Raw genomic sequence first — 84,987 nt, forward strand, 5'->3', positions numbered from 1 at the left:
TAAAAGCCCGTCAGGTGAAAACCGGCGGGCTTTTGGCGTTCTCGAGCCACGCAAAAGAAAAACAACAAGACCGTGCAGTGCGGGGAGGTGGCCGGAGCATCTGTGGGAACCATCCCAGCCGGCTGAGGGAGGACCACCTCTCACGCCGACATTAGCGGATGCGGCGCCCATGTTGGCGACGCAGGCGCTGGCCTTGCCTCCTGGCCTGTAGGAGCGACGGTGTCGCGCCGGAGTTGGATCGATGCCATGACATTTCGATGATGCCGTCAGATGCGGCGACAGCACTGCCAGAAACTGAGCATCGAGGCAGGGTTTTCCAAACTCACTCGACCTTGTCCTAGGCGGACCGCAATCCCCCTGATCCGGCGGTGCTGAAGGGTTCAGCGTTGCGGACAGAGAAAGCGGGTCAGCAGCAGGTGCATCATCGGGCGCTCCTGCTCCGGCTTGAAGCCGGGGTCGACGGCGATCCGTCCGAAGATGCCGTCGATGATGGCGGCGATCCACCGCGCGCCCGCTTCCGGATCGATCGCGGTGTCGATCTGTCCGCGGTCGTGCGCAGCATTGATGACGGCGGAAAGGGCGGCGCGCAGCTCCGCGTCGTTCGCGGCAACCAGTTTGCCGATGTGTTCGTCACGCATGGCCTCGGCGGCGATTTCCAGCGCCAGGCTGGAATAGACGGGGTCGGCTGCCAAACCCAGCACGACGTCCATGAAGCCCAGAAGTGCGGCGAAAAGATCAGGCGCTTCATGGAGTTCGCGGAAAAACTCCGCCGTTTCTTGACGTTCCTCCTCCACGATTGCGGCAATGATGGCGTGCTTGGTCGGAAAATAATGAAAGAGATTGCCTGGGCTCATCCCTGCCTCGGCACAGATTTCCGCGGTCGATGTGCCGTGAAACCCCTTGCGGGCAAAACAGGCGATGGCGGCGTCGAGGATGACTTGCCGCCTTGCCGCATGTTTCTCCGGGTCGATCTTGCGCATCGTGCTTCTCCCCAATGGTCCAGTTTCTTTAATAGACTAATCGATCTGGTATGCGGTGCAGGCGCATACGATGTCAAGAGAAGTGCCCCGATGACGGATGACACCATGCTCCCGCAATGATTGTATGTGATCGCCTTACTCTTGACGCGTTTATCGAATGAAATTATTAGACTGACTGATCGAATAAATAATTTCCTCCGAACGCCATAATTAGGAGCCGTCGACGTTGTGCTTGCTGCCAGAGTGGTGGCGACGTCCGGTTCCGTCAGCGAAAGCCAACCAGAATGAGACGTTCTCCAGCTCTGAATGCAGCCATCGTCGCCGTCTTCGCGCTTGCTGCGACTGCGGGTCAGGTTCGCGCCAACGAGGCGGCGGCATCCGTCAGCGCCGATGTCCACGCCGCAAGCCGCACCGTTTCAACGCTTTTGGCCGACAGGCAGCCGCAGAAGTGGCTGCGCTCCTTCGCGGGCATTTTCGTCGCTCGGGAAGAAATCGCTGTCGGGACGACACTGACTGAGCAACGGATCGCCAAGGTCGAGGTCGAGGTCGGCGACCGGGTGGTTGCTGGCCAGGTGCTCGCCCGTCTCGAAACCGAGATGCTGGAAAACTTTCTGCGTGAGGCGGAAGGGCGGGTGGCGCGCGCCAGTGCGGCGGTTGCCCAGCAGGAAGAAACTGTCCGGCAGGAGGAAAAGAAGCTCGATCGCGCCCGGCAACTGCGCCATCTGAAGGCAGAAACGTTCCTCGAAGAACGGGTTTCGGCCGTCGCCATTGCGCTCGAGGCGGTGAAGGTGGCGCGCGCCGACGATGCGCAGGCCCAGGCGCTCTTGGCAGAGGCACGCCGCAAGCTCGAGCGGGCCGTGATCGTCGCCCCGGCCGCCGGTATCGTTTCCGAACGGCTTGCCCGCGCCGGCGCGCTCGCCGGAACGGAGCCGCTGATGCGGCTCATCCGCGACGGCGAGATCGAGCTTGCTGCCGAAATTCCGGAAAGCGAGCTGCCCTTGCTTGCCGTCGGTCAGAAAGTAAAGGTCAAGCTTTCCGGCCGCACGGACGCGATCGAAGGCCAGGTCCGGGTGATCAATCCGAAGATCGATAGCGAGACACGGCTCGGCACGGCCAAGATAACGTTGAAGACCGACAAGCCACCCTATGCCGGAACGTTCGGCCGTGCGGAAATCGTCGTGGCTGAACGCATGGCGATCATGGTCGACGATTCGGCGCTGCTTTACGGCACCCCGGACGGCATGCCCTCAGTGTTCATCGTCGAGGGCGGGAAGGTCAAGCGCAAGACTGTCCAGGCCGGAATGCGCCAGAACGGCAAGGTGGAGATCCTATCGGGTCTGGACGCCGGCGAGCGCGTTGTTGCCAAGGCCGGCGTTTCTCTCCGCGAGGGCGAGGCCGTCGCCATCAAGGACATTGTTCCCGCTCAGACAGGCGTGCAGAAATGACCAGCAACATCTCCGCCTGGGCAATCCGTAAGCCCGTTCCGACGATCGTCCTGTTCGTCGTCTTGACGCTGGTCGGCATCGCCTCTTTCCTTCGCCTGCCGGTCAACGCAAATCCGAGCGTCTCGTTTCCCGTTGTGACCGTGACGATCACCCAACCGAGCGCCCAGCCTGCGGAAATGGAAACGCAGGTCACGCGTCGCGTCGAGGGCGTGGCGGCCGGCCTGGTTGCCGTCAATCACATTCGCTCGACGGTCGCCAACGGCATCTCGACGACGACGGTCGAGTTCAAGATCGGCACCGACCCGGATCGCGCTGCCAACGACGTGCGCGAGGCGGTCGCCCAGATCCGCTCCGATCTGCCGCAGTCGATCCAGGAGCCGGTGGTGTCGCGCGTCGACGTCGATGGCAGCGCCATCATTTACTACACCGTGCGCGCGCCCAACATGTCCGCGGTCGAGCTGTCATGGTTTGTCGACGACACCCTGAACAGCGAACTGCTGACGCTTGCGGGTGTGCAGAAGGTTCAGCGTCTCGGTGGCGTCAACCGCGAGGTTCGCGTTTCGCTCGATCCGGAGCGGCTGCTGGCGCTGGGCGTCACTGCCGATCAGGTCAACACCGCGATGCGCGAACTCAACACCAATGTGCCGAGCGGGCGTGGCGAGATCGGCGGGCGGGAGCAATCGATCCGCACGATCGGCAGCGCCACATCGGTCGAGGATCTTTCGCGCCTGTCGGTACCGATTTCGGGCGGCCGCTGGGTCCAGCTCTCGGACGTTGCAAAGATCGAGGACACGTCTTCCGAACCGCGCAATTTCGCCCGGCTCGACGGCGAACCGGTCGTCAGTTTCTCGGTGTCGCGCAGCAAGGGTGCGAGCGATACGGTGGTTGCCGATCGCGTTGCCGCGCGGTTGGCTGAAATCCAGGCGCGCACACCCGGCATCGAGATCAAGGAACTGATCTCGCTGGTCGAATACACCAAGGAAAGCTACGATGCGGCGGTGACGGCGCTGCTGGAAGGGGCAGCCCTGACGATCGTGGTCGTCTTCGCGTTCCTGCGCAACTGGCGGGCAACTTTGATCTCGGCGCTTGCCATGCCGCTGTCGATCCTGCCGACCTTCATGGTCATGGATTTTCTCGGTTTCACCTTGAACAGTATCAGCCTGCTGGCGCTGACGCTTGTCATCGGCATTCTTGTCGATGACGCCATCGTCGAAATCGAAAACATCGAGCGGCACGTGGACATGGGCAAGCGGCCCTTCCTAGCTGCGATCGATGCAGCCGACGCAATCGGGCTTGCGATTGTTGCGACGACGCTGACAATCGTTGCGGTGTTCGCGCCCGTCAGCTTCATCGGCGGTGCGGTCGGGCAGTATTTCAAGCAGTTCGGCCTGACGGTCGCTATCGCCGTGCTGTTCTCCCTGGCAGTTGCCCGGCTCCTGACGCCGTTGATGGCAGCCTATCTGCTCCGACCGAAGGCAGCACCTCATCATGAGGCCAAGCGGTCGCGCATCGGCGATGCCTATGTCCGCGTGCTCGGCTGGACGCTCGATCATCGCAAGACGGCGCTTTCCATCGTCGCCCTCATCTTCATCGGTTCGATCGCGCTTTTGACGATGTTGCCCACCGGTTTCCTGCCGACGAGCGACAGCAACCTCTCGACCTTGAAGGTGACATTGCCGCCGGGCACGCGGCTCGAGGAAACGGCCCGCGTCTCGGATGAGCTGACCCGCAAGATCAAAGAGCGCCCGGAAGTGGACAGCGTGCTTGCGACGGCTGACAGCCTCAACCGGGTTGACCTGCTGATCAAGCTTCGCCCGCGCAAGGAGCGCGAGCTCGACCGAAAATCGTTCGAGCTGTCCCTGCGTCCATTGCTCGTCGAGACCCCGGACATCCAGGCGACCTTTGCCTCCGAGCAGGGGGCGAAGGACCTGTCGATCTATCTGACCAGCGACGACGCGGCGGCGCTGACCCAGGCGGTGCGCCAGCTCGAAAGAGAGATGCGGGCGATGCCGGGCCTCGTCAACGTGCAGTCGACCGAACCGCTGCTATCGCCAGAATTGCTGGTGAAGCCGCGTCTCGACGAGGCGGCCCGCCTCGGGGTCTCGGTGACGTCGATCGGCACGGTTGCGCGCATCGCCACCATGGGCGACAGCGAAAGCAATTCGGCGCGGTTCAATCTCGGCAACCGGCAGGTGCCGATCCGGGTGATGCTCGACGAGGGGGCCCGGGCGGATTTCGATACGCTGCGCAATCTCAGGGTTGGGACCAATTCCGGCAAGCTGGTGCCGCTGACGTCCGTGGCCGATATTTCCTTCGGCGCCGAGGAGGGCAGTGTCGAACGCCTCAACCGCAAGCGCCTGATGGCGGTAGAGGCCAATCTCAACGGCATCACGCTTGGCACGGCGTTCGACGCGGTCTCCGCCCTGCCGGCGATGAGCAAAATGCCATCAGGCGTTTCGCAGGCGAATTACGGCGAAGCGGAATACATGTCGGAAATGTTCCGCAACTTCGCACTTGCCTTGCTCGCCGGCATCCTGATGGTTGCGGCGGTGCTCGTCCTCCTGTTCAAGGACTTTCTGCAGCCTGTGACCATCCTGATTGCCTTGCCCCTGTCGATCGGCGGTGCAGCGCTCGCGCTCATTCTCTTTGGCGCTGCGCTCGATCTGTCCTCGACGATCGGTATCCTGATGTTGATGGGTATTGTTTGCAAGAACTCGATCCTGCTGGTCGACCACGCGATCGTCTGCCGCAACGAAGGAGCGGACCGGCGAGCGGCCTTGCTCACGGCAGGCACCACCCGCGCCCGCCCGATCATCATGACGACGATCGCCATGGTTGCCGGCATGGTGCCGGCGGCGATCGGCGTTGGTGCCGATGCGGCCTTCCGCGCGCCGATGGCGATTGCCGTGATCGGCGGGTTGATCACATCGACGATGTTGAGTCTCGTCTTCGTGCCGGTGATGTTCACGGTGATGGATGATGTCAGCGTTCGCCTCGGCCGCCGGTTGAAGCGCCTGTCATCGGTGACCGACGAGGACAAGATCGCCGACGCGGCCCGCAGCGGCAACCCCATCCTGTCCGGCTCGTCTCATTGAACCGCGCGGCCTATTCGAAATAGTTGACGAGCCGTGTGTCGCCGACGGCGTGTACGCGGCAGTCGACATCGAAGATCGCCTGCAGGCGTGACGGCTCGATCATGTCCTTTGGTGTACCTTCGAAGGCAAGCCTGCCGTCGCGCATGGCGACGATGCGATCGGAATAGGCAGAGGCGAAGTTGATGTCGTGCAGCACGACGACAACGGTCTTGGCGAAATCGTCGGCCAGGCGCCGCAGCAGCTTCATCGTCTCGACTGCGTGTTTCATGTCGAGGTTGTTCAACGGCTCATCGAACAGCATGTAGTCGGTATCCTGGCAGAGCACCATGGCGATGAAGGCGCGCTGGCGTTGGCCGCCGGACAACTCGTCGAGGAACCGGTGCTCGAAGGCCTTGAGCCCGACATAGGCGATCGAGCGTTCGATATGCTCGACGTCACCCGCCGTCAGCCGGCCCTTCGAATAGGGGTAGCGACCGAAGGCGACGAGGTCGCGTACGCTGAGGCGTGCGGTGATATGGTTGTCCTGGCGCATGATCGACAGGCGGCGGGCAAGCACGTCGCCCGCCGTGCGGCTGACGTCGAGCCCGTCGACCAGAACCTGTCCCTCATCCATCGGCATGAGGCGGCTGACGATCGACAGCAGCGTTGATTTGCCTGCACCGTTCGGACCGATGATCGAGGTCAGCCCACCGGTTGGAAGCGTCATCGAGACCCGGTCGACGACAGCGTTGCTGCCGTAGGATTTGGTGACATCGCGGATTTCGATCATCGGGCGGAGCCTCGAACAAGCAGAAAGATGAAGACAAGACCACCGACGAATTCGATGACGATGCTGAGCGCGGTGTTGAAGGCAAAGAGCCGCTCCAGGATCACCTGGCCGCCGACGAGCGTGACGATGGCAAGGCAGACAGCGATCGGCAGCACAAAGCGATGGCTCGCCGTCGGGGTGATCTGCCAGGCAAGGCTTGCGACCAGAAGGCCGAAGAACGTCACCGGCCCGACGAGCGCCGTGGAAACCGAGACGAGGACGGCGATGAGCACAAGCAGGATGGTAACGGTGCGGTGATGGTCGACGCCAAGCCCGATGGCGCTCTCGCGGCCGAGCGACAGCACGTCGAAGGTCGGGAACAGCCGCCAGAGAACGAAAGTGACGGCGGCGACGGCGACAGCGGAAATACCGAGAAGATCGGCATTGACGGTGTTGAAGCTGGCAAACAGCCGGTCCTGCAGCACCACGAACTCGTTGGGATCGAGGATCCGCTGCAGGAAGGACGAGAGGCTGCGGAACAGGCCGCCGAGAATGATGCCGACGAGCATCAGGAGATGCAGGCTGCGGGTGGCGCCTGAAAACAGCGCCCGGAACAGAAGCACGGAAAAGCCGACCATTGCCGCCGTCTCGATGACGAACTGAAGCCGCGGGTCGACGGCGTTGGCGCCTGCCGCCCCGAGCGCGAACACCATGACGGTCTGCAGCAGCGCGTACATCGCATCGAAGCCAATGATCGACGGTGTCAGGATGCGGTTTCCGGAGATAGTCTGGAAGAGAATGGTCGAGACGGCGATCGCATAGGCGACGAGGATCATGCCGGCAAGCTTGGTGCCGCGGAAGGAGAGGATGAACGCCCAGCTTCCCTTGGCGCCAAGCGTCATGAAGGCCAGCATCGACAGGAGCGCGAGCACTGCCGTCACAAGCAGCGTTCCGGCGGGCGATACCCTCTTGATGTCAGCCTGCATGGGCGCGCCTCGACAGCAGCAGATAGAGGAAGACAACGCTGCCGATGACACCCATGACCGTTCCGACCGGGATCTCGTAGGGTGCGATGATCATGCGGCCGACGATGTCGCAGGCGAGCACCAGCCCTGCACCGGTGGCGGCGATCAGCGGCAGGGTGCGCCTGAGATTGTCACCGACCACCAGGCTGATGACATTCGGCACGATCAACCCCAGGAACGGCACCATGCCGACGGTGGCGACGACCGTGGCCGTCACCATCGATACGATGCAAAGCCCGAGCGTCACGACCTTGTTGTAGTCGAGGCCGACATTGCGGGCGATGTCCTCGCCCATGCCGATGACGGTGAAACGGGCAGCGGTAACATAGGCGATCAGCGTCAGGGCAAAAGCGATCCACAACAGTTCGTAGCGACCGCGCAGCACGCCGGAGAAATCGCCCGACATCCAGGCGCCCATCGACTGCATCATGTCGTATCGGTAGGCGATGAAGGTGGTGACCGAGCTGATGACGCCGCCGAGCATGATGCCGACAAGAGGCACCATCAGCACTGAACGCAGCGGGATCTGGCGCAGAATCTTGAGGAACAGTGCCGTGCCGGCGAGCGCGGTGAGGGTGGCCACGGCCATCTTGCCGGCGACCGGCAAAGTGGGCGCGAAGATCATCGTCACGAGCATACCAAGCGCCGCCGATTCTGCCGTACCTGCGGTCGACGGTTCGACGAAGCGGTTGCGGGCGAGCATCTGCATGATGGTGCCGGCGACGGCGAGCCCGGTTCCGGCGAGCATCAGTGCAAGCGTACGCGGCACCCGGCTTTCGACGATCAGCAACCAGCCGCGCCCGTCGCCGTCAAGCCCGGAGGCGAGGCTGCCGACACCGGTCAGGACGCTGACGACGGCAAGCAGCAGGATGACGGGGACGGCAATCAGGAGTGACTTCATCGATCGGTCTTTACGTGCGCCGGTGCTTCAGTGAATGGCCCTTCGTGGCCCGCTTGTTGCCGTTCATCCTTCCGTTGCCTCCGAGCAACTTGAGATCGGTTTTACTTGCATCCGTCTCGGCACCGCCAAGCGGCGGACGGGAACTGAGCTTCCTTCATATATATGAGATGGTTAGTCAAGTTTCGTCGTGCCAAGCGCCATTGTCGGATGGTCGCATGCTGGCTCGTCGCTTTTGCACGACAGCAAACGGGCTTGTTGCCCTCTTTGGAAAATCGCGCTAGGACGGCTTAAAACATGAGGAAATAAGTCATGAATGTATCTCTATTTTCTAATGCTCTTCGTGGCGCCGTCCTGACGGCCGTCCTGGCTCTGGCGCCTGCCGCTGGCGCCGAAACGTTGAAAATCGAGCACAGCAGCGGCACGACGGATGTCGAAAAGTCCCCGAAGACGGTGCTGGTTTATGATTTTGGCATGCTCGAAACTCTGGATATGCTCGGCGTGCCTGTCGCCGGCGTTCCCGGCTCTGCCATCCCGCCGTCCCTCGAAAAATACAAGTCAGACACCTATCCGAAGATCGGTACGTTGTTTGAACCGGACTATGAGGCGGTCAATGCTGCCGAACCCGATCTGATCATCGTCGGCGGCCGTTCGCAGTCGAAATATGCTGAGCTTGCCAAGCTCGCGCCGACCATCGACCTGACCAACGACGACAAGGACCTGATCGGCAGCGTCAAGAAGAACGCCGCCATTCTCGGCCAGATCTTCGGCAAAGAGGCGGAAATCAAGGCTGCGTCGGACAAGCTCGACGCCTCGATCGTCAAGCTGCAGGGTGTCGCCAAGGATGCCGGCACCGGCCTCATCCTGCTGACGACCGGCGGCAAGATCAGCGCCTATGGCAAGGGTTCGCGCTTCGGCGAAATCCACGACATCTTCGGCGTCGAGCCGGCCGATCCGAAGCTCGAGGTCGCAACGCACGGGCAGGCAGTGTCCTACGAATATATCCTCGAGACCAATCCGGACTGGATCTTCGTCGTCGACCGCGACGCGGCGATCGGCCAGGAAGGCCAGCCGGCCGCGGCCCTCCTCGACAACGAACTGGTGCGCCAGACTAAGGCCTGGAAGAACGAGCGGGTCGTCTATCTCGATTCAGCCAAGCTTTACCTGACAAGCTCGGGTCTGAAATCCGAACAGGATATCGTCGATCAGCTGACGCAAGCGCTGAGCAAGAAATAGGCTTGAACTTTTCACGAGGGGCGGCTGGAGCAATCATGCCGCCCCTTGTCGTGCCTTTGCCTGCCCATCGATCCCATGCAGATTGGAGAAGACAATGTTGAAAGCCACGAGCGGTTTTGCCACCGAACGCGCCTCGCAATACCTGCAGCAGATGTCCAAGCATTTCGCGCACAAGACATCGGTCGAATATACCGAAGTGGATTCGGTGGCGGCGATTGGTGTAAGCACCGCGCGCATGACTGCCCGCGGACACCAGTTGTCGTTCGTCGCGGAATCGCCAGATGCCGAGGCGCTGGCGGAATGCAAGGATGTGATCGAACGCCACATCATCCGCTTCGCATTTCGCGAGGAGCTGAAGGCTCTTGACTGGACCGAAACCGCGGAGTGAGCGGTCGGTCGTCTCCTGCTTCCACGCCTTCAATGCTTTATTCGTGATCCTGTTTCTCCAGGCTTGCCCGGCCGGGCCTGCAGGTGCGCCGAAATGCCTGATGGCAGCGATGGTTCAAGCAAGGGAGGTGCCGTCGGGAGTCGCACGGATGCATCGAGCGTTCGTTTCGGCGCCACCAGGACCCTCGGCGGCGATGGGATTGACACCGGGGATTGCGCTGGTTCGGGAACCTCGTCCTGTTGGCCTTGCAATGCTTCCCTCAGGCGAATGACAGCGTCACGTGCTTTCAACTTGCAGCGCAGGTGATCCGGATCGTCCGAGAGGATGTCTTCGAAGCTCGTGAAAATTCCGAGGGCTTCCTCGCCTCGGCCAGTTGCGCACAAGGCGACGCCGAGCTTGTAGCGCACGAGGCTGAGGAGCGGGTGGCGGGCGAGCAGTGCTTCGAAGGTTTCGGCTGCTTCGCCGTAGTGTCCCTGCGCCATCTGGCTGTCCCCGAGCCGGTGTTGGATCTTGCCGGCACCCGGCATCGTCGCAAGCAGCCCCTTATAGAGATACTCGGCCTCGTCGTGCTCGCCCTTGTCGTCGAAAAGCTGGGCGAGGCCATAGCGGGCGCGGGTGTGTGTCGGCATGGTGTGGATGACCTGCCGGTAACCGGGTTCTGCCCGATCCAGCCGTCCCTGCTTGTGTAGCTCAACGGCGCGCTCGTAGACATGTTCGATGCTGCGCGGGTTGAGGCAGTTGCGCAGATTGCGGCCGGATAGCGTTCTGACAAGCATGCTGCGAATACGGCGTTCCTCGACACCGAAGGCGTATTTATAGGCCTCATTGCCGCGCAGGAAGTCGTAGATCCGGTATCCCTCGGCAATCGCATCGCGAATGGAAAAGCCGTGCAGCAAAAGCCCTGGGGAAGGGGTGGTCCATTCCTCGTCGCGACCGGTGATGTAGAACAGAACCGTCTTCTTCTGCCGATCGAGCAGATTGGCAAGCACACCGAGCGGCCGGTCCTGATACCAGAGAACGGGAACGTCGAGCGCACCCTGATTGAAAGCGTCGAGCAGCATCTCCCTTGTCAAGGTGATCAGGCGGTCGACCTTGCTGCCCTTGCGCTCCGCCCATTTGATGCGCCACAGCCGGAACAGCGTGTCGAGATCACGTTCGATCGTCTCACTCGTCGCGTGTGTAATGCGGTAGTCGGACGACGCCTCGACCATGCGCATGAAGCGTCTGAGTTTCTGGCGGGTCTGGGCGCTCATATGCGTTGCGAGATACGCCTCCCAGCTTTCCGGCAGGACCACATAGGGGCAGATGGTATTGTCGATGTTGTCAGAATTGCTGCGCTCGTTGCTTTTCTGCGAGAATTCGGTTTGCGGAAAGGCCGCCAGAAGACGATCGAGCCGCGAAGAGGCGGTGTAGAAATAATCGAACGTGAGGGTCGTCCAGTTCTCCCTGCCGATATAGGCGGAGAAGGCATCGGCCGCCGCGTCCTCCAGGCCGGGCCGACACAGGAAGCCGGTGTAATCGGCACCGTAGTTGCCCGCCATCCGGATTTCGTCGCAGAAGAGGTTGGTCTTTTCGTCCTGGTAGGTCGATACCTTCAATGGCAGGAAGGCGCAGTAATGGGCATCGCCTTCCTGCTTCAGCGCCAGAACAAACCAGCGATGACGGTGCGACAGATACTTGTGCAGCCATTGCCAGGAAAGAAACAGATGGGCTTCTGGATCTTCGAAATAGATCCTGTCCCAATCTTCGCGAATTTTCTCAAATTCTTCTAAAGTCTCAAAAATATCTATTTTCATAACGCCCTCGGTACGCAACTAAAAAATACAATTATTAAAGAATATATCCGGCTCGTTTGTTTGCAAAACGACCTTAGGTACTAGTCAAACCATAGCTCGGCTGTACTAATGATATCATCCGAATGCGCCGTGTCGTCTACGGACGATCGAGGCCACGCTTCCGCCTCAAGAGCATTTCCAGGAAAAGTGCGAAGCGGTTTTCCGTCAGGAAATGCGTGAAAACTGAGTGCCAGAGCATTTCCAGGAAAAGTGCGAAGCGGTTTTCCGTCAGGAAATGCGCAAAAACTGGGTGCCAGAGCGTTTCTGTGACGCTGTCTAGACCGGAAACGCTCTAGATCGAACGCTCGTCGAAATTCGGCCGGGAGCGAATGAACGCCCACAGGCTTTTGCTGATCTCGGTGATCTCCTGGATTGCGGCTTCGAGCCGCTCCAGCTCGCGGGCATCGAGCTGCTCGACCTTGCCGTAGCGTATGTCCTTGTCGCCTTCCACCAGGCGCATCAGCTGGGTGCTGGAAATCTCGCCCTGCTCGTCGAAGGAGTAGATGCAATGGTTGTACTTGTTGCGCATCTTCGACTGCTGCTTCAGCCGGTCCATGATCGAAAGAACGTTGTCGCGCGTGTCGACGGGGATCGCCGGCAGCTTGGCCAGGCGTTCGGTCAGATCGATGCGGGCGCGCGTGGTGTTCAAGGTCAGGAAGACGACGATCGCCTGCTCCTTGTCGACACTCAGCAGATGGGCAATGACGTAGATCAGCAGGCTTTCGGTATTGGTCCAGACATAGTTGAGGCGGCCGACAAGCAGAAGCACCTCGTGTATCGCTGCCATCAAACGTCTCCCCTATCCGCCACCGGTGGCACCCTGCCATCACCGACGATGCGCATCTTGACGGAAATACACGCGCCTTCAAGGCGTGTGCCGATCGCCGGTGAAAACCCGAAACCTGCAGGCCGGTCCTGTCTTGCGCGGACTTCATTCGCAGCCTCCCCGCTTCGCCTCAGGTTTCCTTGAAGGCGCGCGACATGCTGTCGGTGATCGGCTTCGTCAGATATTCGAAGAAGGTGCGCTCCGACGTGGTGATCAGCACTTCCGCCGGCATGCCCGGCACCGGATGGAAACCGTGGATGCGGTGGATCTCGCTGACAGGAACCTCGACGCGGACGATGTAGACATCCCGCTGCTGGCCGCCGCTTACCTCTTCGACCGAGTCGGCGGAGACGTAAAAGACCTTGCCGCTCAGCACCGGCGTCGTGCGGCGGTTGAGCGCCGACAGACGGATGGTCGCGTCCTCGCCCACGCGCAATTGATCGATGGAGGTTCGCAGCACCTGCGCCTCGATGATCAGCGGCACGTTGGCCGGCAGAATTTCCATGATCGGCTTGCCCGTCGCGATGACGCCCCCGGCGGTATGAAAATAGCTGCGCACCACGGTGCCGTCGACGGGCGACCGGATGGTGGCACGGCCGAGAACTTCGCTTGCCTCGCGCAATTGCTCGCGCACGCCATCGAGGTCGGATTCGGCAGCTTCAAGTCCATCGAGCGCCGCTTGCTTGTTGGCATTGACGGCGATCACCGCCTCCTGGCGATAGCGGTCGATCTGCGACAGGCTTTCCTTGACCTCGGCGTCAAGTCGGCCGATCTCGCCCATGGCATCGGCAGCAGCGCGGTCGAGCGCCATCAGTTCCGATTTCTTGATCAGGCCGCTTTCGGCCAGCTTGCTCTTGGCGGCGCGCTCCTCGTTGAGAATGTCCAGTTGCTTGTTGAACGATTCCTGCTGGCGCTCGTAGCCTTTGGCGCGGAACTCCAGTGACTTGATGTTCTGGTCGATGAGGTTCAACTGATCGTCGAGCTTGATCTTCTTGCTGTGGAAGTTGACGTTCTGGCTCTCGATGATCGCGTGGATATCGGGATCGCTCGCCTCTTTCTTGACGATGTCGGGGATCTTGAACGTGTCGCTGCCCATGGCTTCGGCGCGCAGCCGCGAGACCACCGCCTCCAGACGCAGCCGCTTCAGATTGAGCGCGCGCTCGTTGGCGCGCGACGGCGTCTGATCGAGCTTGACCAGAATGTCGCCGGTCTTGACCTTGTCGCCTTCGGCCACCAGCATCTGCTCGATGATGCCGCCTTCGAGGTGCTGGATGATCTTGTTGTTGCCGTTGGCGACGAAGCTTCCCTGGGCAATGATCGCGGCCGCCAGAGGGGCTGCGAAAGCCCAGTAGCCGAAGCCGCCGAATGAGGCGAGGATCAGCGCCAGGCCCGCCATGCTGTGCAGCTTGATCGATCGCGGCACCTCCGAATACCACTCGACGACATGTTCTTCGGCGGCGTTCTTTTTCTCGCGGCTCATGGTCATTCTCCGGCGATACGGGGTGCGGACTTCTCGTCCTTCGGCTTGGCGCCGATGGCCGCAAGCACGTCGTTGCGCGCACCGAACATGGCAACCGTGCCTTCGTTCAGCAACATGATCTTGTCGACGCATTGCAGCAGCGCCGGACGCTGGGTGATGGTGACGGTGGTGATGCCCTGCTTCTTGGCATGCAACAGCGCCCGGGCAAGCGCCGCCTCGCCATTGCTGTCGAGATTGGAATTGGGCTCGTCCAACACCACGAATTTCGGGTTGCCGAAGAAGGCGCGTGCGAGCGCAATGCGCTGTTTCTGGCCACCGGAGAGCGGCGCGCCGTCGGCAGCAACGATCGTCTCGTAGCCTTGCGGGAACGAGGCGATCAGTTCGTGCACGTCGGCAAGAACGGCCGCTTCAAAGATCGCGCTGTCTTCGACATCGTCGCGCATGCGCGAGATGTTGGCCTTGATGGTGCCCGGGAAGAGTTGCACGTCCTGCGGCAGATAGCCGATGCTTTCGCCGAACTGCCGTTGGTCCCAGTTTCTCAGGTCCATGAGGTCGAGGCGGACATTGCCGGAGGTCGGAACGATCGAGCCGACGAGCATCTTGCCGAGCGTCGTCTTGCCGGAGCCGGAATTGCCGATGACGGCGAGCGATTCCCCTTTGTTGAGCGAGAAGGAAATGCCGTTGAGGATCACCCGCTTCTGCGGCGGCGGCACGAACAGGATGCGTTCGACATCGAGCCGGCCTTCGGGCTTCGGCAGGCGCAATCGCGGGAAGTTCAACGGCGAATTGACCAGCAGCTGCTTGATCCGGCCATAGGCGGCACGCGAATGGTTGAGCTGGTTCCAGCCTTCGATCGCCCCTTCGACAGGCGCAAGCGCACGCCCGGAGATGATCGACGCGGCAATGACCATGCCGCCGGTGATGTGTCCGTCCATCGACAGGTGCGCGCCCCAACCGAGCAAGGCGACCTGGGTGAACATCCGCACTGCCTTCGAGGCGCCGGTAAAGACGATGCTTCGGTCCTGAGCGTAGACCTGCGACTTCAACGAGCCCGCGGTTTCGCGGCCCCACATCTTCACCGCTTCCGGGATCATCGCCAGGGCGTTGATGATCTGCGAATTGCGCGCCATCGAATCCAGGTGGAAATTGGCGCGGCTGAGGAAGGCATTGGCTTCGCTGAACGGCTGCGACGTCGCCTTCTGATTGAGGTAGGCGATCACGAACAGCACGACGCAGCACATGATGACAATCAGGCCGAGCTGCGGCTGGATGATGTAGACCACCACGACAAAGAATGGCATCAGCGGCGCATCGAGGAACGAGATCAGGGTGCCGGAGACGATGAAGGAGCGCAGCTGCTGAAGGTCGCTCAGCACCTGATAGTCGCGACCGTTGCCGTGCAATGATGCTCGTGCGGCGGCACTCAAGATGGGCGCACCGAGCTGGACCTCCATTTCGACCGCCGTGCGCATCAGGATGAAGCGGCGGATGGAATCGAGGATGACCTGAAGGACGATGGCGCCGAGCACGGCGATCGTCAGCATCACCAGCGTATCCTGCGAGCGGCTGGTCAGCACCCGGTCCGAGATCTGGAACAGATAGATCGGAATGGCGAGGACCAGCACGTTGATCGCGATGGTGAAGGCGATGACGATCATCATGTTGCGGCGAACGATGGCCATGCCGTTGCGCAGGCTCGCGGCAAAATTGACCGGTCCCATACGCTTGTGGAACGTGTGCTTGTCGCCGCCACCGCCACCGCCGCCACCGTTGCCATCAGTGGGCACACCGTTGTTGCCGCCGCCATCGCGCACGGTCGGACGGCGGTCATTCTCCTTCAGCGGCCCCGGGTCGTTGTCGATCGTCTGTGGCAGGGGGCGACCCGGTCGGCTCTTCACATCATCGGCCGGGTCGCTGTCGTTGCCACGACGCGCGGTGATTTCCGGTTGAGCAGGGTTTCCTTGTCCGTCGAGCGGTCTGGCTGGCGGCGCTTCTGCCGGAGGAACCTGTTCCGGTGCAACCTTGGCGACCGGCACCTCGACGATCGGTGCTTCCATCGGCACCACTTTGGCTTCGACGTCCTGCGGCGGCGCACTTTCCCGGCTCTGCCACAACGCGCCCTCGCGCCGCGGGCCGAAATGATAGCCGGCCTGTTTTTTCTCGGTATGACGGATGGGGTTTGCCAGGGAATGGGTAACGGCCAGCAATTCAGCATCGGAATCGTCGTGGGCCACGGGCGTTTCGGTGCGTTTCGCGGGCTCGGAAACGGCTTCCTGTTTCGGTGCGTCGTCGTCCCGCGTCATGCGGATATCGAGCCCGACTTTCCGCAGGCCCTCAACGGCCTCGTTGATCGCGGCGATGCATTTGTCGGTCAATGCAGCTTCAAGCTCGTCGACCGCTTCCAGAACCGGCTCACTCTGTACCGGCGTTCTGCCCGCACCGCCACGCCATTTCGAAAGATCGTTCATGCCTTCTCCCCGTCATTTTCTTGTCAGGTCAGCACCGTGTGCATGACGTCGTTCCATTGGCCGTTGGACCAGGACATGTCATGGCCGGCGTCGATGACCGTGTCGGTTTGATGCGATGGCGTGTCGTCGTCGCCGATGAAGGCGATGACTTCATTGGCAAGTCGGTCGCCCTTGGGCGTCACGTCCGATGAGCAGCTGTCGTTATCGACGATGCCGGCCTGGATCAGGATGGCATCGGAATAGACTTGTCCGCCGACATAGGTCGTGTGACCGAAGCTGTCGTAATCGATGATCTGAGCGGTGTTGACGATCGTGTTGCCGCCGGTGTGGATCGTGACGTCGGCGCCCGGGTTGTTGTCCAGGATCTTGTTGGCGATATAGCTGACCGAGTCGGCGTCGCCGAGAACGCTGATCTGCTTGATGACGTTGACGTCATAGAGATTGCCGGTGATGTAGAGAACGTTCAGGCCTTCATAGCCCTGGAAATTGAAGTCCTGCGAGAAGCCGGAAGGCAGCTCGTTGACGCGATCGTTGATGTTGTCGACCGCTTTCTGGATGTAGTCGGGCATCGCCTCGAAGCGATCGTTTGCACCGATGTTCTGGATCGACGCCTGGTTCCAGATCAGGTTTCCGCTCTGGTCGACGGTCATGCCGTTGCCGGCTGTGATGCCCTTGACGTGGTCGTTGTCGTAGAACACGGCGACCTGGGTGATCATGTTCATGTCCAGGATCCTGCCGCCGACGATCACCAGGTCATATTGATCGCCGACACCGAGGAAGGATGCGAGGTTCACCACCACGTTGCCGCCGGTCAGGGCCGTCGTCTGGACGCCGCTGGTGGTAACGGTCACCGTGTCGTTGTCGTTGAGGAAGTTGTATTGCTCAACCCAATGCACGAAGGACACGTCGCCATCGACCATGCTGACGCGCCAGGAATTCGGAAAGATCGAGGACTGCGCGGCATCATCGTCGTGGTCGGATGACCCGGAATGATAGGACTCACGGCCGAAATTGGCGATGTTCATCGCGACTGTGCGCGAGGCGGATTCGGCCGAGTTGTCGCGCAGAACCTTGTCCAGCTTGTCGTTGTCGGCATAGACAAAGGATTGGGAGATCACGTCGATCTGGTGGTAGCCCCCCATCACCGCGGTTACCGGGGCGATGATACCGGTCTCGACGATGCTGACGATGTTGGCGACGATGTTAGCACCGGCTTCGACGTAAACGGAGTTGCCGCTCTTGCCCTCTTCCTGGAGCGGGCCATCCGCCCCTTCGGGATCGGCAACCGGCTGCGCCAGCCCACGATCAGGCATGAAGTCGGCAAGAACGGGCGCTTCGTCGACGCGCAAGCCGTTGACGTAAACACCCTCGATGCTGTCGGCGGCCAAGGTGAAGTTGCCATTGTTGTCCAGCGGCAACGTGTCGGGAGACACCGTTACGGGAAGCGTGATCGTATCGTCGAGCGGATCGGCGTCGTTGGGTTGGTCCGCGAGCGCAACGGTCGCACCGGGATCGGCGCTGGCTTCCGGGTCGCTGCCTGATGCCGGCGGCTCCGGTGGCCGGTTTGCCGCGGCATAGCTCGACACATCGTCGGCGATTTTCGAAAGGCCCTCATAGGTGTCGACGCGGGTATAGTTCGCGAAGGGCGTGGCATCCGTGGCCTGCTCGCTGAATTCGGCGAGCTTGTAGGTGACGTAGGTCGTGTCGCGGCCAGCCTCCGTCGTGTCGGTCGTGTTCAGAACATCGTCGTCGCGCACCATGTTCGCCTGCACGACATGGGCGATGACCGAGCCGGGTCCGTCGTGGACGACCAGCTTGTCTTCGATGGGGGCGTCGTCCGGTTGGCCGAAGTTGCCGAACACCTTTCCGGGAACGACGTTGGCTGAAAGGGCGACCGCATCGGCAAAATGATCGCCGAAGCCCCGAATGCGCCCGAAGAGATCCACTTCGGCAATGTCGTCGGAGGGTGCCCGGTAGGGCACTTCAGGATCGTAATCGATCAACTGGAACGGCGAGGTGAAGTCGGTCGTCCTTGCTTCGCCCTCGTCGAGCTGCTGGATGCCCTCTTTGAGATCACCGCCGTCAAGCTGCTTTTGTCTCAGCCGTGCTTCATCGGTATCCGCCTCGAACATACCGATAAAGTGGGCGATGACTTCATTGACTTTTTCCGTATGCATCGTCCCGATCCTTCCCTTTTTTCCGCATCAAAGGGAGACTTCGGCGGGCTTAGACAGGCATGCCCCGGTAAAAGATACGAACCGATCCGAAATCAAGTTTCCGCGACTGCACCGGCCACGGAGGGCCGGTGCAGTCTTCTTTTGTGAAATGGATCGATCAGCCGTCGGTGTCGTGTCCGACATCGGTGGTATGCGAGTTGCCGCCAATGACGCTGGAGTCGACAGAGTTGCTGACGAGGTTCGCGCCCTGGACGATTTCCTGATGAAAGCCGGAATTTGCCAGGATCGCAGACGAGTCCGACGTCGTGCTCCCGTTGATACCGTCGCCGGCCTTGAGATCCCAATCCGACTTGGTGTCGAAGTTCAGACCATCGCCGCCATCCGAATGCCCGCCATCTGCGCGCAAGTCGTTGTTGGCGTCGGCGTTGTTCATCTTGAAGTCGTAGGCCTGATCCTGATCGGCAAGATTGTTGGCCTGAACCACGCTGAAGCCGGTATTGTTGCCGGCGCCTTCCAGCGAGTTGTTCAGGATGTTGTCGACGTTCAGGTTGAACGAGAAGTCGTCACCGAGATTGAAGGTGAGATCGCCACCGGCGATGCCGAGGTTGTCGAAGTCCTTGACGTCCTTGAGCGTCGCAAAGTCGTCGTCCGATTTGGTGATGATGTCGTTGTCGGAGGACGAGTAGTTGTTGCGGTTGTCGCCGTTTTCGTTGGCTTCGGTCTTGATGTCGGTATCGATGTCGGTCTTGGTGGTAACCTTGCTGTCGTAATCCCACTCGTAGGAATTGTCGCGGTTATCGCCATTGTTCTTCTGGTCGATGTCGGTCTCGACCTTGCTGTTGTCCTTGTAATCGTAGTCGTAATCGTAGTCGGTCGAGCTGTCGGTGTAATTGTTGCGGTTGTCGCCGTTTTCGTTGGCTTCGGTCTTGATGTCGGTATCGATGTCCGTCTTGATATGGGTGTCGTTGTCCTGCGAACTATCGCTGTAATTGTTGCGGTCATTGCCGTTGGCGATGCCAACGTTGCTCGTTGAGCCGTCGTCAACGTTCAGATCATTGGCGGCACTGGTTGCCAGTCCATCGGCGAGAGCGCCGACTTTCAGATCATCATCGGCCTTGATGCTATCGTCGAGCAGTGCGGACATGTGGTTCTCCTCCTGAGAAGGAGCCAGCACCGAAACCCCTACATCTTTTATGGGGTTTTTATCCGGGGCTGGCTCTTTTTTTTGAAGTTCAGATGATGCTCCCGCGGGATATTCATCTGTCGGGTTTCGATATATTTCAGTGTTATTTTAAATATATCTTTTTGGCGGTTTAATTACCGCACTCAATCATTACGTGTGATAATGTCGTTGTTTTTAATACTGGTTTACACGTTATTACGCTTACGCATTCACACGGTCCGCGAACCAGAACGCACACACATTTCCCTGGCTCGGATCGCACGAAACTCAAGTGCGACTTCAGGAGTTTCGCTCCGAATGCGGTGAGGCGATAGACATCAATTGGAGCTATTAGGCCCTTTTCTGGGCGAATATCGTGCGGTTTTTCTGGATTTTCCGCATCATAAGGGTTTGTTAAGATTTATGAATTTGTACGTTTAAGAGGTGCTGGCGCTGACCCGACGAGTGCGCCCCAGAGTGGAGTGAGGTCTTGCCAGGCACCACGTGAAGTGGGATCCTCCTCGCCGAGGATAGCTATTAGGAAGTATTACTAGGTATTCTCTGGAGGCCGCGTCTGGCGGAGCACTATTTCTGGCGCCTGTCGCGGCCCTGGAGAGGGTGTCCGGGCTTGGGCCGCCGAAGGAAATGCAACAGATGGAAAGGCTGATTAGCCTGGGGTTAGGGCCGCTTCAGCCGTTCGAATATGCCTATGCTATACATTTGATTAAGGAATGACCCAAAGATGGTTCGATTTAGAACGATTTAAGGTCGATTCCGGAGGGCTTCTAATCCTTTTGGGTTGTTCCACCCCTCTTCTCTTTACGATACATTAGCTAGTGCGAATTTTCCGTCTGTGGGGTGAGTTCGCATTATTTCACTGGTTATGAATAAATTTGCTGAGATGGGCGTAACTCCGAGTCAGGCTGGCGCACCCATAAAAATAAATGGGAAAACCCAAGGAGGGCGTAATGCATCCTGAAGGCTCCAACGTGGGCGATTTTGAAGATAACAACAAAGCTTTGTCGCAAAAGAAAAAGATTGTCATGCTTGCCAAGATCGACCTGTTCGCCGAGTGCCTCATGCAGGCGGTCGGCTCGCGGTTTCCTGGCCATGACGTCGTCAGTCTTTCCGACCCCGACAATTTGCTCGACGGCAATCTCGTCGATGTAAGTCTGATCATGCTTTACCGCATGTCCCCCAAAACGTTTCCGACCATTCTGCGGACCATCCACGAGTTCCATCCCAAGGCCTCGATCGGGTTGGTGGTAGATAATGCCGAAGAGCTCGATCCGTCGATCGCCGGCTTCGTCGAAGAGCGGCTGATCCATGGCGTTCTTCCTCTCAATCTGCACCTCGATGTCTGCCTCGCGGCGATCGATCTGTTGATGAAGGGGGGCGAACATTTCCCCGCGGCGCTGTTGCGACGGCTGTCGGTGGACCCCTTTGCCTCGACCAAGCATTATGGCCGGCAGGCGGAAGTGTCCGATGCGGCAGTCTATGCCAATGCCGCAAAGCGGCGCCGGGAAGCCAGTCTGGGTGGGTTGACGACGCGCGAAGTGCAGATCCTCGATCTGATCTGCATGGGGACCCAGAACAAGATCATCGCCGATCGTCTTGGATTGTCGGAAAACACCGTGAAGGTCCACGTCCGCAACATCTACAAGAAGATGAACGTGCGCAACCGCACCGAAGCGGCATCGCGCTATTTCACCACCGACGCGGATTCCGAACACGCGGCAGGACCGTTTTCTTCGCGCTGGAAAAACTGACGCCGTAAGGCATCGGAACTGAGGCTTTTGCCGCTCTTCGTCTCTCGGCGAATGTGGGCGCTGGTGGACTCGGTTCGTATGTTTGCCTCGAATGCTCTCGTGTCGTTTTCAATTTTGCTGTGCCGATCCGGGCGGGCGCGGCAGGTGTTGTCGTGTCCGCAAACAAGGCCGCGATGCTGCGGATGTCGAGTGCCGAAAGGCAGTGGATGTATGGACAGTTAAAAGCGCTGATGCAGGATTTCGTCGCAGGAGGAATTTGCCTTTCTGCAGCCGCATGTCCAACCAGGTTGCTCTGGTGAAGTTAACTATAAATTTTAAATTAGTGGCTATAGCCACGATTACTCATATGTATAGTTGTGTCCTGTTGATTCAGCTATAACTATTATAACTTGATATTATTAGGTACCTTTCATTTATTATTTTGTATCCGCATTGACGATTGATTAATGATTTGCTAATCATCTTATATAGTGATTTCGGTGGAAGAATTCGTGGTTCTTCTTATTTTAAGTTTATTGTGTCGGGTTGTGTTTTGAATTCTTGATAAAGATAATTTCCTTATTGTAGCTTTCATTCATGGCTCGTCTCCAATCACCAGATGCAATGGTGTGTATAATAATTGGAGGTGTGTAATGCGTAAGGTCGGTCGCGGTGAGCTGTCGGTCGTCGGCAGACAGGATTTTCTCAAGAAAGTTGCAGGCATACCCAAACGAATACTGGTGACCGGAGGCGGTGGATTTCTCGGGTCACATCTTTGCGAAAGACTTCTTTCCCTGGGGCACAGCGTTGTCTGCCTCGACAATTTCTCGACCGGGCGTCGGGAGAACCTTTCCCACCTTAGCGAGATCAGCCGCTTCCACATTGTGGAACACGACGTTCGCAAGCCCTTCCTTTTCGATGTCGACGTCATCTTCAACTTCGCTTCGCCGGCGTCGCCGCCGGATTACCAGGCCGACCCTGTGGGAACGTTGATGACCAACGTGCTCGGCGCCATGAACGTTCTGGAGAACGCTCGGGCCACCGGCGCCACGGTCGTGCAGTCCTCCACCTCGGAGGTCTACGGTGATCCGCTGCACAGCCCGCAGCGCGAAAGCTACTTCGGCAACGTCAACCCCATCGGGCCGCGGGCCTGCTACGATGAGGGCAAGCGATCGGCGGAAACCTTGTTCTTCGACTATCACCGCACCTATGGGGTGAAGACGAAGGTTGCGCGGATCTTCAACACCTATGGGCCGCGCATGCGCCCCGACGACGGACGTGTGATCTCGAATTTCGTGGTCCAGGCGCTGCTCGGCAAGGATCTGACGATCTATGGCGACGGCCAGCAGACGCGCTCCTTCTGTTATGTCGACGACCTCATCGAGGGCTTCATCCGGCTGTCGATCTCGGACGACAAGTGCATCGGTCCGATCAACCTCGGAAACCCGGGCGAGTTCACGGTTCTCGAACTTGCCGAGATGGTCCTCTCGATGACCGGCTCGCGCTCGTCGATCGTCCATCGTGCAGCGGCCGTCGACGATCCGCGTCAGCGCCGACCGGATATTTCCCAGGCCATGGCAGAGCTCGGCTGGGAGCCGAAGGTCGCGCTCCGCGAAGGCCTTCACCGCGCCATTGCCTATTTTGATCGCCGCCTGGGCACATCGGATCTCGCCATGGCGGGAGAGGCGGTATGATATGTCGCGCGTCGTTCTTGTCACCGGCGGAGCCGGCTTCATAGGCAGCCATACGTGCAAGCGCCTCGCCGAGGCCGGCATCCTGCCCGTTGTCTTCGACAACCTGTCGACGGGGCATCGCACCAATGTCCGCTGGGGACCGTTGGTCGAGGGAGGGCTTGAAGACACGGGACGGATCGTCGAGGCGATCCAGACCTTCAGGCCCGAATGCCTGATCCATTTTGCCGCCTCCGCCTATGTCGGGGAATCGGTCGAGGATCCCGGAAAATACTATCGCAACAATGTCGCCGGCAGCGTTTCGTTGCTCGAGGCCTGCCGTCAGGCGGGGCTGAACTGCATCGTCTTTTCCAGCACCTGCGCGACCTATGGCGTGCCGCCGAGTTTGCCGATCACCGAGGACACGGTCCAGCTGCCGGTCAATCCCTACGGCCGCACAAAACTGATGATCGAGCTGATGCTTGGCGATTATGCCCGGGCCTACGGGTTCCGATCCGTCGCCCTGCGTTATTTCAATGCTGCAGGCGCCGACCCTGATGGGCAGCTGACCGAGCGGCATGACCCGGAGACCCACCTGATCCCGCGGGCATTGATGGCCGCGGCCGGGCGTGTCGACAGGCTCGACGTCTTCGGCGATGACTATGCGACGCCGGACGGCACCTGCATCCGCGACTACATTCACGTCGTGGACCTGGCCGAGGCGCATGTTGCCGCTGTCGATTATCTGCGCAACGGCGGCGACCCGCTCAAGGCCAACCTCGGTTCGGGCCGCGGCACATCCGTCCGCCAGGTCATCGACGCCATTCACCAGGTCACCCGCAGGCGGGTTCCGGTCCAGCTTCTGGCGCGTCGGGCCGGCGATCCGCCGGTGCTTTATGCCGACACGACCTGGGCACGCCAGACACTCGGCTTCCGGCCGCAGCTGTCCGATATCGAAACCATCATCAAAACGGCCGCCCCCGGCTTCGGGCTGGAGGTGCGGTCATGACGAGCAGGTTCTCATCCGTCGAATCCGCCGGGACCGACGCGTCGGTAGCAGCGCCAGCAGGGGATGCGCCGGTGCCGCTCGTCGCGCTCTTTTCCAAACGCATGCGGATTGCGAACGCTTTCGGCATCGCAGCCTGGGGGGCGGCGTTCCTGTACTTCTGGGCCTGGTGGCTCGACCCCACCCATGTCACCCATTGGCCGTCCTACGTCATGATTACGATCGTGGTCGGCTGGATCACGTTGCTGCCCGCCTATTTCATCTTCATTTTCGCAGGCGCCAAGGTGGCGGGGAAGAGCGGCCGGGCCGTACCGCCTGGGCGTATCGCCATGGTGGTGACCAAGGCGCCGTCGGAGCCTTTCGCCGTTGTTCGAAAGACGCTGCTGGCGATGCTCGACCAGATCGGCTGCGACTACGACGTGTGGCTGGCGGACGAAGATCCGTCGCCCGAGACAATCGAATGGTGCGCGCGGCAGGGTGTGTTCATTTCGACGCGCAAGGGTGTGGCAGACTATCATCGCGCCACCTGGCCGCGGCGCACCCGCTGCAAGGAGGGAAACCTCGCCTACTTCTATGACCATTACGGCTACGACCGCTACGATTTCGTCGCCCAGTTCGATGCCGATCACGTGCCCGAGCCGACCTATCTCGTCGAGGTTTTGCGGCCGTTCAGCGATCCTGATGTCGGTTATGTCTCGGCACCGAGCATCTGCGATGCCAATGCCAAGCGCAGCTGGTCAGCACGCGGCCGCCTTCACGCCGAGGCGAGCCTGCACGGCTCGCTGCAAGCCGGCTACAACAACGGCTGGGCGCCGCTTTGCATCGGCTCGCATTACGCCGTGCGCACCAAGGCGCTGAGAGAGGTCGGCGGTCTGGGACCCGAGCTTGCCGAGGACCATTCGACCACGTTGTTGATGAATGCCGGCGGCTGGAAGGGCGTGCATGCGCTGCAGGCGATCGCCCATGGCGATGGGCCAGCAACCTTTGCGGATCTCGTCATCCAGGAATTCCAGTGGTCGCGCAGCCTGGTGACGATCCTGCTCAAATATTCGCCGGTCTATGTGCCGCGATTGCCGATGCGGCTGAAATTCCAGTTCATCTTTTCGCAGCTCTGGTATCCGCTGTTTTCCCTGTTCATGGCGCTGATGTTCCTCATGCCGATCATCGCGCTGGTCATGGGCCGCAGCTTCGTCGCCGCCACCTATCCGGACTTCGTGCTGCATTTTGCGCCGCTGTCGCTGGTTCTGGTCGGGCTTGCCTATTTCTGGCGCTCCACGGGCACGTTCCGTCCTTTTGATGCGCGGGTGCTCAGCTGGGAAGGCATGCTGTTTCTCTTTGCCCGCTGGCCATGGTCGCTGCTTGGCTGTGTGGCGGCCGTGCGCGACCACATCAGCGGCTCGTTCGTCGACTTCCGTATCACGCCCAAGGGCACGGGGCCGGCAGCACCTTTGCCATTGCGCGTGATGATGCCCTACCTCCTGCTTTCGCTCGGCTCTGCCCTTGCGCTCTGGCTCGTCACCGATGCCGGGACGGCGCGCGGCTTCTACATCTTTACCGGCATCAATGCCCTTGTTTATGCGGGACTGGCCGCCACCATCCATATCCGGCATGCGCGTGAAAACCGGCTTGCGCTCGTGCCGCGCACAGCGATGACGGCACTGACCGGCGGCTGCCTCGTGATCATCTCGGTGCTGTCGGGGCAGTCAGCCATGCGCCACGGGGCGGAGGCGACCGAAGCCCTGTCACAGGGGCTCGGATTCGTCGGGCTGACCGAAGCGAAGTTTTCGGTCGCCGGTGCCGGGCAGGGCGGGTCGGACCTCAGGGTCGTGCGGTTTCATTTGAAATGGAAAGGGTTTTCGCCAGCCGTAACTGACGCGCTGGGGAAAGGCTCCGGCGTGCCGGAGGTGACGGAGACGAGGGTTACCAGCAAGGTGGGGCGGCTTCAGGCATCGCTGTAAATTCAGCCTGCCTCAGCCCACCCCATCACACCGCAAACGGCCCTCAAGCGAGGAGAAAAAGTTATGAAACGGTCCATGAATGTATTGCTTCTGCCGCTTCTGCTGCCTCTCGCAGCCTTTGCGGCCTATACGGGCGCGCAGCCGGCCAGGGCGAAGATGGAGATCAAGCCGATCCCCTTGAGCGCCTACGAGGTCTATTCCCTCTACCGGAACAAGACCTGGCAATGGCCGACGGGTGGCGCTCGCTTTACCGCGCATGACAGGAAGCTCGTCGCCTTCGTCGATGACAAGGGCAAGCGCTCGTTTGCGGAAGGCAGCTGGTATGTCAGCGACCTCGGTATGATGTGCATGCAGGCAAGGTGGACGGCAGCCGATGGGTCCGGTCCTGCGCGCACCTGCTTCGGGCACAGCAAGATCGGCGACACGATCTACCAGCGGCGCGTGCCGAATGGCGATTGGTACGTCTTCAAGCATGCCAAGCCGAAGCCCGGCGACGAATACAGGAAGCTCGTCGCTTCCGACGCAATCACGGAAAAGGCGTTGCGCCTGAAGGACCAATTCCAGGTCAAGAAGAGCGGTCGCAACCCCACAGGAGGATGACATGAAACGCAAATTGGCATTCGCCCTCTGCACGGCGCTCGCCCTTCATCTGGGGTCCGGCGCAGGTCTCGTATCCGCGTTGGCACAGGAGAAGGCCGATCTTGCCGCCAATGGCAGTGCAGGTCAGACTCAGACAATGGCCGACAAGCGCCCCGTCATCCACCCCGGCGGAACGCGTTTCGGGGCCTATGATCCACACGGCGATTTCGGCGGCCAGACCGATGTTTCGACGGAGCATCTGTTCCTGCCGTGGGAAGACGTGGATCTGGAATCGCTGCGCATGGCCGACGCCTACGCGCTTCAGCGCAAGCGCAAACTCCTGGTCACCATCGAGCCCTGGTCCTGGTCGCTCGACTGGAAGCTGACACCCAATCAACTGCGCGACCGCACGCTCGCGGGCGAGTACGATGCCAACATGGAAGCGATCGCTGGCATGCTGGCAGAGTTGAAGAGCCCTGTTATCGTGCGCTGGGGGCAGGAAATGGAAGACACATCCGGACGGTTCTCCTGGGCCGGATGGGTGCCGCAGGACTACGTCAAGGCCTACCGCCACGCGATGGATATCGTGCGCAAGCGCGTCCCCAACGCGCAGCTGATGTGGTCGCCCAAGGGTCTGCCGAACCTTGGCGAATACTATCCAGGCGACGACTATGTCGATCTCGTCGGACTTTCGGTGTTCGGTCTCGAGCCGTACGACGCGATCGAGTACGGCGGGCCTCACACCTTCAAGCAGGCATTGAAGCCCGGCTACGATCTCGTCGCCAAATACAACAAGCCAATCTGGGTTGCCGAACTCGGATGGGAGGGTGGAAAACCCTATATGCAGCCGTGGATCGACGCGGCGACACAGCCCGATCCGGCCTTCCCCAATCTGGTCGAGGTTGTCTATTTCAACGATCGGGACGTGCATGAATGGCCGCACGATCTCGGCCGGCCGAACTGGCGCGTGGTCAACGACGCAACCAACTGATTGCGGCGCGACAGTGCCTGAACCAAAAAAGCCCCTCGCCAGCGGGCGAGAGGCTTTTACGAGAGTGAGAAAAGCGCCACTGCAAGAGTACCGAGGCGCTGCTCTTTGTTACTCGGCCGCCTGCGGCCCAAGTTCGCCACGACGGATCTGGTCCGCTTCGATCGATTCGAACAGGGCGCGGAAATTGCCCTCGCCAAACCCTTCGTCACCCTTGCGCTGGATGAACTCGAAGAAGATCGGTCCGATGACCGTCTTTGAGAAGATCTGCAGCAGGATCTTGGTCATGCCACCGTTCACCACGCCTTCGCCGTCGATCAGGATGCCGTGCTTCTTCATCCGCTCGATCGGTTCGTCGTGGCCGTGCACACGCTCGTGTGACATGTCGTAGTAGGTTTCCGGCGGACCCGGCATGAACTTCAGGTCATTGGCCGCCAGCCTGTCGGTGGCGTCGTAGATGCCGTCAGTGCCAACGGCGATGTGCTGGATGCCTTCGCCCTTGTACTTGCGCAGATATTCCTCGATCTGGCTCGTATCATCCTTGGATTCGTTCAGCGGGATGCGGATCTTGCCGCAGGGCGAGGTGATCGCACGGCTGACGAGGCCGGTAATGCGGCCGTCGATGTCGAAGAAATGGATCTGGGTGAAGTTGAACAGCTCGCGGTAGAAGGCCCACCACTTGTCCATGTTGCCGCGATAGACGTTGTGCGTCAGGTGGTCGAGATAATAGAAGCCGACGCCCTCCGGCTTCGGGTTGCGATCTCCGGTCCATTCGAATTCGGCCTCATAGGCCGAGCCCTTGGCGCCGTATGTCTCGACGAAATAGAGCAGAGATCCGCCGATGCCGACGATCGCCGGAACGTCGAGACACTTGTCGGTGCCGGAGTAGGGGACGGCACCCTTGGAAACCGCGTGGTCGAAGGCGTGCTTGGCATCGACGACGCGCCAGGCCATCGACGGGGCGCAGGGGCCGTGCTCGTCGACGAAGCGCATGGCATGGGAGCCCGGTTCGGCGTTCAGGATGTAGTTGATGTCGCCCTGTCGCCAGACGGTGATGTTCTTGGTTCTATGCCTCGCGACAGGGCTGTAGCCCATGCGGGCGAAGAGCTCGGCGAGCTTCTCCGGTTCCGGGTGGGCGAATTCGACGAATTCGAAGCCATCCGTGCCGGCCGGGTTTTCTGCCGTGATCGTTGCGGGCGGGGCGTCATGTGGGAACGGGCCCATCGGAAGTCTCCTCTTCAAGCTCTCCAGATCGCTCTGGCCTCCAAACTTCGCTGGAGTATGACGCAAATCCGATGCATGATGCTTGTATTCTTGCGTGTTTTGGGCAGGATGCCGCACGAAACGTGCAAAATGCTGTATAAGGATGCATGAATGGAGCAGCTTGACGGGTTCGATCTCAAGATCCTCAGCGAACTGCAGCGCGACGGGCATCTCACCAACAACGAGCTATCGGAGCGCATCGCCCTCTCGCCCTCGCAATGCTCGCGACGCCGCACGCGCCTGGAAGCCGAGGGGTTCATTACCGGCTACCAGGCGCAGATCGACCGGCAGAAGCTCGGGCTCGACCTCATGGTGGTGATTTCGGTAACGCTCGCCACCCACAACCGCGACAACGCCAAGCGCTTCGGCAAGCTGATCTCGAGCCTGCCGGAGGTCCTGGAGGCTTATGCGCTGACCGGGGAGATGGACTATCACCTGCGGGTGGTGACACCCGACCTTGCCGGGCTCTCGCGCTTCGTCAACGATGTGCTTCTGCCGCATGACAGCGTGCAGCACGTCAAGACATCGATCGTGCTTGAAACCCTCAAGAGCTTCCAGGGCGTGCCGATTCCGGAACGCATGAAGGGCTGAGGCCGGTCTGGCATAAGGTTCATCGGCGGGAAGGGTGTTTTTCGACCTGGTCGATCGCCCGCTCGATCGCCGCAAGGCCGGTGCTGAGCGCCTTCAGGCCGCCGGCACCGATCAGATCGTTGAGTTGCGCCTGATAGGCGCTCGCGAGATCTGTCAGTTCGCGATAGGCGGTCCGGCCGGCTTTGGTCAGTTCCAGATGTTCCAGTCGGCGGTCGTCCTGGTCCTCGCTGCGCTTCAGCCAGCGCCGCTCTTCCAGCGCCGAGACGGCGCGGCTGACCTTAGTCTTGTGCATGGCCGAATGGGCGCCAACATCCGTTGCCGTCATGGCGTTGCCGGCGCTTCCAAGCGCTGCCAGCGTGCGCCACTCCGGACGCGTCAGCTGGTAGCGTGCCTTGTATTCGGCCGCGAAGCGCACGGCGACGAACTCGGCGGCGCGGTTCAGTCTGTAGGGCAGGAACGCATTGAGCTCGAAGCCTTCGGCCGACATTCGTGGCATCCTTGATAGTTACAAAATCGATAGTTACGATTGCAACTAATAGGCCCGCAGCGCGCCACCGTCCACTCGGACTTCAGGTGACGCCCAAACGCATTGAACGTGCCTTCGCCTTCCGGGATCAGCTGTGATCGCCGACGGGGCAGGCACCTGAGGAGGAGGTTCAGGCCATGTTGGACAAGGCACAAAAGCAAGCGGGCGCCGGTTCGACCGCCGCTCACGCACTGGATTACATGCCGGGTTTCGGCAACGACTTCGAGACCGAGAGCTTGCCCGGCGCTTTGCCGCAGGGCCAGAACAGTCCGCAGAAATGCGCCTATGGTCTCTATGCCGAGCAGCTTTCCGGCTCGCCCTTTACCGCGCCGCGCGGCACCAACGAGCGCTCCTGGCTATACCGCATTCGCCCGAGCGTGCGCCACACCGGGCGCTTCCAGAAGATTGATTACCCGCACTGGAAGACCGCGCCGCATGTGGCCGACCATTCGTTGGCGCTCGGCCAGCTGCGCTGGGGGCCGTTGCCGGAGCCTTCGGAGAAACTCAACTTCCTCGAAGGCATCCGCACGATGACGACGGCCGGCGACGCGCTGACGCAGGGCGGCATGGCCGCCCACGCCTATGCCTTCAATGCCGACATGGTCGATGACTACTTCTTCAATGCCGATGGCGAGCTTCTGATCGTGCCGGAATGCGGCGCCATCCAGGTGTTCACCGAACTGGGCAAGATGGATGTCGAGCCCTCGGAAATCTGCCTGGTGCCGCGCGGCACGATGTTCAAGGTGACCCGCCTTGGCGAGGAAAAGGTCTGGCGCGGGTATCTCTGCGAAAACTACGGTGCCAAGTTCACGCTGCCGGACCGTGGTCCGATCGGCGCCAACTGCCTTGCCAATCCGCGCGACTTCAAGACGCCGGTTGCAGCTTACGAAGAAAAGGAAACGCCCTGCCGCGTGCATGTGAAGTGGTGCGGCCAATTCCACGTGACCGAGATCGGTCATTCGCCGCTCGACGTCATCGCCTGGCACGGCAACTACGCACCCTACAAATACGATCTCAGAACCTTTTCGCCTGTTGGGGCGATCCTGTTCGACCACCCCGATCCCTCGATCTTTACGGTGCTGACGGCGCCTTCGGGCGAAGAGGGGACGGCAAACATCGACTTCGTCATCTTCCCGCCGCGCTGGCTGGTGGCCGAACATTCCTTCCGTCCGCCTTGGTACCACCGCAACATCATGAGCGAGTTCATGGGCCTGATCTATGGCCGCTACGATGCCAAGGAAGAAGGGTTCGTGCCCGGCGGCATGAGCCTGCACAACATGATGCTGGCGCATGGGCCGGATGCCACCGGCTTCGAGAAAGCGACAAACAGCGAGTTGAAACCGGTGAAGCTCGACCATACGATGGCCTTCATGTTCGAGACCCGCTTCCCGCAGCAGTTGACCCGCTTCGCCGCCGAACTGGAGACGTTGCAGGACAACTATATCGACTGCTGGACAGACCTCAAAAAGCGCTTCAACGGCACGCCGGAAGGCGATTGGTCTTGAGGGCACGGTTGGTTCTGCTCGGCAGCAAGGGTGGCCCGGCAATCCGTCCGGGCGGCCCTTGGCCGACCTCTTCGCTGCTTGAGATCGGCGGCCGCACGGTTGTCGTCGACTGCGGCCTTGGCGTCACCCGGGGCCTCACGGACGCCGGCGTCAACCTCAAGGCGCTTGAGCTGGTGTTCATCACCCATCTGCATTCCGACCACGTGCTCGAGCTCGGGCCGCTGATCCACACCGCCTGGACCGCCGGTCTTGCCACAGCCGTCAGCGTCTTCGGCCCGCCGGGAACGCGCGATTACTGGCACGGCTTTCTGCAGGCGATGAAATTCGACATCGATATCCGTATCATCGACGAGGGTCGGCCCGATCTGCGCCAACTTGTCGACATCGTCGAGTTTGGCGAAGGCGACGTTTTGGTCGAGGGCGGCTTGCGGGTTTCGGCGCTGCGCGTCGATCATCCGCCGGTCACCGATTGCTTCGCGCTGCGGTTCGACCATGCGGGGGCGAGCGTCGTCTTTTCCGCCGACACGGCTTATTTCCCGCCGCTTGCCGATTTTGCTGCAGGTGCCGACATTCTGGTGCACGAGGCGATGCTGGCGGAGGGCGTCGACCGGCTGGTGGCGCGCACCGGCAACGGTGCGCGGCTGAAGGAACACCTGCTCGCGAGCCACAGTTTTGCCGGGGAAGCCGGCATGATCGCCACGGCCGCCGGCGTGGGGCGACTGGTGCTGCACCATCTCATTCCGGCCGACGACGCTTTGATCGGCGAGGCGGATTGGGTCGCGGCCACGCGCAAAAGCTGGGCTGGTGCCTTGACGATCGCGTCTGACGGCCTTGTTGTGGAAGTTGCGGACGATTCGTCTGCGTAGAGGGAGGATTGCATGAAACTGGCGACACTCAAGGATGGCTCGCGTGATGGAAAACTCGCGGTCGTCTCCCGCGATCTCACCCGCTGCTCGGAAGTCGGGCACATCGCCCGCACGCTGCAGGCTGCACTCGACGACTGGGCCCACACCGGCCCGCGGCTCGAGCGCGTGGCCGAAGGCATCGAGACCGGTGCACAGCCAACGATCCGCTTCCACGAACACGATGCGCTTTCGCCGCTGCCGCGCGCTTACCAATGGGCCGATGGTTCGGCCTACGTCAACCACGTGGAGCTGGTGCGAAAGGCCCGCAATGCCGAGATGCCGGCGAGCTTCTGGACCGACCCGCTGATCTACCAGGGCGGCTCCGACAGCTTCATCGCACCGCGCGATCCCATCCTGATGGCGGACGAAAGCTGGGGCGTCGACATGGAGGGCGAGATTGCCGTCGTCGTCGACGATGTTCCGATGGGCGCCTCGCTGGAGGAGGCACGCGCCGCGATCCGCCTGGTCATGCTCGTCAACGACGTGTCGCTGCGTGGCCTGATCCCCGCCGAACTCGCCAAGGGGTTCGGTTTCTACCAGTCGAAGCCGTCGTCGGCCTTCTCGCCGGTCGCAGTCACGCCGGACGAACTGGGCGATGCCTGGGACGGTGGCAAGCTGCACCTGCCGCTTCATGTCGACCTCAACGGCAAGCCGTTCGGTCGCGCCGATGCTGGCGTCGACATGACCTTCGATTTCGGTCAGCTGATTGCGCATGCCGCGAAGACGAGGCCGCTTGCTTCAGGCACGATCATCGGTTCGGGCACTGTTTCCAACAAGCTCAATGGCGGTCCCGGAAAGCCGGTTTCCGAAGGCGGAGCCGGCTATTCCTGCATTGCCGAACTGCGCATGATTGAGACGATCGTCGGCGGTGCGCCGAAGACGCATTTCCTGCGGTTCGGCGACACCGTGCGCATCGAGATGAAGGACAAGGCCGGCCACTCGATCTTCGGGGCGATCGAACAGTCGGTCGGGCCTTACGAAAAGGCCTGATCGTGGGCAGCGCACGCGACGAGGGTGGCAGCATGGCCGAAACCGTTCTCTATGACTATTGGCGGTCGTCGGCCAGCTACCGCGTCCGCATTGCGTTGAATAGCCTCGACGAGGCCTATCGTTCGGTGCCGGTGGACCTGCTTGCCAGGGCCCATCGCCAATCCGATCATCTCGACCGCAATCCGCAGGGGCTGCTGCCCGTGCTCGACATCGATGGCGAGCGGTTGGCGCAATCGCTCGCCATCATCGAATACTTGGCGGAAACGCGGGAAAAGACCGGCTTCCTGCCCGATGACGCCGCCGGGCGGCAGCGCGTGCGTGCGCTGTCCTATGCGATCGCCATGGACATTCACCCGGTCTGCAATCTCGGCGTCGTGTCCTACGTCATGGCCAATGCTGCGGATGGCGAGGCGGCGCGCCGCGACTGGATGCGCAAGTTCATCGGCGAGGGGCTCACTGCGTTCGAGCGCTTGCTCGACCACCCTGCTACGGGCAGCTTCTGCCATGGCGATACGCCCGGCATGGCGGATTTCTGTCTGGTGCCGCAGGTCTACAACGCCCGCCGCTGGGAGGTCGATCTCTCGGCCTGCCCGAAACTTGTCGCGATTGACCAGCGCTGCGCCGAGATCGACGCCTTTGCCCGCGCCCATCCCGACCGCACCCCGCGTTAGGCTTCTGAGCCCGCGTTGCCAAGCCGCTCCGTCGCCGTCTGGCCGGTTCCGTCCAGCCGATGTCGCGAATGGATCGACAGCCGGTCGAAGGCCGCGCTAGTTTTCGCGGTGACTGGCCGTATAAGGGGGGCCGGAAAAACCTCTGGAGCGAGAGACAGATACCGATGAAAAGCTATGTGCTGACCGTCACCTGCAAGTCCACCCGCGGCATCGTTGCTGCCATTACCGGTTATCTCGCGGAAAAAGGCTGTTACATCACCGACAGTTCGCAGTTCGACGACCTGCAGACCGGCCTGTTCTTCATGCGGCTGACCTTCATCAGCCAGGAAGGTGCAAAGATCGAGGAATTGCGGGAAGGCTTTGCGCCCGTCGTCAAGCGCTTCGACATGACCTGCGAAATCCGCGACAGCGAAGAGCGCATGAAGGTGGTGCTGATGGTGTCGCGTTTCGGCCATTGCCTCAACGACCTGCTTTATCGCTGGAAGATCGGCGCCCTGCCGATCGATATCGTCGCTGTCATCTCCAACCACTTCGATTACCAGAAGGTGGTCGTCAACCACGACATCCCCTTCCACCACATCAAGGTGACCAAGGAGAACAAGCCGCAGGCCGAAGCCCGCATGCTGGAGATCGTCGAACAGACCGATGCCGATCTCGTCGTGCTTGCCCGCTACATGCAGGTTCTCTCCGACCAGCTTTGCAAGAAGATGTCGGGCCGGATCATAAACATCCACCACTCCTTCCTGCCGTCGTTCAAGGGCGCCAACCCCTACAAGCAGGCCTATGAGCGCGGTGTGAAGCTGATCGGTGCGACGGCGCACTATGTCACCGAGGATCTCGACGAGGGTCCGATCATCGAGCAGGACATCGCCCGCATCACCCACGCCCAGAGCGCCGAGGATTACGTTTCGATCGGCCGCGACGTGGAAAGCCAGGTGTTGGCGCGCGCCGTTCACGCCCATATCCACCACCGTTGCTTCATCAACGGCAACCGCGTCGTCGTCTTCCCGGCAAGCCCGGGCTCCTACGCCTCTGAGCGCATGGGTTAAGCAGCGGTGTGATTGGGTCTCTCGCCGCCAAGCGGGGAGGGACCTAAGGGGCAATTGCCCCCTGAAAACGAGAGGCGCCACCGGTTCGACCGGTGGCGCTCTTTTGTCAGTGCAACAGCTCCAGCCCGACGGCCGTCGCCTCACCGCCGCCGATGCAGAGCGAGGCGATGCCGCGCTTGACGTTCTTGGCGCGCATGGCGTGCAGGAGCGTCACGATGATGCGGGCGCCGGAGGCGCCGATCGGATGGCCGAGCGCGCAGGCGCCGCCGTTGATGTTGACGATCTCGTCTGACAGACCGAGATCGCGGATTGCGGCCATCGCGACCACGGCGAAGGCCTCGTTGATTTCGTAGAGGCCGACACTGCCCTTCTCCCAGGCAAGTTTGGCCATCAGCTTGTCGATCGCGCCGATCGGCGCGGTGGTAAACCAGGCCGGCTCCTGCGCATGGGCGGCATGGCCGGCGACGACGGCAAGCGGTGTCAGCCCGCGCTTTTCCGCCTGGCTCGCACGCATCAAAATCAGTGCCGCTGCACCGTCCGATATCGACGACGAATTGGCAGCGGTCACGCTGCCACCATCACGAAAGGCGGCTTTCAGTTTCGGGATCTTTGCCGGATCCGATTTGGTCGGCTGCTCGTCGCGATCAAGGTTGGCGGTCTGCCGCTTGCCGGCGCCGCTGACGGCCGCCGTTTCCTCGGCAAAGGAACCATCTTCGGCTGCCCGATTGGCGCGCTCCAGCGAGCGCAGCGCAAACGCGTCCTGATCGTTGCGCGAGAACTGGTAGTGTTCGGCCGTGTCTTCGGCATAGGTACCCATCAGCCGGCCGGAATAGGCGTCCTCGAGGCCGTCGAGGAACATGTGATCCTTGACCTCGCCATGCCCCAGGCGGAAGCCGCCACGCGCTTTCGGCAACAGATAGGGGGCGTTGGTCATCGACTCCATGCCGCCGACGGCAAGCACCGACGCACTGCCCGAAAGGAGCGCGTCGTGGCCGAGCATCAGGGCCTTCATGCCGGAGCCGCAGACCTTGGAGATAGTCGTCGATGGCGTTTCCTTGCCAAGGCCGGCGCCAAGTGCGGCCTGGCGCGCCGGGTTCTGGCCGATACCGGCGGGCAGCACATTGCCCATCAGCACTTCGTCGACAGCGTCAAGGCCAGCGCGGTCGAGTGCTGCCTTCAGCGCTATGGCGCCGATTTCCGGTGCGGTCAGATCTTTCAGGCTGCCCTGAAAGGCACCCATCGGGGTGCGCGCGGCCGAAACGATGACGATCGGATCAGTTCTGCTCATGTCTTTCTCCCATACGGCAAGAGGCGACGGTTAGCGCTGGTCGGCGCCATTTCACCGGTACGCCGCTCAGATATGCAGTGCATGCCCCAGCGCCTTGAGCGCTGCTTCCTGGAACGCTTCCGACTGGGTCGGGTGCGCGTGGATCGTGCCGGCGATGTCTTCCAGCCGCGCCCCCATCTCGATCGCCAGGCCGAAACTTGCCGAAAGCTCAGAAACCCCATGGCCGACGGCCTGGATGCCAAGAACGAGATGGTTGTCGGCGCGCGCGACGACGCGCACGAAACCGTCTTCCGACAACGTCGTCATGGCGCGGCCGTTCGCCTGGAAGGGGAACTGGCCGATCTTGATCTCGATGCCTGTGGCGCGGGCTTCGTCGGGCGAAAGGCCCGCCGTCACGATTTCCGGGTCGGTGAAGCAGACGGCAGGAATACAGCGCTTGTCCCAAGCGCGTTTGTTGCCGGCGACGATCTCCGCGACCATTTCGCCTTGGGCCATGGCGCGGTGCGCCAGCATCGGCTCGCCGGTGACGTCGCCGATCGCATAGATGCCGCGCATCGAGGTGCGGCACTGGTCGTCGATGCGGATGAATTTTCCGGCGCGGTCGAGATCGATCTCCTCGAGCCCAAAACCGTCGGTCACCGGCCTGCGGCCGACCGTCACCAGCACCTTTTCGGCCGGCACCTCGATCGGGCGGCCATTGTGTTCGGCGAGCAGGGTCTTGCCGTCGGCGGAGAGTCCCTTGGCGACCGTCTGGGTGAACACCTCGACGCCGAGCTCGCCAAGGCGCTTGGCGATCGGCTTCGACAGGTCGGCGTCATACTGCGGCAGGATGCGCGTCTGCGCCTCGAGCACGGTGACATGGGCGCCGAGCTTGGCAAAGGCGGTGCCGAGCTCCAGCCCGATGTAGCCGCCGCCGATGACGGCAACGCTGGCCGGCACGCTTTTGAGCGACAGCGCCTCGGTCGACGAAATGATCGGGCCACCGAAGGGCATGTCGGCAAGCTCGATCGGTGCCGAGCCGGTGGCAATCACGATCGCTTCGGCGCGAATGCGCTGCAGGCCGGTCTCGGTCTCGACGTCGACCGTCTTGCCGTCGACGAAACGAGCTGTCCCGATGACGGCTTTGACGCCCGCTTTCTTCAGAAGGCCGGTGACGCCACCGTTGAGCCTGCCGACGATGCCGTCCTTCCAGGCGACGGTGCGGGCGAGGTCGATCGTCGGGTTGGCGAGCGACAGGCCAAGCGGACTGCGGCCCGATGCGGCCGAGCGCAATTTATGGAATTCGTCGGCGGCGTGGATCAGCGCCTTCGAAGGAATGCAGCCGACATTGAGGCAGGTGCCGCCGGCCTTCGCCTTCTCGACGATGACGGTGTCGATGCCGAGCTGGCCGGCGCGGATGGCGCAGATATAGCCACCCGGACCGGCACCGATGACGAGCAGCTTGCAGGAGATTTCCTTCATGATCGCCTCATGCCTCCACGAAAATCAGTGCTGGCGTTTCGAGCAGCGTCTTCAGCCGCTGCACGAAAGTGGCCGCATCCCAGCCGTCGATGACGCGGTGGTCGAAGCTCGACGACAGGTTCATGATCTTGCGCGGCACGAACTGCGTTCCGTCCCAGACCGGGCGAACCGCCAGCTTGTTGACGCCGACGATCGCCACCTCGGGGTGGTTGATGACGGGGGTCGAGACTATGCCGCCGAGTGCACCGAGCGAGGAGATGGTGATGGTCGAGCCGGTGAGTTCGTCGCGCGTCGCCGTCCCGGTGCGGGCCGCTTCCGCCAGCCGGTTGAGCTCGATGGCGCAGTCCCAGATGCCGCGCGCTTCGGCATGGCGCACGACCGGCACGGTCAGGCCTGCCGGCGTCTGCGTGGCGATGCCGATATGTACGGCATGGTGACGGCTGATGATGCCGGCGCCGTCGTCGAAGGTGGAGTTGACACCGGGCAGATCGGCGATCGCCCGGACCAGCGCGCGCATCAGATAGGGCAGGATCGTCAACTTCGGCTGATCCGGCTTGCGATCGCGGTTCATCATCGTGCGCAGGTCTTCGAGCGCCGTCATGTCGACCTCCTCCACGTAGGTGATGTGGGGGATGCGCGAGGTCGACAGCGTCATCTTCTCGGCGATGCGGCGGCGAAGGCCGGTGACCTTGATCTCGTCGACGGCAGTCTTGCGCACGAGCCCGGCAGGCACTGCAGCTGGTTGCGCGCCGCGGGCAAGAAACTGGTCGAGATCGTCGTGAGTGATGCGGCCGGCAGGGCCGCTGCCGCTGACCTGGCGCAGGTCGACGCCGCTGTCTCGGGCGCGTTGCCGCACGGCCGGTGAGGCCAAGGCCTTTTCCAGACGTTCAGGGGAGACGTGCATGCCATTGGCGGCGGGCGCCGGCGTCTTCACCTCCACTTTTGCAGGCTGCGCCGGTTTTGCGACCGGAGCTGCGGTCTCGGCTTTCGCTGCCGGTTTCTCTTCTTCCTTGGCGACGGGCTTTTCATCCAGCGCAGGCGTTGCTTCACCTTCGCCCGCGATTTCGATGCGCACCAGCGGCGCCTTGACCGCGACCGTGTCGCCGATCTCAGCGCCGAGCCAGAGCACTGTGCCGTTGACCGGCGAGGGAATTTCGACCGTCGCCTTGTCGGTCATCACGGCAGCGAGGATCATGTCCTCGCGCACGGGATCGCCTGGTTTCACATGCCATTCGACCAGCTCGGCCTCGGCCACGCCTTCGCCGACATCCGGCATCTTGATTACGAATTCGCCCATGCTCAGGCCTCCATCACTTCGACGAGCGCGCGTCCGACGCGCGCCGGGCCGGGGAAATAGTCCCACTCCTGGGCATGCGGGTAGGGTGTGTCCCAGCCGGCGACGCGCACGACCGGGGCTTCGAGATGATAGAAGCAGTGCTCCTGGACAAGCGAGGCGATTTCGCCGCCGAAGCCCGAGGTCAGCGTTGCCTCATGCACGACGACGCAGCGCCCGGTCTTTTCGACCGATTGCACAATGGCGTCGAGATCGAGCGGCAGCAGGCTGCGAAGGTCGATGACCTCGGCGTCGATGCCGGTCTCTTCGGCGGCGGCCAGCGCCACATGCACCATGGTGCCATAGGCAATCACAGTGACGGCCGAGCCCTTGCGGCGTACTTCCGCCTTGCCGATCGGGATGGTGTAGTGGCCTTCCGGCACTTCGCCGAGATCGTGCTTCGACCAGGGAATGACAGGGCGGTCGTGGTGCCCGTCGAACGGGCCGTTATAGAGCCGCTTCGGCTCCAGGAACATCACCGGATCCGGGTCTTCGATCGAGGCGATCAGCAGGCCCTTGGCATCATAGGGATTGGACGGCACGACGACCTTGAGGCCGCAGACATGGGTGAACAGCGCTTCCGGGCTCTGGCTGTGCGTCTGCCCGCCGAAGATGCCGCCGCCGGTCGGCATGCGTAGCACGATCGGGCAGGTGAAGTCGCCGTTGGAGCGATAGCGGATGCGGGCCGCTTCCTGGGTGATCTGGTCATAAGCCGGGTACATGTAGTCGGCGAACTGGATCTCGACGCAGGGCTTCAGCCCGTAGGCCGCCATGCCGATCGCCGTGCCTACGATGCCGCTCTCGCTGATTGGTGCGTCGAAGCAACGGGTCTTGCCGTATTTCGCCTGGAGCCCCTGCGTGCAGCGGAAGACGCCACCGAAATAGCCGACGTCCTCGCCGAAGACGACGACATTGTCGTCGCGCCCCATGGAGACGTCCATGGCGCTGCGCACGGCCTCGATCATTGTCATTCTGGCCATATCAGTATCCTGCCTTCTGGCGCTGTCGGCGAATATGCGGCGGCATCTCGGCATAGACGCCTTCGAAGATGTCGCGCACCGAGGGCCTGCCGCCGGCATGCAAGGTGCCGTGGCCCTCGGCCTGCTTCTGCGCCTGGATCACCGCGTCGACAATCTCGGCTTCCGCCTGGGTGTGGCGTTCTTCCGACCAGGCGCCGCGCAGGATCAGGTGCTTCTTCAGCCGGAGGACGGGGTCGCCGAGTGGCCAGGCTTCCGATTCCGTCTTCGGCCGATAGGCGCTCGGATCGTCGGAGGTGGAGTGCGCGCCGACGCGGTAGGTGACGTATTCGATCACCGTCGGGCCGAGATTGCGTCGGGCGCGTTCTGCTGCCCATTTGGCGACCGCATAGACGGCGAGATAGTCGTTGCCGTCGACGCGCAGCGCCGGAATGCCGAAACCAAGGCCGCGGGCGGCAAAGGTGCCGGAGCCGCCGCGGGCGATGCCCTGGAAGGTCGAGATCGCCCATTGGTTGTTGACGATGTTGAGAATGACTGGCGCCTTGTAGGTGGAGGCAAAGACGAGGGCGGAATGGAAGTCCGATTCCGCCGTCGAGCCATCGCCGATCCAGGCGGCCGCGATCTTCGTGTCATTCTTGATGGCTGAAGCCATCGCCCAACCGACCGCCTGCACATATTGGGTGGCGAGGTTGCCGGAGATGGTGAAGAAGCCATGCTCCTTGGAGGAATACATGATCGGCAGTTGCCGGCCGCGCAACGGGTCGCTCTCGTTCGAGAAGATCTGGTTCATCATCTCGACCATGGGGTATTCGTCGGCGATCAGCAGACCCGCCTGACGATAGGTCGGGAAATTCATGTCGCCCTTGTTCAGCGCCTTGCGGAAGGCGCAGCTGACCGCTTCTTCGCCCAGATGCTGCATGTAGAACGACGTCTTGCCCTGGCGTTGCGCCATGACCATGCGCGCATCGAAGGCGCGCAGCGTCATCATGTGCTTGAGGCCGGCAAGCAGCTCGTCGTCGGACAACAGCCCGGCCCACGGGCCGACGGCTTCACCATCGCGGTTCAGGACGCGGATGATCGAATAGGCGAGGTCGCGGATCTCCTCCGGCGCGACGTCGATCTCGGGCCTCGGCACAGAGCCGGCCTTCGGGATCTTGACGTTGGAGAAGTCCGGCTGGCCGCCCGGGCGGACCGCCGGTTCGGGTACATGCAGGCTAAGTCGATCGGGATCGCTCATGCGGTTTCCGGCCTCCCTCCGGCGTGCGCGACGCGCACCTTACAAGCATGGGGAAAACGGGACGTCGCCAGACGGCAAAAGCGGCCGCGACCACCTGCAGGCTCCTCCGCCCAGGTCGTCACGCCTTCCTCCTCAGCCCCGTTCTCCCAACGGGAATGCACACAGACTGCCACGAGTTCAGGGGCTTATGAAGGCCTTTCGGCCGCTCGCGATGCTTGCAGCTGAAGAAAGACAGAATCCTGCCATAGCCATGGCAGCGGCTGGTGCCGCTGCGATTTCCGGTTGGCCTTGCGCGTAATTTTCTTGCGTGACGACTTCTGGTTCGTCTGTTCAAACCGGCGGAGCGATGGTGATCGGCGTGCCGTCGGAGAAGCGGGAGAGGCGAAAAGGTGTGGGATCGACGATCGGTTTTCCGCCGGTGACGAGGTCGGCGACCAGATGCCCGGCACCCGGGCCGATGCCGAAGCCATGGCCGGAAAATCCCGTGGCAACGATCAGCCCGGGCAGGCTTTCGACCGTTGAGATCACCGGCACGGCGTCGGGCGTCACGTCGATCAGGCCCGCCCAGACCTGTTGCACCCGCGCCTCGCGAAGCGACGGCAACGCCTTCCTGGCTTCGTCGAATGCGCGCAGCGCCGAGTGCTGGTCGGGCTGCGGATCCAGCACCCGATGCCGCTCGAAAGCGCCTGGGCGGTCGAGCGGAACAGTGCCGATCTCGAACAGTTCGCGCCAGCTCTGGGCGCTGAGGCCGACCTGAACGGAATCGCCTTCGGCCTTTCGCGCCGGCTGGAAATCGCGGAAGAAGGCAAAACTGTCGGGCACGACAGGATGCAGGTTGGCGCCGCCATCGGCAATCGTGTAGCCACCGTCGAGCCGTTTGCGATAGGCGTAGGTGCCGGTTGCACCCGCGCCTTCGGGGCCGCCCGAGACTGCGCTGGTCCGAAGCACGGTGTTGCGCACTTTCAATTGCGGCAACCGGATGCCGAGCCCTTTGAGGAACAACCGCGACCAGGCGCCACCGGCCACGACGACACCAGAGGTTTCGATCCGGCCCTTTTCGGTGACGACGGCGCTGATGCGCCCGGCTTGTCTCTCGATGCCACGGACAGCGCAGCCCGAAAGGATGCGGGCACCGGCGCGCCTCGCCCCGGCAACGATCGCCGGTACCGCCTTTTGCGGCTCGGCCCGGCCGTCGCTCGGCGTGTGCAGCGCACCCTGGTAGCGGATGCCGGCGCCCGGCATCAACGCTTCCGTTTCTTCCGCCCCGATTTGACGGCTATCGACGCCATAGGGTCTCGCCATCGCCAGCCAGGCATCGCGGTTGGCGATGTCGGTCCCATTCTCGGAAATGTAGAGGATGCCGTTGCGGCGAAAGCCGGTCTCGCCACCGATGCGCGCATCGAGCGTATCCCAGATCTTCAGCGCCTCGATCGCCAGCGGTATTTCCCGCTCATCCCGGCCCATGACGCGCACCCATCCCCAGTTGCGGCTAGACTGCTCGGCGCCGGGCACGCCCTTTTCGCAGAGCACGACGTCGATGCCGCGCTCTGCCAGAAACAGTGCGGTGCTGACACCGATGATGCCGCCGCCGACGATGACGACATCGGCTTTCGCTGGCAGGTTCTGATCGGTTTCGACGATATCGAGAGTGGGACCGGGCATGGGAGGGAGCTTTCAGGCGGGGTTTGCGAACGCGCCATCGGTGCATGCCGGCACTGCCAGATCAAGGCCCGGATTCTAGCTTTCTGATCATTTCAATGTTTGCGTCGATCGGATGGTGCGAAATCGGTTTGATGCCATCGGCGCAGTCTTTCGATTTGGCGCGCAAGCTTCTATGTTTCGCGCATGAACGACCGCCCCGACGACCTTCGCCCGATCCTGCGCATCGACTTCCCGCCCGAGGACCGGCTCGGGCGCGGCAAGATCATGCTTCTGGAACACATCCGCGAGACCGGATCGATCTCGGCGGCCGGCCGGGCCATGGACATGTCCTACCGCCGGGCCTGGTTGCTGGTCGATGCCTTGAACCGGATGTTCAAGGAGCCGTCGGTCGAAAGCCAGCGTGGCGGCAAACAGGGCGGTGGCGCGGCGCTGACCCCTTTCGGCGAGACGCTGATCCGCCGCTATCGCGAGATGGAGGCAAAGGCGCGGGCGGCGATTGCCGACGATCTCGCCTGGCTGGAGGACGCGCGCGATCCCGACCAGACGCCGGTCAGTGATCGATCGCCACGGACTTGATGATGGCGTGGATCGGCTTTCCCTGATGCAGTTGAAGCGCATCGCGTGAAAAGCTGGTGATGCGCGATGCGATCGTCGTGCCGCCGCAATCGACCCTGATATCGACGCTGCCATTCTCGCCCGGTGTCATTTCGACGATTGTCCCCTCCAGCACGTTGAGCGCGCTGATGCCCTCAGGGCGGGCCGTCGCCAGCATGACGTCGCGCGCGGCGATATGCAGGCGCAAGGCGTGTCCCGGCGCGAGGTCGATTTTCGGCACCCGGATCAACCGCTCGCCGACGCGCACCGTCGTCAGGTCATGCGTGGTGTCGTGCGTCTCGACCACGCCTTCTAGCAGAACGCCCGCTTCGCGCAGGCCGGTGGCGACCGTCGCTGCCGGCGCGCTCAGCACGTCGGCAGCCGCACCCGAGGCCTTCACGCGGCCATCTTCGAGCACCACGACCCGCTGGGCGAGACGCGCGACTTCGCTGACGGAATGGCTGACATAGACGATCGGGATACCGGCATCGTCGCGCAAGCGTTCGAGATAGGGCAGGATTTCGGCCTTGCGGGCCTCGTCGAGGGCGGCGAGCGGTTCGTCCATCAGAAGCAGGCGCGGCGCGGCCAGCAAGGCGCGGCCGATGGCGACGCGTTGGCGTTCGCCGCCCGACAGGGCCGAGGGGTTGCGCTCGAGCAGATGGCTGATGCCGAGCATCTCGACGATGCGTGTCGTGTCGGCTGCCTTGCCTTGCTTGCCGGCAAACCAGCGGCCATAGGCAAGGTTGCTGGCGACGCTCAAATGCGGGAACAGCCGCGCTTCCTGGAACACGTAGCCGAAACGGCGGCGATGCACTGGTGTGAAGATCCGCCGCTCGCTGTCGGCGATGATGTCGCCGTCGAGCACCACGCGGCCGCTTTCAGGCTTCATCAGGCCCGCGATGATGTTGATGAGCGAGGTTTTGCCCGAGCCCGAACGGCCGAACAGCGCGGTGACGCCGCCATCGGAGGTGAAAGCGGCGTCGACGGAGAAATTTCCGAGCCGGTGGCGGGCTTCGACGAGAAGGGTCATGCGGCAATCGTCCGCTTGGCGGCAGCGTTTGCCAGCAGTTCCGAGAGCATCAGCGCCGCCATGGAGATGATGACCGAGATGATCGTCAGGCGCATGGCGCCGGCGTCGCCGCCCGGCACCTGGGTGAAGGTGTAGATCGCGGCCGACAGCGTCTGCGTCTCACCGGGGATGTTGGAGACGAAGGTGATCGTCGCGCCGAATTCGCCCATCGCCTTGGCAAAGGCGAGAACCATGCCGGCGATGATGCCCGGCAGGATCAGCGGCAGGGTGACGGTGAAGAATACCGAGACGGGTCCCGCGCCGAGCGTGGTTGCCGCATCCTCGAGCTTGCGGTCGACCGCCTCGATCGACAGCCGGATGCTGCGCACCATCAGGGGAAAGGCCATGACGGCGCAGGCAAGGGCAGCGCCGGTCCAGCGGAAGGAGAACACCAGACCGAAATGTTCGGCAAGAAAGGCGCCGATCGGTCCGCGACGACCAAACAGCAGCAGAAGCAGAAAACCGGTGACGACCGGCGGCAGGATCAGCGGCATGTGCACGAGGCCGTTCAGCACCGTCTTGCCCCAGAAGCGGCCGCGCGCGAGCAGCATTGCGACGCCGAGCGCAAAGGGCAGGCTGCAGATCATCGCGACGGTTGCCACGCGCAGGCTCAGCAGGATCGCCGTCCATTCCGCGTCGCTCAACTCCAACCAATCCACCGTCTTGCCACCCCCGGTCGAATTCTCCGGCGCCGCGAGGTTCGCGGCGCCGGAGCAAGATAGATGCTTCGCCCGTTCATGCACAGGCGAGGCAGCGGTTATTTCAGGATGGTGAAGCCCTGCTTTTCAAAGAGTGGTGCTGCCTTGTCGGACTTGATGAAGTCGACATAGGCGGCCGCATCGGCGCTCTTGCTGTCCGCAGTGATCGCGATCGGGTAGATGATCGGCGGGTGGCTTTCTTCCGGGAAGGTGCCGACGACCTTGACGCCCGGATCGGCTGCAGCGTCGGTCTGGTAGACGATACCGTAGGGCGCTTCGCCGCGCGAAACGAGCAGCAGTGCCGCACGCACGCTCTCCGCGCCGGCAACCTTCTGTTCGACGGTCGACCAGACGCCGAGCTTTTCAAGCGCTGCCTTGCCGTACTTGCCGGCCGGCACGGAATCGACCGCACCCATCGCCAGGCGGCCGTCGCCGACCAGCGCTGCGAGGTCAAAGCCTTGCTTTATCTCGACCGGCTGCGCATCTGCCTTGCCCGAAACCAGAACGATGCGGTTGCCGAGCAGGTTGGCGCGGGTGTCGTCCTTGATCAGCTTCTTCTCCGCCAGATAGTCCATCCAGGCGAGATCGGCGGAGATGAAGACGTCGGCGGGTGCGCCCTGTTCGACCTGCTTGGCAAGGGCCGAGCTTGCCGCATAGGAAACGGTCGTTTCCTTGCCGCTTTCCTTCTGCCATTCGGCGTTGATCGCATCGAGCGCGTTCTTCAGGCTCGCGGCGGCAAAGACGGTTACCTTGTCTTCGGCCATGGCGGCGTTTGGCGCGTAGGTAACGCCGGCCCAGGCGACGCCGAGGGCGAGCACCAGACCCTTCAGCAATTGTCTGCGTTGTTTCATCATTATTGCCTCCATCAAGTTCGTGATATTTTTCAGGATATAACGATATTTCCTCCTGATTAGCGTTGTATCTGTTGAAATACAATGCTGTTGGAGCGCGCTAGTAAAAGCCGTGAAACAAGCGGCTCGGTGCATGATTGCCGCTTGCGGTGTCGGGCGATCGGCCTAAATTCCGGGGCGCAAGCGGATGAAACGAAGCGGAGGTGGCATGGAAACGGCAGTGAAGCTCGAAGAGAGCTGGAAAGCGGCACTGGAGCCGGAATTTTCCAGCCCTTACATGGGCGATCTCAAGCAGTTCCTTCTCACCGCGCGCAACGAAGGACGGCAGATCTTTCCGCGAGGATCCGAGTATTTTCGCGCCCTCGATCTGACGCCGCTCGACAAGGTGCGTGTCGTCATCCTCGGACAGGATCCCTACCACGGCGACGGCCAGGCGCACGGGCTCTGCTTCAGCGTACGCCCGGGCGTGCGCACGCCGCCGTCGCTGGTCAACATCTACAAGGAACTGAAGACCGACCTCGGCATTGCGCCGGCCCGTCACGGCTTTCTCGAGAGCTGGGCAAAGCAGGGCGTGCTGCTTCTCAACAGCGTGCTGACCGTCGAGCGCGGGCAGGCTGCCTCGCATCAGGGACGCGGCTGGGAGCGCTTCACCGATGCGATCATCCGCGCCGTCAACGAAGCCGATCACCCTGTGGTGTTTCTGCTCTGGGGGTCCTATGCGCAGAAGAAGGCTGCCTTCGTCGATCGTTCGCGCCATCTGGTGCTGCGGGCGCCGCACCCATCGCCGCTGTCTGCGCATTCCGGTTTTCTCGGCTGCCGGCATTTCTCTCAGGCCAATGAATTCCTCGTCTCCAAAGGTTTCGAGCCGATCGACTGGACGCTGCCCGAAAATCCGGAGGCGCCTTCGTCGCCCTGATGTCATCGCGCTGGCGACCGAAGCCCTGTCGCGCGTGGAGCTTGCGTCTCAACCGCCGATCCGCCAAAGACACAGGTCAGGCCTACGCGCCAGTTCCGGCGCGCGACGGTCGCTGCAACACTTAGACGAACGGCAGGGACGCCCGTGCGAAAACTTCTGATCATCGGCATCGGCTCCGGCAATCCGGAGCACATGACCGTCCAGGCGATCAACGCGCTCAACCGCGCCGACGTGCTGTTCATCCCGACCAAGGGCGAGAAAAAAACCGAGCTTGCCGAAGTGCGCCGCGAGATCTGCGCGCGCTACGTGACACGCGCCGACAGCCGCACGGTCGAATTCGCCGTGCCGGTCCGCCGAACCGAAGGCGTCAGCTATGACGGCAGCGTCGACGACTGGCACGCCCGCATCGCCGAAATCTACGAGCGCCTGATCGGCAGAGAACTCAGCGAAGACGGGATCGGCGCCTTTCTCGTCTGGGGCGATCCGATGCTCTATGACAGCACTATTCGCATCGTCGAGCGGGTGAAGGCACGTGGCAAGGTCGCTTTTGACTATGACGTTCTGCCCGGGATCACCAGCTTGCAGGCGCTCTGCGCCAGCCACCGCATCCCGCTGAACCTCGTCGGCAAACCGGTCGAGATCACCACCGGTCGCCGGCTTGCGGAGAGTTTTCCCGCGCGGAGCCAGACCTCGGTCGTCATGCTTGACGGCGAGCAGGCATTCCAGCGGATCGAGGACCCTGAAGCCGAGATCTATTGGGGCGCCTATCTCGGAACGCCGGACGAAATCGTCATTTCCGGCCGCCTTTCCGACGTCAGGGACAAGATCCTGGCGGCGCGGGCGCAGGCGCGCGAGCGGATGGGGTGGATCATGGATATCTATCTGTTGCGCAAGGGTGCCGATTTCGACGAATAGGCGCGGCTGCCCCTGCATTCTCAGGACTTTTGCCGTCGCCTTTGATCTCTCTCAACGTCGGTCACTGTGTTATAGCGTCAGGTGAAGAACGAGCCCTCTGACGAGGGCGGATGCGAGGAGCGACCGAGACCTGCCGATGACCCTGTGCGCCGTGCCGACACCGCCGATGACTGACGTCGCCGCCTCCATGCGTCGCGGGGCATGCCCGTCGCTTGCAGCCCCGATGCAGACCGGCGATGGTCTGCTGGTGCGGTTGCGCCCGCTCGACGGCAGCCTGACGCTTTCGCAATTCTCCGCTGTCGCGGAGGCCGCGAGCCGGTTCGGCAACGGCCTCCTGGAAATCACCGCGCGCGGCAATCTGCAGGTTCGCGGGTTGATCGCATCAACGGTTCCCGCGCTTGCCGAGGCGATCGGCGAAGCGGCAATCGTGGTGCCCGATGGCGTGGCGATCGAGACGCCGCCGCTTGCCGGCATCGACCCTGAAGAAATCGTTGACCCTCGGGCGCTCGCCGCGACGTTGCGGGAGGTGATCGCTGCGCAAGGGGCTGCCTTAAAGCTGGCGCCGAAGCTCGCCATCATCGTCGATGGCGGCGGCCGGTTCCATCTCGGCGATACCATGGCCGACTTGCGACTGCAGGCCGTCGGGCGCAGCGATGACGTCTGGTGGGAGCTATCGCTTGCCGGGACAGCGGCGACGGCGAAGCCCGTCTGCGCGCTTCGAACCGAAGCTGTCGTGCCGGTCGTTATCCGGATTCTGGAGGCCTTGGCGGCCATCGGTCCGGCGGCGCGTGGCCGCGATCTGGACATCGATGCAGTGCGGGCGCTCTGTCCGCCGGGCGCCGGCCAGGTGCCGTTCGCTCCAGCTTTGGCGCCGGCCTCTTCCGTTGTCGGCATGCACGATCTCGGTTCGGCAGGCACAATTCTCGGCCTTGGGCTTGCCTATGCACAGATCGACGCCACCAGCCTGATCGCTTTTCTGCAGCAAGCAAGCGAGCTTGGCGGGCGCGGAATTCGGCTCGCCCCAAGCCACGGCTTTTTCCTGCTGGGCCTTGAGCGTGCGGCGGCAGCAATCGTTCAGCGTCTGGCGCTTTCGCAGGGCTTGCGGATCGCACCCGACGACCCGCGAAACCACATTGCCACCTGCGCCGGCAGCACCGGCTGCGCATCCGCATGGATGGACACCAAGGCGATGGCGCGGCTATGGGTGGAAACGGTGCCGGATCTCTTCGACGGTTCGCTGACGGTGCATCTGTCCGGTTGTCTCAAGGGCTGCGCCCGCCCGAAGGCGTCGGCGCTGACGCTGGTGGGTGCGCCATCAGGATATGGGCTTGTCGTAAATGGGGCGGCGAAGGATGGCGCGAATGCCTACACCGATGAAAATGGAATGAAATCCGCTCTGGAACGGCTGGCCGGCCTGGTGCGAGAAAACAAAGACGCTGGCGAATCGGCGCGGTCCTGTCTTACACGGCTGGGTGCCGCGCGCGTCTCGGCTGCGTTCGAACAGGGATAGAAATGCCTGAGTATGATTACATCCGGGATGGCAACGCCATCTATGAGCGTTCCTTCGCCATCATTCGGGCAGAAGCCGACCTTTCCGCCTTTTCCGAGGAGGAAGCCGATCTCGCGGTGCGCATGGTCCATGCCTGTGGCCTGGTCGAGGCGTCGAAGCAGTTCGTGTTCTCTCCCGACTTCGTCACCGCCGCACGCAGCGCGCTTCAGAACGGTGCGCCGATCCTCTGCGATGCCGAGATGGTGGCGCGCGGCGTAACACGCGCACGTCTGCCTGCCGGCAACGAGGTGATCTGCACGCTTCGCGATCCGCGTACGCCGGACCTCGCAGCCGAGATCGGCAATACGCGTTCGGCCGCGGCGCTGAAGCTCTGGAGCGAACATATGGCCGGCTCCGTCGTCGCCATCGGCAACGCGCCGACGGCGCTCTTTTACTTGCTGGAAATGCTGCGCGATGGCGCGCCGAAGCCGGCGGCTATCATCGGTATGCCGGTCGGCTTCGTCGGCGCGGCCGAATCGAAGGATGCGCTGGCGGAAAATTCCTATGGCGTGCCGTTCGCGATCGTGCGCGGCCGCCTCGGCGGCAGCGCCATGACGGCTGCGGCCCTCAATTCGCTCGCGAGGCCGGGCCTGTGAGCGGCGCGGTCATGGGCCGATTGATCGGCGTCGGCACGGGGCCTGGCGACCCGGAGTTGTTGACGGTCAAGGCCGTCAAGGCCTTGGGCGAGGCGGATGTGCTTGCGTATTTCGCCAAGGCGGGACGCAGCGGCAATGGCCGCGCCGTCGTCGAGGGGCTGTTGAAGCCGGGTCTTCTCGAGCTGCCGCTCTACTATCCGGTCACCACCGAGATCGACAAGGATGACGGCGCCTACAAGAGCCAGATCACAGATTTCTACAACCTGTCCGCCGAGGCGGTCGCGCAGCATCTCGAAGCCGGCCGAACCGTCGCGGTCTTAAGCGAAGGCGATCCGCTGTTCTATGGATCCTACATGCACCTGCATGTGCGGCTGGCCGGACGTTTCCCGGTTGAAGTCATTCCAGGCATCACTGCCATGTCCGGCTGCTGGTCGCTGGCCGGCCTGCCGCTGGTGCAGGGCGACGACGTGCTGTCCGTACTTCCTGGCACCATGGCCGAGGCCGAACTTGGGCGCCGGCTGAAGGACACGGAGGCCGCCGTGATCATGAAGGTCGGGCGCAACCTGCCGAAGATCCGCCGGGCACTTGCCGCCTCCGGCCGGCTCGACCGGGCCGTCTATGTCGAGCGCGGTACGATGAAGAACGCGGCAATGACGTCACTTGCGGAAAAGCCCGATGACGAGGCGCCCTATTTCTCGCTGGTGCTCGTTCCCGGATGGGAGGACAGGCCGGGATGGAAGGACAAGCCATGAGCGGCACGCTCTATGTCGTCGGCACCGGTCCCGGCAGTGCCGCGCAGATGACGCCCGAGACGGCCGAGGCCGTCTCGCAGGCGCAGGAATTCTTCGGCTATTTCCCCTATCTCGACCGCCTGAATCTCAGGCCCGACCAGATCCGCATCGCGTCGGACAATCGCGAGGAACTTGACCGTGCACAGGCAGCGCTGACGCGTGCAGCGGCCGGCGCCAAGGTCTGCATGGTCTCGGGCGGCGACCCAGGTGTGTTCGCGATGGCGGCTGCCGTCTGCGAGGCGATCGACAAGGGACCGGCAGAATGGAAGTCGGTCGATCTGGTCGTGACGCCGGGCGTGACCGCGATGCTCGCCGTTGCAGCGCGCATCGGTGCGCCGCTCGGCCATGATTTCTGCGCCATTTCGCTTTCCGACAATCTGAAGCCCTGGGAGGTCATCACCAAACGGCTGAAGCTTGTGGCGGAAGCCGGTCTGGTGATCGCGCTCTACAACCCGATCAGCAAGGCGCGACCGTGGCAGCTCGGTGAAGCCTTCGAGATCCTGCGTGGCGTGCTGCCGGCGTCGGTGCCGGTGATCTTCGGCCGCGCCGCCGGTCGGCCGGACGAGCGTATCGCGGTGATGCCCCTCGGTGAGGCCGATGCCAGCCGTGCCGACATGGCGACCTGCGTCATCATCGGCTCACCGGAGACGCGCATCGTTGAACGCGAAGGCAAGCCGGATCTGGTCTACACGCCGCGCTTTTTTGCCGGAGACAGCCAGTGATCGATGCGTTCGAGTGCGGCATCGCAGTCGCCGACCGACGGTACGTCGGCGGGCTTGCGGCGCTCGACCATGATCACCGCAACCCCCAGCTTGCGGGCCGCCGCGATCTTGCCATAGGTGGCAGCGCCGCCGCTGTTCTTGGCAACGATCACGTCGATACGATTGGCCTTCAGCAGTTCGATTTCGTCCGGTTCGGCGAACGGGCCGGTGGCAAGGATCGCCGCCGCATCGGGCAGCTTCAATGGCGGGCTCACCGGGTCGACGCTTCGGATGACGTAGCTGTGCTGCGGTGCTGCCTCGAAATGAAAGGCCTCCTGCCGACCGATGGCGAGAAAGACACGGCGCTTCGTTTCGCCAAGGGCGGTCACCGCCTCGGCGACGCTGCCGACGCCGGTCCAGTCGTCGCCGGCTTGCGCCTGCCATTCCGGACGGCGCAGCGAAAGCAGCCGCACGCCCGCGGCCTTTGCGGCCATCGCGGCATTGTGCGAAATCCGGGCTGCGAAAGGATGCGTCGCATCGACGACCAGCGCGATCTCTTCGGCAATGAGGAATGCCGCGAGCCCCTCGGCGCCGCCAAAGCCGCCGACCCGGGTCTTGACCGGTTGCGGACGCGGATCGGCCGTGCGGCCGGCAAGCGAGATCGCGGTTTGATAACGCGTATCGCCGGCAAGGCGGGATGCCAATTCGCGGGCTTCGGTCGTCCCGCCAAGAATCAAAACACGAGGTTTTTCCATGGCTGAGGTGTCGAACAGCGATCCGGCCATCGTCTCCCCCTGGTTGACCATCATCGGCATAGGCGAGGATGGTGTAGCCGGTCTCGGCGACGAGGCCAAGCGGCTGATTGCGGCTGCACCTGTTGTCTATGGCGGCGCTCGCCACATGGAGTTGACGCACGCGCTGATCCGGGGCGAGGGGCGCGTCTGGCAAAGCCCGTTTGGCCGTTCGGTCGATGAGATTGTTGCGCGTCGCGGCACCCCGGTCGTCGTGCTCGCCTCGGGAGACCCGTTCTTCTTCGGTGTCGGCGCCACGCTTGCGCGCCGCGTTGCTGCGGCGGAGATTCGCACGCTGCCCGCGCCTTCCTCCTTCAGCCTGGCCGCCTCGCGCCTTGGCTGGGCACTGCAGGAGGCGACACTCGTGTCGCTGCACGGACGGCCGATCGACCTGGTGCGGCCGCATCTGCAGCCGGGCAACCGGGTGCTGGCACTGACATCGGATGGAACCGGACCGAAGGCGCTCGCCGAGCTCTTGACCGAAAACGGCTTCGGTCAGTCACGCCTGACGGTTCTGGAGGCGCTGGGTGGCGCCGGCGAACGCGTGACGACGCAGATTGCCTCGCTCTTTATGCTCGGTGTCGTCCATCCGCTCAACGTCTGCGCCATCGAAGTGGCCGCCGATCAGGGCGGCCGGGTGCTGCCGCTTTCGGCCGGGCGCGACGACCTGCTGTTCGAACATGACGGCCAGATCACCAAGCGGGAAGTGCGGGCGCTGACGCTGTCGGCTCTCTCGCCGCGCAAGGGCGAACTGCTCTGGGATATCGGCGCGGGCTCAGGCTCGATCGGCATCGAATGGATGCTGGCCGATCCGGCGATGCGGGCGATTGCTATCGAGGCTTCGCCCGAGCGTGCGGTGCGTGTTGGCCGCAATGCAGAGGCGTTCGGCGTGCCCGGCCTGATGGTCGTCCAGGGCAAGGCACCCGCAGCTCTGTCAGGTCTTTCACGCCCCGATGCGATCTTCATCGGCGGCGGCGGCAGCGAGCCGGGTGTCATGGACGCGGCCGTTGCCGCGCTCGGTGACGGCGGCCGGCTGGTTGCCAACGCGGTTACGACAGAAATGGAAGCTGTGCTGCTGCAACGCCACGCCAAGCTTGGTGGCTCGCTGATCCGCATAGATATCGCCCGGGCGCTGCCGATTGGCGGAATGACCGGCTGGCGGCCGGCGATGCCGGTGACGCAATGGTCCTGGACGAAGAGCTAGAGAGTTCTGCGGGCGGACTTGCATCAGACAAAGAGAATGGGGCGGTTCCGCATTTGCGTGAACAGCGCCTAGAACGTTCGGAGAGACACATGACGGTACATTTCATCGGCGCAGGCCCAGGAGCTGCGGATCTGATTACGGTTCGCGGTCGCGACCTCATCGGACGCTGCCCGGTCTGCCTTTATGCCGGGTCGATCGTCTCGCCCGAGCTCTTGCAGTATTGCCCGCCCGGTGCCCGCATCGTCGACACGGCGCCGATGTCGCTCGATGAGATCGAGGCGGAATATGTGCGCGCGGCGGAAGCTGGCGAGGATGTCGCCCGGCTGCATTCCGGCGATCTTTCCGTCTGGAGCGCGGTCGCCGAACAGATCCGCCGGCTGGAGAAGCATGGCATCGGTTACACGATGACACCGGGTGTCCCGTCCTTCGCGGCCGCTGCTGCAGCACTTGGTCGTGAACTGACAATTCCCGCCGTCGCCCAGAGCCTGGTGCTGACGCGGGTGTCTGGCCGTGCCTCGCCGATGCCCAACACCGAGACGCTTACCGGCTTCGGCGCCACCGGCGCGACGCTTGCCATTCATCTGGCAATCCATGCGCTCGACCAGGTGGTCGAGGAGCTGACGCCGCTTTATGGCGCAGAATGCCCTGTCGCGATCGTCGTCAAGGCGTCGTGGCCGGATGAACGGGTGGTGCGGGGAACCCTCGGCACGATCACAGCCAAGGTCGCCGAAGAGCCGATCGAGCGCACCGCGCTGATCTTCGTCGGTCCCGGTCTGGAAGCGTCGGATTTCCGCGAAAGCTCGCTCTACGATCCCGCCTATCAGCGGCGTTTTCGCGGGCGCGACGCGCTATAAATCTACTCTTCGGTTTCTTTTGAAACCGGTTCGGGAAGCGGCTTCTGCTTCAGCGGCACGCCGCGTCGTTCCTCGACGCGGTCGCGGTAAAGGGCGGCCTGGCCAAGCAGCATCAGCGTGACCGGCGTGGTCATGATGACGAAGACGATGATCAGGACCTCGTGGAACACCCAGCGGTTCTGCAGCACGGCAAAGCAGATCATCGAGGCGGTGCAGATGAGGATGACGCCGCCGCTGGTGGCAAGCGTCGGCGCGTGCAGGCGGGTGTAGAAATCCGGCAGTCGCAGCAGGCCGATCGAGCCGATCAGTGCATTCGCCGCGCCGAGAAGAACCAGCACGCAGACGATGACGGCAGCCCAGGTCGGAAGGTCGGTCAGATGGCTCATTCGATCACCTCCCCGCGCATCAGGAACTTGCCAAAGGCGATCGATGAGACGAAGCCGATCAGCGCGACGATCAGCGCGGACTCGAAATAGATGCTGTTGGCGGTGCGGATGCCGAAGGTCAGCAGCATCAGCATGGCATTGATGTAGAGGGTGTCGAGGCCGAGGATGCGGTCCTGTGCCCGGGGTCCCTTGACCATGCGGTAGGCCGCGAAGGCCATGGCAAGCCCGATCATGATCTGGGCTGCCAGGATCGACCAGATGATTGCAAGCTCCGTCATCCGAACATCTCCTTCAAACCGGCCTCGTAGCGCTTGACCGTCTGTATCCAGACCTCCTCGTTCTCCATGTCGAGCACGTGGAAGAGCAGCGATTTCCGGCCGCGATCATATTCGAGCCAGGCAGTGCCCGGGGTTGCTGTCATGATGCAGGCGAGCAGCGCCAGCGCGTTTTCATCCTCGATATCGATGTCGACCGTCAGGAAGCCCGAGTTCGGGGCGCGGCGTCCGACGCGCAGGATGACGCGTACAACCGCGATGTTGGAGCGGATGACGTCGACGAACACGCTGGCGCCGAAGCGCAGCGTGCGCAGGATCCGACGTGGATGCGAGCGCGCCGGGTGAAGCTTGAGCGTCACCCAGGCGAGCGCGATGCCCAGGATCGTGCCCATGACGATGGTGCCGGGCGCGACGGACTGGTTGAGCAGCATCCAGATGATCAGCAGGCCGATGGACAAAAGCGGGTAGGGGAACCAGGTGCGCATCGGTTACTGCCCTCCCACGCGCGGCGCCGTCAGGACGCGCTCTGTGTAGCCCGAGGGGTTGAGCAGCGAATCCGCCGTCGCCTGCATGTAGCGCATCGTCGGCCCGGCCTGCAGGCTGAGGAAGATGCAGGCGCCGAGCAGCACCACGACCGGCGCGATCTCGATGACGAAGACCCGCGGCACGGTGTTCTCGATCGAGGCCCAGAAGGTGCGGATACCGACGCGGTTCATGGCGATCATGGCGGAAAGGCCAGACAGGATCAGCAAGGTGACATAGGTCCAGTCTGCGGCCGAAAGCGCCGGTGTGGGTTCGGCGCCGGAGAGGCCGAAGAGACCGCTCAGGATGGCGAACTTGGCAACGAAGCCGGAAAGCGGCGGCAATCCTGCCAGCAGAAGTGCGCACAGGCAGAAGCAGAGGCCGAGCACAGCCATGGTGCCGGGTATGGCGGCACCAGCTTCATCGACCTCTTCGTCTTCGTCGGCATCACCATAGGCTTCCATCGTCACCGCCAGAACGTCGGCGCCGGCGTCGCGGCCGCGCTCCACCAGTTCGATCAACAGGAAGAAGGCCGAAATCGTCAGCGTCGAGCTGACGAGGTAGAACAGCGCGCCGGCAATCATGCTCGAATGCCCGAGGCCGATCGCCGCCATCAAGGTGCCGGAGGAGACGAGCACCGAATAGGCGGCGAGCCTCGCCATCGCCTGGGAGGCGAGCACGCCGATCGCGCCGAAGGCGATCGTCAGCATGCCGCCGATTACGAGCAGCGTCTGGCCGAAGCCGGCGGAAACCCCGGCATTGGCGCCGAAGACGAGCAGCGACAGGCGCAGTATGACGTAGATGCCGACCTTGGTCAGCACGGCAAAGACGGCCGCGACCGGCGGCGTCGCCGCCGAATAGGCGGTCGGCAGCCAGAAGCTCAAGGGCCACATGCCGGCCTTGACCAGGAAGGCGACACCGAGGATGCCGGCGCCGACTTCGACCATCTGCCGGTTTTCCGGCGAGATCGTCGAAAGCTTGATGGCGAGATCGGCCATGTTGAGCGTGCCGGTCGCGCCATAGATCAGGCTGACGCCGATCAGGAAGAGCGAGGAGGCGGCAAGGTTGATCGCGACATAGTGCAGGCCGGCCTTGACGCGCAGCGGACCGGATCCGTGCAGCAGCAGGCCATAGGATGCCGCCAGCATGATCTCGAAGAAGACGAAGAGATTGAACAGGTCGCCCGTCAGGAACGCGCCGTTGAGGCCGGCGATCAAGAGCTGGAACAGCGAATGAAAGTGATGGCCGGCGGTGTGCCAGCGGGCGATCGAATAGACCTGGGCCGCAAGCGCCAGGCCGCTCGTCAGGCAGAGCATCAGCGCCGATAGCCGGTCGAGAACCAGAACGATCCCGAACGGCGCCGGCCAGTTGCCGAGCTGGTAGACGCTTGTGCCGGCAAGGAAGCCTTCGGTCGAGGCGGCTGCGCGCATCAGCACCATCGAGAGCACGAAAAGGACAAGCGTCGAGACGAAGCCCATGACGCCCTTGGCCATGCGGTTGCGCTCGTCGATCGGGATCATCGCCGCGCCGACCATCAACGGGATAAGGATGGGCAGGATGATGAGGTGGTGCAGCCAATTACTCACTGCGCTGCTCCCTTCCGTCGACATGGTCGGTGCCGGTGAAGCCGCGCGAGGCGAGCAGCACGACGAGGAAGAGCGCCGTCATGGCAAAGCCGATGACAATGGCGGTCAGCACCAGGGCCTGCGGCACCGGATCGGTATAGCGCGAGAGATCGCCGACGCCGCCGGGTTCCAGAATGGGAGGCGCGTTCACGCGCAACCGGCCCATGCTGAAGATGAACAGATTGACGGCATAGGAGAGCAGCGACAGACCGATGATCACCTGATAGGTGCGCGGTCGAAGCAGGAGGTAGACGCCTGAAGCGGTGAGGACGCCGATGGCGGCAGACAGGATGATCTCCATTACTTCGCCTCCTTTGCGGCGCGAAGGGCGCGGGCATGGGCACGCGGCGCGCGGATCGACTGGTGCGCGAGCGCGATCAGGATGAGGACCGTTGCCCCGACCACCAGCGAGAAGACACCGAGGTCGAAGAAGATCGCGCTTGCCAGCGGGATCTTCCCGATGATCGGCAAGGCGACGTATTGCGCATGCGAGGTCAGGAACGGATAGCCGAACAGCCACGACCCGATGCCGGTTGCCGCCGCGACGATGATGCCGATGCTCATCCAGCGAAGCGGGTGGATGCGCAGCCGCTCCTCGACCCAACGCGTGCCTCCGGACATGTATTGCAGGATGAAGCCGATCGACATGGCGATGCCGGCGGCAAAGCCGCCGCCCGGCAGGTCATGGCCGCGCAGGAAGAAATAGGCCGCCAGCATGCCGCTGACCGGGAACATCCAGCGCATGATCACCGAGGGAACAAACAGATATTCAGCGACGCTGTCGCCCTTGGCGCGGTCGGGATGATCGTCGTCGAAGGCATTCTGCACCTGCTGCTGTTCCGGCGCCTCCAGGCTGTCGGCCTGCGGACGGAAGCGCAGCAGAAGGGCAAAGACGGTCAGTGCGACGATGGCCAGCACCGCGATCTCGCCGAGCGTGTCGAAGCCTCGGAAGTCGACGAGGATGACGTTGACGACATTGGTGCCGCCGCCTTCCTTGTAGGCGCGCTCGAGGAAATAGCTGGCGATGGTTTCCGGCATCGGTCGGGTCATCACCGTATAGGCGATCAGCGCCACGCCGCCGCCTGCCACAAGGGCAAGCACAAAGTCGCGCAGGCGCCGCAGGCGCACCCGCAGCGAAAGCAGTTCGGATTCCTGGGTGTCCTCGATGCGCTTGGGCAGCCAGCGCAGGCCGAGCAGGATCAGCACCGTCGTGACGATCTCGACGAGGAGCTGGGTGACGGCAAGGTCGGGTGCCGACAGCCACACGAAGGTGATGCAGGTGACGAGACCGGCGCCGCCGAGTAGCACGAGGGCCGCCAGCCGGTGGAACTTCGCCTGGTAGGCGGCACCGACGGCGCAGGCGATGCCGATCGCCCAGAGAAGCGCAAAGGCCGGATCGATGCCACGGACCAGAAGCGGGGGCAGCTCGTAGTGGTTGAGCAGCAGCGGCAGGGCACCGGCCATGATCGCGACGAAGACGAGGAAGCGCATCTGCGGCTGCAGCCGGCGCGTGCCGAGCCTCTGTTCGAGCGAACGCGCCCATTTCCACGAGAGCGTGACCAGGACGCGCTCAAAGATACGCTGGCCGTGCAGCAGACGGAAGACCGGCGGTCCCTCGGTGCTGGTCGCCAGATAGTTGCGCATCAGGAAATAGAGACCGATACCGCCGAGAAGCGCCACGAAGCTCATGATCAGCGGCAGGTTCCAGCCGTGCCAGACCGAAAGGCTGTATTGCGGCGTGCTGGCGCCGAGGATGGACACGACGGCGGTGTGCAGGAACGGACCGATCGTGATCGCCGGAATGATGCCGACGACGAGGCAGGCGAGCACGAGGAATTCGATCGGTGCGCGCATCCAGCGCGGCGGCTCGTGCGGGATCTTCGGCAGGTCGCTCGGCGTCTTGCCGAAGAACACGCTGTGGATGAAGCGCAGCGAGTAGGTGACGGCAAACATGCCGGCAAGGGTGGCGACGTAGGGCGTGATCGTGTCGAGCAGGTTGGCCTGATGCGTCTCGATCGCCTCGGCGAAGAACATCTCCTTGGAGATGAAGCCGTTGAGCAGCGGCACCCCGGCCATGGCGGCGCTCGCGACCATCGCGAGCATGGCGGTCCCGGGCATATAGCGTATCAGTCCGCCGAGCTTGCGCATGTCGCGCGTCCCGGTTTCATGGTCGATGATGCCGGCCGCCATAAACAGCGATGCCTTGAAGGTCGCGTGGTTGACGATGTGGAAGACGGCGGCGACGGCGGCGAGCGGACTGCCGAGGCTGAGCAGCACCGTGATCAGCCCGAGATGACTGATGGTCGAATAGGCGAGCAGCCCCTTCAGATCCTGTTGGAAAATCGCGAAATAGGCGCCGAGAAGCAGCGTCGTCAGGCCGGCGAGCCCGACGATCCAGAACCAGGCCTCGGTGCCGGCCATCACAGGCCAGAACCGCACGAGAAGGAAAACGCCCGCCTTCACCATCGTCGCCGAATGCAGGTAGGCGGAAACAGGCGTTGGTGCGGCCATCGCGTGCGGCAGCCAGAAATGGAACGGAAACTGCGCGCTCTTGGTCAGGGCGCCGAGCAGGATCAGCACCAATGTCGCCAGATAGAGCGGGTGCTCGCGGATCATGTCGCCAGAGGCGAGCACGACGTCGAGATCGTAGCTGCCGACGATGCGGCCCATGATCAACAGGCCGACCAGCATGCAGAGCCCGCCCATGCCGGTCATCGTCAGCGCCATGCGCGCGCCGTCGCGAGCGTGGGCATTGTGATGCCAATAGCCGATAAGCAGGAAGGAGACGATGCTCGTCAGCTCCCAGAAAACCGCAAGCAAGATCAGGTTGCCGGAAAGAACGACGCCCAGCATCGATCCCATGAAGGCGAGGAACAGGGCAAAGAAGCGCGGCACCGGATCTTCCGCCGCCATGTAATAGCGGGCGTAGAGCACGACGAGCACGCCGATCGCGGTCACCAGCACCGTGAACAGCCAGGCAAAGCCGTCCATCCTCAAGGTGAAGTTGAGGCCGAGTTCCGGTATCCAGGCCAGTTCATAGCGAAGAACGCCGCCAGATGTGACGAAGGGGTAGAGGCCGGCCGCAATCAGGAAGCAGAGAAGCGCGATTGCGCCTGCGAACCAGGCTGTGGCGCCGCGTTGATCGGGCGGAAAGAAGATTGCAATGAGGCTTCCCGCGAACGGGGCTAGGATGAAGACAGAAAGCAATTTCCCCGCGTATTCGATCGTACCGTTCCCTTCTCTTGGGCATAATGGAGATTGGGTGCCGAAGCCCCTCAAGGACCATCGCTGATGCAACGGTCGCAGACGATGCCGTCACAGTCCGCTTAGCGGTAACAGCCGTATGTTTTTATGACGATTTTCCCGGGGGCTGCCAAGCCTCGATGGTGGGAAAAATGTGAGATTGCGTCATTTTTGACCAGCTCGGGCACGTGCCGAACCGTCGCGGGCGGATAGCGGCGATGTCAGGCCGCCTGCCACCTGCGCTCGAAAACAAAGGTGGCGAGATCGTTGGCGCTCATCGGCCGGGCAAAGGCATAACCCTGCAGGCCATGACAACCAAGCTCCTGCAGCATGCGGGCATGCTCGAGCGTTTCGACGCCCTCAGCGATCACTTCGATGCCGAGCGACGTGCCGATATCGATGATCGATTCGACGAGGCGCTTTTCGGTCGGCGAATCCAGGATCGGCAGAATCAGCTGGCGATCGATCTTCAGGCGCCGCGGGGTCAGCTTCAACAGGCTGAGGATCGAGGCATAGCCGGTGCCAAAATCGTCGATCTCGATATCGATGCCGAGTTCCTTGATTCGGCGAATGTTCGACAGCACGGTGATGTCGCTCTCGTCGAAGGAGATCGACTCCAGAAGCTCGAAGGAAAGGCGGCCGCGCGGGATCTGCAATTGTTCGAGACGGTCGATCAGCCCTTCATCGTGCAGACGCGCATAGGAGAGGTTGACCGAAACCTTCGGGATATGGATGCCGTTGGCCTGCCAGCGGTAGATCTGGAACAGCGCCTGCTCCAGGATCACCTGGTCGATGGACGCGACGACGTTGATGTCTTCGGCGGTCTTGAGAAAGGTGTGCGGACCCAGCAACCCCTTGGTCGGGTGGTCCCAGCGCGCGAGCGCTTCGACGCCGATGACCTCAAGGGTGCTCGGACAGAATTGCGGCTGGAAATGCGCGATGAATTCCTTGTGTTCCAAGCCGCGAAGGATTTCGTCGGCGGTCTGCTTGGTCTTGAACACGGCGGTCTTCAGATCGCCGGTGAAGGTTTCGTGCCGGTTGCGACCGCGGCGCTTGGCCTCGTAAAGGGCGATATCGGCATTGACGAGGATCTGGGACAGATCGTCGGTCGGTCGGGCTTGAGCGGCTATGCCGATGCTGACTCCGATGCGGCATTCCTGGTCCTTGTAGCGAACCGGAACGCTCATCGCCTCGATGATGCAGGACGCGAGCCGCGCGTCGGGCTCGGTGCTGTCTTCCGGGCGGACGATGACGAACTCGTCGCCGCCGATGCGGGCGACGAAGTCCTTCTCCTTGGCGTTGGTCCGCAGCAGCTCGGCGGCGTGGCGCAGGATTTCGTCGCCTGCGGCGTGACCGAGCGTATCGTTGATCTGCTTGAACCGATCGAGATCCATGTGGAAGATGCTGAGCCTTGCCTCGGCATCGAAATGCTGGCTTCTGTCTGCAAGCACCTGGTCGAGAAACCGGCGGTTGGGCAGGCCGGTCAGCGGATCGTGCAGGGCATTGAATTCCATGCGGTGGCGAGCTGCTTCCAGTTCGGCGCTATGGGCTTCTGCCTGCCGCTTGGCTTCCGACAGCGTGGCACGGGTCTGGATGTCGGCAGTCACGTCCCAGTTGACGCCGACGAACTTCTTGCGCCCATCGGCGCCGTCATAGGCCGAGCCAACCGCACGGATATGGCGCACGGTGTCATCCGGCAGCCGCACCCGAAACTCGGAATTGTAGGAGGCGCCCGAGCGAAGTGCTTCGGCAAACTCCTCCTCGGCATGAGCGACATCGTCGGGATGCAGCGTCGACTTCCAGTCGTCATAGGCCTGACGGACAGATCCCGTCTTGCCGTAGAGTTCCTTCATCCGCTCGTCCCAGAGCAGTTTGCCGCTGGCAATGTCGAGTTCCCAGATGCCGATCTCCGAGGTGTCGAGGGCGATCTTCAGGCGATGCGACAGTTCCTGCAATTGCGCCTTGCTCTGCCTGAGGGCGCGGATGTTGTTCTGGCGCTCGCTCATCAACCGGCCGGTCAGGAGCATCGGCAGGACGATCATCAGTCCGCCGGCGACAATCAGCGCGCGGATGAGCCAGGCGTTGCGCGCGGTGTGCGGCCAACCGCCCTTGGGAATGGCAGCGATGTGCCAGGAGCCTCCCGGCAATAGGACCGTCATCTCCACCGGGGACTGATCGAAGACCTTGGCATTCCCGTAGAAGGCCGTACCGTCGCTGCCCGTCCCGTCGCGGCCGGTGATGGCGATATCGATGCCGAGCGAGGGGGAGAAGAGGCCGCTGTCATTGTAGAGACGATCGACGTCGATGACTGCCGAGACGATGCCCCAGAAGCGGTTGCTGCCGCCGCCCGCTTCGATCGAGACCGGAAAACGACCGATCAGCCCGCGCCCGCCCTGCACCAGATCCACAGGGCCGGCCAGAACCATCTTGCCGGTATCCCTCACCTTCATGACGGCGGCGCGCTGCGCCTCGTTCTTGCGGTAGTCGAGCCCGATCGCCTTTTCGTTGCCTTGCATGGGAAAGGCCATGCGCACGATGAGGTCGGGTGCGGCGGCGATGCTGCGCAATTGGGAGCGTTCGGTGAAGATGCTGCGCGAAAGAGCGGCGAAGCGCTGCTGCCCCATGCCCGGCTCGGTGACAATGGTTCCGATCAGGCCCCGCACGAGCTGGATGTTGCCGTTGATGCTGGCTTCAAGCTTGGAGCGGATCGGGTTGAGTTCGTCGGCGACCTGTGAACGCACGCGCGCTTCGGAGACCACCTGGTTCTGGTTGTCTGCGAGGATGCCAGCCACCAGAACGACGAGAGAGGCGATGATCGCGGGAAGGTAGTTCGGCGTCAGAAACCCGGAGAGTTTCTTTTTCCCGAGATCGAAGGCATGTCTGGCAGGCACAAGATCACCCCGGCGGCATCAGAAGGATACGAAACGACCGGGATGATCCCAAATTGGTATTAACAATTATTGTTTTAGTTCCGGCTTTTATGCTCGCACGGGGTCATTTTGCGGCCTTGCGCTCGGGCAGTTTCTTGTGCTTGGTTTCGGCAAGGGATTCCAGTTCGCCTTCGGTCATGGATTTCTCCATCTCGCGCGACGCACCCTTGAGTTCGGATTTCTTCATGTCTCCACGTTTGGCGGCAAGTGCTGCGCCGGCCGCTTTCTGCTGTGCCTTGGATTTTGCAGGCATGTCGCATCTCCTTGCGGGTGTTCGAACAGCTCAAACGCAGGCTGAACGGACCGGTTCCCCGCGATGGATCACGATTTGCTCTCGATCATCGCCTGCAATGTCTCCAGGCGGTCGGCCTCATGAGGGAGCTTGTCCTGTCGCAGCCGCGCGATACGGGGAAAGCGCATGGCAACGCCAGATTTGTGCCGCGTCGAGCGGTTGAGGCCTTCGAACGCGACCTCGACAACGAAGCCGAAATCGTGATCGGCTCGCACTGCCCGCACCGGACCGAAGCGCTCGGTGGTATTGTCCCTGACGAAGCGGTCGAGAATTTCCAGTTCGGCATCGGTGAAGCCGAAATAGGCCTTGCCCACCGGCACCAGCGTTTCCACGCCGTCGACCTCGGTCCAGACGCCGAAGGTGAAATCGGAATAGTAGCTGGAGCGCTTGCCGTGGCCGCGCTGGGCATACATCAGTACGGCGTCGACATTGTAGGGCGCGCGCTTCCACTTGAACCACGGACCCTTGGCCCGGCCGGCGGTATAGGGCGAATCCAGTCGCTTCAGCATGATGCCTTCGATGACGGGATCGGGCGGCTCGGACCGCAGCTGGTCCAGCTCTTCCCAGGAGGAAAACGGCACGAGCGGCGACAGGTCGAAATGCTGCGGCGAAGCCCGTTCGACGAGGTCGCTCAGCAGCGCCCGTCGCGCCAGGAAGGCTTCTGCCCGAACGTCGGTTTCGCCCGAAAAGAGGACGTCGTAGGCGCGGATGAAGGCGGGGTATTCGTCGAGCATCCTGCGGCTGACGGCCTTGCGGTTGAGCCGCTGCTGCAGGTCGGAAAAGGTCTGGGTGGCGCGGTTGGTGCGGGCGGTGCCGCCGACCAGCAGTTCGCCGTCGATGATGCCGGAAAAGTCGGCGGCCTCCAAGACGTCGGGGAAGGCGCCGGAGACTTCGTCGCCGCTGCGCGAATAGAGCCTTCTCGTCCCGCCGATATTGGCGAGTTGCACACGGATGCCGTCCCACTTCCATTCCGCGGCAAAATCCTTCGGGTCGAGCCCATCGAGATCGCCTTCACCGACGGGGGTGGCCAGCATCACCGAATGGAAGACGGCGGGCGTCGACAGCGCGGGCCTTTCCGCCTCGCCGGTCAGCCATTGGAACAGCGGCAGATAGGGTGGGGCGAGCCCATGCCAGAGCGTCTCGATCTCGGTGACGTCCTTGCTGCCCATCTCGGCCAGCGCCTGCTTGGCAAGCTTGGCCGAGACACCGATGCGCAGGCCGCCGGTCACGAGTTTCAGAAAGGCGAAGCGCGCCGACGTATCGAGCCGGTCGAGCATGTCGCGAACGACGCTGCGCACGTTGGCGCGGCCGGTCGTCTGCAGCTTCTCGATGGCGTCACCCAGCGGAATGTCGTCCGGTACAACGTCTTCCGGCGGCTCCCAGACCAACGACACCGTTTCGGCGAGGTCGCCGACATAATCGTAGGAATAGCGAAACAACACTTCGTCCATGCGCTCGAGCAGGAGGTCACGGATCATCGCCGGCTTGACGGTGGCGAGCGACAGGGTGCCGGCGATGGCCGCCAGCGCATAGCCGCGATCCGGATCAGGCGCGGATCGGAAGTAGTCCGCCAGCAGCCGGATCTTGGCGTTGCGCTGCGGCGTCAGGACGAGGCGGTCGAGCAGTTCGGCGAAGGCCTTCATCGCTCATTCCCCCTCGTCGTCGTAGCCGACGAGATGCAAGGGCCGCGCGGCGATGCCCTCAAGCTCACACCAGCGCACCAGCGCCTCCTCGCGGCCATGGGTGACCCAGACCTGCGCGGGGGCGATCTCGCGGATCGTTTGCGTGAGTTCAGGCCAGTCGCAATGGTCGGAGATGACCAGCGGCAGCTCGACGCCGCGCTGCTTGGCGCGCTGCCGGATCATCATCCAGCCCGAGGCGAAGATCGCCAGGGGATCGACGAAGCGCCGGGCCCAGCGGTCGGCAAAGGCGGCGGGTGGGCCGATGACGACTGTGCCGGCAAAGTCCTGCTTCTCGTCGGCGGCAAGCGTTGCCGGGCGGAGTTCGCCGAGGTCGATGTCTTCGCTCCGATAGTAGTCGCAGAGTTTCTGCAGGGCGCCGTGGATGTAGATCGGCTGGTCGTAGCCCTGCTCGCGCAGAAGCGCGATCACCCGTTGCGCCTTGCCGAGCGCATAGGCGCCGACGACATGGGTGCGCTCGGGAAATTGCTTCAGCGACGTCAGCAGCTTGCGCATTTCGGTGCGGTCGTCAGGGTGGTGGAAGACCGGCAGGCCGAAGGTCGCCTCGGTGATGAAGACGTCGCAGGGCACCGGTTCGAACGCCAGGCAGGTCGGGTCGCGGCGGCGTTTGTAATCGCCCGACACGACGATGCGCGTGCCCTTGGACATCACCGAAATCTGCGCCGAGCCGAGAACATGGCCGGCCGGGTGAAAACGTACCTCGACGCCATTGACGGTTATCGTCCCGCCCAGGGCTACGGCCTGGCTGGTGCCGCAAAAGCCTTCGCCGTAACGGATGCGCATGATGTCGAGGGTTTCGCGGGTGGCGAGCACCTGGCCGTGGCCAGAACGGGCATGGTCGGAATGGCCGTGGGTGATCAGCGCGCGATCGACCGGCTGCACCGGATCGATGTAGAAATCCCCGATCTCGCAGTAGAGACCTTTGGGAGCGGGATAGAGCAGGGCGTCCGGTTTCATGCCCTTAGAGATAGCTGGCGGAAACGGATCCGCCAGCCATGGCTGCAAAGTTTTTCGAACGGTCGGCAATGCCGGTCCGTTCGATATGGCATCAGCCGTTCAGTGCCAGCGTGTCGCCGATCAGCTTGAGCGTTCTGGCCGCGTCGATGTCGATGCAGGCCTTCTGGCTCGGCAGGTTGTCCCAAGGGCTTGGCGGGAACAACCGGCTGTCGGGCTTCTGGATCGTCTGGCCATCGGCAATGCCGCCACAGACGACGCGGATGACTCCGCTGCGAACCTTGAACAGATCCGGCGCCACGACATAGGCGCAGGCGCAGCTGTCGTGCACCACCATGCCATCGGGCACATGCTGCTCGTAGAAGGTGATGTAGAACTGCGAGATGTCCGAAAGCAGCTTCGCCGGCGCTCCGCCGCGCTCGGCGATGTCGGCAAGCATCGCCTTGGTCATAACCGTCTTGGTGGTGACGTCGAGACCGACGACGGTCACCGGCCACGGTGCCGTCATGACGACGTCGGCAGCCTCGGGGTCACCGTGGATGTTGGCTTCGGCAGCCGGCGTGATGTTGCCGTTGACGTCGAAGGCGCCGCCCATGATCACGACTTCGCGCACCAGCGGCGCAAAGTCCGGATCTTCGCGCAGTGCCAATGCCAGGTTGGTCATGCGACCGACGGCAATCAGCGTAACTTCGCCGGGGTTGGCGCGCACGGTGTCGATGATGAAGCGGTGCGCCGAACGCGGATCGACCGGCAGGTCGATCGTCTCGGGCACGTCAATGTTGCCGAGGCCGTCATCGCCATGGATGAAGGTCGGCCAGCCGACATGCGGCCGGTCCGGATTGAAGGTCTTGTCGAGACCCTTGGCGACCGGCGCCTTTATGCCCCACTCACGCTTCAGGAACAGCGCGTTGCGCGTCGTCGTTTCGACCGAGGCGTTGCCGAAGACCGTGGTGATGCCGATGAGATCGATATCCGGGTGGCGGTGGAGGAAGAGCAGGGCCATCGCATCGTCGATGCCCGGATCCGTATCAAAGATAACCTTGTGCATGTGTTCTTCTTTTCTTTTTCTTGCGTTTGACGGGTCGCAATGGAGGCAAGATGCCCGCGAAAGTCAATCGGTGATCGATCCCAGCCGGGCATGCCTGACGGCAAAGCTGATGACGCCTCCGGCATGAACCGTGTTGTTTTCGATCACCCAACCGCCGAACCCGCTTAAACTTTCCGAAAGGTCGAGCGCTTATCCTTGCCAGGCGCCTTCGGGCTTTTGTTTCAGTTCCTGTCATGACAGCGGAGCCATTCTCGTGAAGGCTATTCTCGGCAAGTTGCGCCCATCGAAGAGGCTGGTCGTCATCCTTGCCGCCGCATTCGGCGTGTCGGCCGCCTCAGGTGCTGCCGCCGTCTATGTCGGCCGCGACGCGCTGATGGAGCAGATGTCGAAGCCTGCCACCTCCGGTCTCGAATGCACGCTGGTCAGGACCGTCAAGCTCGGCCATCACGGTCAGCGCTGGGTTCGCATGCACATCAAGACGGACCGTGCCGATGGCGAGGCACGCATGCGCACGGCGCTGCGCGTGGTCGGCGCGCTGTCGAAGTCGGAAAAGGCAGATCTCTATCAGGTGGTCGTTCTCGATGCTGCCGGGCCGGAAGAGCGGGCTGCGGTGCGTGGCTCCGCGATCGGGGCGCAAGTTCTTTTCGCACCGGGTCCGCAAAGCGTGCCGGGCATGGATGAGCCTTTCCGCGCGTCCTACAATGATGGCACGGCCAACTCGGCCGGTTTCTTTCACGGCAACACGGTCGATCTTTCGGTTGCCGATATCGGTGGAATGATGGCCGGTATGGACGATCGTTCGCCCTGCATCGATCCGAACGCAATTGCTGTCGAGGGCGAGGCAGCGCCCGAAGCCGCCGCGGCAGAGCACAAGGCCGAGAGCGCCGAGGCGCCTGCCGGCCACTGAGAGGCCGATGGCACGATCGGACGCGTCGCCGGCAAATTCACCATCGACAACGGAAAAAGCCCGCCGCAATCGCGCCGGGCTCTTTGTTTCGTGCCGTTGTGGCCCTGATCAGTCGGCCTTGTTGCGGCGCGCCGGGAACAGGATGATGTCGCGGATCGACGGTGCATTGGTGAGCAGCATGATCAGGCGGTCGACACCGATGCCGAGGCCACCTGCCGGCGGCATGCCCTGGTCGATGGCATCAAGGAACTCGTCGTCGAGCTGCTTGGCCTTCTCGCCGCGCGCATGCGCCTGCTCCAGCTGCTCGACCATGCGGGCGCGCTGCTCTTCCGGATCGTTGAGCTCGGAAAACGCGTTGCCGAGTTCCCAGGTGTTGCAATAGGTCTCGAAGCGCTCGACGAGGCGCGGCTCGCCCGGAACTTCCTTGGCAAAGGGCGAGATGTCCTTCGGGAAATGGGTCACGTGCGACGGCTGGATCAGCGTCGGCTCGACCTTCTCTTCGAAGACGAAGGCGAGGCATTCGCCCCAGGTCCAGTCCTTCTCGACTTCGAAACCGGCTGCCTTGGCGGCAACGCGGGCTTCCTCGTCGGTCTTCATCGCCAGGAAATCGATGCCGGTCGCTTCCTTGACGGCATCCGGCATCGGCACGCGACGGAATGGACCCTTGAAGGAGATTTCCTTGTCGCCGAACATGAATTCGGTCGAGCCGTGGATCGACAGAGCGAGCTTCTCAAACAGCCGCTCGACGAGGTCCATGATGTCCTCGTAGTCGGCGTAGGCCCAGTAGCACTCCATCATGGTGAATTCGGGATTATGCCGCGTTGACACGCCTTCGTTGCGGAAGTTGCGGTTGATCTCGAACACCTTGTCGGTCAGGCCCGATACCAGCGTGCGCTTCAGGTACAGTTCCGGCGCGATGCGCAGGTACATGTCGAGCTTCAGCGTGTTGTGGTGGGTCTTGAACGGTTCGGCCGTGGCACCGCCATAGACCGAATGCAGCATCGGCGTCTCGACTTCCATGAAGCCGTCGTCTTCCATGAAGCGGCGGATACCGGAGACGATCCTGCTGCGCTGCTGGAAGCGGAGTTTGGATTCCTCGTTGGTCATGATGTCGAGGTGGCGCTTGCGGTAGCGCAGCTCGATGTCGGAGAGGCCATGCCACTTCTCGGGCATCGGCAGCAGCGACTTCGTCAGCATGGTGATCGCCTGCGCGTTGATCGTCAGCTCACCACGCTTGGTGCGGCGCACGACACCGGTGACGCCGATGATGTCGCCGATGTCGATCATCGGCAGGAGCGCACGGGCGTCTTCCGGCGTGGTGTCCTTGTGGCTGAAGATCTGGATCTTGCCGGAGGCGTCATGGATGTCCATGAACATGCCGGAGTTGCGCGACGAGTAGACGCGGCCGGCGACCGTGACGACGTCCTGCGTCTCGGTGTCGAGCTCCAGGTTCTCGTACTTCGCTGCCAGCTCGGCATTGGTCATCGTGCGGTGGAAATGCGCCGGATAGACGTCGCCGATCTGTTCGCGCAGCAGCTTCAACTTCTGCGCGCGCACTTCCGTCACGTCGGAGGAGAGGGCTGTTGTCTCGGTCTTGTCGTTCATCGTCCTGTCCTTACTTTCCGCTGCCGGCCATCGAGGCGGCGACCTGACCTGCAACCTTCAACCGCTGGCGCACGACCGAGCGGCCGAGCAGTTCCATGCTGTCGAAGAGCGGCAGGGAGCGCGACGAGCCGGAAACCGCGACAAACAGCGGTGCCAGCACGACCTTGAGCTTCTTGCCCATGCGGTCAGCGATCGCGCGCAGTTCCGCCTCGATCGTTTCCTTGTTCCATTCGAGGATCTTTTCCAGGTCCGGCTGGACCGTGTTGAAGATCTCGACCAGTTCTTCCGGGCTCGACTTGATCTTGGCGAAGGCCGCCGGCTCGAGGCCAAGGTCGGACTTCAACAGGAAGTCGGCAAGTGCCGGCAGTTCGCCGAGCTTGGAGATGCGCGACTGCGACAGCTTCAGGCCCTGCTTCAGGCGATCGTTCTCCGACGCCCAGGCCAGCACCCGGCCGAGGAACTCGTCGTCGCTCAGCTTCTCGCGGATCCAGCGGCCGTTCAGCCAGTCGAGCTTCTGGATGTCGAAGATCGCGCCCGACTTCGACAGGTTGTCCGGGTCGAACTTTTCGGCAAGCTCGGCCATGGTCATCAGCTCCTCGCCTTCGGCGATCTGGATGAAGAACAGGCCGAGGAAGTTCATCAGCGCTTCCGGCAGGTAGCCGAGCGCCGAATAATAGGAGATCGAGGTTGGGTTCTTGCGCTTCGACAGCTTCGACTTGTCGGCATTGCGCATCAGCGACAGGTGCATGAACACCGGCGGCGTCAGGCCGAGATATTGATAGATCAGGATGTGCTTCGGCACCGAGGCCAGCCACTCCTCGCCGCGCGCGACGTGGGTGATCTTCATCAGATAGTCGTCGACGACGTTTGCCATGTGATAGGTGGGCATGCCGTCGGCCTTGAGCAGAACCTGCATGTCGACCGAATCCCACGGGATCTCGACGTCGCCATAGACGCCGTCGGTGAACTTGCAGGAGCCCTCGGTCGGGATCTTCATGCGCACGACGTGCGGCTCGCCGGCGTCGACGCGGCTGGTCACTTCTTCGGCGGAAAGCGTCAGGCAGTGGCCGTCATATTTCGGCTGCTTGCCGGCGGCGCGCTGGGCCTCGCGCATCTGCTCCAGCCGCTCGGGCGTGCAGAAACAGCGGAAGCCGTGGCCGTTCTTCTCGATCTGGCGGACGTAGTCGAGGTAGATGTCCTTGCGGTCGCTCTGGCGATAGGGGCCGTAGGGGCCGCCGACGTCAGGGCCTTCGGACCATTCCAGCCCGCACCATTTCAGCGCATCCAGCACCTTCTGCTCGAACTCCGGCGTCGAGCGCGTGGCGTCGGTATCTTCGATCCTGAGGATGAAGGTGCCGCCGTGCTTCTTTGCGAAGAGGTAGTTGAACAGTGCGATATAGGCGGTGCCGACATGCGGCTCGCCGGTGGGGGAGGGTGCGATGCGTACCCGAACTGCTGAATCTGCCATGGTCTTTGCCCGTTTGACGTGCTTCTCGCCCCTTGCCGGAAGACAAGTCCGGCCGCCGGGCGCGCATTTTATGGGAAGGAAAGGCCCGTAGGGGTGCCGCACAAGCGGTATCGGCGGGCTTTCCAGTCGGCTCGCGTGAGACCATAGAACATGGGGCATGTCAACGGAAAGTGGATCACGCCACTTTTTGTTGACACTGCCGATGGCTGGTTATATTGAACCGTAAGGTTATTTAACTGAAAGGTTTTTTAGAAAATGCCGGAAGATCGCCTGTCGACCACGCTTTCAGCCCTCGCCGATCCGACGCGCAGGGCCATCCTTGCCCGGCTCTCTCTCGGCGAGGCTTCGGTCGGCGAACTGGCGGAGCCGTTCGAGATGAGCCTGCCGGCCGTTTCCAAACACTTGAAAGTCCTCGAGCGCGCCGGATTGATCAGCCGCGGCCGCGAGGCGCAGTGGCGCCCCTGCCGACTTGAAGCCGCACCCTTGCGCGACGTCAACAGCTGGCTCGATAGCTACCGCGGTTTCTGGGAAGAGAAGTTCGATCGTCTCGACGCCTATCTGCAGGAGTTGCAAAAGGTGGATCCGGACGCAGAGACGAACTGATTTCAGCGATCTTGCCGGCGCAAACCGGCTGCGCTACACATCCCGTGTCGAAAAAGGCAGGACCGGATATGGTAAGCCCGGTCCCTTCGCGAGGCTGTCCCAGTCCTTGCGAAGCTCTGCTCGAACCTGATCGTTCGAACCCGCGGCGTGGTTCCGATGCATCCGCATCGGTCCGCGGCGGGGTGTATCCGGATCAGACGCAGTCCGCCGCGTTTCTCAAAACACGGAGACTGCATATGCGACTGAATCATCTCGATCTTCACAGCCCCGTCGTTGCCGAAACGGCGAGTTTCTTCATCGACCATCTCGGCTTCATGCTCGTTGAAACGCGCGGCAAGGACGCCTTTTATCGCCTCGCCGACGAGGCCGGCATGGTGCTCGTGATCAGCCCGCCGATTGCCAGGCTCGGCGGTGGCGACCAGGTCAGCCTCGGCCTGCAGACCTATCATGTCGGCTTCCTGCTGTCTGAGAGGACAGAGGTCGAGGATGCCTATCGACGTATCCTGCCGACGGGCATCCGCATGACCGATCCGGAAGAGCGGCATGGGGCCTATGTCTTCTATATGGTCGTCCCCGGCAACATCCTGGTGGAGGTCGGCCACCGTCCCGGCGCCTGACGTCCACCGGAACGATCGACCGGGTGATGCGTTACCCGTTCGAGAGGCGCGGGCTGTGCCAATCGGACATGACGGAGGTGGAGAACACGGGAATTTTTCCGATTTCTTCCCGTGGCCAACGAAATGGCAGTCGAGCTCCCTGACCCGTCCGGCTTGTGCCCTCGCAAACGCTTGCAGCAAGGTTGCCTGCATCCCTCGTGATGCAGGCTTTTTTTTGTGGAGTTCACGAAAAAGGCGGAGCCATGTAGCCCCGCCCTTTTGCTTTTCGACAATGGCCTCAGATCACTGCGGCTTGCCGGCGGCCTTCTTTCGCAGCCGCGCATTGCGAGCCACCATGTTGAGAACCTCGACCAGGGCCGAAAAGGCCATGGCGGCATAGATGTAGCCCTTCGGCACGTGCAAGCCCATGCCTTCGGCGATCAGCGTCGTGCCGATCATCAGGAGGAAGGCGAGCGCCAGCATGACGATCGTCGGGTTCCTTTCGATGAAGTTGGCAAGCGGGTTTGCAGCAACGAGCATCACCGTGACGGCGGCGAGAACGGCGATGACCATGATCGGCAGATGCGGCGTCATGCCGACGGCGGTAATGATGCTGTCGACCGAGAAGACCAGGTCGAGCAGCAGGATCTGGCCGATCGCCGCACCGAAGCTGTTGATCGCCGACGAGGCGATGAAATCCTCGCCATGGTCGGCCGGGTCGACATTGTGATGGATTTCCTTGGTTGCCTTCCAGACGAGGAACAGGCCGCCGGCGATCAGGATCAGGTCCTTCCAGGAGAAGCCATGTCCGAAGACCTCGAAGACGGGCGTCGTCAGCTTGACGATCCACGCGATGGTGCCGAGCAGAGCGAGGCGCATGACGAGCGCCAGGCCGATGCCGATGCGGCGGGCCTTTTCACGGTGTTCGGGCGGCAGCTTGTTGGTGAGGATCGAGATGAAGATCAGATTGTCGATGCCGAGAACCACCTCCATGACAACCAGTGTTATGAGGGCAACCCAGGCGGCCGGGTCCTGGGCTAGCAGCATTAAATCCTGCATCAGCGATCTTTCCTTGTCTCGGTGGCGCGTCGTCGCGCAAGAATCGCGGCAGTATTTAAGCAACTATGCGAGAGTGACAAGCGCCGCCGGGCGTTTGCGGCGGCGCTTTACCGTTTACGGTTTGATCGGGATCCACATTTCCACAACGCCCATGCCCGAATGCGGGTCGAAGCGCTCGTCATAGCGCTCGATCAGATCGGGCGTTTCACCGTGCTGAAGGCCGGACTCCGGCAACCAGGTGCCGAAGATCCGGTGGGCGGTCGTCGCGATCGATGAAATATGGCCGCGGTGCAGGAACACGGCATAGCGCTGCTTCGGCAGTTTGATCGTCGTAAAGCCGGCGGGCAGGGCGCCTGCATCGTCGATTTCGACTGCCGCCATATAGTGAAAGCTGCCTGCTTCACTGTCGTTCTGGCTGCAGACGCCATAGGCGATGTTGCCCTTCTGCCCTCGGATGTTGCCGAAGTGGGTGTTGAAGCGTTGCCAGAGCGAAGGAATGCCTTCGGTGCGGCCGTAGGCATAGGTTTCACCAAGGCCGGCGAGAAGCAAGGCCGGGCTGTCTTCGAAGCGCGGCGGGTCCAGTTTGAGGAGGCGGGTGTCGTCCATTCTGATTGGCTCCGTCAGTGCGATGTTGCCGAAGTGCCCTTGCTTGCGCACGGTCTCCGGCGTTACGCCGAACTGCTCGCGAAAGGCACGGGTGAAGGCCTCGTGCGAGCCGTAGCCTGCTTCGAGGGCCACCGCGAGAATGCTGGAGGAGCCGTCGGCAAGGCTTTGCGCAGCGCCGCTCAGGCGCCGTGCGCGGATATAGGCGCTGATGGAGTAACCCGTCACCAGTCCGAAGACGCGTGACAGGTGAAAGCGCGACAGGCCGGCGGCCTCAGCGATCTCTTCCAGCGATATATCGCTCGCGAAATGGCTCTCGATGAACCAGATCGCCCTTCCGATGGCACTCATGATCACTCCCGTGGCAGACACCCATGCTCATAGGGTTTTGCTGGAAGGCGTGCTTGATCGCAATTGCTGGATTGAAGAGTGAGGCGGCCGAATGTGCGTTCGTCTCAAGCCGTCTTCTTCGGTCCGTATGCGGCCATGAAGACGCGCACAGCTGCCGTGACCGTGCCCTCGATCTGCTCGCGCGGCGGCGCCGAACACATGCCGCCGAACAGCCGGTGCTTGAAGAGGCCCGCCTGTGCCATCTCGATGAACTGCCGCGCCGCCATCTCCGTGTTGTCGATGTCGAGCGTACCGGCTGGGACCTGGCGGTCGAGATAGGCCTTGAGCACGGTATAGCCGTTTTCCGGCGCCTCGCTGAAGAAGCGTTCGGCCAGATGCGGCATGCGGTCGATCACGCCGATCACCATGCGCATGGAGCGGATTGTTTCCTCGGCGGTCATGCTGGTGGTCAGCGTCACGCCGAAATCAAAAAGCGATTCCTCGACATCGTCGTGATCGTTGAGCGCATGCTTGGCAGTCTGAACGACCCGGGTCTTGCCCTGGATGATCAGCGCCTTGAACAGGTCTTCCTTGTTTTCGAAATAGACGTAGAGCGTGCCCTTCGAGACGCCGGCCTCGCGGGTGATGTCGTTCATACTGGCGGCGTCGAAGCCCTGGTTCATGAAGGCGCGCCGGGCACCTTCCAGGATCTGCTCGCGCTTGGCGGGGTCTTCGCCCGCCGCATGGCGTCCGCCGCCGGGACAAAGCTGCTCGTCCATGCCGTTGTCGGGCTGGATGGTCTCTTTCTGTCCGGTCTTTGCTGGTTCCATGATCGCCGTCTGTACCCGTCCTGTTCGCATCAAATTACGTCCATCGAACTGCGTGGTTCGATTCCCCCTTGATATGCGACGTAAAAGCGACTAAGTCAAGCTTCGATCGAACCGAACGGTTCAGTTCAATCACCACTCATTAACCAGGCCGGTACCCATGTCCGCATCCAAAACGTCCAGCGTCGCTCGCGTTCGCCCTGTCGGCGAGGATTTTGAAGTTCCGCAGACCCATGAGGCCGCGCCCGAGGCTAAGGGGGCGACTGCCGAGGCGCCTGCGCTCACGCAGGAACCCGCTGTCGAAGTCGCTTCGAAAAAGAAGAAGCGCAGCCCGATCTTGCCCGTTCTCGGCCTCGCAGCTTTGGCCGCAGGCGGCTGGTATGGCTATGACTGGTGGACCAATGGCCGTTTCATGGTTTCGACCGACGACGCCTATATCGAGGGCGACATCGCCACGATCTCCCCGAAGGTTTCGGGTTATGTCGCCAAGGTCGACGTCGTCGCCAACCAGCAGGTGAAGGCCGGCGACCCGCTGGTCACGCTCGATGACGGCGACTATCGCATCGCCGCCGAGCAGACCGAGGCCCAGATCGCCACGCAGAAGTTGGCGCTCAGCCGCTTCGACGCGCAGATCGCCGGCGCAAAGGCGAGCCTTGCCCAGGCCGAAGCCCAGAAAAATGCTCTCGAAGCAACGGTGCGCGGCGCCGAACTTGCGCAAAAGCGCGCAAGCGACCTCCAGTCCAAGGACGTCGGCACCGTTGCTTCCCGCGATAATGCCGACGTGGCGCTGGATCAGGCGCGGGCAAACCTTGCCGGCGCCGATGCCAACATCGCGACTGCCAACGCCAACATCACCGTGCTGCAGGCTCAGCGCGCCGAGGCGGAAAGCCAGATCCGCTCGCTGGAGCTTGCCCGCGACAAGGCCAATCGCGACCTCGGCTTCACCGTCTTGAAGGCGCCCTATGACGGCGTCATCGGCAACGTCGCCGTCCAGGTCGGCGATCTCGTCTCTGCCGGCCAGAGGCTGGCGGCACTCGTCCCTGTCGACCAGCTCTACATCGACGCCAACTTCAAGGAGACGCAGATCGCGCATCTGGTCCCCGGCTCGAAGGTCAAGGTTCACATCGACGCCTATGACGAGCACGCGATCGAAGGCACGGTTGCCTCCATCTCGCCGGCATCCGGCTCGGTGTTCTCGCTGCTGCCGGCCGAAAACGCCACAGGCAACTTCACCAAGGTGATCCAGCGCGTGCCGGTGCGCATCACGCTGCCGGCCGATGTGCTGGCGGAAGGCCATCTGCGCGCTGGCTTGAGCGTGGTCGTCGATGTCGACACGCGCACGGCACCCGCTGAGACCAAGGTCGCCGCCACGAAGTAATCGGGCCCCGACGCGCCGGCATGTTCGATCGAACGCGCCGGCCGCGCCTTTACACGCAGGGAGTGGCTCAGATGGCCGCAACGGCAACAGCAGGCTCGGTGGCGGCAGCCGCACCGAAGGTCGAGGAACATATGGACCCGAGAAGGCTGATCGCCTTCTTCGCCATGGTCGTCGGCATGTTCATGGCGATCCTCGACATCCAGATCGTTTCGGCGTCGCTCGCCGAAATTCAGGCCGGTCTGTCAGCCGGCTCCGACGAAATCGGCTGGGTGCAGACCTCCTACCTCATCGCCGAAGTCATCATGATCCCGCTGTCGGGCACGCTGGCGCGCATCGTGTCGACCCGCGTGTTGTTTTCGGTGTCGGCGGCCGGCTTTACGGCGGCAAGCGCGCTGGCGGCGACCGCCACCAACATCGACCAGATGATCGTCTACCGGGCGATCCAGGGCTTTATCGGCGGCGGCATGATCCCTTCGGTGTTTGCGGCCGCCTTCACCATTTTCCCACCGTCGAAGCGCAACATCGTCTCGCCGATCATCGGCCTGATCGCCACGCTGGCGCCGACCATCGGCCCGACAGTTGGCGGTTACCTCAGTCATGCCTTTTCCTGGCATTGGCTGTTTCTCGTCAACGTCATTCCTGGCATCATCGTCGCGACGCTGACCTGGACCTTCATCGATTTCGACAAGCCGGAGCTCAGCCTCTTCAAGAAGTTCGACTGGTGGGGGCTCGCCTCCATGGCGGTCTTCCTCGGTTCGCTCGAATATGTTCTGGAAGAAGGCAACGCCAACGACTGGTTCAATGACGATCACATCGTCATGGGTGCCGTTGCCACGGTGATCGCTGCAGTGATCTTCTTCTACCGGGCCTTCAAGGTGGAATTCCCGGTGGTTGATCTCCGGGCGTTCTCCAACCGCAACTTTGCCTTCGGGTCGATGTTCTCCTTCGTCATGGGCATCGGGCTCTATGGCCTTACCTATCTCTATCCGCTCTATCTCGGACGCATTCGCGGCTACGATTCGCTGATGATCGGCGAGACGATGTTCGTCTCGGGCCTGGCGATGTTCTTGACTGCGCCGGTTGCCGGCATCCTGTCGGGCAAGCTCGATCCGCGCGTGCTGATGACCATCGGCTTTGCCAGCTTTGCCAGCGGCACCTGGATCATGGCGCACCTGACGGCCGACTGGGACTTCTACGAGCTGTTCATCCCGCAGATCCTGCGTGGCGTCGGGCTGATGTTGTGCATGGTGCCGATCAACAACATCGCGCTCGGCACCATGCCGCCGGCGCGCATGCGCGGCGCATCCGGCCTGTTCAACCTGACGCGCAACCTGGGCGGTGCCGTCGGCCTGGCGGTGATCAACACCATCCTGACCCAGCGCCAGGACCTGCACTATGCCCGGCTTTCCGAGCATATCCAGTGGGGTAACCCGGAAGCGATGGCGCAGTTCAACAACATGGAGGCCAAGTTCGATGCCCATGGCCTCGACGGTGCTACGATCGCCATCAAGCAGCTTGCGGCAATGGCGCAGAAGCAGGCGATGATCCTGTCGTTCAGCGACGTCTTCGTCATCCTCACGGTGCTCTTCCTTTCGCTGATCCTGGGTGTGATGATGATCAAGAAACCGGAGGGCGTTGGCCCAAGCGGCGGCGGCCACTAGTCGCGCTGCTGCAAGGTTTACGCGTCCGTCGCGTTGCGGCACAATCCGGCCGGAAAACAATCTCCGGCCGGCCCGTGATCGTCGATCCGGCGCCGCCGGTTGGGCGAAAACGGGGTCATTCATGCAGCCATCCAGGCGCTTCGTCATCTCCCGGCGTTCCTTCCTTGCCGGTGCGGCCGGGATGGGCGCGGCATTGCTGGCAAGCCCGACACGGGCAGCTGGGCGCCCGCCCATCGATGCCACATTCCTGTTTTCGAACGACATCCATGCCTGCCTCGTCTCGACCGAAGGCCTTGCGCCGAACTGTGCGGCGGAGGGCAAGACCGACGAGAACCTTTTGCGTCACGTGGCGGCGCTCAATGGTCTGCCGGAGATGCGGTGGCCGGCAAGCGTTGCCGGCGAGGCGAGCGGGCTCGGCAGCGCCGGCCGGCAGATCGGCCATCCGCTCGGACTGGTGCTGGGCGGCGACCTGACCGATGACGGCGGCGGGCAGGTGCGCCAGCCGCGCGAGGGCCGGCAGCTGCAGCAGTTTTCCAGCCGCTACCAGGAAGGTCCCGGCGCCGACCGTGTTCACTTTCCCGTCTATGTCGGTCTCGGCAATCACGACCTCGACCAGGACGGCCCGCCGCCGCATGTGGACTGGTATCGCCGCGAGCTGCGCGACTATGTCGAACTCAACCATCGCCAGACGGTGTTCTACAAGCCGCCGGTGCCTGTGACCAATTACGATCCACTGTCGGATTGCTATTCCTGGGACTGGGGCGGGCTGCATCTCGTCCAGCTCCAGCGTTTCGGCGGCGATGTCAGCAAGGGCGCCGTCGATGCGCTTCCCTGGCTGAAGCAGGATCTGGAAACCTATGCGGCCGACGGCCGGCCGGTGATCCTGTTCCAGCACTATGGCTGGGACGCTTTTTCGACCGAAGTCTGGGATGCCGCCGCCAAGACCTTCGACGATCAGGGTGACGGTCCGTCACATTGGTGGAGTACCGAGCAGCGTCAGGCGCTCGTGGACGCCATCAGGGGCCACAACGTCGTCGGCGTGTTTCACGGTCACCAGCACGAAACGGCGATGATCTATCGCCGCGAAGGTCTCGACCTCTTCAAGCCCAAGGCTGCATATATGGGCGGTTTCGCGCTTGTGCGTGTGACCGACGGCTTCATGGACGTGGCGCTTGGCGAAGCCGGCAAAGGTCACGGCGAGGTCGCCTTCACCCAGGCGTTCAGCAAGCGGTTTTAGCCAGCGAAATCAGCGTTCGTCCGTCTCGCTCGCATTTTTGATTTACGTACATCAAAAATTCCTCTAAGGCAGTTTGCGGGAGGAAATGATGCGCCCTACAGTTCACGACATTGCTGCAGAAGCAGGCGTCAGCCTTGCGACCGTCGACCGGGTTTTGAACAATCGCCCGGGGGTCAGGTCGGTCACGCGTGACAAGGTCGAGCGCGCCATCGCGACGCTCGGTTATGTCAGGGACGTGGCGGCGGCCAACCTAGCCAAGAGCCGCAGCTATCCGCTGATCTTCATCCTGCCCGAGGGCGAGAACGCCTTCATGCGCGGCCTTGAGGCCGAGGTCGAGGCGGCAAGGGCCCGCTCTGCCGTCGAGCGCACCGATATTTCCATCCTCTCCGTTCCCGCCTTCGATGCGGCGGCGCTGGCCGATGCGCTCGACGAAGCGCGCAGCCGTGAGCCGGCCGGCGTTGCCGTCGTTGCGGTTGAAGCGCCGGAAGTGGTTGCAGCCGTCGAGCGGCTTCGCGAAGACGGCATTGCCGTCGTCACGCTCGTCTCCGATCTGACCGGGTCGGAGCGCGACCATTTCGCCGGTGTCGACAACATTGCAGCCGGGCGCACCGCCGGCAGTCTGATGCGGCGTTTCCTGGGTGGTCGCGACGGGCCGGTCGCCATCGTTGCCGGCTCGATGCTGGTCAGAGACCACCGGGATCGACTTGAAGGTTTTAGTACCGCCGTCAGCGAAGGGGCGGACACGCGGCACCTGTTGCCCGTGGTCGAGGGTCACGACGATCCGACCGAGGTCGAGACGCTGGTTCAGGATCTGCTGGCCGCGCATGCGGACCTCGCGGGCATCTACAGCCTCGGCGCTGGCAATCGCGGCCTGATCGCGGCGCTCGAAAAGGCCGGCCGGCAGTCCGAAATCTGCGCAATAGCCCACGAGCTGACGCCCTACAGCCGTGCCGCCCTGATCTCGGGCACGATCGATGCGCTGCTCAACCAGGATGCGGGTCATGAGGTGAGGAGCGCCATTCGCGTGCTGAAGGCGCGCGCCGATGGGCTGTCGATGATCGAGGCGCAGGAGCGCATCCGCATCGACATCTTCCTGAAAGACAACCTGCCGGTCGAGCCGGCGTAATATTTTGAATTTACACAATTCCTGACGGAAAATCGTTGCGCGCTTTTCCTGTGGTTGCTCTCAATGGAGGCCTACATGTATCTCGGACTGGATCTCGGCACGTCGGGCGTCAAGGCGATGCTGATGGACGACAATCAGCGCATTGTCGGCTCGGCTTCCGGCGCGCTCGACGTCTCCCGGCCGCATCCCGGCTGGTCGGAGCAGGATCCGGCCGAATGGGTGCGCGCCACCGAGGAGGCAATCGCCGGCCTGAAGGCGGCGCACCCGGCAGCTCTTACGGCCGTGCGCGGCATCGGCCTTTCCGGCCAGATGCATGGCGCGACGCTGCTCGATACCGACGACAAGGTGCTGCGCCCCTGCATCCTGTGGAACGACACTCGCAGTTTTCGCGAGGCGGCCGCACTCGACGCCGACCCGCAGTTCCGCGCCATCACCGGCAACATCGTCTTCCCGGGATTTACAGCGCCCAAACTCGTCTGGGTGCGCGAAAACGAGCCTGAGATTTTCGCCAGGGTGCGCCGAGTGCTTCTGCCGAAGGACTATCTGCGCCTGTGGCTGACCGGCGAGCATATCTCTGAAATGTCTGATTCTGCCGGGACCTCGTGGCTCGACACCGGCAAGCGTCGGTGGTCCGAAAGCCTGCTTGCAGCCACCGGCATGGAAGAACGGCAGATGCCGGATCTCGTCGAAGGGACCGACGCGGCCGGAAAGCTGCGGTCTGAACTTGCCGCACGTTGGGGAATTTCCGGCGATGTCGTGGTTGCCGGTGGCGCCGGCGACAATGCGGCGTCCGCTTGTGGCATGGGAACTGTGGGTGAGGGCCACGCCTTCGTTTCGCTCGGCACGTCGGGCGTGCTGTTTGCCGCCAATGCCAGCTACCTGCCCAACCCCGCGAGCGCCGTTCATGCCTTTTGCCATGCGCTGCCGAACACCTGGCATCAGATGGGCGTCATCCTGTCGGCGACCGATGCGCTCAACTGGTATTCGGGGGTTGCCGGTCGCAGCGCGGCCGACCTCAGCGCCGAGCTCGGCGAGACGTTGAAGGCGCCAAGCGGCGTGACCTTTCTTCCCTATCTTTCCGGCGAGCGCACGCCGCACAACGATGCCGCCATCCGCGGCGCCTTTGCCGGGCTCGGCCACGAGAGCAGCCGGGTGGTGCTGACGCAGGCGGTGATGGAAGGGGTTTCTTTCGCCATTCGCGACAGCCTCGAAGCCCTGCGTGCCGCCGGGACGACGCTTTCGCGGGTGACGGCGATCGGCGGCGGCTCGCGCTCGCGCTACTGGCTGAAGTCGATCGCGACTGCGCTCGACCTGCCGGTCGATTTGCCCGCCGATGGCGATTTCGGTGCCGCCTTCGGTGCCGCGCGCCTGGGGCTGATCGCGGCAACCGGTGCCGATCCGGTTGCGACCTGCACCGCGCCGAAAACAGCGGAAACGATCGCGCCCGACGCCGACCTGGTGCCTGCCTATGAGGCGGCCTATCAGCGCTACCGGCGCCTTTATCCCGCCATCAAGGGCGCGACGACGTGACCGCGCCGCGCCCTTCCATGGTTGTTGCCGACCCAGCGCACTTACTGCGCCGGTACCTTATCGATGAAGCCGGTGACCTGCTTCAGCCGGCCGTTCTCGATCAGGCCGACATCGGTGCCTTCGATCACGGAATCGACACCTTCGGGGCCGAGCGCCCAGGAGAAGCGGATCGTGTCGGCAAAGCCGTCGGGCGTGCCCTTGAGCGTGAAGACGAAGCCGGGGAACTGGCCCTTGACGCCGGCGATCAGGCCGCCGATGCCCTCGTGCCCGTCACCCTGCATGATCGGGTCGCGGTAGGCGACGTCGGCGGTAAAGGCCTTTTCGATCAGTGCGTTGCGGCTTCCGGCCTCGGCGTTCCAGGCGGCGATATAGGCTTCGGCGATCTGGTTGAAGTCGTTCATCTGAATGTTCCTTCGTTTGGCGTTTCGATGCCCAAGCTATCGCCCGCCGAGGGAATGAAACCAATTACCTTCCACGTAATGGCCGGACGTTTCGCAACTGCGACGCCGGCACACCATCTTTGAGAGGAGCTACACCGTGAGCACGGGATTTTTCGGCGATATCGCCAAGATCAAGTATGAGGGACCGGAGAGCCGCAACCCGCTCGCCTTCCGCCACTACAACAAGGACGAGGTCGTCTTCGGCAAGCGCATGGAAGACCACCTGCGCTTCGCGGTCGCCTACTGGCACACCTTCGTCTGGCCGGGCGGCGACCCATTCGGCGGACAAACGTTTGAGCGCCCGTGGTTCAAGGACACGATGGACGCGGCCAAGCTGAAGGCGGATGTCGCCTTCGAATTTTTCCAGTTGCTCGGTGTTCCCTACTACTGCTTCCACGACGCCGACGTGCGGCCGGAAGGGCGCAACTTCGTCGAGAACACCAGGAACCTCAACGAGATCGTCGACTACTTCGAAAAGAAGCAGGCGGATACCGGCGTCAAGCTGCTCTGGGGCACGGCCAATCTCTTCTCAAACCGTCGCTACATGTCGGGTGCCGCCACCAATCCGGATCCGGACGTGTTTGCCTTTGGGGCCGCGACAGTCAAGACTTGCCTTGACGCCACCCACCGCCTCGGCGGCGAGAACTACGTGCTTTGGGGTGGGCGCGAGGGCTATGAGACGCTGCTTAACACCGACCTGTCTCGCGAGCTCGACCAACTCGGCCGCTTCGTCAACCTCGTGGTCGAATACAAACACAAGATCGGCTTCAAGGGCGCGATCCTGATCGAGCCGAAGCCGCAAGAGCCGACCAAGCACCAGTACGACTACGACGTCGCCACCGTCTACGGCTTCCTGAAGAAATACGGCCTGGAAAAGGAAGTGCAGGTCAACATTGAACAGGGCCATGCGATCCTTGCCGGTCATTCCTTCGAGCACGAGCTGGCGCTTGCCAATGCGCTCGGGATCTTCGGTTCGATCGACATGAACCGCAACGACTACCAGTCGGGCTGGGATACCGACCAGTTCCCCAACAACGTGCCGGAAATGGCGCTCGCCTATTACCAGGTCCTGGCCGGTGGCGGCTTCAAGTCCGGCGGCACCAACTTCGACGCGAAGCTGCGTCGCCAGTCACTCGATCCGGAAGACCTCTTGATCGGCCACATCGGTGGCATGGACTGCTGCGCTCGCGGCCTCAAGGCGGCCGCCCAGATGATCGAAGACAAGGCATTGTCCGCGCCGCTCGATCAGCGCTACGCCGGCTGGCAGGTGCCTGAGGCGAAGAAGATGCTCGACGGCGGTTTCTCGCTGGAAGAGATCGAAGCCTGGGTGCTGAAGTCCGACCTCAACCCGCAGCCGAAATCCGGCAAGCAGGAACTGCTGGAGAACGTCGTCAATCGCTACGTTTGATGCGGCAGTCGCAGACCTTTTGCGAACACGGGGCGGAGGGAAACCTTCGCCCCTTTTTCTGCCCTGAATGCTCGTCTGCGGGCTCCAGGGATGCCTCGAGCTGATCTGCGAAAACTGTCCTTCGGCCGGTTGCTCCATGCAAAAAATCTGCTAGTTTCTGCGCCTGCAACGTTTCAGGTTCTTCAGTAGAAGCGAAAATGAAATCCAATTCCGCTTCTTCCTGTCGTTGGCCAAACAGGCCGGCCTTGCCGGCAGCCATAGCATCAGGAGGATGTTTGGGATGAAAACGATCAAGGGCCCCGGCCTGTTTCTGGCGCAGTTTGCGGGCGATGTCGCACCGTTCAATTCGTTTGCGTCGATTGTGAAATGGGCGGCCGATTGCGGCTACAAGGGCGTGCAGGTGCCGACATGGGATGCGCGGCTGATCGATTTGAAGAAGGCGGCGACGTCAAAAACCTATTGCGACGAGCTCCAGGGCATTGCCCGCGACAACGGCGTCGAGATCACCGAGCTGTCGACGCATCTGCAGGGCCAA

The 84,987-nt window shown here is 62.5% G+C and carries 72 protein-coding genes and 3 pseudogenes; 35 read left to right on the top strand and 40 right to left on the bottom strand.

Annotation, left to right across the window (positions count from 1 at the left end; all coding sequences use genetic code 11):
- Window positions 1-380 precede the first annotated feature (380 nt).
- The gene (locus tag AC1Q80_RS29550) at window positions 381-980 is read right to left on the bottom strand and encodes a TetR/AcrR family transcriptional regulator (protein ID WP_492362799.1); all 600 of its coding nucleotides are present in this window, start codon (window positions 978-980) and stop codon (window positions 381-383) included.
- Between the two features lie 284 nt (window positions 981-1,264).
- Here AC1Q80_RS29550 and AC1Q80_RS29555 point away from each other — a divergent pair, with 284 nt between their 5' ends.
- A complete protein-coding gene (locus AC1Q80_RS29555) occupies window positions 1,265-2,425 on the top strand; it encodes an efflux RND transporter periplasmic adaptor subunit (protein WP_492362800.1) in 1,161 nt (386 codons plus the stop codon).
- Window positions 2,422-5,520, top strand: coding sequence for an efflux RND transporter permease subunit (locus AC1Q80_RS29560; protein WP_492362801.1), 3,099 nt, complete (start codon window positions 2,422-2,424; stop codon window positions 5,518-5,520). The genes AC1Q80_RS29555 and AC1Q80_RS29560 overlap by 4 nt, the downstream gene beginning before the upstream one ends.
- Before the next feature lie 10 nt (window positions 5,521-5,530).
- Here AC1Q80_RS29560 and AC1Q80_RS29565 read toward each other — a convergent pair whose 3' ends face one another.
- The 3 genes from AC1Q80_RS29565 to AC1Q80_RS29575 are packed head-to-tail and all read right to left on the bottom strand — an operon-like array spanning window position 5,531 to window position 8,194.
- Window positions 5,531-6,289, bottom strand: a complete 759-nt coding sequence (locus tag AC1Q80_RS29565) for an iron ABC transporter ATP-binding protein (protein WP_492362802.1) — start codon at window positions 6,287-6,289, stop codon at window positions 5,531-5,533.
- Window positions 6,286-7,254 carry an iron chelate uptake ABC transporter family permease subunit gene (locus AC1Q80_RS29570; RefSeq protein WP_492362803.1) on the bottom strand — a complete coding sequence of 323 codons (969 nt, stop codon included), beginning with the start codon at window positions 7,252-7,254 and terminating at the stop codon, window positions 6,286-6,288. The genes AC1Q80_RS29565 and AC1Q80_RS29570 overlap by 4 nt, the downstream gene beginning before the upstream one ends.
- Window positions 7,244-8,194 carry an ABC transporter permease gene (locus AC1Q80_RS29575; RefSeq protein WP_492362804.1) on the bottom strand — a complete coding sequence of 317 codons (951 nt, stop codon included), beginning with the start codon at window positions 8,192-8,194 and terminating at the stop codon, window positions 7,244-7,246. The genes AC1Q80_RS29570 and AC1Q80_RS29575 overlap by 11 nt, the downstream gene beginning before the upstream one ends.
- Before the next feature lie 309 nt (window positions 8,195-8,503).
- Here AC1Q80_RS29575 and AC1Q80_RS29580 point away from each other — a divergent pair, with 309 nt between their 5' ends.
- Complete coding sequence (locus AC1Q80_RS29580) at window positions 8,504-9,427, top strand: siderophore ABC transporter substrate-binding protein (protein ID WP_173423787.1); 924 nt, start codon at window positions 8,504-8,506, stop codon at window positions 9,425-9,427.
- A 94-nt stretch (window positions 9,428-9,521) separates the two neighbouring features.
- Window positions 9,522-9,815 carry a DUF2218 domain-containing protein gene (locus AC1Q80_RS29585; protein ID WP_173423786.1) on the top strand — a complete coding sequence of 98 codons (294 nt, stop codon included), beginning with the start codon at window positions 9,522-9,524 and terminating at the stop codon, window positions 9,813-9,815.
- Between the two features lie 29 nt (window positions 9,816-9,844).
- On the opposite strand, the gene AC1Q80_RS29590 is transcribed toward AC1Q80_RS29585, so the two are convergent.
- From AC1Q80_RS29590 to AC1Q80_RS29615, 6 genes are all read right to left on the bottom strand, one after another.
- On the bottom strand, window positions 9,845-11,611 hold the full coding sequence (locus tag AC1Q80_RS29590; protein WP_492362805.1) for a GNAT family N-acetyltransferase: 1,767 nt from the start codon (window positions 11,609-11,611) through the stop codon (window positions 9,845-9,847).
- Between the two features lie 331 nt (window positions 11,612-11,942).
- On the bottom strand, window positions 11,943-12,437 hold the full coding sequence (locus tag AC1Q80_RS29595; RefSeq protein WP_173423784.1) for a hypothetical protein: 495 nt from the start codon (window positions 12,435-12,437) through the stop codon (window positions 11,943-11,945).
- A 169-nt stretch (window positions 12,438-12,606) separates the two neighbouring features.
- Window positions 12,607-13,956 (bottom strand): HlyD family type I secretion periplasmic adaptor subunit, encoded by a 1,350-nt coding sequence (locus AC1Q80_RS29600; protein ID WP_173423783.1) that lies wholly within the window; start codon window positions 13,954-13,956, stop codon window positions 12,607-12,609.
- 2 nt (window positions 13,957-13,958) lie between these two features.
- A complete protein-coding gene (locus AC1Q80_RS29605; RefSeq protein ID WP_492362836.1) occupies window positions 13,959-16,013 on the bottom strand; it encodes a type I secretion system permease/ATPase in 2,055 nt (684 codons plus the stop codon).
- Window positions 16,014-16,447: 434 nt separating this feature from the next.
- Window positions 16,448-18,601: a hypothetical protein gene (locus tag AC1Q80_RS29610; RefSeq protein ID WP_492362806.1), complete on the bottom strand. Its 2,154-nt coding sequence runs from the start codon at window positions 18,599-18,601 to the stop codon at window positions 16,448-16,450.
- 157 nt (window positions 18,602-18,758) lie between these two features.
- Window positions 18,759-19,745, bottom strand: a complete 987-nt coding sequence (locus AC1Q80_RS29615) for a fibrinogen-binding protein (protein ID WP_209793220.1) — start codon at window positions 19,743-19,745, stop codon at window positions 18,759-18,761.
- A 986-nt stretch (window positions 19,746-20,731) separates the two neighbouring features.
- On the opposite strand from AC1Q80_RS29615, the gene AC1Q80_RS29620 reads away from it, so the two are divergent.
- The 6 genes from AC1Q80_RS29620 to AC1Q80_RS29645 all read left to right on the top strand — a co-directional run bounded on the left by AC1Q80_RS29620 (window position 20,732) and on the right by AC1Q80_RS29645 (window position 27,715).
- On the top strand, window positions 20,732-21,532 hold the full coding sequence (locus AC1Q80_RS29620) for a LuxR family transcriptional regulator (RefSeq protein WP_077504893.1): 801 nt from the start codon (window positions 20,732-20,734) through the stop codon (window positions 21,530-21,532).
- 632 nt (window positions 21,533-22,164) lie between these two features.
- Window positions 22,165-23,205: a UDP-glucuronic acid decarboxylase family protein gene (locus AC1Q80_RS29625; RefSeq protein WP_173423779.1), complete on the top strand. Its 1,041-nt coding sequence runs from the start codon at window positions 22,165-22,167 to the stop codon at window positions 23,203-23,205.
- Between the two features lies 1 nt (window position 23,206).
- Entirely contained in the window at window positions 23,207-24,190 is a 984-nt protein-coding gene (gene galE / locus AC1Q80_RS29630; RefSeq protein WP_492362807.1) for a UDP-glucose 4-epimerase GalE, read from the top strand.
- Window positions 24,187-26,145 (top strand): glycosyltransferase family 2 protein, encoded by a 1,959-nt coding sequence (locus AC1Q80_RS29635; RefSeq protein WP_492362808.1) that lies wholly within the window; start codon window positions 24,187-24,189, stop codon window positions 26,143-26,145. The genes galE and AC1Q80_RS29635 overlap by 4 nt, the downstream gene beginning before the upstream one ends.
- A gap of 75 nt (window positions 26,146-26,220) precedes the next feature.
- On the top strand, window positions 26,221-26,745 hold the full coding sequence (locus AC1Q80_RS29640; RefSeq protein ID WP_234903156.1) for a DUF995 domain-containing protein: 525 nt from the start codon (window positions 26,221-26,223) through the stop codon (window positions 26,743-26,745).
- Between the two features lies 1 nt (window position 26,746).
- Window positions 26,747-27,715 (top strand): glycoside hydrolase family 26 protein, encoded by a 969-nt coding sequence (locus AC1Q80_RS29645; RefSeq protein WP_173423776.1) that lies wholly within the window; start codon window positions 26,747-26,749, stop codon window positions 27,713-27,715.
- A 108-nt stretch (window positions 27,716-27,823) separates the two neighbouring features.
- Here the strand turns inward: AC1Q80_RS29645 and hppD are convergent, their stop codons facing one another.
- Window positions 27,824-28,936, bottom strand: a complete 1,113-nt coding sequence (gene hppD, locus AC1Q80_RS29650) for a 4-hydroxyphenylpyruvate dioxygenase (protein WP_209793226.1) — start codon at window positions 28,934-28,936, stop codon at window positions 27,824-27,826.
- 150 nt (window positions 28,937-29,086) lie between these two features.
- Here hppD and AC1Q80_RS29655 point away from each other — a divergent pair, with 150 nt between their 5' ends.
- Window positions 29,087-29,566 (top strand): Lrp/AsnC family transcriptional regulator, encoded by a 480-nt coding sequence (locus AC1Q80_RS29655; RefSeq protein ID WP_173423774.1) that lies wholly within the window; start codon window positions 29,087-29,089, stop codon window positions 29,564-29,566.
- A gap of 19 nt (window positions 29,567-29,585) precedes the next feature.
- Here AC1Q80_RS29655 and AC1Q80_RS29660 read toward each other — a convergent pair whose 3' ends face one another.
- Complete coding sequence (locus tag AC1Q80_RS29660; RefSeq protein ID WP_492362809.1) at window positions 29,586-30,053, bottom strand: MarR family winged helix-turn-helix transcriptional regulator; 468 nt, start codon at window positions 30,051-30,053, stop codon at window positions 29,586-29,588.
- A 176-nt stretch (window positions 30,054-30,229) separates the two neighbouring features.
- Between AC1Q80_RS29660 and hmgA the strand changes: the two genes are divergently transcribed.
- The 5 genes from hmgA (at window position 30,230) to purU (ending at window position 35,212) form a co-directional block, all read left to right on the top strand.
- Window positions 30,230-31,597, top strand: a complete 1,368-nt coding sequence (hmgA, locus tag AC1Q80_RS29665; protein WP_209793231.1) for a homogentisate 1,2-dioxygenase — start codon at window positions 30,230-30,232, stop codon at window positions 31,595-31,597.
- Entirely contained in the window at window positions 31,594-32,463 is an 870-nt protein-coding gene (locus AC1Q80_RS29670) for an MBL fold metallo-hydrolase (protein ID WP_492362810.1), read from the top strand. Before hmgA ends, AC1Q80_RS29670 begins: the two co-directional genes overlap by 4 nt.
- Window positions 32,464-32,475: 12 nt before the next feature.
- On the top strand, window positions 32,476-33,492 hold the full coding sequence (locus AC1Q80_RS29675; protein ID WP_492362811.1) for a fumarylacetoacetate hydrolase family protein: 1,017 nt from the start codon (window positions 32,476-32,478) through the stop codon (window positions 33,490-33,492).
- A gap of 32 nt (window positions 33,493-33,524) precedes the next feature.
- On the top strand, window positions 33,525-34,163 hold the full coding sequence (gene maiA / locus AC1Q80_RS29680) for a maleylacetoacetate isomerase (RefSeq protein WP_492362812.1): 639 nt from the start codon (window positions 33,525-33,527) through the stop codon (window positions 34,161-34,163).
- 164 nt (window positions 34,164-34,327) lie between these two features.
- On the top strand, window positions 34,328-35,212 hold the full coding sequence (purU, locus tag AC1Q80_RS29685; RefSeq protein ID WP_173423769.1) for a formyltetrahydrofolate deformylase: 885 nt from the start codon (window positions 34,328-34,330) through the stop codon (window positions 35,210-35,212).
- A 106-nt stretch (window positions 35,213-35,318) separates the two neighbouring features.
- On the opposite strand, the gene AC1Q80_RS29690 is transcribed toward purU, so the two are convergent.
- From AC1Q80_RS29690 to AC1Q80_RS29720, 7 genes and pseudogenes are all read right to left on the bottom strand, one after another.
- On the bottom strand, window positions 35,319-36,500 hold the full coding sequence (locus AC1Q80_RS29690) for an acetyl-CoA C-acyltransferase (protein WP_492362813.1): 1,182 nt from the start codon (window positions 36,498-36,500) through the stop codon (window positions 35,319-35,321).
- Window positions 36,501-36,566: 66 nt separating this feature from the next.
- Window positions 36,567-37,961: a dihydrolipoyl dehydrogenase gene (gene lpdA, locus AC1Q80_RS29695; RefSeq protein ID WP_492362814.1), complete on the bottom strand. Its 1,395-nt coding sequence runs from the start codon at window positions 37,959-37,961 to the stop codon at window positions 36,567-36,569.
- A 7-nt stretch (window positions 37,962-37,968) separates the two neighbouring features.
- Window positions 37,969-38,919 (bottom strand): annotated as a pseudogene (locus AC1Q80_RS29700) (dihydrolipoamide acetyltransferase family protein); the annotation flags it as partial.
- A 77-nt stretch (window positions 38,920-38,996) separates the two neighbouring features.
- Window positions 38,997-39,258, bottom strand: a pseudogene (locus AC1Q80_RS29705) (biotin/lipoyl-containing protein); the annotation flags it as partial.
- Window positions 39,259-39,260: 2 nt separating this feature from the next.
- Window positions 39,261-40,274 carry an alpha-ketoacid dehydrogenase subunit beta gene (locus AC1Q80_RS29710; protein ID WP_173423765.1) on the bottom strand — a complete coding sequence of 338 codons (1,014 nt, stop codon included), beginning with the start codon at window positions 40,272-40,274 and terminating at the stop codon, window positions 39,261-39,263.
- Window position 40,275: 1 nt separating this feature from the next.
- Entirely contained in the window at window positions 40,276-41,508 is a 1,233-nt protein-coding gene (locus tag AC1Q80_RS29715; protein ID WP_173423764.1) for a 3-methyl-2-oxobutanoate dehydrogenase (2-methylpropanoyl-transferring) subunit alpha, read from the bottom strand.
- 330 nt (window positions 41,509-41,838) lie between these two features.
- Window positions 41,839-43,170 (bottom strand): NAD(P)/FAD-dependent oxidoreductase, encoded by a 1,332-nt coding sequence (locus AC1Q80_RS29720; RefSeq protein ID WP_492362815.1) that lies wholly within the window; start codon window positions 43,168-43,170, stop codon window positions 41,839-41,841.
- Window positions 43,171-43,353: 183 nt separating this feature from the next.
- Between AC1Q80_RS29720 and AC1Q80_RS29725 the strand changes: the two genes are divergently transcribed.
- The gene (locus AC1Q80_RS29725) at window positions 43,354-43,746 is read left to right on the top strand and encodes a winged helix-turn-helix domain-containing protein (protein WP_176355084.1); all 393 of its coding nucleotides are present in this window, start codon (window positions 43,354-43,356) and stop codon (window positions 43,744-43,746) included.
- Here AC1Q80_RS29725 and modC read toward each other — a convergent pair.
- From modC to modA, 3 genes are all read right to left on the bottom strand, one after another.
- Complete coding sequence (gene modC, locus AC1Q80_RS29730) at window positions 43,721-44,794, bottom strand: molybdenum ABC transporter ATP-binding protein (protein ID WP_492362816.1); 1,074 nt, start codon at window positions 44,792-44,794, stop codon at window positions 43,721-43,723. The two genes, AC1Q80_RS29725 and modC, sit on opposite strands and share 26 nt — an antisense overlap.
- Window positions 44,791-45,492, bottom strand: a complete 702-nt coding sequence (gene modB / locus AC1Q80_RS29735) for a molybdate ABC transporter permease subunit (protein ID WP_492362817.1) — start codon at window positions 45,490-45,492, stop codon at window positions 44,791-44,793. Before modB ends, modC begins: the two co-directional genes overlap by 4 nt.
- A 98-nt stretch (window positions 45,493-45,590) precedes the next feature.
- Window positions 45,591-46,382, bottom strand: coding sequence for a molybdate ABC transporter substrate-binding protein (gene modA / locus AC1Q80_RS29740; RefSeq protein ID WP_492362837.1), 792 nt, complete (start codon window positions 46,380-46,382; stop codon window positions 45,591-45,593).
- Window positions 46,383-46,590: 208 nt separating this feature from the next.
- Between modA and ung the strand changes: the two genes are divergently transcribed.
- From ung to AC1Q80_RS29770, 6 genes are all read left to right on the top strand, one after another.
- Window positions 46,591-47,298: a uracil-DNA glycosylase gene (gene ung, locus AC1Q80_RS29745; protein WP_173423759.1), complete on the top strand. Its 708-nt coding sequence runs from the start codon at window positions 46,591-46,593 to the stop codon at window positions 47,296-47,298.
- A gap of 144 nt (window positions 47,299-47,442) precedes the next feature.
- Window positions 47,443-48,213: a precorrin-6A synthase (deacetylating) gene (gene cobF, locus AC1Q80_RS29750; protein ID WP_492362818.1), complete on the top strand. Its 771-nt coding sequence runs from the start codon at window positions 47,443-47,445 to the stop codon at window positions 48,211-48,213.
- Window positions 48,214-48,349: 136 nt separating this feature from the next.
- Complete coding sequence (gene cobG, locus AC1Q80_RS29755) at window positions 48,350-49,723, top strand: precorrin-3B synthase (protein ID WP_492362819.1); 1,374 nt, start codon at window positions 48,350-48,352, stop codon at window positions 49,721-49,723.
- A gap of 2 nt (window positions 49,724-49,725) precedes the next feature.
- Window positions 49,726-50,358, top strand: coding sequence for a precorrin-8X methylmutase (locus AC1Q80_RS29760; protein WP_492362820.1), 633 nt, complete (start codon window positions 49,726-49,728; stop codon window positions 50,356-50,358).
- Window positions 50,355-51,110, top strand: a complete 756-nt coding sequence (locus AC1Q80_RS29765; protein ID WP_492362821.1) for a precorrin-2 C(20)-methyltransferase — start codon at window positions 50,355-50,357, stop codon at window positions 51,108-51,110. The genes AC1Q80_RS29760 and AC1Q80_RS29765 overlap by 4 nt, the downstream gene beginning before the upstream one ends.
- Window positions 51,107-51,871, top strand: a complete 765-nt coding sequence (locus AC1Q80_RS29770) for a precorrin-3B C(17)-methyltransferase (protein ID WP_492362838.1) — start codon at window positions 51,107-51,109, stop codon at window positions 51,869-51,871. Before AC1Q80_RS29765 ends, AC1Q80_RS29770 begins: the two co-directional genes overlap by 4 nt.
- Here AC1Q80_RS29770 and AC1Q80_RS29775 read toward each other — a convergent pair.
- Window positions 51,835-52,635, bottom strand: coding sequence for a cobalt-precorrin-6A reductase (locus AC1Q80_RS29775; RefSeq protein ID WP_492362822.1), 801 nt, complete (start codon window positions 52,633-52,635; stop codon window positions 51,835-51,837). The genes AC1Q80_RS29770 and AC1Q80_RS29775 overlap by 37 nt on opposite strands.
- Between AC1Q80_RS29775 and cbiE the strand changes: the two genes are divergently transcribed.
- The gene (cbiE, locus tag AC1Q80_RS29780; protein ID WP_492362823.1) at window positions 52,604-53,845 is read left to right on the top strand and encodes a precorrin-6y C5,15-methyltransferase (decarboxylating) subunit CbiE; all 1,242 of its coding nucleotides are present in this window, start codon (window positions 52,604-52,606) and stop codon (window positions 53,843-53,845) included. The two genes, AC1Q80_RS29775 and cbiE, sit on opposite strands and share 32 nt — an antisense overlap.
- Before the next feature lie 89 nt (window positions 53,846-53,934).
- Window positions 53,935-54,699 carry a precorrin-4 C(11)-methyltransferase gene (gene cobM / locus AC1Q80_RS29785; protein WP_492362824.1) on the top strand — a complete coding sequence of 255 codons (765 nt, stop codon included), beginning with the start codon at window positions 53,935-53,937 and terminating at the stop codon, window positions 54,697-54,699.
- A 2-nt stretch (window positions 54,700-54,701) separates the two neighbouring features.
- On the opposite strand, the gene mnhG is transcribed toward cobM, so the two are convergent.
- The 11 genes from mnhG to AC1Q80_RS29840 form a co-directional block, all read right to left on the bottom strand.
- The gene (gene mnhG / locus AC1Q80_RS29790) at window positions 54,702-55,085 is read right to left on the bottom strand and encodes a monovalent cation/H(+) antiporter subunit G (RefSeq protein WP_492362825.1); all 384 of its coding nucleotides are present in this window, start codon (window positions 55,083-55,085) and stop codon (window positions 54,702-54,704) included.
- Window positions 55,082-55,363: a K+/H+ antiporter subunit F gene (locus AC1Q80_RS29795; RefSeq protein ID WP_176355071.1), complete on the bottom strand. Its 282-nt coding sequence runs from the start codon at window positions 55,361-55,363 to the stop codon at window positions 55,082-55,084. Before AC1Q80_RS29795 ends, mnhG begins: the two co-directional genes overlap by 4 nt.
- Complete coding sequence (locus AC1Q80_RS29800) at window positions 55,360-55,845, bottom strand: Na+/H+ antiporter subunit E (protein WP_173423749.1); 486 nt, start codon at window positions 55,843-55,845, stop codon at window positions 55,360-55,362. The genes AC1Q80_RS29795 and AC1Q80_RS29800 overlap by 4 nt, the downstream gene beginning before the upstream one ends.
- Window positions 55,846-55,848: 3 nt before the next feature.
- Window positions 55,849-57,492: a monovalent cation/H+ antiporter subunit D gene (locus AC1Q80_RS29805; RefSeq protein ID WP_492362826.1), complete on the bottom strand. Its 1,644-nt coding sequence runs from the start codon at window positions 57,490-57,492 to the stop codon at window positions 55,849-55,851.
- Window positions 57,461-57,808, bottom strand: coding sequence for a Na+/H+ antiporter subunit C (locus AC1Q80_RS29810; RefSeq protein ID WP_173423747.1), 348 nt, complete (start codon window positions 57,806-57,808; stop codon window positions 57,461-57,463). The genes AC1Q80_RS29805 and AC1Q80_RS29810 overlap by 32 nt, the downstream gene beginning before the upstream one ends.
- Complete coding sequence (locus tag AC1Q80_RS29815) at window positions 57,808-60,714, bottom strand: monovalent cation/H+ antiporter subunit A (RefSeq protein WP_492362827.1); 2,907 nt, start codon at window positions 60,712-60,714, stop codon at window positions 57,808-57,810. Before AC1Q80_RS29815 ends, AC1Q80_RS29810 begins: the two co-directional genes overlap by 1 nt.
- Window positions 60,715-60,971: 257 nt before the next feature.
- On the bottom strand, window positions 60,972-63,641 hold the full coding sequence (locus AC1Q80_RS29820; protein WP_492362828.1) for a bifunctional diguanylate cyclase/phosphodiesterase: 2,670 nt from the start codon (window positions 63,639-63,641) through the stop codon (window positions 60,972-60,974).
- Between the two features lie 103 nt (window positions 63,642-63,744).
- Window positions 63,745-63,933 (bottom strand): DUF3008 family protein, encoded by a 189-nt coding sequence (locus AC1Q80_RS29825; protein ID WP_492362829.1) that lies wholly within the window; start codon window positions 63,931-63,933, stop codon window positions 63,745-63,747.
- A 68-nt stretch (window positions 63,934-64,001) separates the two neighbouring features.
- Window positions 64,002-65,615, bottom strand: coding sequence for a cisplatin damage response ATP-dependent DNA ligase (locus AC1Q80_RS29830; protein ID WP_492362830.1), 1,614 nt, complete (start codon window positions 65,613-65,615; stop codon window positions 64,002-64,004).
- A gap of 3 nt (window positions 65,616-65,618) precedes the next feature.
- Entirely contained in the window at window positions 65,619-66,629 is a 1,011-nt protein-coding gene (locus tag AC1Q80_RS29835; RefSeq protein WP_492362831.1) for a ligase-associated DNA damage response exonuclease, read from the bottom strand.
- Window positions 66,630-66,720: 91 nt separating this feature from the next.
- Window positions 66,721-67,674 carry a nucleoside hydrolase gene (locus AC1Q80_RS29840; RefSeq protein WP_492362832.1) on the bottom strand — a complete coding sequence of 318 codons (954 nt, stop codon included), beginning with the start codon at window positions 67,672-67,674 and terminating at the stop codon, window positions 66,721-66,723.
- A gap of 253 nt (window positions 67,675-67,927) precedes the next feature.
- Between AC1Q80_RS29840 and AC1Q80_RS29845 the strand changes: the two genes are divergently transcribed.
- Window positions 67,928-68,581: a hypothetical protein gene (locus AC1Q80_RS29845; protein WP_492362833.1), complete on the top strand. Its 654-nt coding sequence runs from the start codon at window positions 67,928-67,930 to the stop codon at window positions 68,579-68,581.
- A 108-nt stretch (window positions 68,582-68,689) separates the two neighbouring features.
- Here AC1Q80_RS29845 and lysS read toward each other — a convergent pair whose 3' ends face one another.
- Both lysS and gltX read right to left on the bottom strand, forming a co-directional pair.
- A complete protein-coding gene (gene lysS, locus AC1Q80_RS29850; protein ID WP_173423739.1) occupies window positions 68,690-70,186 on the bottom strand; it encodes a lysine--tRNA ligase in 1,497 nt (498 codons plus the stop codon).
- A 10-nt stretch (window positions 70,187-70,196) separates the two neighbouring features.
- Window positions 70,197-71,654, bottom strand: a complete 1,458-nt coding sequence (gene gltX / locus AC1Q80_RS29855) for a glutamate--tRNA ligase (RefSeq protein WP_209793283.1) — start codon at window positions 71,652-71,654, stop codon at window positions 70,197-70,199.
- Window positions 71,655-71,909: 255 nt separating this feature from the next.
- Here gltX and AC1Q80_RS29860 point away from each other — a divergent pair, with 255 nt between their 5' ends.
- Complete coding sequence (locus tag AC1Q80_RS29860; protein ID WP_173423737.1) at window positions 71,910-72,257, top strand: ArsR/SmtB family transcription factor; 348 nt, start codon at window positions 71,910-71,912, stop codon at window positions 72,255-72,257.
- Between the two features lie 236 nt (window positions 72,258-72,493).
- Window positions 72,494-72,874, top strand: a complete 381-nt coding sequence (locus AC1Q80_RS29865; protein WP_492362834.1) for a VOC family protein — start codon at window positions 72,494-72,496, stop codon at window positions 72,872-72,874.
- Between the two features lie 282 nt (window positions 72,875-73,156).
- Here the strand turns inward: AC1Q80_RS29865 and AC1Q80_RS29870 are convergent, their stop codons facing one another.
- From AC1Q80_RS29870 to AC1Q80_RS29880, 3 genes are all read right to left on the bottom strand, one after another.
- Window positions 73,157-73,912, bottom strand: coding sequence for a TerC family protein (locus AC1Q80_RS29870; RefSeq protein WP_173423735.1), 756 nt, complete (start codon window positions 73,910-73,912; stop codon window positions 73,157-73,159).
- Window positions 73,913-74,026: 114 nt separating this feature from the next.
- On the bottom strand, window positions 74,027-74,866 hold the full coding sequence (locus AC1Q80_RS29875; protein WP_209793289.1) for an AraC family transcriptional regulator: 840 nt from the start codon (window positions 74,864-74,866) through the stop codon (window positions 74,027-74,029).
- Window positions 74,867-74,970: 104 nt separating this feature from the next.
- Entirely contained in the window at window positions 74,971-75,675 is a 705-nt protein-coding gene (locus AC1Q80_RS29880) for a TetR/AcrR family transcriptional regulator (protein ID WP_173423733.1), read from the bottom strand.
- A 157-nt stretch (window positions 75,676-75,832) separates the two neighbouring features.
- Here AC1Q80_RS29880 and AC1Q80_RS29885 point away from each other — a divergent pair, with 157 nt between their 5' ends.
- From AC1Q80_RS29885 to xylB, 5 genes are all read left to right on the top strand, one after another.
- Window positions 75,833-77,050 (top strand): HlyD family secretion protein, encoded by a 1,218-nt coding sequence (locus tag AC1Q80_RS29885; protein WP_209793292.1) that lies wholly within the window; start codon window positions 75,833-75,835, stop codon window positions 77,048-77,050.
- 71 nt (window positions 77,051-77,121) lie between these two features.
- Window positions 77,122-78,711, top strand: coding sequence for a DHA2 family efflux MFS transporter permease subunit (locus tag AC1Q80_RS29890; RefSeq protein WP_209793294.1), 1,590 nt, complete (start codon window positions 77,122-77,124; stop codon window positions 78,709-78,711).
- A gap of 121 nt (window positions 78,712-78,832) precedes the next feature.
- Complete coding sequence (locus tag AC1Q80_RS29895; RefSeq protein ID WP_492362835.1) at window positions 78,833-79,948, top strand: metallophosphoesterase; 1,116 nt, start codon at window positions 78,833-78,835, stop codon at window positions 79,946-79,948.
- 88 nt (window positions 79,949-80,036) lie between these two features.
- Window positions 80,037-81,074: a LacI family DNA-binding transcriptional regulator gene (locus AC1Q80_RS29900; RefSeq protein ID WP_492362839.1), complete on the top strand. Its 1,038-nt coding sequence runs from the start codon at window positions 80,037-80,039 to the stop codon at window positions 81,072-81,074.
- A gap of 75 nt (window positions 81,075-81,149) precedes the next feature.
- The gene (gene xylB, locus AC1Q80_RS29905; protein WP_173423729.1) at window positions 81,150-82,604 is read left to right on the top strand and encodes a xylulokinase; all 1,455 of its coding nucleotides are present in this window, start codon (window positions 81,150-81,152) and stop codon (window positions 82,602-82,604) included.
- A 41-nt stretch (window positions 82,605-82,645) separates the two neighbouring features.
- On the opposite strand, the gene AC1Q80_RS29910 is transcribed toward xylB, so the two are convergent.
- Entirely contained in the window at window positions 82,646-83,005 is a 360-nt protein-coding gene (locus AC1Q80_RS29910; protein WP_173423728.1) for a nuclear transport factor 2 family protein, read from the bottom strand.
- A gap of 136 nt (window positions 83,006-83,141) precedes the next feature.
- On the opposite strand from AC1Q80_RS29910, the gene xylA reads away from it, so the two are divergent.
- Together xylA and AC1Q80_RS29920 are read left to right on the top strand one after the other, a co-directional pair.
- The gene (xylA, locus tag AC1Q80_RS29915) at window positions 83,142-84,452 is read left to right on the top strand and encodes a xylose isomerase (protein ID WP_209793296.1); all 1,311 of its coding nucleotides are present in this window, start codon (window positions 83,142-83,144) and stop codon (window positions 84,450-84,452) included.
- A 280-nt stretch (window positions 84,453-84,732) separates the two neighbouring features.
- A pseudogene (locus AC1Q80_RS29920) lies at window positions 84,733-84,987 on the top strand (sugar phosphate isomerase/epimerase); the annotation flags it as partial.

It is taken from the genome of Ensifer sp. GW823-FHT05D09 (assembly GCF_058795755.1).

What these genes read in the sequence shown, in the direction of transcription:
- AC1Q80_RS29550 (WP_492362799.1), bottom strand. Translation starts at nt 980, where the DNA reads ATGCGCAAGATCGACCCGGAGAAACATGCGGCAAGGCGGCAAGTCATC.
- AC1Q80_RS29555 (WP_492362800.1), top strand. Translation starts at nt 1,265, where the DNA reads ATGAGACGTTCTCCAGCTCTGAATGCAGCCATCGTCGCCGTCTTCGCG.
- AC1Q80_RS29560 (WP_492362801.1), top strand. Translation starts at nt 2,422, where the DNA reads ATGACCAGCAACATCTCCGCCTGGGCAATCCGTAAGCCCGTTCCGACG.
- AC1Q80_RS29565 (WP_492362802.1), bottom strand. Translation starts at nt 6,289, where the DNA reads ATGATCGAAATCCGCGATGTCACCAAATCCTACGGCAGCAACGCTGTC.
- AC1Q80_RS29570 (WP_492362803.1), bottom strand. Translation starts at nt 7,254, where the DNA reads ATGCAGGCTGACATCAAGAGGGTATCGCCCGCCGGAACGCTGCTTGTG.
- AC1Q80_RS29575 (WP_492362804.1), bottom strand. Translation starts at nt 8,194, where the DNA reads ATGAAGTCACTCCTGATTGCCGTCCCCGTCATCCTGCTGCTTGCCGTC.
- AC1Q80_RS29580 (WP_173423787.1), top strand. Translation starts at nt 8,504, where the DNA reads ATGAATGTATCTCTATTTTCTAATGCTCTTCGTGGCGCCGTCCTGACG.
- AC1Q80_RS29585 (WP_173423786.1), top strand. Translation starts at nt 9,522, where the DNA reads ATGTTGAAAGCCACGAGCGGTTTTGCCACCGAACGCGCCTCGCAATAC.
- AC1Q80_RS29590 (WP_492362805.1), bottom strand. Translation starts at nt 11,611, where the DNA reads ATGAAAATAGATATTTTTGAGACTTTAGAAGAATTTGAGAAAATTCGC.
- AC1Q80_RS29595 (WP_173423784.1), bottom strand. Translation starts at nt 12,437, where the DNA reads ATGGCAGCGATACACGAGGTGCTTCTGCTTGTCGGCCGCCTCAACTAT.
- AC1Q80_RS29600 (WP_173423783.1), bottom strand. Translation starts at nt 13,956, where the DNA reads ATGAGCCGCGAGAAAAAGAACGCCGCCGAAGAACATGTCGTCGAGTGG.
- AC1Q80_RS29605 (WP_492362836.1), bottom strand. Translation starts at nt 16,013, where the DNA reads ATGGAAGCACCGATCGTCGAGGTGCCGGTCGCCAAGGTTGCACCGGAA.
- AC1Q80_RS29610 (WP_492362806.1), bottom strand. Translation starts at nt 18,601, where the DNA reads ATGCATACGGAAAAAGTCAATGAAGTCATCGCCCACTTTATCGGTATG.
- AC1Q80_RS29615 (WP_209793220.1), bottom strand. Translation starts at nt 19,745, where the DNA reads ATGTCCGCACTGCTCGACGATAGCATCAAGGCCGATGATGATCTGAAA.
- AC1Q80_RS29620 (WP_077504893.1), top strand. Translation starts at nt 20,732, where the DNA reads ATGCATCCTGAAGGCTCCAACGTGGGCGATTTTGAAGATAACAACAAA.
- AC1Q80_RS29625 (WP_173423779.1), top strand. Translation starts at nt 22,165, where the DNA reads ATGCGTAAGGTCGGTCGCGGTGAGCTGTCGGTCGTCGGCAGACAGGAT.
- galE (WP_492362807.1), top strand. Translation starts at nt 23,207, where the DNA reads ATGTCGCGCGTCGTTCTTGTCACCGGCGGAGCCGGCTTCATAGGCAGC.
- AC1Q80_RS29635 (WP_492362808.1), top strand. Translation starts at nt 24,187, where the DNA reads ATGACGAGCAGGTTCTCATCCGTCGAATCCGCCGGGACCGACGCGTCG.
- AC1Q80_RS29640 (WP_234903156.1), top strand. Translation starts at nt 26,221, where the DNA reads ATGAATGTATTGCTTCTGCCGCTTCTGCTGCCTCTCGCAGCCTTTGCG.
- AC1Q80_RS29645 (WP_173423776.1), top strand. Translation starts at nt 26,747, where the DNA reads ATGAAACGCAAATTGGCATTCGCCCTCTGCACGGCGCTCGCCCTTCAT.
- hppD (WP_209793226.1), bottom strand. Translation starts at nt 28,936, where the DNA reads ATGGGCCCGTTCCCACATGACGCCCCGCCCGCAACGATCACGGCAGAA.
- AC1Q80_RS29655 (WP_173423774.1), top strand. Translation starts at nt 29,087, where the DNA reads ATGGAGCAGCTTGACGGGTTCGATCTCAAGATCCTCAGCGAACTGCAG.
- AC1Q80_RS29660 (WP_492362809.1), bottom strand. Translation starts at nt 30,053, where the DNA reads ATGTCGGCCGAAGGCTTCGAGCTCAATGCGTTCCTGCCCTACAGACTG.
- hmgA (WP_209793231.1), top strand. Translation starts at nt 30,230, where the DNA reads ATGTTGGACAAGGCACAAAAGCAAGCGGGCGCCGGTTCGACCGCCGCT.
- AC1Q80_RS29675 (WP_492362811.1), top strand. Translation starts at nt 32,476, where the DNA reads ATGAAACTGGCGACACTCAAGGATGGCTCGCGTGATGGAAAACTCGCG.
- maiA (WP_492362812.1), top strand. Translation starts at nt 33,525, where the DNA reads ATGGCCGAAACCGTTCTCTATGACTATTGGCGGTCGTCGGCCAGCTAC.
- purU (WP_173423769.1), top strand. Translation starts at nt 34,328, where the DNA reads ATGAAAAGCTATGTGCTGACCGTCACCTGCAAGTCCACCCGCGGCATC.
- AC1Q80_RS29690 (WP_492362813.1), bottom strand. Translation starts at nt 36,500, where the DNA reads ATGAGCAGAACTGATCCGATCGTCATCGTTTCGGCCGCGCGCACCCCG.
- lpdA (WP_492362814.1), bottom strand. Translation starts at nt 37,961, where the DNA reads ATGAAGGAAATCTCCTGCAAGCTGCTCGTCATCGGTGCCGGTCCGGGT.
- AC1Q80_RS29710 (WP_173423765.1), bottom strand. Translation starts at nt 40,274, where the DNA reads ATGGCCAGAATGACAATGATCGAGGCCGTGCGCAGCGCCATGGACGTC.
- AC1Q80_RS29715 (WP_173423764.1), bottom strand. Translation starts at nt 41,508, where the DNA reads ATGAGCGATCCCGATCGACTTAGCCTGCATGTACCCGAACCGGCGGTC.
- AC1Q80_RS29720 (WP_492362815.1), bottom strand. Translation starts at nt 43,170, where the DNA reads ATGCCCGGTCCCACTCTCGATATCGTCGAAACCGATCAGAACCTGCCA.
- AC1Q80_RS29725 (WP_176355084.1), top strand. Translation starts at nt 43,354, where the DNA reads ATGAACGACCGCCCCGACGACCTTCGCCCGATCCTGCGCATCGACTTC.
- modC (WP_492362816.1), bottom strand. Translation starts at nt 44,794, where the DNA reads ATGACCCTTCTCGTCGAAGCCCGCCACCGGCTCGGAAATTTCTCCGTC.
- modA (WP_492362837.1), bottom strand. Translation starts at nt 46,382, where the DNA reads ATGAAACAACGCAGACAATTGCTGAAGGGTCTGGTGCTCGCCCTCGGC.
- ung (WP_173423759.1), top strand. Translation starts at nt 46,591, where the DNA reads ATGGAAACGGCAGTGAAGCTCGAAGAGAGCTGGAAAGCGGCACTGGAG.
- cobG (WP_492362819.1), top strand. Translation starts at nt 48,350, where the DNA reads ATGACCCTGTGCGCCGTGCCGACACCGCCGATGACTGACGTCGCCGCC.
- AC1Q80_RS29760 (WP_492362820.1), top strand. Translation starts at nt 49,726, where the DNA reads ATGCCTGAGTATGATTACATCCGGGATGGCAACGCCATCTATGAGCGT.
- AC1Q80_RS29770 (WP_492362838.1), top strand. Translation starts at nt 51,107, where the DNA reads ATGAGCGGCACGCTCTATGTCGTCGGCACCGGTCCCGGCAGTGCCGCG.
- cbiE (WP_492362823.1), top strand. Translation starts at nt 52,604, where the DNA reads ATGGCTGAGGTGTCGAACAGCGATCCGGCCATCGTCTCCCCCTGGTTG.
- AC1Q80_RS29775 (WP_492362822.1), bottom strand. Translation starts at nt 52,635, where the DNA reads ATGGCCGGATCGCTGTTCGACACCTCAGCCATGGAAAAACCTCGTGTT.
- cobM (WP_492362824.1), top strand. Translation starts at nt 53,935, where the DNA reads ATGACGGTACATTTCATCGGCGCAGGCCCAGGAGCTGCGGATCTGATT.
- mnhG (WP_492362825.1), bottom strand. Translation starts at nt 55,085, where the DNA reads ATGAGCCATCTGACCGACCTTCCGACCTGGGCTGCCGTCATCGTCTGC.
- AC1Q80_RS29795 (WP_176355071.1), bottom strand. Translation starts at nt 55,363, where the DNA reads ATGACGGAGCTTGCAATCATCTGGTCGATCCTGGCAGCCCAGATCATG.
- AC1Q80_RS29800 (WP_173423749.1), bottom strand. Translation starts at nt 55,845, where the DNA reads ATGCGCACCTGGTTCCCCTACCCGCTTTTGTCCATCGGCCTGCTGATC.
- AC1Q80_RS29805 (WP_492362826.1), bottom strand. Translation starts at nt 57,492, where the DNA reads ATGTCGACGGAAGGGAGCAGCGCAGTGAGTAATTGGCTGCACCACCTC.
- AC1Q80_RS29810 (WP_173423747.1), bottom strand. Translation starts at nt 57,808, where the DNA reads ATGGAGATCATCCTGTCTGCCGCCATCGGCGTCCTCACCGCTTCAGGC.
- AC1Q80_RS29825 (WP_492362829.1), bottom strand. Translation starts at nt 63,933, where the DNA reads ATGCCTGCAAAATCCAAGGCACAGCAGAAAGCGGCCGGCGCAGCACTT.
- AC1Q80_RS29830 (WP_492362830.1), bottom strand. Translation starts at nt 65,615, where the DNA reads ATGAAGGCCTTCGCCGAACTGCTCGACCGCCTCGTCCTGACGCCGCAG.
- AC1Q80_RS29835 (WP_492362831.1), bottom strand. Translation starts at nt 66,629, where the DNA reads ATGAAACCGGACGCCCTGCTCTATCCCGCTCCCAAAGGTCTCTACTGC.
- AC1Q80_RS29840 (WP_492362832.1), bottom strand. Translation starts at nt 67,674, where the DNA reads ATGCACAAGGTTATCTTTGATACGGATCCGGGCATCGACGATGCGATG.
- lysS (WP_173423739.1), bottom strand. Translation starts at nt 70,186, where the DNA reads ATGAACGACAAGACCGAGACAACAGCCCTCTCCTCCGACGTGACGGAA.
- gltX (WP_209793283.1), bottom strand. Translation starts at nt 71,654, where the DNA reads ATGGCAGATTCAGCAGTTCGGGTACGCATCGCACCCTCCCCCACCGGC.
- AC1Q80_RS29860 (WP_173423737.1), top strand. Translation starts at nt 71,910, where the DNA reads ATGCCGGAAGATCGCCTGTCGACCACGCTTTCAGCCCTCGCCGATCCG.
- AC1Q80_RS29865 (WP_492362834.1), top strand. Translation starts at nt 72,494, where the DNA reads ATGCGACTGAATCATCTCGATCTTCACAGCCCCGTCGTTGCCGAAACG.
- AC1Q80_RS29870 (WP_173423735.1), bottom strand. Translation starts at nt 73,912, where the DNA reads ATGCAGGATTTAATGCTGCTAGCCCAGGACCCGGCCGCCTGGGTTGCC.
- AC1Q80_RS29875 (WP_209793289.1), bottom strand. Translation starts at nt 74,866, where the DNA reads ATGAGTGCCATCGGAAGGGCGATCTGGTTCATCGAGAGCCATTTCGCG.
- AC1Q80_RS29880 (WP_173423733.1), bottom strand. Translation starts at nt 75,675, where the DNA reads ATGGAACCAGCAAAGACCGGACAGAAAGAGACCATCCAGCCCGACAAC.
- AC1Q80_RS29885 (WP_209793292.1), top strand. Translation starts at nt 75,833, where the DNA reads ATGTCCGCATCCAAAACGTCCAGCGTCGCTCGCGTTCGCCCTGTCGGC.
- AC1Q80_RS29890 (WP_209793294.1), top strand. Translation starts at nt 77,122, where the DNA reads ATGGCCGCAACGGCAACAGCAGGCTCGGTGGCGGCAGCCGCACCGAAG.
- AC1Q80_RS29895 (WP_492362835.1), top strand. Translation starts at nt 78,833, where the DNA reads ATGCAGCCATCCAGGCGCTTCGTCATCTCCCGGCGTTCCTTCCTTGCC.
- AC1Q80_RS29900 (WP_492362839.1), top strand. Translation starts at nt 80,037, where the DNA reads ATGCGCCCTACAGTTCACGACATTGCTGCAGAAGCAGGCGTCAGCCTT.
- xylB (WP_173423729.1), top strand. Translation starts at nt 81,150, where the DNA reads ATGTATCTCGGACTGGATCTCGGCACGTCGGGCGTCAAGGCGATGCTG.
- AC1Q80_RS29910 (WP_173423728.1), bottom strand. Translation starts at nt 83,005, where the DNA reads ATGAACGACTTCAACCAGATCGCCGAAGCCTATATCGCCGCCTGGAAC.